The organism is Nocardia sp. NPDC005746, from assembly GCF_040630785.1.
In the GTDB taxonomy this organism is placed as follows: domain Bacteria; phylum Actinomycetota; class Actinomycetes; order Mycobacteriales; family Mycobacteriaceae; genus Nocardia.
The window spans coordinates 223,536-333,879 of the sequence record NZ_JBEXYE010000008.1; the positions used below are offsets into that span (position 1 = coordinate 223,536).

The window sequence follows — 110,344 nt, forward strand, 5'->3', positions numbered from 1 at the left end:
CACCGAGCCGCCGACCACGACCACCACGGTGCCCCCGACCACGACGACGGTTCCGCCGACCACGACGACCGAGCCGCCCAGCAGCACCACGACTCCGCCGACCACCACGACGACGCCGCCCACGACCACCACCAACCCCCCGAGCGGTGGCGGCACGGGTAGCGCCAACGGTCTGCCCTTCGGTCTCTGACCCCGCTCCGGACTCGTCTCCGAATTCCTTTGGTACACACAGGAGTACACATGCGCACCACCACCGTTCGCCGTCTCGGCGCCGGGTTGGCGGGCCTGGCCGTCATCGCCGGCGGGTCGCTGGCCGTGGCCACCCACGAGGCCCCCGAGGCCCACGCGACCGTCGACTCGATCACCATCTCGGGCTCGAACTGGACCGTCGGCCAGACCTACACCCTCTCCGCCAATCTGAGCGGCTGGGAGTTCGGCCTGCTCTGCTACTGGGAAGACAACGGCAACCCGATCACCGACCCGCCTTCCAAGGTGCCGTGGCCGGTGAACCACTCCAGCACCGACTGGACCCCCACCACGCCGGGCAAGCACACCATCACCCTGAAGCAGGGCAGCTCGACCAACACCCTGATCGTGAACGTCAGCAGCCCCACCACCACGCCGCCGACGACCACGACCACGACCACCGTGCCGCCGACGACCACCACCACGGTCCCGCCGACCACGACCACCACGACCACGGTGCCGCCGACCACGACCACCACGGTCCCCCCGACCACCACCACGACGGATCCGACCACCACGACGGCTCCGCCGACCACCACGACGACGCCGCCCACGACCACCACCAACCCCCCGAGCGGTGGCGGCACGGGTAGCGCCAACGGTCTGCCCTTCGGTCTCTGACCGATCTCCCCAATTCCCTTGGGGCACAAGCGCTAGTAACAACAGAGGAGTACCTATGCGCAGCAATTCTCCGGGCCGTGCGCTCGGAGCCGGGATGGCCGGTCTAGCCGTCGCCTCGGCAGCCGCGGTCGCGGTCGCCCTGGCGCCGGCGGCCAACGCCACCGTCGACGTGATCACGATTTCCGACACGGCGCCCGCGGTCGGGGGTACCTACACCCTGAGTGCGGATCTCTCCGGTGCGTCGTTCGGCCTGCTGGTGAACTGGAACGACAACGGCGTGAGCCTCACCGACGGCGTCGGCATCATCCCGTGGCCGGCGTACCACTCGAGCGTCACCTGGAAGCCCACCACGCCGGGCCAGCACATCATCACGGCGTCGCAGGGCAGCAGCACGCAGACCCTGATCGTGAACGTGTCGGGCGGCACCACCACCCCGCCGACCACCACGACCCCGCCGACCACCACCGCGCCGCCGACCACGACGGCACCGACCACCACCAAGCCGTCGACCGGCGGCGGTGGCAGCATCGGCTCCGGCAGTGCGACCGGTAGCGCGGGCAAGCTGGTGGGCGGTCTGCTGAGCGGCCTCTTCGGCAGCAGCTAGCGAATCGCCTCACGCGATCGGGCGTGTCGGGTTCTCCGGAACCCGGCACGCCCGTGCTCGTTTGTGGCGTGGGTCTCGCCGGTGCGGCGCGCGTCATAGTGTCCGGAAGGTGAACAAACGGTGCAGGTCGGAGACAATCCAATCAGGCTGCACAGAAGTATATTTCGCATAACCGCCGGTCCGATGACCTCGCGTTGTGAATAGCCGGAAGTGCCCACGACATCGATCCGCTATTGCGAATTCACCGGAACGTGTTAGACATCGTGGCCATGATCAAGAAAATCCTCGCCGTCTCCGCTCTGACCGCCGGTGCGGTTATCTCCATTGCCCCGCAGGCGTTCGCCGATAACACCGATCCGACCGCGTTCTCCGATCGCACCGCCGATTTCGTCGTGTACAACGACCCGGCCGTGCTGGGCGCCAAGGACGCCGGCAAGCAGATCGTGGTGAGCCCCTACGGCACCAGCCACACCATCGCCTGCCGCGGCAACGGCGCGGACGTCGCGTGGTACGACTGCATGCAGCAGGACAACCCCGGCCTGGGCTGGATCATCCTGGAGAAGCAGGAACTGCCCGGCATCGGCCCGGCGTGGGTCTACACCATGAAGTCCGACCCCAACGCGTAGTACACCGGCCGAACGGGTAAGCCCGGAAACTGGTCGGGGAGAAAGACGAAACCCGCCCGCTTCGTGAATTCGAAGCGGGCGGGTTCTGCGTTCTGGGCGGTCCTAGGCTTCGAGCTTGTAGCCCAGGCCGCGCACGGTGACCAGGTGCTCGGGCTTGGCCGGATCGGCTTCGATCTTCGAGCGCAGACGCTTCACGTGCACGTCGAGGGTCTTGGTGTCGCCGACGTAATCGGCGCCCCAGACGCGGTCGATGAGCTGGCCGCGGGTGAGCACGCGCCCGGAATTGCGCAGCAGGTATTCGAGCAGGTCGAATTCCTTGAGCGGCAGCGTCACCGCCTTGCCGTTCACCTGCACGGTGTGGCGGTCCACGTCCATGCGCACCGGCCCGGCCTCGAGCACCGCGGTCTCGCTGCCGTTGTCGGGCTCCTCGCCGGCGCCTCGGCGCAGCACGGCCCGGATGCGGGCGATCAGCTCGCGCGAGGAGTAGGGCTTGGTGACGTAGTCGTCGGCGCCCAGTTCCAGGCCGACCACCTTGTCGATCTCGCTGTCGCGCGCGGTCACCATGATGACCGGGACGCTGCCGCGCACCCGCAGCTGCTTGCACACGTCGGTGCCGCTCATGCCGGGGAGCATGAGGTCGAGCAAGACGATGTCCGCGCCCGAGCGGTCGAACTCGGCCAGCGCGGACGGGCCGTCGCCCACCACGGTGACCTCGAACCCCTCCTTGCGCAGCAGGAACGCGAGCGGATCGGCCAGCGACTCCTCGTCCTCGACGATCAGCACACTCGTCATCGGGTTGCCTCCACACCGTTGGTTCTGGCCCGCCCGAGGGGGCGCGTGCCGTTTTCCTTCTTGGCCACCGGAATGCCGGTGGCAAGTCTCTTGTCGACCTGCCCGTTGGAATCGGCAGGGTGGGCCGGGATGCGCAGGGTGAACGTCGATCCGGTGCCCAGTTTGCTCCACAGGGTGATCTCACCGTTGTGGTTGGCGGCCACATGCTTGACGATAGCCAGCCCTAGGCCGGTACCACCGGTGGCACGCGAGCGCGCCTTGTCGGCCCGGAAGAAGCGTTCGAAGACGCGTTCCTGGTCTTCCTTGGAGATGCCGATGCCGCGGTCGGTGACGGCGATATTGATGTAGCCGCCGCGCAGCGCCCGGCTCACCGACACGTGGGAGCCGCGCGGGGAGTACGCGATGGCGTTCTCGACCAGGTTGGACAGCGCGGTCACCAGCAGGGTCTGGTCGCCGAGCACCTCGAGGCCGCTGCCCGCGTCGGTGGACACGGTGATGCCCGCGGCCTCGGCGGTGGTGCGGGAGCGCTCGATGGCCTGGGTGACCACGCTGTCGACGTCGACGGCCTCGAGCTCGGGCAGCCGTTCGGCGCCCTGCAGCCGCGACAGCGCGATCAGCTCGGTGACCATCTTGCCCATGCGGCGGGCCTCGCCGTGCAGGCGTTCACCGAAGTGCCGGACCGAGTCGGGATCGTCGGCGGATTCCAGCAACGCCTCGGCCAACAGGCTCATGGCCCCGACGGGGGTCTTGAGTTCGTGGCTCACATTGGCGACGAAGTCGCGGCGGGTGGCCTCCATGCGGGCCTGTTCGGAGTCGTCGTCCGCGAACAGGACCACGAAGTTCGGATTCTCCTGCGAGAGCGGCCGGGCAACTCCTCGGACAGCGAGGCGGGCGCGGCCGGGCATGGGAATCTTGGCGGTCAGCTCGAACTCGACGTCCTGGCCCCCCGCCAGCACCTGTTCGACCGCCGCCCACGCGCGCTCGTCGAGCAGGCGGTCGTGGACCACGCCCAGCTCCTCGGCCCGCGGGTTGACCAGGACCACGTCCCGGTACTGGTCGACGACGGCGATGCCGGATTCGGACGCGAGCACGATCAGATCCAGCACCTGGGACATGGTCAGCCCGGTATCGGTGGCGGCGCGCATCCGCTCCTGACGAGCGTTCACATACGGAATGAGCAGTCCGCCGACGGCCAGTCCTACTACGGCCGCCAGGACTGCCAAAAGCACGGCCTGTGGAACGCTCACACTTTGAATCGTACGGTCGCCGACGCGGGGTCAAACCCCGGGTGCAGGAAGTTTCACGCAGGTCATGGGTCCTTCCACCCTCGTTAGCCCGGTGTTCACGCGATGTTCGGTCAGCGTGTCGCGGGAGCTGAGCGCCCCTGTGGCAACCGCTTTCGCGGCGACGGTCAGTCCTCCGGATCGCCGTAGAGGGCGGTGCGCACGGTGTCGCCGTGGCGGTCGGCCCACTCCCCCAGCGCGAAGATCGGAATCAGCAGATCACGGCCCGCGGGGGTCAGCGAATACTCAACGCGCGGTGGCGCTTCCGCGTATCGGCGATGTTCCAGCAATCCCATCGCCTGCATGCGCCGCAGCGTCTGGGTGAGCATCTTCTGACTGATGCCGCCGATGGCGCGCCGCAATTCCACGGGGCGCATCGGACCCTCGCGAAGTGTGTAAACGATCACTGTCAGCCAGGAATTGCCGAATACGTCTACCGCCAGCCGCGCGGGGCAGTCCGATTCGCGGCCGCCGTATTCGGCGAACCGCACCGGTTCGATGCTCTCGACCGTCATGCCTCCACCCTGCCACCGCCATTGGGCACCCGGGAGTGCGCTTCGGAATTCCTAACGTCGTCACCACACGCCACACCAAGGAGATGACATGCGAATCGGAATCATCGGGGCCGGGCAGATGGCTCGCGCTCTCGGCGGCGGCTGGGCCGCGGCCGGGCACGAGATCGTGATCGGCGCACGGACTTCCACGCGAGCGGCGGAGGCCGCCGCCGCGATCGGGTCCGGCGCCCGCCCCGCCACCGTGTCCGAGGCGGCGAAATTCGGCGACGCCACCCTGCTGGCCGTGCCGGTGGCCGCGTTGACGGACATCCTCACCGACCAGCGTGAGGCGCTCACCGGGCGCACTCTGATCGACTGCACCAATGCTTTCGCCCCGGACACCGGCGGCTTCGGTCTCTCCGAACCCGCTGTGGCCGAACGCATCTCGGCCGCGGTGCCCGGCGCCAAGGTCGTGAAGGCGTTCAACCTGCTGGCCGCCGAGGTGTGGGCGGGCGCTGATCGAGAATTCGACGGCCGCCCTGCGACGGTGCCGCTCTGCGGCGATGACGAGGCGGCGATCGCGCTCGTCTCCGGCCTCGCCGAGGACCTGAAGCTGCGCCCGATCCCCGCGGGCGGCCTGTCCCGGGCCCGATATCTGGAGGCGACCGCGGCTTTCGTGGTCGGCCTCTGGTTCGCTGGTCACGATGCCCGGGCCCTGTTCCCGCCGCTGGAAGCGGCCTTCGCCGTTCCCGACGAGTCGGAGGGCTAGCGGAGATCCCGAGAGTGAGTGTACAGTCACTCACATGAGCAGACGCGGGATCGCACTCTCGACTTCAGATGTTCGACGGGATGCCGTGCTGGACGCGGCGATCACCGAGTTCGCCAAGACGGGATTCCATGGGACGCCGATCAATACGGTCGCCGCCGCGGCCGGAATCTCACCCGCGTACGTGTTCAAGCTCTTCCCCAGCAAGGTGGAGTTGTTCGTCGCCGCCCTGGATCGCTGTTTCGAACGGGTCGAGGGCGCCCTGGCGACCGGCGCCGCCCGGACCCCGGGCGGCGATCCGGAGCAGGTCCTGTACGAGATGGGCGGGGCCTACGCCGAACTGATCGTGGACAAGAGCCTGCTCATGCTGCAGGTGCACGCCCTCTCGGCGGCCGATGTGCCCGATATCGCCGAGGCCGTGCGCCGCGGCCTGCGGCGGGTCACCGAGTACGCCGAAACCCGTTCCGGCGCGACCGGCCGGCAGGTGCAGCGGTTCATGGCCTACGGGCAGTTGTGCCACCTCATCACGACCCTCGGCCTGGATGCCGGCGAAGGCGCCTGGGCCGCCACCCTGACCGCGGGCATCCGCCACTTCGACTGACCTCTCACGCCCTCGGACGAGGGCATTTTCTTCAATCCAAGAGTGATTGACCAATCACACACCTGGAAGGGATCGACCCATGTCGAACATCATCGCCACCGAAGTAGTGCTGCCCGGACGCGTCGAGCCGGAGGGCCTGACCGTCACCACGCGCGAATTGCCGCAGCCCGGCCCCGGCGAGGCACTGGTCCGCATGGAGGCGACCGGGGTGTCCTTCGCCGAGCAGCAGATGCGGCGCGGCAAATACTATGACCAGCCCGCGTTTCCGTTCGTGCCCGGCTACGACGTCGTCGGCGTGGTGGCGGCGGTCGGGGCCGGGGTCGATCCGGCCCTGATCGGCCGCCGGGTCGCGGCGCTGACCAAGATCGGCGGCTGGAGCAGCCATCTCGCGGTGCCCGCGGATGATCTGGTGCCGGTGCCGGAGGGCCTGGCCGCGGACGCCGCGGAGACCTTCGTCGTGAACGGCATCACCGCCTGGCAGATGCTGCATCGGAAGGCAAAAGCCCGTGCGGGGCAGACCATCCTGGTGCACGGCGCGAACGGTGGCGTCGGGTCGACGCTCGTGCAGCTGGCGCGCGCGGCGGGAATCCGCGTGATCGGGACCGCCTCGGCGCGCAATGCCGACGCGGTCGCCGAGCTCGGCGCCCTGCCGGTGGACTATCGCGGGGATGTGGCCGCCCAGGTGCGGGCGCTGGCGCCGGGCGGGGTGGACGCCGTCTTCGATCATATCGGCGGCCCCGGCATCGTGGACTCGTTCGCGCTGCTCGCGCCCGGTGGCACCCTCGTCTCCTACGGCAGCGCCGCCACCAAGGACGAGGAGGGCAATTCCCGGCTGCCGGTGCTGAAGCTGTTCGCCCGGCTGCTGTGGTGGAATGCGCTGCCCAACAACCGGAGCGCGTCCTTCTACAACATCTGGGCGGGCCGCCGCCGGCGTTCCCGGTTCCAGTCGCGCCTCGCGACGGACCTGGGCGCGGTCCTCGACCTCGCCGAGCGCGGCGCGCTGCACCCGCAGATCGCGGCCCGAATCCCGTTGCGGGAAACCGCCCGGGCACTCACCCTCGCCGAATCCGGCACCGTCACCGGCAAAGTCGTGATCGTCGCCGACCCCGAGTCCTGAGACGCCTGACCGTATGCGGCCGGAAAGAAAAACCCCGGGCGTGCACGCCGTTGTGCACGCTCGGGGATTCAATCCCGGTAGGGCGGTGTCACCAGCCGGTGTTGCCGCGGACCGGGATGTTCACAAAGCTCGGACGGTCCGGGTCGAGCTGCAGGTGCTGCGGCCTGAGACCGGTGTCGATGAGCATCGGGAGGATGGGCAGGCCCTTGGGGAAGTTGCCCGCGAACACGTCCACGCGCAGGCGGTGGCCCGGCTGCAGGACGGCCTGGGTGCCGCCGAGGGCGATGTCGAGGGTGGTGGCCTCGCCGGGCACGGTCTCCTGGCGCTTGTCCAGCGAGGTGAAGGCGCGCGGGTCGGTGTAGTCGCCGTTCGGGGAGCGGCTGCTGCGGTCCTCGTCGACCTGACGCAGCGAGGCCATGAGCTCGCCGGAGGTCAGCACGGTGGACTGGCCGTCGGGGGCGACGTCGTTGACGGTGACGGTCCAGTAGCCGTCGGCGGCGTCCTGAACGGTGTTGAGATGCACCGCGATCGGGCCCGAGATGGTGGTGGCCTCGGCGACCGGCGCGCTGGTGAAGGTGAGCGCGTTGGTCTCGGCGACGCGGGAGTCCTTGGAGCAGCCGTCGATCAGGTTGAGGATGCCCGCGGTGGCCTGGGCGGCGTCGTTGGAGCAGACGGTGGACAGGCCGGGCGCGACGGTGAGCCGGTCACCGTCGCTGTTGGCGGCCGCGGTGAGCGAGCCGTCGTGCAGGCTGTTCGCGGTGCCGGAGGGCTGCGCGGAGAAGTACATGCGCCGGTAGTCGGCGGCCTCGGAAGCCGGTGCGGTGGGCCCGAATCCGCCCTGGGTGTTCCAGCCGCCGCCCTGCGTCTTGAGGGTCACCGGCCCGTAGGCGTCGATGCCGTTGTCGATGCCCTTGAGCCACTTGTCGAACCAGGCGCGCTGCAGCACGTCCAGGCGCGGCGGGGCGCCGACGCGGTTGACGTCCGCACCGGAGGTGACGTGGTAGGTGTTGCCCATGAGCAGCTGCTTCTGGCCGGGCGGCAGCGGAATCTGGTTGTAGATCTTGGATTCCGAGTAGGTGAACAGGTCGTGCCAGCCGCCGGTGACGAAGGTCGGGATCTGGATGCGGCTGGGGTCGCCGAGCCAGTCCTGGCGGTCCTGGGTGAACCCGTTGAGCATGTCCTTCACGCGCGGGTCGAGGCTGTCCATGGTGGTGGAGGTGTAGGCCGACATCAGCACGTCGAGGTAGCCGAAGGGGTCGTTGACACGATCCTGCAACCACTTGAAGTCGAAGGTGCCCGCGGCGATGGAGGCCAGGTCCGGCACCCACTTGAGGCCGTTGATGGCGCTCAGCCACAGCGGGATGAAGTTGAAACCGAAGCCGCCGCCGGGCGCGAGCACGTCGTCGATGAGGTCGCTGCCGGGCACGATCGGGAAGATGGCCTTCAGCGCGGGCGGCTGCTTCTCGGCGGCCTGCACCTGGTTGATGGCGCTGTAGGACAGCCCGCTCATGCCGATACGGCCGTTGGACCAGCGCTGCTTGGACGCCCAGTCGATGGTCTCGACGGTGTCCTGCTGTTCGCGGCCGCGCAGCATGTCCCATTCGCCCTGCGAGAATCCGGTGCCGCGCACGTCCACGACGACCTGCGTGTACCCGGACTTGATGAGCTGGCGGTCGACGGAGAAGTTGCGGAGTTCGCCGTTGCCCGCCGCGTTCAGCAGTTCACCGAAGCCGGTGAGCGGAGTGCCGTCGAGGTGGATGTTGCGGAAGACGTTCAGAAGCGCGTCTGACAGGCCCGGAATGGAGAAGGCGCTGTCGGCGACGTTCGACACCAGCTTGGTGTAGGGCGTCATGTTCAGCACGGTCGGCGTCGGGGTGTCGACGGGTCGGCCCGCGGCGTCGGCCGGGTGGTAGACGTTGCCCTTGAGGACGGTGCCGTCACTCATGGTGATCGGGACGTCCCATTCGATGAAGACGTTGGGGTACTGCTGCGGCCCGTCCTCGGCGGCGGTCCAGGCGGCGCCGGCGGCGCCGCCATCGGGTCCGGTCGGGATGATGGCATCGGCGGTGATGCCGGTCAAAGGCAGGAGCAGAGCGGCCGTGGCGGCTAAAACCGTGGCCTGTAGCGCGTGCTTCATCGAACGTGATCTACCTCTCGCAGGTGGTCGAACGCCCAGCAGCATATCTACCGCACAGTAAGTTGCAAACCCCGGTTACAGATACATCTTCGAATTGCCGACACTATGGCAAATTGTTTTGCGCGACATGGAAATACCTTACGGTCGCGTAGTGAGACGCCTATCACACAGGAATGTATTGATGACAATGGCCCGCCCAATGTCATTGGGCGGGCCATTGTTTCGGGGGTTTCAGGCCGAAGCCTCCCCGGGCGTTTCGAGGGTTTCAGGGGCGAAGCCCCTGCGAGTTACGAGAGTTGTCCTCTCTATTTCCCGCCCTGGTTCGCGACGGCGGCGGCGCCGGCCGCGGCGGCCTCCGGGTCGAGGTAGACACCGGCGCCGAGCGGGCGCAGGTTCTCGTCGAGCTCGTACTTCAGCGGAATGCCGGTCGGAATGTTCAGCCCGGCGATGTCCTCGTCGGAGATGTTCTCCAGGTGCTTCACCAGCGCGCGCAGCGAATTACCGTGCGCGGCAACCAGAACGGTCTTGCCGGAACGCACATCGGTCGCGATGGTGTCCTCCCAGTACGGGACCATCCGGGCGACGACGTCCTTGAGGCACTCGGTCGCGGGGACCTCGATGCCCGCGTAGCGCGGGTCGCCGTCCTGGCTGTACTCGCTGTCGACCTCGATCGGCGGCGGCGGGGTGTCGTAGCTGCGGCGCCACAGCATGAACTGGTCCTCGCCGTACTGCTCCTTGATCTCCGCCTTGTTCTTGCCCTGGAGAGCGCCGTAGTGGCGCTCGTTCAGACGCCAGTCGCGAACCACCGGAATCCAGTGGCGGTCGCAGGCGTCGAGGGCGTTGTTGGCGGTGCTGATCGCGCGGCGCAGCAGCGAGGTGTAGACGATGTCCGGCAGAATCCCGTGCTCGGCGAGCAGCTCGCCGGCGCGCTTGCCTTCCGCGACACCCTTGTCGGTGAGGCGAACATCCACCCAGCCGGTGAACAGGTTGAGGGCATTCCATTCGCTCTCGCCGTGGCGCAGCAAAACGAGGGTGTACGTCATGGGGTCATCCTCCCACGAGCAACGCCGCGCCCCGCAGGGTGGCCTGATCAGTGAGTTCGGAGGGAACGACCCGCAGTTCCCGCAGGAAGCGCAGGCGCGCGTGACCGAGCGCCGCCGCGCGCAGCGGCTGCCACAGCGGCTCCCCGGACTGCGCGAAGCCGCCGCCGATGACGACCAGATCGGTGTCGAGCAACGCGGCCGCGGAGGCGACCGCGGTCCCGATGGCGGCGCCGGCCCGGGCGAGGGCTTCCATGGCGAGCGGCTCCCCGTCGCGCGCGGCCTGCGCCAGTTCCACTCCGGTCTCGCCCTCCCACCCCTGCCGCCGGGCCCAGCGCACCGCGGACTTGCCGCTGCCGACGGCCTCCACGCAGCCGAATCCACCGCAGGCGCAGGGCTCTTCGTTGCCGGGCACCACGATGTGGCCGACGTGTCCGGCATTGCCGGTGCGGCCCATGACGACCCGGCCGTCACTGATGATCCCGCCGCCGATGCCCGAGGACACGGTCAGGCAGAGCGCGTTGGTCGCGCCGCGCGCCGCGCCGAGCCGGTGTTCGGCCAGCGCCAGGCAGGCCCCGTCGAGGGCGAAGCGAATCTCGGCCGCGGGGAACACTTTCCGCACCGCGTCGACCACGGGGAAGCCGTCGGCCCATTCCGGAATATTGAGCGGACCGCACACCCCGGCGGTGACGTCCACCGGGCCCGCGGACCCGATCCCGACCGCGGTCACCGTTTCCCCGGCGGCCGCGGTGCTCAATAGTTCACGGCAGGCCGCCCACACCCCGGATTCGGGTACAGCGACGCGTCGGGGTTTCTCGGGCGCACCCGTCGAATCGACCAGGGCGGCCGCGAATTTGGTCGCTCCGATATCCAGCGCAAGCGCCACCATGACTCCCCCGCCTCTCCGAGACTTCAGCGCACGGCTCAGATTCGTCCGGGTTGGCATTGCGTGCCCGCGGTGGTGAGCCGAACCTGGTGTGGACGTCCCGACAAGTTACCCGACCGGCACGAAATCAGTTCTCACCCTGGCATACGGGGCAGCGTGTCGGCGTCCTCGATGAGGTGTTCGAAGGCGCGCAGATTCTTCAGCGATTCGCCGCGCGAGACCCGCCATTTCCATTCCTTGCGAATGGATTCGGCGAAGCCGAGTTCGAGCAGGGTGTTGAAGTCGGCGTCGACGGCCTCGAGGATCTGGCCGAACCAGCGGTCCAGTTCGTCGGAGGTGACGCGGTCGTTGGACATGCGCCCGACCAGGTAGATGTCGCCGACCCGGTCGATGGTGTAGGCGACGCCGTAGAGGCGGCGATTGCGGCGCAGCAGGAATTTGTAGACGCCCTCGAAGTTCTCGTCGGGCTTGCGGCAGACGAAGGATTCCATCCGCACGCCGTGCTTGCCGACGCCGACGCCGATGACGGTCTTGAGCTTGCGCTCGCCGGGCAGCACCACCGCGAACAGGTCGGGCGCCTCGCGCGAGTACTCGATCTCGCGGTCGCGGAGCGTGTCGTCGATGAGTTGCGCCGTGGCCCGGGCGGTTTCGTCGTTCAAACCACCGCTGCTGGCGTGCGGGCGCGGCGTCCAGTCGCGCTCGAACTCACTCATCTGCGTACCGCTCCCGTCCGCCGCCGCCATGCCAGGTCAGCCTCCCCGCGTGCCGACCTCGGGCTGACCGCCGGCCGTGTCAGTGCTCTTGCGCGATCAGTATGCAGGCTACCCCGCACCCGATTGCCCCGAGCCTGCGACAACGCGGCCGAGTAGCTGTCCAGCAGCCCGTCGGCGGTGTGCGCCCAGGAGAAGTTGGCCGCGTGTTCGACGGCCGCCGCACCCATGAGTTCGAGCCGGACCGGGTCGTCGAGCATGCTACGCAGCGCGTCCGCCCAGTCCGGTGTCCGGTGGCCGGGAACCAGCAGGCCGGAGACGCCGTCGCGGACGGCGGTGCCGAGCCCGCCCACGTCCGCGGCCAGCACCGGGGTGCCGCTGGCCTGCGCTTCGATGGCGACCAGGCCGAAAGACTCGTTGTAGCTGGGCACCGCGACCAGGTCGGCGGCGCGGTACACCTGCACCAGCCGGTGCGCGGGCTGTGGCGGCAGGAAGGTGACGCGATCCGAGATGCCCAGGGCCGCAGCGAGTTCGATGAGCGCGTTGGGCCGTTCCAGCCCGCTGCCGGAGGGTCCGCCCACGATCACCACGCGCAGCGGCCGCGTGGGCGGCACCGGCTGCGCGGCCTCCTCGGCGAGCAGGTGCGCTGCGGCGCGAACGAGCACGTCGGGGGCCTTGAGCGGCTGGATGCGGCCGATGAAGGCGACGATCCGCTCGTCGGCGCGCAGGCCGAGCTCGGCGCGGGCGGCGAGCTTGTCGCCGGGGTGATAGCGGCTCAGGTCGGCGCCGGGCAGCACCACGTCGATGTGCTCGGGGTCGGCGCCGTAAAGCTCCACGAGCTGGCGGGCCTCCTCGCCGGTGTTGGCGACCAGCCGGTCGGCCTCGGCGACGATCTGCTTCTCGCCGATCTCGCGGACCGCGGGCTCGGGGCAGTCGCCCTCGGCCAGGAAGGCGTTCTTGACCGCGGCCAGGGTGTGCGCGGTGTGCACCATCGGCACCCGCCAGCGGTCCCGCGCGAGCCATCCGACCTGGCCGGACAGCCAGTAGTGCGAGTGGATCAGGTCGTAGTGGCCGGGCAGGTTGCGCGCCTCGGTGCGCAACACCTCCGCGGCGAAGGGGCACAGCTGGGTGGGCAGGTCGAACTTGTCGAGCCCCTCGAAGGGCCCGGCGACCACATTGCGGACCAGCACGCCGGGCGCGGCCTCGACGACGGGTTCGTCATTGGAGGAGGTGGCGCGGGTGAAGATCTCCACCTCGGTGCCGCGGCGGGCCAGTTCGAGGGCGGTCTGCAGAACGTAGACGTTCATGCCGCCCGCGTCGCCCGTTCCGGGCTGCGCCAAGGGCGACGTATGCACCGATAGCACGGCAATCCGATTGGGCCGTAGCTCCGGGCGTTGACTCACCACTCCAGTGTGCACGGGGGTTACAACGCCCCATGCACGGGTTACCTTCCCAAGTGACCTGACTCACAAGGATATTCGTCGATGTGAATGCAATACCGCTATCACCGCAGGTCTCGCGCGAAAGCGGCGATTTCGGCGGCGAATCGCTCCGGATCCTCGATGAACAGACCGTGCTGGGCGCCCTCCCAGTACGAGGTCCGCACGTCGGGCGCGGAGGCGGCGATGTGGCGGCCGTTCTCGATGGGAACCACCGGGTCAGCGGTGCCGTGCAGCACCAGCACGGGGATGTCGAGGCCGCGCAGGGTGTCGGTGTTGTCGACCGTCCGGTAGAACAGCGCCTTGCGGACCCGGGGCAGCGTGGCGATGCTGCCGCCGAACAGCCGCTGGGCGTCCACGCCCTTGTCCCGGCCGGGGCCGGTATTGGCATTGCCGAAGGCGGCGAAACCGCGCATGGCCTTGCCCGCGCTCTCGTCGAACACGTCGGGAATGGCCTTGGCCATGCCGGGCCCGGTCTCCGCGCCGGGCACGCCGCGGCCGATATTGGCCTGCGAACCGGTGTAGACGACGCCCGCGAGGGCCGCGGTGCCGTGCGCGGTGAGGTAGTCGGAGGCGACGATGCCGCCGTACGACCAGCCCAGCAGCAGCGCGCCGGCGGTGATGTCCTCGGCCGCGAACACGGCGGCGACATCGGCGGCCCAGTTCTTCGGATCGTCGTAGCCGGTCGCGGGGGCGTCGGAGTAGCCGTGCCCGCGCAGGTCCACCGCGATCACCCGGAACTGCTCGGCGAGCAGGTCGGCCGAGCGTCCCCAGCAGCACAGATTCCCCGACCAGCCGTGCAGCAGCACCAGCGGCCGCGCCCCTTCCGGACCCGTCACCCGGTAAACGATGGTCGTGCCGTCCGCGCTCACTGCTTCCCGAATCGCCATAGGAGTGAGGCTAACCGGCAGCGCTGCGGGGATCTCGCCCCCGCCGCGGCGCCTGCGGCGGGCGCGGGCCGAGAAGGGGCAGGCCAGGGCTTCTGCCTAAGCTCGGAGGCATGAGCACTCGTACCGCTGTGGTGACCGGAGCCAGTTCGGGTATCGGCGAGGCAACCGCCCGCGAACTCGCCAAGCAGGGGTACCACGTCTACGTGGGCGCACGGCGGGTGGAGCGGCTGGAGAAGCTGGCCGAGGAGATCGGCGGCACCCCGCTGGCCCTGGACGTGACCGACGAGGAGTCGGTGCGCGCCTTCACCGAGGCGGTCGAGCGGTGCGACGTGCTGGTCAACAATGCCGGTGGCGCGAAGGGCCTGGCCCCCGTGCTCGAGGCCGATCTAGACGACTGGCGCTGGATGTGGGAGACCAATGTGCTGGGCACGCTGCGGCTCACCAAGGCGCTGCTGCCCAAGCTGATCGCCTCCGGCGACGGCCTGATCGTCACCATCACCTCGATCGCCGCCTTCCACGCCTACGACAACGGGTCCGGGTACACCTCGGCCAAGCACGCGCAGGCGGTGCTGCACCGGACGCTGCGCGGTGAGCTGCTCGGGCAGCCGGTGCGGCTGACCGAGATCGCGCCGGGCGCGGTGGAGACGGAGTTCTCGCTGGTGCGGTTCGCGGGTGACGCCGAGCGTGCGGCGAGTGTGTATCAGGGCATCGATCCGCTGGTGGCGCAGGACATCGCGGAAGTGGTGGGTTTCGTGGCGTCCCGCCCGCCGCACGTCAATCTGGACACCATCACGGTGACGCCGCGGGATCAGGCCGGGCCGGGGCGTTTCGCGCGTCGTTCCTGACCGTGGTGCGCGGCGCGGCGTAGTTGCGTTGCGCCGCATCGCAGTTCACGGCCCCCATGATCTGAATCACGGATTCTTCAAAATCGGAATCCGCGCGCCGGCCGCTGCTAGCGTCCCCCGCAACCGAGGGCGGCTTGGAGCGAAACATGGTGAGATCACGCATCGAGGCGGTCGGGTCGTACCTGCCCGCCACCGAGATATCGACCGCGGAGCTGCTGGCCCAGCTGGCCGTCGACTCCCCCATCGACCTGGAGCGGATCAGCGGCGTGCGGCACCGCCGCCGCTGCGCCGAGGACGAGGACTCCTTCACCGTGGCGATGGCCGCGGCCCGGACCGCCCTCGACAATTCCCGCTACGACGCCGCCGATCTGGATGTCGTCATCTCCTGCTCCATCACACGTATTCGCGGTGACGAATTCTGCGTGGAACCCTCGTTCGCGCTCATGCTGCGCAACGAACTCGGCGCGACCGGAGCCATCCATTTCGACGTCTCCAATGCCTGCGCGGGCATGATGAGCGGAGTTCTGGTGCTGGACCGGATGATTCGCGCGGGAATGGTGCGGCGCGGCCTGGTGGTCTCCGGCGAGTACATCACCCCGATCTCCGATACCGCGGTGCGCGAGATGTCGGAGAAATACGATCCGCAGTTCGCGTCCCTCACCGTCGGCGACGGCGCGGCCGCGGTGGTGCTGGACGGCGATGGCACCGCCGACGAGGGCATCGACTACGTCGAACTCAATACCAGCGCCGGATTCGCGCAGTTGTGCCTGGGCATGCCGAGCGACCGCAGTTCCGGTATCGCGCTCTACACCGACAACCGGGCCATGCACAACGAGGCCCGCTATCTGCTGTGGACCACCCGGCAGCGGGACTTCCTGGCCGCGCGGGGCAGCGATTTCGCGGCGGAGGGCTACGACCACGTGATCCACCATCAATTCAGCGCGCCCGCGGTGGAATTGGTGTCCAAGATCGCCGAACGCGAATTCGACGCCCCGATACCGCCCGCGCTCATGGTGCTGGACCGGTACGGCAACACCGCGTCGACCTCGCATTTCGTGGTTTTACATGACGCGCTCAAACAACAGCGGATAGCGTCCGGGGCGAAAGTACTGATGGTCCCCGCGGCTTCCGGCGTCGTGGCCGGGTTTCTGTCGGTGACGCTCGGCGACCTGCGGGTGTGATGCGGTATGGGAATCGTGATTTCTTCCATCGTCACCGAAATCGGTGGCGGCAGTTCGATCGAGCAGGCGGCGGCCGCCGCGCGCCGGGCCATCGCGGAGGCGGGCAGCACGCCCGAGCGGATCGACGCGCTGATCAACACCGGCGTCTACCGCGACTCCAACATGGTGGAACCGGCCATGTCCGCGCTGATCCAGCAGCAGGTGGGCATCGGGCTGGAGTATCGCAGCGGCGATGTGCCCTGCCTGTCCTTCGACCTGATGAACGGGGCCTGCGGCATTCTCAATGCCATCCAGGTCGGTCAGGCGCTGCTGGAGGCGCCGACCGTCCACCGGGTGCTACTGGTATCCGGCGACGCGCACCCGTCGACATCGCCGCGGCCGCAGCCGGGTTTCCCGATCAAGCCGGTGGGTGCGGCCATGCTGCTGGAGAAGGCCGCGGGCCCGGCCGGATTCGGGGCGCTGCACATCAGCGCCACCGACGGACGGCCCGCGTCGGAGGGATTCGTGCGGCTCCGGGAGATGGGGACGACCGGCCGGTCCGCCATCACGGTGCACCGCCCCGCCGACGTCGAAGCGCTCCTGCGCCACGCGGTCTCGGCCGCGACCGAAGCCCTCGAGGTGGCGGACGCGCCCCTGGACCGCACGATGCTGATCTGCGGGCGACCCACCCCCGACTTCCCGGCCCGGCTCGCCGAGCGCTTGGGCATCGCCCCCGAGGCGGTCAGCGCCGACGACACCGGCGGCGACGCCCACACCTCGGCCTTGCCCGTCGCGTTCCTGGCGGCCCGCGACAGCGGCGGTCTCGACCACGCCGACGTAGCCTTGTTCGTGGCCGCCGGGGCGGGCCCGTCGGCGGCCGCCATCGCGTACCGCCTGCCGAAACCGTAAGTCGCGGTAAGTAATTCCGCCGGGAGAGCCATGAACGACCTGTGGGTGATCGTGCCCGCCTACAACGAGGAACACGGCATCACCGCCACCCTGGCGGCACTCGCCGGGCAGCGGGACCGGGACTTCACCGTCGTGGTGGTGGACAACAACTCCACCGACGCCACCGTGAAGGTGGTGCGCGACTTCGCCCTCGCGCATCCGGAGCCGCGGATCGAGATCATCACCGAGGAACACAAGGGCACCGGCGCGGCCGCCGACACCGGCATGCGCCACGCCATCGCGGCCGGGGCCACCCGCCTGGCCCGCACCGACGCCGACTGCCTGCCCGCCCCCGACTGGACCGCGCGGATCCGGGCCGCCTTCGACTCCGGCCTGCGCCTGGTCAGCGGTCAGCTCATCCCCCGCACCGACGAGGGCGTGAGCCTGCTGGACCGCACCGTCATCCGGGTCGCCCTCGAGGTGGCCTCGCAGTTCGGGAAACTCCGGCCCGGCAACCAGGATCCGCGCTACCTGGGCCCGTACGTCATGACGCCCGGCTGCAATATGGCCATCACGGCCGAACTGTACGAGGCCGCGGGCGGTTTCCCGCGCACCGCCATCGAGGAACTGCACGAGGACCGGGCCCTGGTGAACGCGGTCCGCACGCTCACCACCGACTACGGGCTGCGCCGCGACGTGCGGGTGTACGGGTCCAATCGGCGCGTGAAAGCCTGGGGTGTGCGCAAGACCCTCGCCTGGTACGCCGACCACCGCTACAAACCGGAGCTGGTGGACATCCGGTGACGTCTGGATACCCGTCGACGGGCGAGGATTTCGTCGCGCTGCTGCGTGAGCAGGTGCTGCGCACCCCCGACGCCCCCGCCCTCGGCATGATCGGCGAACGGCCGCTGAGCTTCGCCGAACTCGACGCCCGCATCCGCCTGGTGGTGAAACGCCTGCACAGCAAGGGCTTCGAGCCCGGCGACCGGATGCTGTTCTCCATCCGGCCCTGCGTGGACGCGGTGGTGCTGGTGTTCGGGACCATCGCGGCGGGCGGCAGCATCGTGTTCGTCGACCCCGGCGTCGGGCCCGAATTGTTCGCGCGCCGACTGGAATTGGTGAAACCCGTCTGGGCCGCCACCGAATCACTGCTCTACCTGCTGAGCGGGCCGCTCCAGAAGTACGGCCGCCGGCTCGGCCTCTCGCTACCGGAATTCGGGCGGCTACCGGTGCGCCACATCCACAGCGGCCCGCGCCTCCCCGGAACGCCGCGCGGCTCCATCCCGCTCGGCCGCCTGATCGGCTCCGAACCCGGCTGGTCCGGCCCCGCCACCGGCGCCGTCGTGGACGCGCCGGTCGAGGATCCCGACGCCGAGGCACTCATCGTCTTCACCTCCGGCACCACCGCGGACCCGAAAGCCGTGGTGCACACCCGCGGTTCGCTGGGCGCGGGCCTGGCCGCCGTGGCGGGCTCCACCACCCTGATGCCCGGCTCCCACCTGCACACCGAGCAGCTGATGATGGGCTTGCCCGCGGTGCTGGAGGGGGCGCGCTGGTCCATGCCGCGCTATCCCCGCTTCAGCACCCACGTCGATCCGCTCGGCTTCGCCCGCACCCTCGGCCCGGCGGGCAGCCCGGACAGCGCCACCCACGCCTTCCTCACCCCCGCCGACCTGGCGGTGATCCTCGACGCCGTCGACGCCGGGCGGCTGACCGCACCGGCCCACCTCGAGGAGATCTCCCTCGGCGGCGCGCCCGTCACCACCGCGCTGCTGCGCCGCGCCCGCGCCGCCCTCCCCGGCACCGAATTCCTGGCTGTCTACGGCATGACCGAGATCCTGCCGGTGGCAATCACTTCCGGCGCCGACAAACTCGCCTTCGAGGGGGCGGGCGACCCGCTCGGCTTCCCGTGCGACGGCGTGGACGCGCGCATCGCCGACGACGGCGAACTCATCCTCTCCGGCCCCAACCTGTGCCGCGGTTACCTCGGCGAACCCCCGCTGAAGGAGATCGCCACCGGCGACCTGGCCCGCTTCGACGGCGGCACCCTGGTCCTGATGGGCCGCAAGAAGGACATGATGATCCGCGGCAAGACCAATATCTATCCGGGGCTGTACGAACCGGCCATCGTGGGCGTCGAGGGCGTCCGCGAGGCCGTCATGATCGGCATCCCCGACGAGATCGGCGACGAGCGCATCGTCCTGGCCGTCGTCGCCGACCTGAACGCCACCGACGTCGAGGCCCGCCTCCGCCGCGAATTACCCGCCCTCATCGACGTTTCCGCCCTGCCCGACGACATCGTCCTGGTCGACGAGATCCCCGTGGCCGGCCGCACCAGCAAGCCCGACCGCGCCGAACTACGCGCCCGCCTGCAACGGCGCTGACGGATCCGGCCGCCGCGCCAGCACGGCCAGCACCGCGTCCGCGAAAGCCTCCGCCCGCGCCGCCGGCAACGCCGGTTCGGCATGGCAGAACCCGAGGTACATCTCCGCGTGCGCCGTCGTGACCGCGACCGTCATGACGCTCACGCACGAATTCGACGCGGCCACCCGCAACCCCGAAAGCCGCCACCCCCCGGCCTTTTCCGGAAACTCGACCCGCCCCAGATTCGTGACCGACACATTCCACGGCGCACGCCGATCCACCAGTTCCGCCAGCCGCCGCCCGGATTCCAGGGTGCGCGGCGTCCCGAACCGCATCCCCGCCACCGTCGCCAGATGCCGCCCCTGCCGCACGCCACGATCCAACTGCCGCTTCACCGCCCGCGCCGCCTCCCACAGCGAAACACCGCGTCCGAACGGCACGAACCCGACCAGCACCGGTGCGTACACCCCCAGCTCCTCCGAATCCACACGCGGACTGAGCGATTCCCGGAAATCCACCGGCGACCCGACTCCCACGGCACCGCGCGCGCGGGCCGCCCCGGCGCCCCGCGCGCCGATCGCCAGACCCTCCCGAGGTCCGAACCTCGAGACCCGACGCGCCGCTGTCCTCGCGCCCGGCCCGGACGTCGTGCACCGGCCTCCCGAGGGCTCCGCACCCCCCGCGGCCTCGGCAGCCGCAGTCGGGATCTCCCGGGGCGCCTCGGCGTCGATCAACCCGGATTCCCCCTCGCCGATGACGTCGGCGACCGCGGCCGCCAGGGCCGCGTGCACGGTCACCCCGGCTCGGCGGCAATCGATGATCAAGGAGGCCAGCGCTTCCCGGCCGAGCACCCGGTGCACGACCCTGGTCCGCCGCTCGGACAACGCCGCCACCGTGCCGGTCAGCCGTTGTGGTCGCCGCACCAGCGCGCCGATCTGGTCGGCCAGGGTGGTGTGCGCCCAGCGGCGGAAGCCGCGCGCGCCCCGGGGAATCAGGTCGTCCGCGGCCGGGACCGGAGGCCGCGTGGCTACCGGCCCGGGCGGATCCGACGCGTAGTCGATCAGCTTGCGCAGCAACGCCAGCAGGGAGCGGCCGTCCGCGATGATGTGGGAGATCGTCAGAACGATCTCGTGGTTTTCGCCGTCGGAATCCGCCCCGGCGACGATGTCGGTGATGCGCGCCAAGCCGTTCGCGATGTCGATGGGTTCGGCGATTTCGGCGTCGACCACGCGCACCCAGTCCCCGGAATCACGGGATTGGATCCGCCGCACCGGAATTCGCGGTGCGGGTAGTGGGCGCAACCACGGATCACTGCCCACATTGTCCGAAATGCCCATCCGCAGTAGCGGATACTCCGCGACCAGGATCGCCGCCGCGGATTCCAGCCGCCCGACCGGAATCCGCCCGTCGACGCGGACGCGCGCGGTGCAGTTGGCCGGCGACATCCGGTCGATGATCCAGAACCATCGCTCCGAAGGACTCAGGGCGCGCCCGGAATCCGTTGCCGCCGCTCCCTTTCGGCCCGCGACCATGGACGCTCCTCACCACGGCGTTACTCGGCGAGGACCCTAACCCGGCGGTCGCGGGCGCGCGATTCGAGCGGTCAGCGACCGCCGACCGGCTGGGGCGCGAGCGGGGTGGCCGAGATCTGGTTGTGCGGTTCGCCCTGCAGGGCGGACAGGCCCTTCCAGGTCTCCCAGTCGATGGTCCAGTCGTAGATGTCGCCGTCGGCCGCCGACAGCTGGATACGGGTGCCGGTGACCTCGACCGGATCGCCGTAGAGCGCGGTCGGGAAGTAGGCCTGGGCATCGGCGGTGCTGAGGTTGATGCAGCCGTTGGTGACGTTCGAATTGCCCTGGGCGGAAGCCGATTGCGGATTGGCGTGAATGAACTCGCCATTGTTCGAGATGCGCACGGCCCAGCGTTCCCGCACGTTCGTGTAGAACGGCGGATTCGACATCATGAAGTCCTCGTACTTCTCCGTCACCACGTGAATGCCGGAGCGGGTGACATTGCGGTCCTCATTGCCCTCGCCGTAGCTGCACGCGAAGTCGAAGATGGTGGCGCCGTCCCGCACCACCTGGACGCGGTGGCTGGGCGCGGAGGCCTTCACGATCTGGGCGCGGCCGATGCGGAAATCGGAGGTGAGGTCGGAGTCGCCGAACAGACCGCCGCCCATGTCCAGGCCGTACAGCTTGGCGCCGAGGTGCACGGTGGTGCCGGGCTGCCAGTACTCGCGGGGCCGCCAGTGCGCGCGCGAGCCGCCGTTGTCGTCCTGCAGCCAGGCCCAGGAGCCCTCGGTGGCCGGGGTGGCGGTGACGGTGAGCGCCTTCTCGACGGCTGCCTTGTTCTCGACGTGCCCCTTGAACTGGAGCATGATCGACGCGGCGATGCCGACCTCCTGCCCGTCGCCGATATTGACGGTGGCGGGAGCGGTCTTCTTGGGGTTGACGGTGCTGAACTTGCCGTCGATGGCGACCGGCTTGTTGTCGGTGCCGATGGCGGTGCCGGACCAGGTGTAGGTGGCGCCGTAGCCGAGCGGCTCGTTCACCGTGAATTTGCTGCGAGTGGCATCGAATGTGCCGGCTACCTGTTTGCCATTGGCATTGGTCAGCGCCAGCTGGTCGATCCGCCCGTTGGTGACGGTGACGGTGACCGGCGTGGTCGGGTTGACCTGCTCGGCGCCGGCGGCCGGTTCCAATTTCACGGTCGCGACGGGTTCGGCAGGTTTGGCCGTGCCGCCGTTCTTGTTCGACGACGAGCAGGCCGCCGCGATGACCGCTGTCGACGCCACCAGTGCGGCACGCATGGCCGACCGGCGGGACAGTCCTCGATTACTCACTTGTTCGACCCTACCCCCGCAAACCGTGTATCCCGGACGCTGTACTGGTGGTGGACACCACCCGCTACAGGCTCACTCCCACGGTCACGGGTTCGGGTTCCAGCTCGATGCCGAAGCGCTCGGCAACCCCTTCGCGAACCGTGCGGGCGAGGGTCGCCAGATCGGTCGCGGTAGCCGCGCCTCGATTGGTCAGCGCCAGCGTGTGTTTGGTCGACAACCGCGCCGGAGACCCGTCGCCCGGAAAGCCCTTGGCGAAGCCGGCGCGCTCGATGAGCCAGCCCGCCGAGAATTTTACCCCGCCCTCGGCCGGGTAGGTGGGCACGGTTACATCCGCGCCGAGATGTGAGGCGATCGCGGCGCGCACGGCCTCCACCCGCTCGTCCGGAATAACGGGATTGGTGAAAAACGAACCGGCACTCCAGGTGTCGTGATCGGCCGGGTCCAGCACCATGCCCTTGCCCGCCCGCAACCGCAGCACCACCTCGCGCACATCGGCGGCGGGCCGGGACTCGCCCTCGGCCGCGCCCAGCGCGCCGGCCAGTTCCCGGTACCCCAGCGGCGCGCTGGAACCGTCCGCGCGCAGCGCGAATTCGACGGCCAGCACCACCGCGGCGGAACTGTGCTTGAGAATCGAAGTGCGGTACCCGAATCCGAGCTCCTCGGGCGCGACCCAGCGGATCTCCCCGGTGGCCCGGTCCAGCAAGCGCACCCTGCGCAGCAAACTCGCCACCTCGACGCCATAGGCGCCGACATTCTGCACCGGCGTGGCGCCCGCGGAACCCGGGATGCCGGACAGGCATTCGAGGCCGCCGAGCCCGGCCGCCACCGTGGCCGCCACCACCGCGTCCCAGTTCGCGCCCGCCTCGGCGAGCACCGAGTCCGCGCCGATCTCCACGCCGTCGGTGGCGATCCGCACCACGACCCCGTCGAAGCCGTCGTCACCGATGAGCAGGTTGGAGCCGCCCGCGACGAGCAGCACCGGAATCCCGGCCGCGTCCAGTTCCCGGACCGTCGCCACCAGTGCTTCGGTGGTCTCGCAGTCGGCCACCGTGGCCGGGCCGCCGACCCGCAGGGTCGTCAGTTCCGCCAGCGGGACCCCGGCACGCAGCCGCGCACCGGTCGCCGCCAGCAGGTCCCGCAGGTCGTCGAACGACACCACCCGAGAAGTACGCACAGGCACAGACGGTAGCGTGTCCGACCATGGCGACACCTCTGGCCTTCACTGGGCACTCGACACATCCCATGGCCGCGGTGCGCGCTGCGTTCGCGAACGAGCAGTACTGGAAGGACCGCATCGAGGCGGTCGGCGGCCCCAACGCTCGCATCGAGAGCCTCGCCATCAACGGTGACCAGGTGCGTGTCGACATGGTCCAGACCATCCCGGCCGCGGAACTGCCCGCCCAGATCACCGCGATCAAGCCCGACGGCCTGACGATTCCGCGCACCGAGATCTGGCACGGCAGCGGCGGCACCGTCGAGGCATACGTGGACGGCGCGCCCGCGACCATCACCGGCAGCCTCACCGTCACCGAGGACGGCACCGGCTCCACCTTCGTGGTCGACGCCACCATCGAGGTGAAGATCCCGCTGTTCGGCAAGAAGATCGAGGCGGCCATCCAGCAGCACCTCACCGAACTGCTGGAGCGCGAGGCCGAGTTCACCGACAATTGGCTGAGTTCTCACTGACCGAGGTCGCCCGGCAGTAACCTGAGCGATCGTGGCCCGCCGACTCGACTATTCCGCGCGGTATTCGCTGCACACCACCCACCAGGTGTACGCGGCGATGACGAACCGTGAGCACTGGGACGCCCGCATCGAGGAACTGCGCAAGCATTCCCCGAACGACATCGTCAGCCTGGAGTCCGGCGACGACGGCATCACGGTCGAACTACGTCACGTGCTGCCCCGCGACACCCTGCCCGAGATGGCGCAGATGGTGGTGCACAAGGACATGGTGATCACCCGCCGGGAAACCTACGGGCCGTACGGTCCCGAGGTGACCGGCGCCTACACCGCCGAAATCCCCGGCAGCCCGGGCACTCTCGGCGGCAGCATGCGGCTGTTTCCCACCGAGACCGGCTGCACCCTGCGCACCTCCTCGCGGGCCCAGGTCAATGTTCCGTTCCTCGGGCGCAGGCTCGAACAGCTCATGCTGGTGAATCTGGTGGACCTGTTCCGCGCCGAAGCCGAGGTGACGAAGGTTTGGCTGGATCAGCAGCACCCCGTCGGGTAACCAAACCCATCGGCACGATCACCCGCGGCACCACCGGGATCAACCGGTTGCGCCGCGGGGACCGGTGGATGACGCACGACCCGCTCGTCACCGGAAGATTGCTGGACGCCGCGGATTCACTGGTGGTGGATCTCGGTTACGGGGCCAGCCCGGTCACCACCCTGGAGCTGGCGGCCCGGCTGCGGACCGTGCGGCCCGATCTCCGCGTGGTCGGCCTGGAGATCGATCCCGAACGGGTGGTCCCGGGCCGGGACGGAGTGGTGTTCGCCCGCGGCGGTTTCGAACTCGCGGGTCTGCGACCGACCCTGGTGCGCGCCTTCAACGTGCTGCGCCAGTATCCGGAATCCGCTGTCCCCGAAGCCTGGTCGACCATCCAGTCCGGGCTGGCCCCCGACGGCCTGCTCCTCGACGGCACCTGCGACGAACTCGGCCGCCGCTGCGCCTGGGTCCTCCTGGATCGCACCCGCCCGCTGTCCCTCACCCTGGCCTGGGACCCCTTCACCGTCGACACGCCCTCCGACATCGCCGAACGCCTCCCCAAGGCCCTCATCCACCGCAATATCCCCGGCGAACCCATCCACACCCTGCTGACCGCCGCCGACCGCGCCTGGTCCGTCGCCGCGCCGCTGGCCCCCTACGGCCCTCGCGTCCGCTGGCGCCACGCCGCGAACCTGCTGCGCGAGCAGGGTTTTCCGCTCCGCGCCTACCGCCGCCGCCTGCGGGACAACACTCTGACGGTGCCGTGGTCCGCCGTCGCGCCGCTGCCCTGAGCGAGTCCCGCGAGTTACCCTGTCCCCCTACGGTCCCCACACTCCGGCCCCCTGACGGGGCACCAGTGGCCGACCGCAGGCTGCACTGATCCGCGGGTACCCACGCGCGGATCAGTGGAGCTTGTGGAGCAGGTCCCGCACCGTGCCGGAGACCGCGGCCGGAGCGAGCAGCGACCGCGGCGCGAAGGGCTGCCGCCACAGACCGCCGTGGGCGGCGCCCGCCGCGAACAGCGCTTCCGGGTTGGAGATTCGCGGCTCGTCGGGCGCGTACAGGTCGGCGACCAACTTCGCGGCGAGCAGGGTCCGCGCGGTGGCGGGGTCGAAGATCTCGATGCCGAAGCGGGAGGACGCCCGGTACGCGGCCGCGCGCCAGCCGTTCTCGCGGGCGAGACCGCGGGTCCAGGCCGGCGGGGCCACCGTGAACGACACCGGGCAGCCCGCCGCGGCGGCCAGCACCGCCCGCCAGCGCGGCAACCGTTGCGCCAGTGCGTAATCCGGCCCGGCCAGCGCGGGCAGGTTGTCGAACAGCCCCCACGCGCCGCCCTCGGTGTCGAAGATCGGGCGGGTGTAGTTGAGCCGGTACAGCGAGCGCGGCGCCACCCGGTGCAGCAGATCCTGCGCATTGCCGCGGAAACCGCGCTGCGCCAGGTGATCCCGGGCCGCCGCCACCACCGAGGCCGGAACCGCGTAGGTATCGGTCGGCGAGCCCAGCATGGCCAGCGCCGCATCGGGCTGATGCCGCAGCACCGCGTCGGCGAGTACATCGGAGGCCACCGCCAGCCGCACCCCTGCGGCACCGGGCAGCCCGGCGTAGAGCCCGAGCACCGGCCGCGCGTCACTGTGCGCGGTGATCCATTGCGCCAGAGCCGGAAAGCCTCGGGAGATGTCGACACCGGGTTCGCCGTCCGCGACGGGGTAGCGCATCACCCCCGCGCCGGACTTGGCGGCCGCCCGCAGCCGCTCCCAGCGCACCCGCCCCGGCCGATCGACCGCGAGCACTTCCGCGCCCCAGTTCAGCAGCGGCCGCAGCGGACCGAGTTCCGCGCCCGCGCCGGTCACGGTGACCCGGAAACCGGGCAGCGCCAGCCACTCCGGATGGTCGATGACCCGCTCGATCGCGGCCACGAAATCGGCTTCCAGGATGCCGTGGGTCTGCCATTCGGCCAGGCGCAGCCGCAGCGCGTCCTCGGCCAGCAGCAATCCGCGCCACGGCACCTCGAGCCGCTTCACCGCCGCGACCTCGCCGGCCACCGCGGCGGTCTCCAGCCCGGCGCCGTCGGCCGCGGCGTCCACGTCGACGGTGTCCAGGGCCGCGACCGTGCGGCCGACGGTGAACCGCAGCATGTGCCGCACCGAGCGCAGTCCGGCCTCGGCCATGCCGATCGAGATCTCGGGCGCGCTGATCGCCAGCGCCGTCATGCCCCGGAAGACGCGGTGGTAGCCGTGCCGCCAGTCGCGGCAGGTCTCCACGGATTGCGCCAGGTCGGCGTCGTAGGGCCGGATCGCGTCGGCGACGACGGCGGCCGAGAACATGTCCGCGATCCGTTCGGGCGGGCCCGGCGGAAACACCAGATCCCACACGCCAGCACCGGTCCCCATACCAGTCACCCTGCCACGAATCGCGCGCCCGCAAAACTCGAAACCCGCACGCCGCGCTCCCCGGAATGCCGTCCGGCGAACGCTACCGGTGATCTTCCTGCGCGCGAGCCAGCGCGCGTTGCAGCCGGGCCGCAGTGGCCGGGTCCAGAGCCGCACTGGCGGAACGGATCTCGGCCCGCGCGCACCGGTGGATGGCGACCGCGTCGGAGACCACCTCGTCCAGGGCGGCCTGCCCGATCCCGGCCTCGGCCAGATCCATGACGGTGCGCAGCGGCGTCGTCACCAGGAACGCGCCCGCCGATTCCACGTCCTTGCGCGCGAAACTGCGCCGCAGCACCACCAGCCGCGGCGACAGCGGGAACCGCCCGACCCGCGCCGACAGGTGCACGAACCGCGGCCGCAGCCGGCCCAGCCCGTGCAGTTCGGCGGCGCTGTGGTGGGAGACGGCGGCCGCCCCGTCGAACCAGGCCGACCACATGGCGTACTCGTCCAGCGGCCCGTCGGGCCAGTCGGCCAGCCGTAGCAGCCCCACCCCCGACCGCAGCACGCTGCCGTCGCGTAATCCGTCGCGGATCCGGACCTCACATCCGGTGCGCAGTACCTGTCGGGTGGTGAAGTATCCCGCGTGCCGCCCGGCCTGCTCCCGCAACGCGTCCCATCCGTGTTCCGGATCCCCCGGTGCCGCGTTCCCAGCCATGGCACTCAGGATAAGCCGGACCCATGTGTGTTATGTCACATTCCGCGGCTGTGTGCCGACACCTCACAGGATGCACAGAGCTAACACAGAAAGCTCGGGAAGAATCGCCCCCATGAGTTCGGAACCCACCTCGGACGACGCAACCAAGCGCGACACCTCCGCCGCGCAGCCGGTCGACCCCACCGTGCGGCCCGGCGACTCCACGGCGCAGCCGGTCGACCTCGATAAACCAGACGGCACGCCCACCGAGGTCCTAGGTGCGAGACAGGACGCGGCCACCGACTGGTGGAACGATCCCGCCCACACCGGCACCCCGGCCACCCCCGATCCCGACGTCCAGCCCACCCAGGTCCTGCACCCCGGCGAGGCCGCCTACGCGGCGGGCGCGACCGGCCATCCCGGCACCGGCTCGACGCCGACCGCCGACACCGCGAAACTCGCGAACGGCACCGGCCCGACCGCGGTTCTGCCGGGCGGACCCGGTTATCCGGCAGGACCTTCGGGTCCGATCACCCAGTCCGGCGGTATGCAGATGCCACCGGGCACTCCACCTCCCCCGGCGAAAGTCGGTGGCGGACAGACCGGTTCATCCGGTCCGCGGCGCAGCCGCAAGAAGACCCTGCTGATCGTCACCCTGGTGGCCGCACTACTGGTCGCGGGCGGACTCGCCGGCGGCGAGGCCTGGGCTCGCCACAAGGTCCAGAAGTGCATCAGCTCGCAGTTCGAGGCCCAGATGGGCTCCAAGATCGACGTCTCGTTCGGCTGGAAGCCGCTGCTGCTCACCATGATCGACCACAAGGTCGGCGAGGTCACCGTGCAGAGCGACGATTCCAAGTTCGGCCCGGCCCAGGGCATGGTCGTGCACGCGACCTTCCACGACGTCGAGACCAAGGACGGCGGCAAGCAGGCCAGCGTCGGCAGCTCCAACGCCGACGTCACCTGGAGCAATGACGGCATCACCCAGACGATGGCCGGTCTGGTCTCGGCCACCGCCTCCGATCCCGCCACCGGCACACTGAGCTTCGCGGTGCTGGGCGGCCTGGCCCAACTGCAGGTCAAGCCGAAGATCGTGGACGGCAAGATCGAGGTCGAGACGCTGCAGGCGTCGCTGCTCGGCTTCGGGCTGCCCACCGATCTGGTCTCGGGCATCGTCCAGCTCATGACCGAGAGCCTGCAGACCTACCCGATGGGGTTGACCCCCAACAAGGTCGAGGTCACCAAGGAGGGCCTGCACATCACGCTGCAGGGCGGAAACACCGTGCTGCAGGCGGATCCGAACGCGCAGCAGCAGCCCATCCTCTGCTGACCGGCCGCCGCTAGACCGGAAACCCTTCCAGCACCGCGCGAGACCGGGACAGACCCAGCCGGGTGGCGCCGGCGGCGATCAACTCCGCCGCCTGCGCCGCGTCCCGGATCCCGCCGCTGGCCTTCACCCCGAGCCGCCCGCCGACCGTCTCGGCCATGAGCCGCACCGCATGCGCGCTCGCGCCGCCCGCGGGGTGAAAACCGGTGGAGGTCTTCACGAAATCCGCGCCCGCGCGTTCCGCGGCCCGGCACACCTCCACGATGGCGTCATCGCTCAACGCCGCCGCTTCGATGATCACCTTGAGCAGGGCGCGATCTCCCACCGCCTCCCGCACGGTGACGATGTCGGAGAGCACGGCACCGTACTCGCCCGCGCGCGCCGCGCCGACGTCGATGACCATGTCCACCTCGGCCGCGCCCTGCTCCACGGCGAGCCGCGCCTCGGCCCCCTTCACCAGCGAATGATGTTTGCCGGAAGGGAAACCCGCGACCGTGGCCACCACCAGACCGGGCGCGCGCACCGGCAACATGGACGGCGACACGCAGATCGCGAACACCCCCAATTCGCGCGCCTCGGCCACCAGCGCGGTCACATCAGCGGGGGTGGAATCGGGTGACAGCAGTGTGTGATCGATCATCTCCGCCACGTCAGAGCGGGAAATCTTCGGCATGAGCACCGAGTTTGGCACATCTTTGTTGCGGGCCGCCGCCGCTGTCACGCAGACTTGTAGGCGTGCTGATCCGTCGTGAACGTACCGGCGATGCCGCCGCGATCGACGCGGTACACCGCGGCGCTTTCGGTGCGAGCCCCGATCGCCGCGCGGCTGCCGACGGCGATTCCCCTTCCTCCCACGTCTCCGGCGACCCCGTCGAAGTGAGCCTGGTGCACAAGCTGCGCGACGACGCGGCCGTCTGGGTCCCGACCCTGTCGCTGGTGGCGGAGGTCCACGATCAGGTGGTCGGCCACGTCTGCCTCACCCGCGCGACCGTGGGCCCGTTCCCGGTGCTGGCGCTGGGGCCGCTCGGGGTGCTCCCGAACCATCAGGCCGCGGGCATCGGCTCGGCCCTCATGCACGCCGCCCTCGGGGCCGCGGACGCCCTCGACGAGCCCCTCGTGGGCCTGCTGGGCAGCCTCGAGTACTACCCGCGCTTCGGCTTCGTACCCGGCACCCGGGTGGGCGTCATTCCGGACCAGCCGGACTGGGCCACCCACTTCCAGGTCCGCACCCTCACCGCCTACGAACTCGAGATCAAGGGCGACTTCCACTACGCCGAGGCGTTCTACACGCTCTGACCGGGGCGTGCTTCACCCCTGTGCCGCGAGCCGGGCGGTTGCTGGGAGTATGTCCCTCATGAGTTCCACCCTGGACGACCGTCGCTACGTGCTCACCCTGGGCTGCCCGGACCGTCCCGGCATCATCGCCCGCATCACCTCGTTCATCGCCGATTTCGGCGGGTCGATCGTGGAGGCGGGTTACCACTCCGACCTGGAGACCGGGTGGTTCTTCACCCGGCAGGCCATCAAGGCCGCCACCGTGCCGTTCGACCTGGACGAGCTGCGCGACCGGTTCACCGCCGTCGCCGCCGAGCTGGGCCCGGAGACCGACTGGCAGCTGCACGACTCCGGGGAACGCCGCCGCGCGGTGCTGCTGGTCTCCAAGGACGGCCACTGCCTGCACGACCTGCTGGGCCGCGCCGCCTCCGGCGAGCTGCCCGCCACCATCGAGGCCGTCATCGGCAACCACCCCGACCTGGCGGCGATGACCGAGGCGCACGGCATCAAGTTCCACTACATCCCGTTCCCGAAGGATCCGGCCGAACGCGGTCCCGCCTTCGAGCAGATGCGGGATCTGGTCGACGCCCACGACCCGCACGCGGTGGTGCTGGCCCGCTTCATGCAGGTGCTGCCCGCCGAACTGTGCGAGCACTGGGCAGGCAAGGCCATCAATATCCACCACAGCTTCCTGCCGTCCTTCGTCGGAGCGCGCCCGTACCACCAGGCATTCGCGCGCGGCGTGAAGCTGATCGGCGCGACCTGCCACTACGTGACCGCCGAACTGGACGCGGGCCCGATCATCGAGCAGGACGTCACCCGCATCGACCACTCCGACACCGTGCGCGACATGGTCCGGCAGGGCCGCGACATCGAGCGCGTGGTGCTGGCCCGCGGTCTGCGCTGGCATCTGGAGGGCCGGGTGCTGGTGCACGGCCGCCGCACCGTCGTCTTCGAATAGGACCCCGAAAAGCCAACGCCCGCTCCGGCTTTCCCGGGGCGGGCGTTGTCGTTGGTCCGGCTCAGCCGGCGACGGCGATCGGGTCGCGGCGCGACCGGCGGATGACGCGGTGCAGCTCCACGTTGAACGCCTTCTCGGCCTCGATGTTCACCAGATGCCCGGTGGGCAGGATGGTGTACCGGTCGAGATGTCCGGCGACGGCGAGGGTGTCGGCGATCTCGCGCGAATGCACCTCCGGCAGCAGCCGATCGTGCGAACCCGCGACCACCGCGGTCGGAACCGTCAAATGCGCCGCGGCGCCGTGCAGGTCGAGTTCGAGCAGGCCCCGGGCCACGGCAGCGCGTACCGACGGACGGCAGGACCGGACGATCGAGGTGCCGAAGAGGATCTGGTCGCGGGTGGCTTCCGGGGTCATCAGCCGATGCTTGGCGATCAGGTTGACCGCGGGACCGCCGGGCAGTGGCACCGGGGTGCCGAACAACGCCAGCGCCAGCCAGTCCGGACCCGGGATCACGTCATTGAGCAACGGAATCACGGTGGCGCGGTTGGGAATCTGCCGCGCGGCGGTGGTGGCGAGCAGCACCGCCGAAGCCCGATGCCGGACCTGGTGCGGATAGCGTTCGGCCCACGCCTGAATGGTCATGCCGCCCATGCTGTGCCCGACCAGCACCGCGCGGCGGCCCGGGGCCAGCACCGCGTCGAGCAGGTCGGAGAAGTCGTCCGCGAGCTGATCGGCGCTGAAAAGGCGCGTGCCGCTCTCGCTTTCGCCGTGGCCGCGCTGGTCGAAGGCGATCACCCGGTACTCGCCCGCGAAGGCGTTGATCTGCGGGTTCCAGTATTCGATGGCACAGGACCATCCGTGCGCCAGCACGATCACGTCACCGTCGGCCGGACCGTAGGCGTGGACGCGCAGCTTCGCGCCGTCCCGCGTGGTGACGGGGAGGACCTCGGTGGGGCGCGGGGAGTTGAGCGATGCGGTCCGGTAGGCCCGGGACCGCAGCCCGGAACGGAAGGGCGCGGTGAGCGCGTCGACGCCGACACCCGCCTCTGGCAGTTTCACCAGCATGAGCACTCCTTTGTGTTCCAGACCACAGTATCGCGCTAACCGGGGTGCTTGCAACAGCAAGCGGGTATATATCTTCTTGCTATACAACAATGTTCGCGGTGCGCGACCTCACGAATAAGGTCCCCCAGGGGTGAGCGAGACCCACCCCTCAGGCGCCCACCACCTTCGCCGGAACCCCGAAAGCGGCCCCGGCGACGCGCGCGAGTTCGGCATTGAACTCCCGATAGGCCTCCACATTGCCGAGGTGCCCGGTCGGCAGCACCCGATAGGCGTCCAGACTGCCGGTCTCGGCGAGCATCTCCACGATCCGCTCCGCGTGCACCGGCGGGGTCATGTCGTCGGCCGAACCCGCGATGACGGTGGTCGGCACCGTCAGGTTGGCCGCACCGCGCCCGACGTCCAGGTAGGACAACAGGGTTCCGAACCGCCCACGCACGCGAGCCGGGCAGGACCGCACGATATTGAGGCCGAAGTCGGCGATGTCGCCGACCGACGCCAGGCTCATGACCTGGCGGCGGAACACCCACCGCACGGGCTTGACCGGCGGGAACAGGATCGGCGCGCTCAGCCCGAGCAGACCCGCCCGGAACGGCAGCGCGGCGGCGCCGCGGTTGAGGAACGGGACCACGGTGGTCTCGGCGATCAGGTCGCCGGCCGCGGTATTGGTGAGCAGCACCGCGAGCAGCTGCTTCTGCACGCGCCGCGGATAGCGGCCCGCCCAGGCCTGAATCGTCATGCCGCCCAGGCTGTGTCCCACCAGCACGGCCCGCCTGCCCGGCCGCAGTGCCGCGTCGAGGACCTCGGCCAGATCGTCGGCGAGCTGATCGGTGGTGAGCGGGGCGGTGCCCTCGTCGCTCTCCCCGTGCCCGCGCACGTCGTAGGCGATCACGCGGTATTCACCGGCGAAGGCGTTGATCTGGGGATTCCAGTATTCGAGACAGCAGGTCCAGCCGTGCACCAGCACGATCACATCGCCGTCGGCGGGACCGTAGGCGTGCACCCGCAGCCGCGCGCCGTCGGAGGCGGTGACCGGCAGGACCTCGTAGGGTCCGGCGGGCGGATTCAGATCCGCGGTGCCGTAGGTCCGGGTGCGCAGGTCGGCCCGGTGCGCGAGCACCAGGTCACGGACCTTCCGGCCGAGGTCCGCAGGGTGAGGCAGCGTTGCCCGCATAGGACACTCCTTTGTGTTACTGATAGATACAGTAACCCGCAGTACCGGGTGCTAGCTAGTGCAAGCACCCGAAAAGTTCCCCAGTCGGAATCCACCGCACACCGTGCCGGGCACAAAAAAGAGGCCGCCACCCGGTGATCCGGGTGGCGGCCGAAGTTCTCGGGCCCGACTACCAGCGCGGCCCGCGCTGGATCTCATCGACCTTGGGGCGCACATCGGCCAGGTAGACACCGGTCGCGACCACCGCCGCGATACCGAGGAACCCGACCGCGGTCTGCCCCAGCAGCAACCCGCCCAGCGACGCCAGCAGAATGGCGATCCACACCGGCTTGGTCAGCTTGTCCACGGCCGTGAAGGCATCCGGACGCTGCCGAATCGCGTGCACGAGGGCGAACACGGTCATGCCCATCGCGGCCAGCCACAAGACCCACAGAATCAGTCCGGGTATTCCCATCACGCCACCCATCATACGGAGCGAAGACCCGGCCACCGCGACTTCCGGGCACGACACGAATCCGCGTGACCCCCGAAACGAGCGTCGCCCCCGCGCACCGGAGTGCGCGAGGGCGACAAGCTCTTTCGCGGAACGCGAAGACCTACTTCTTGGCCGGGGCGGCCTTCTTGGCGGGCGCGGCCTTCTTGGCCGGAGCCTTCTTGGCCGGAGCGGCCTTCTTGGCGGCGGGGGCCTCGTCCTCGACCGGAGCGGTCTCGGTGGTCACGTCCACGACCTCGGCGTCGACGGTCTCGTCGGCCGGGGCCTCCTCTTCCTTGGCGGTGAAGCCGAGGTACGGGCCGACCTGGTCGGTGACCTTGCCCAGCACGTCCTGGGTCTGGGCCAGCAGGTCGTTGTAGCGGGACTCGACGAGCTCGAAGCGGTCCTCGAAGGCCGGGTTGGCGCGCAGCTTCTCGACGGTCTCCTCGCCGCGGGCGGCCAGGTCGGCGTAGAAGTCCAGCAGCTGGTGGTAGTACTGGTCGACCAGCTTGCGCAGCTCTTCGGGGGTGGCCTTCTCGCGCAGCTCGGCCAGGTCCTCGGGCAGCTCGGACGGCAGCGCCTGCACGCGCTGGCGCAGCGTCTCGGCCTGCTCCTGCAGGTCGGCCGGGAGGTTGGCGAAGCGCTCGCGAGCCTCGTCGATGCGCCCCTGCACGTCGGCGGAGTTGGCACGCTCACGGATCTGCGAGACGGCGTCGGTCACGACGGCATAGAGGGCGTCGCCGGCGCCGACGGTGGCGTAGATCGGCTTGGTGACGGTTGCGGTCAGATTCGATTCGGTCATGATGGTTCGCTCTCCTGGCGTGGCGGAACTTCGGTTGTGCGGTGCGGAACTTCGTTGTCCCTGTTTCCCCCGGGAACGCCCCCCATTAGCTCCGTTGCGTCCCCTCTGTCCTCGTTAGCCTGGTTCTCCCGGCAAAACGATTCATAGATGTCCAAGAGGACCTGCTTCTGACGTTCGGTCAGACCGTTGTCGGCCAGCAGGGCATCACGGACCGGGCCGTGCGGCCTCTGCTCGAGGTACCCGGCCCGCATGTACAAGACCTCCGAGGAGACCCGCAGACCCTTGGCGATCTGCGCGAGTACCTCGGCGGACGGGTTCCGCAGTCCGCGCTCGATCTGACTCAAGTACGGATTGCTCACCCCCGCCAGCTGTGCGAGCTGCCGCAGCGAGACCTGAGCGGCCTCGCGTTGCGAGCGGATGAAGCCCCCGATGTCGTGAGCCGCGTTGGCTACGCGGCCCGACCGATCTCCGGCGGCGGACGTCTCCGCTGCGTCGCCTTCGATCGGTTCGGGAACCTCGGGATCGTGCTTCATCACTCACCTTCCGGCGGTTGTGGGGCCAATTCTAGGACGGGGTGCTAACTCTTGCAAGCGCTCTGTTAGCACGCCCTATCGATGCCAGGTCGGCAAACACTCAGCGCTTCAACAGAAGCGCCAATTGGTCAATTGTTCAGCCATTGAACAGCAAATGCGAAACGGTGTAGATCACAAGGCCCGCAAGCGAACCCACCACCGTGCCGTTGATGCGAATGAATTGCAGGTCCTTGCCCGCCGCCAATTCGATCTTGCGCGAAGCCTCCTCGGCATCCCAGCGCGCCACCGTGTCGCTGACCAGACCCGCGAACTCGGCGCCGTAGTTGGCGACCAGGTAACGGACGCCCCGTTCCAGCCAGCCGTCCACCTGATCGCGCATCGCCGGGTCCGAGGACAACCGCTCACCCAACTGCAACACGTTCTCCGACACCTTGCGCCGCAAGGTCGAATTCGGATCGTCGGCCGATTCCAGGATCACCCGCTTGGCCGCCCGCCAGGTGGCCTGCGCCATCCCGGTGACCTCGCGCCGGCCCATCAGCTCGGTCTTGATCTTTTCCGCCTTCTCGATCATCGCCTCGTCGAATTGCAGATCGTGGGCGAATTCCTCGAGGAAGCGATTCGCGGCCAGCCGCACCTCGTGATCGGGCTGGGTCCGCACCTTCCAGGTGAATTCCACCAGCTCTCGATAAATGCGTTCGGCCAGGAGCGAATTCACGAATTTGGGCGCCCACGAGGGAGCGTCCCGGTTCACGATGCGGTCGAGGGTCTCCTGCGAGTCCAGCGCCCACTGGTGCGCGCGCTCGGCCAGCAGATCCAGCAGCGGAGCCTGCCGGTTGTCGGCGATCAACTCGTTGAGGACCTTGCCGATGGGCGGGCCCCACAGCGGTTCCGCGATCCGCTTCACGATGGTCTGGTCGATGATCTGCTCGACGTCCTCGTCGCGCAGCACGCCGATCACCGCGCGCAGAATCGTCGCGCTCTCGTCGGAGATCCGTTCCGCGTTCGCCGGTTCTGCCATCCACCGGCCCAGCCGCAACGGAATCTGCGCGGAATTCACCTTCACGGCGACGGCGTCGGGCGAGAGGAAATTGGTGCGCACGAAGTCACCGAGGCCCTCCCCCACCTGATCCTTCTTCTTGCGGATGATCGCGGTGTGCGGGATCGGCAGACCCAGCGGATGCCGGAACAGGGCGGTGACGGCGAACCAGTCGGCCAGCGCGCCCACCATGCCCGCCTCGGAAGCGGCCTTGACGTAGCCCACCCACTCCCCGCCCCCGCCGCGGGAACTGATCCACGCGCAAACGATGTAGATGACGGTGGCCACGGCCAGGAAGCCCGTCGCGATGGCCTTCATACGCCACAGCTCGCGCTTCTTACCCTCTTCGTCCAGGAGATCGGCGAACGCTCCGCCGCCGGTGGGAACGGTCTTCATCGGCTTCGGCTCGGTCTGCTCGAGTACCCCGGCACTGCCGGCAGGTTGCTCCATAACTTCCATTCTGGCGCGTGCTGTGACGAACTCCCCGCCACCGGGCCCTTCCCGAACGGCGGCGATCCACAGCATGGGAGGCTTAAGCTGAATAGGCCCAGGCCCAGGACGCGAACAAGGAGCCAACGCAGCGTGACCACCAAAGGCAGCGTGAGTGCAGCCGTCGAGGCGGCCACCGGTCCACGCGGGGGTCGTGTGGACGGCCGCAAACGCCGCTGGCAGCAGCACAAGATCGACCGACGCGAAGAACTGGTGGACGGCACCCTCGCCGCCATCCGCAAGCGCGGCGGCGATGCCGGAATGGACGAGATCGCCGCCGAGATCGGCGTCTCCAAAACCGTGCTCTACCGGTACTTCTCGGACAAGCAGGATTTGACCCGCGCCACCATGGAACGGTTCATCGAGACCACCCTGATGCCGCGCATCTACGGCGCCATCAGCGACGACCTCGATGAATACCAATTGGTCCGCAACACGCTGGCGGCGTATGTGCACACCGTGGATTCGGACACCGATGTGTACCGGTTCATCATGGGCAACGGCGCGGCGACCGACACCTCCACCCTCGCCGACTTCGAGAAGTTGTTCGCGCAGGTGGTCTCCGCGGTCATCATCGACAAGTCCTTCGACCGCGGCCTGCAGACCGAAGGCGCCATGCTGTGGTCCTACGTGCTGGTCGGCGGCGTGCAGCTGGCCACGGACTGGTGGATCTCCAACCGCACCATGTCCAGCGAGGAAATGCTCGACTACCTCACCATGATGGCCTGGAGCGCCATCGAGGGCATGGTCCGCGCGGGCGGCGACCGCCATTACTTCAACTCGCGCCCCCACGTGCTACCCGATGCGGAGAACACCCCAAACAGTGCTAGCTGACGGCTAGCACTGGAGTTCCCAGTGTGGTTAGTCTGAGTTCGGCGGAGCGCACCCTCTGAGGCGCTCACATCACAGGGTTTCCGCCATGTCGGCACCAACGGGGGTGTTGGCTCCCATGGAGGGTCACTGATGGCGAAAGAGCTGCCCACATCCAGGCTCGCGCGGGGGACGAAGCTGGGAATCGCCGTAGCCGGTAATGCCTTGCGCGCCCAGAAGACCCGGCGCTCCATGCGCGGCAGATCCGAGGCGGTGCGCGCCCGGATGGCCGAGGAATCCATGATCCGGGCCACCGAGCAGATGGTCATGGTGCTGGGCACCATGAAGGGCGTCGCCATGAAGCTCGGGCAGATGCTGTCGGTGCTGGACCTGGACCTGGTGCCGCCCGAGCATCGGGAGCGGTTCCAGCGGCGGCTCGCGGTGCTGCGCGACAGCGCGCCCTCGGTGTCGTTCGAGGTGATGCGGGCGGTCATCGAGGAGGACTTCGGGCAGCCGCTGGAGAAGGTCTTCGCCGAATTCGATCCCGAACCCGTCGCCGCCGCCTCGATCGGGCAGGTCTACAAGGCGACCCTGCACGACGGCCGCGAGGTCGCGGTGAAGGTGCAGTACCCGGGCATCGACACCGCCGTCCGCGCGGACCTGAAGAACCTGGCCATGTTTCGCCGCATCCTGCAGTCCGCCATGCCGTGGGTGACCCCGGCCGTGCTCGACGAGCTGCGGCTGAACTTGGAGAGCGAACTCGACTACGTCGCCGAGGCCACTACCCAGAAGCAGATCTCGGACCTGTTCGCCGGGCACCCGTTCATCGTGGTGCCCACCACCTACCCGGAACTGTCCACCACCCGCGTGCTGGTCAGCGCGTACTTCCCCGGCCGCGGCTTCGAGGAGATCCGGGAAATGCCCGCGGCCGAACGGAATCGGATCGGCGAGATCATCTACCGGTTCTATGTGGGCTCGCTGTTCACCTTCAACGAGTTCTGCGGCGACCCGCACCCCGGCAACCTGCTGCTGGGCCCCGACGGCCGGGTCGCGTTCCTGGACTTCGGGCTCTACAACCGGATGGATCCCGAACACGTGCGCTTCGAGGCCGTCTGCATTCGCGCGGCCGCCGAGGAGCGGGCCGAGGACCTGCGCGACCTCATGGTGCAGCGCGGCGTCATCGAATCGCCCGAGGAGATCACGCCCGAGGAATGCCTGGAATACGTACTCGCCGCGTGTGAATGGGCGCTGGTGGACGAGGAACTCACCATCACCCCCGAATTGGCCTCCGGCGCCTTCGTACTCGCGGTGGACCCGCGGGCCACCGACTTCGAGGGCATGAAACAGCAGAATCTGCCGCCCGAGCACCTGTTCTCCCGCCGCGCCGACTTCCTGACCTTCGGCATGCTCGGGCAGCTGGAAGCGACCGGCAACTGGCACCGCATCGCGCGGGAGTGGCTGTACGGGGACGACCCGGTCACCGCACTCGGCCGCGCCCATCACGAATGGCTGGCGAGCCGACCGGCTCCCACGCCGACCACCGGGGCACCCACCAAGAAGCCCCGCAAGCGCGCCGCCAAGGCGTGACAAACCCGACTCGCGGGGCTCGGGCCGCCGCCTCCGCGGCCGGCCTTCGCCCCCGAACCAACGAAACGGATTGGTGAGACCTGTGGCCGCAAGGGAATTCGACATCGCGTTATTCGGGGCGACCGGCTTCGTGGGCAAGCTGACCGCGCACTATCTCGTGGAGGCGGCGCCCGCGGGCGCGCGCATCGCGCTGGCGGGCCGCTCGCTGGAGAAGCTGGCCGCCGTTCGCGCGGAACTCGGCCCGCTCGCCGCCGAATGGCCGCTGGTGCAGGCGGATTCGACGGATCGGGAGAGCTTGAACGCGCTGGCGGCGCGGACCAAGGTGGTCGTCACCACCGTGGGTCCGTACCTGCGCTACGGCTTCCCATTGGTCCAGGCGTGCGCGGAGAACGGCACGCACTACGCCGATCTCACCGGTGAGGCGCTGTTCATCCGCGACTGCATCGACCGGTTCGGCGACAAGGCCGCCGAGACCGGCGCGAAGATCGTGAATTCCTGCGGCTTCGACTCGATTCCGTCGGATCTGAGCGTGTACCAGCTGTACAAGCGCAGTGTCGCCGACAACACGGGCGAGCTCACCGACGTCACCCTGGTGGCCTTCCTCAAGGGCGGGATGAGCGGTGGCACCATCGACTCGATCCGTGCGCTCGTCGAGGCGGTCGCCGAGGAGCCCGCCAAAGCATCGGTCATGGCGCACCCCTACTCGCTGAGCCCCGACAAGTCGATGGACCCCGATGTCGGCCGTCAGTCCGACCAGGCCCTCTCGCGAGCCTCGGACATCGATCCGAGCCTGGACGGCTGGGTGGCGACCTTCATCATGGGCGCGCACAACACCAAGATCGTGCGCCGCTCGAACGGTCTGCTGGGCTGGCCCTACGGCAAGAACTTCCGCTACAAGGAGGTCATGAGCGCCGGATCGTCGGCCGCCTCTCCCCTGGTAGCCGCCGGTATCGCGGGCGGCATCGTCGCCACCATGGCGACCGGTGCGGTGCTGTCGCGAGTGCCGCTGGGCCGCAAGCTGATCGACCGCATCGTGCCCGCACCGGGCACCGGACCGGACGAGAAGGCCCGGCGCAACGGCTGGTTCACCATGCGAACCTTCGCTCACACCACCTCCGGCGCGAAGTACAAGTGCACCTTCGCCGGTAAGGGCGACCCGGGTTACCAGGCCACCGCGGTGATGCTCGGCCAGGCCGGACTCTGCCTGGCCTTCGACGACCTGCCGGAGCTGGCGGGCATCCTCACCCCCGCCTCGGCCATGGGTGACGCGCTGACCGAGCGGCTGCGCGCCGCCGACATCACCATCGAGGTCACTCCCGCCTGACCAGACTCGGCGGTCACGCCGGGGCGCTGTACTTCGCGATCAGCTCGCGATATTTCTCGAAGGCGGGCTTCGGCGTGTAATCCGAACGCAGGAGCCCGAATTCGAGGTTCATATCGCCCTGATCGCTGTACGAATCACGGAGGCCGAAGTGCTCGTAGGTGGTGATGCCGAGCTCGTCGGCCAGGCCGTCGACGAGTTCGACCATGGTCTCGAGCACCTCGGCCTGCCGCGCGCAGGACCGTCCCGGCCCGGTGGCCCAGCCGTTTTCGCTGATGTGGATGGGTGTCGTGGCGGGTATGCCCGCGGTGGCGAGGCTGTCGCGCCGGAAGCCCGTCATCACCGCCGTGGCAGCGGCTTCCAGCTCCGAGGCCGGTAGCGGCCGGAAGACGTCGGGGAAGAAGTCCAGCCCGACATAGTCGAGCGCGTCGGCGAATTCGCGCCCGCCCAGGCGGCCGAGGTCCGTCCAGTACTGCTGCCCCGGATCGAAGGCCGGTGCCGCGTTGCAGCCGATGCGCACCGCGAGGCCGAGTCGATCCACCTCGGCCCGAGCAGCCAGCACTCCTTCGACCACGGCCCGCCGGACCTGTGGAAAGTCGCCGTTGCCGCCGGGGCCGGCGTGGTTGGGCTCCTGTGCGATCTGCAGCGAGGACAGCACCGGACCGTGCTCGCGAATCTGCTGGCGCAGGAACGCGAGCCAGCCGGTCAAGGTGTCGCCGGGCTCGTGGAAACACACCACCAAATCGAGGGTTCGATGTGCCCCGGCGTACTGCCACGGCCGCGGCGGGGCCTCCTGGAATCCACCGCGCGCGTCGCTGTACAGGACGTATCCGCGCACCACGAATGGGTGCTCGCCGTGTAGTTCGTCGAGGGCGGCCGCGATGCGGTCGGCCCGTTCCGGCGGTCCGGGGGTGATATTGCCGTACTGGTCACCGCCGAGCCCGCCCGCGTAGATGCCGAATCTGAGCGTCATGGCTCCGACCGTACCGCTAATTTTGGTGTCACACCATTTTTAGTGTCACACCTATACTGGCCGCGACCGGAAGGAGCGATCGTTGGCACTGCGCGAGGAGAAGAAGCGCGCCACCCGGACCGCACTGGCCGACGCGGCCATGGCGCTGTTCGCGGAGAAAGGGTTCGACAAGGTCACCGTGGCGGAGGTCGCGCGGGCGGCGAACGTGTCGGTCAATACCGCGTTCAACTACTTCCCGACCAAGGAGGACCTGTTCTTCGACCGTCAGGACGAGGTCGTGGACCGGCTCGCCGCGGCGGTACGGGATCGCGAACCGGGCGAGTCGGCCGCGGCGGCGGTGCGGCGTTCCTTCCTCGACCGGGTGGGCCGCGACGATCCGACGCTCGGCCTCGCGCCCGCCGCCACCACCTTCTGGCAGCTGATCGACGACAGCCCGGCACTGCAAGCACGCTTGCGGCGGCTCGGCGAGCAGACGGAGAACGCGCTCGCCGAGGCGCTGGCCGAGGCCGCCGGCGCCGAGACGGACGACCCCGTTCCGCGGCTCGTCGCGGCCGCTCTCGCGGGCCTCGATCGCGCACTGCACGCCGAGATCCGCCGAGCCGTCCTGGCGGGCACGGCCCCGGAGACGGTGCGGGCCATGGCGATTCGAGCGGCCACCGACGGATTCGATGCGGCCGTGACGGGCCTCGCCGACAGCGAGCGGTGAGCCGGGTCAGCCCGGGACGCGGTCGATCAGTGCGGTGAGCGCGGCGCGGAGGTCGGGGCGGGCCGCGCCGGAATACAGTTCGGCCAGTGCGATTTCGGCGACCATGGCGATCACCAGGTGCGCCACCGCGGGTGGGTTTCCCCAGCCCAGCGCTTCGATATCGGGGGCGATCATGACGGCCACGAGGTGATTGCGGGCCGTCACCTCGTCGAGCAGGTCGGCGTCGGTACGGGATTGAGCCAGGAAGGCTTTCGTGCCACGAGTCGCGAGGCAGGCGTCCAGGTACGCGGCGAGGCCGGCGTGGAGACGAGCCGGACCCGGCTCCAGGTCGCCGATGGCGGCGAGGACCAGGGTGGTCAGCTCGTCATGGTAGCGGCGATGCAGAGCCACCACGTAGCTGCGGCGGTCCGGGAAGTGGTGGTAGAAGGTGCCTTTCGCCATCCCCGCCGCCCGCACGACGGCGTTCACGGACAGTCCGGCCAGGCCCGCGCGGGCGGCCACGTCGGACCCCGCGTCGAGCAGGGCGTTGCGGCCGGGTTCCGCTGGTCGTGGCATGGCCGAAATCCTTTCCTGGGCCGAGGCTTTCCCCGAGGGTACATCGCGGGCTAGTCTATGACCGACCGGTCGGTCATGCCCGGCGCGCTGGGGGCGCCGGGCGTACGACCGCCACGAACACCGGGAGCACCCATGTCGCGATCGGCCACCGGCCGTCTCAGCCTCGCCGCCTTGTTCACCGCGGGCCTGTGCGCCGCCGCCCTCCCGGGCACGGCCGCCGCCGACCAACCCGATCCGTCCTACAGCTATTTCGGCGGGCTGGCCGCCGAGCTCACCGCGCCGGGGCAGCCGCCGCCCGGCGCGAACGACTGGTCCTGCGCACCGACCGCGGCGCACCCGAATCCGGTCGTCCTGCTGCACGGATTGGGCAATGACACCGTCGGCTGGAACACCCTCTCGCCGGTGCTCGTGAACGCCGGGTACTGCGTATTCACCACGACCTACGGCACGGGCGCGCTCGGACCGATCATGGGCGCGGTGACGCCGGTCGAGACCAGCGCCCGGCAGATCTCCGACTTCATCGACCGGGTACGCGCCGAAACCGGTTCGGACAAGGTCGATCTCGTCGGCCATTCGATGGGCGGCGCGGTCCCCTTCTACGCCCTGAACCACCTCGGCGCGGCTCCGAAGATCGACCACTACGTGGCGCTCGCCGCGCCACTGCACGGCTCGACGGTCAGCGGTCTGGCTGATCTGCAACCGCTGCTCGAATCCACGGCACCCGGAATGGAATTGGCGGCGCAGTGCGGCCCCTGCCAGCTGTCGCCCGGTTCACGGGTCGCGGTGGACCTGAACCCGGACCCGGCCATCGCCCCGGCGATCCGGTTCACCACGGTCGTGTCCCGCTACGACGAGATCGCCACCCCCTGGACCACCGGCCTGCTCGACGGCCCGAACGTCGACAATGTGGTGCTGCAGGACCTGTGCGCGACCGACTACACCGAGCACTTCGAACTGCCCGCCGATCCGGTGGCGGTGCGGGTGGTTCTCAATGCCCTCGATCCCGAACACGCTCGGCCGGTGTCCTGCACGGTCGTGCTGCCGTTCGCGGGACCGCCGGTCCGATAGAAATCCTCCGCCCGAATGCGACAGGTCACGAACTGCGCTCGAGCGTGACGGCCAGCACCCGCAGAATCTCTCCGGTAGGGTCGCGGGCGGGACGGAGGTGGTTACCGAGAAAGGGGGTCGGCCACGTGAAATGGATCCTGACCCCGGACGAGTTCGCGATCATCTGGACCCGCGAAACCGATCTGGAACGCCGTCCCTACCCGCTCGACACGAGCCCCGCGCCAACCGAGAACGCCGGCGGCGCATCGCGATTCGGCCCACTGGCGCTGGGCGCGCCGATGCCGCGCCACCTGCGTCGCACCGATCCGGACCTGGCCGCCGCCCTGGCGCTGTGCGCCCGCACCGACACCACGACGGTCACCCTCTACGGCGAACGCACCGCCCTGCCCGGCGCCCGGCGCATTCTCGCGTTCGCGGCGGTGGGCCAGCAGCGGGCCGGGATCCTGGTCTCGATGCCGGACGCGGTGACCGTATCCCTGTGTCCGGCCGAGCATCTGGGCCGGGAACTGGTGGAGATCATCGGATCCGCGCCGCCCGGACGGCTGGAAACGCTGCGGGAACCCCAGCAGGCCGTGCTGTATCCCGACGCCGCCGGAGCCGGGGAGGAAGCGGATCGCTTCCGCCGCAAGCTGCGCGAGCCCGTGGACGGCCGCGGCTTCATCACCGTCTCGGTGGAACCGGCGAATCCGCTCTCGCCGCCGACCCGGCATCGCACCTGGCTCGACTTCTCCGGCGACGGCCGCTACCTGCTCACCACGGCCGCCGATCTCACGCTGACCCCGGTGACCGACGAGGAACTGGCCGCCCAGCTGGTGCACCTGGCCCGGGTCTGATTCGGCGCGGTTGCCTGCGGGGAACCACGCCGCGTGCTACGCATGACGAATGGCGAAGGCGACATCCTGGTCCAAACCGGTCACCAAGGCGCTACGCGCCGACGGCATCTCGGTCGCGGACCTGAATCCGTCCGCGACTCCGGGCTTCAAGGGCGACAAGCGTGCCGGTGAGGCCCTGCTCGAGGAGCGCCGCGCGGTGCTGTCGGATCTGCAGGAGAAGCTCTACGCCAACGGCCGCTCCGGCGACACCCGCAGTGTGCTGCTGGTGCTGCAGGGCATGGACACCGCGGGCAAGGGCGGCATCGTCCGGCACGTGATCGGCTCGGTCGACCCGCAGGGCGTGGACCACGCGGCCTTCGGGGTGCCGACCGCCGAGGAGCGCAAACACCACTACCTGTGGCGGATCCGCAAGCAGCTGCCGCGCGGCGGGCAGCTCGGGGTGTTCGACCGCTCGCACTACGAGGACGTGCTGGTGGTGCGGGTGCACGAGCTGGTCCCGCCGGAGGTGTGGGGCAAGCGCTACGACGAGATCAACAAGTTCGAGCGCAAACTGGTCGACGACGGCACCACCGTGGTGAAGGTCGCCATGTTCATCTCCCTCGACGAGCAGAAGAAGCGGCTCATGCAGCGGCTGGACCGCCCCGACAAGTACTGGAAGTTCAACCCCGCCGACATCGACGAGCGTGGCTACTGGCCGCAGTACCAAGAGGCGTACCAGGCGGTCCTGGACCGCACCAACACCGACTACGCCCCCTGGTACGTGCTGCCCTGCGACTCCAAGTGGTACGCCCGCCTGGCCGTCACCGAACTGCTGATCGACGCCCTGCAGGGCCTGAAACTCGACTGGCCGCCCGCCGGCTTCGATATCGAGGAGCAGAAGAAACGCCTCGCGCGGGCGTGATCCCCGTCCCCCGCACGCCCGCTTGCTGGTTTCTCTCAGGTTCGCGGGTGAAGATGGGCCCGCACATGTCGTGACTACGGAAGGTGTGGTGAGCGCAGAGGTGAGCAACAAACCGGGTCGGAATCCGCTGGCGCAGGCGGCCAAGGCCGACCGCAACCGCAGGATCCTCATTCAAGTGGCGGTGGCCGTCGTCCTACTCGGCCTGATCGCCGGCATCGGCATCACCTTGGCGACGCGCAAGCACAACGACGACAAGGCCGCCGAGGGCTCGAACACGTTCCACTGGAATGCCGAGCAGGCCGCGCTGGTGCCGCCGAATCTCACCCCCGAGGGCGCGATCCGGATCGACAACGCCGCCGCCACCGCGCCCGCGGGCAAGCAGAAGGTGTCCGTGCGCGTGGTCGCCGACGTGCAGTGCCCCGCGTGCAACATGTTCGAGAAGGCCAATGCCGACGCGCTGGTCAAGGCGGTCCAGAGCGGCCAGGCGGTGGTGGACTACAACATCATCACCTTCCTCGACCGCGCCTCCAACGGCAATCAGTACTCCACCCGCGGGGCGGCGGCCGCCTACGTGATGTACGAGGCCGACCCGTCGAAGTTCCAGGCCTGGCTGTCCGCCATGTACGAGCACCAGCCCAAGGAGGGCGGCAACGGCATGAGCGACGACCAGCTCATCAAGATCGCCAAGGACTCCGGGTACACCGATCCGGCCGTGGCCCAGGCCATCAAGGACGGCAAGTACACCACCTGGGTGCAGCAGCAGACCGACAAGGTCTTCGCCACCGGCGTGAAGTCCACTCCGACGGTGTACGTGAACGGCACCCCGGTGTCCGACAGCCAGGCCCTCATGTCGTCCGGCGGCATGACCTCGGTGATCGAGAACGCGAGCAAGTGATGATCTCCGCTGGACCCCGATCGGCGTGGCCGCTGCTGCTGGCCGCGCTGATCGGCTGGGGGGCCTCGGTCACGCTGCTGGTCGAGAAGTTCAAGTCGCTGACCGAACCCGGCTATCGGCCGTTGTGCACCATCGACTCGACGCTGTCGTGCTCCACGGTGATGGCGGACAAGACCGCGTCGCTGTTCGGATTCCCCAATCCGATCATCGGCGTGGTGGGTTTCTCGGTGTTCGTGACCATCGGAGTGCTGCTGGTCTGCGGAATCTCGTTGCCGCGCTGGTTCGTCGGCGGCATGTGGGCCGGTCTGCTGGCGGGCGTGGCGGCCATCGGCTGGCTGGTCTGGGACGCCACTTTCCAGATCCACGCGCTGTGCCCGTGGTGCATGGTGGTGTGGGCGGTGACCCCGGCCATGTTCGCCATCGTGACCGAACTGCTGTTCGGCCGGTCCCGCGGCGTCGCGCAGATCATCGCGGAGTGGCGGTGGACGCTGGTCGCCGTGTTCTACGCGGTGGTCATCCTGATCGTGTACGTCCAGTTCCAGTCGTACTGGAACAGCAAGTTCTGATCGGCCGGGACTAGTTCGGCGGGCCGACGGTGAGGGACACGCTCACCGTCCGGCGCGCCCCACCCGGTTCGCTGATCTCGAGCCGCACCACATCGTCCGGTTTATGGGCGTTGAGTGCGGCTTTCAGCATTTGTGAGCCCGTGATGGGCCGGTCGTCGAGGGCGGTGATGACCTCTCCGTCGGCGAGCCCGGCCTCGTAGGCGGGCAGTCCGTAGATGGCGACGTCGATGCGCGCGCCCGCCGGCGCCCCCGACTGCGCGGACGGCTGCGCGTCGGAGGTGAGGATGCCGAGCGTGGCGGTGGGGCCGATGTGCACGGTGTCGGTCGATGTGCCGGAACGGATCTGGCGGACCACGCCCATGGCGGTGTCGATGGGGACCGCGTAGCCGTTGGGCCCCTTGCCCACCGCCTTCGCCGCCTCGCCGGAGGCGGCGGTGACGACCCCGATCACCGAGCCGTAGCGGTCCACCAGCGCGCCGCCGGACTGCCCGGCGGCGACCGCGGCCGCGACCTCGATCATGCCGCGCAACGACTTCCGCGTCAGGTCGGCCGAATTACGCGCCACGATGGACGAATCCAGATTGGTGATGGGCCCGCCCACCGCGGTCGGCGATCCGGTGCCGCCGGCATTGCCGATGGCCAGCACGTCGTCGCCCACGTGCAGCGGGGCGGAACTGCCGATCCGGGCGACCGGCAGACCGCCCGCGCCCTGCAGATCCAGCAGCGCGATGTCGGCCATGGCGTCGTAGCCGGCCACGGTGGCGGTGTAGACCGCGCCGGTGCCGACATCCGAGACCGTCACGGTGTCAGCGCCTTTGATGACGTGATGACTGGTCAGCACCTCCCCCTCGGCGCTGAGCACGATGCCGGACCCGGCCGCGCCCATGCCGTAGGGGCGGATCCCCGCGGTGATGTTCACCAGCGCCGGTTCCGCGACCCGCGCCACCAGGGTGACGTTCAGCGGAGGCAGCGGCGGGCCGGTCAGAGCGGCGGTGACGTAGGTGTCGCCGAAGGGCCAGCGGGGCAGTTCACCGCGGTAGCCGAGGAATCCGGTGATGCCGAGCACGACCACCACGAACAGCGCGAACACCCGGCCGCCGCCACCGCGTCTGTCGCTGTCCACGGACCCTCCCGATTGCGGTTCGCCCGCCGGCTCGAGCAAGCGTCTCTACCGGTGTACCAGCATTTCAATGACTCAGCGCCACAACGCCCAATATGAAAAGCACACCGGCCAGTGTGCATACCAACGGTCCGCGGGCGGGTTTGCCCGCGTGTGCCTCGGGCAGGATATCGGCCGTGGCGAGGTAGAGCAGGAAGCCTGCGAAATAACCCAGGAACAGTCCGACCAGTCCGGACGGAACCTTGACCACCGTACCGATCACCGCACCGATCACCGGGGCCACGGCATCGAGCCCGAGCATGATCAGGCCACGCTTGCGGGCATTGCCGTACAGCGTGGCCAGGGTGAAAGTGTTGAATCCGTCCGCGAAGTCGTGGCAGATCACCGCGATGGCCACCGCCACGCCCGTCGCCGCGCCCGCCTGGAAACCGAAACCGATACTGAGGCCGTCGAGGGTGCTGTGGAACACCAGCCCGCCCGCGGCCAGCAAACCCAGCGAACTGAAGTCGTGATTGTGCTGGTGCGCCCCGAATTCGTCCTCGTGGCCGGTGTGGATGGCCATCGACCGCTCGATCACGTGCACGGTGAAGAAACCGATCACCGCGGCCAGCAGCGGCACCGGAACGCCGAGCGCCTCGCTGTCGTCCAGTTCGAGGGCCTCGGGCATCAGATCGAAGGCCACCACGCCGAGCATGACTCCCGCCGCCAGCCCCAGCACCAGTCGCTTGCGCTCGCCGATCCGCACGGCCAGCAGGCCGCCGACCAGGGTCGAGCAGAACGACAGGAACGACAGCAGAATCGCCATTCCGCCAGCATGCCGACCGATTGCGGGCCCATCGGCGCGGCACGCCGGGGTGGGAAATCGGACGAAAGGTTTGAGCTCCGGGGGATGCGGGAGTAGGCATGACTCCATGAGCACCGCTACCGCCTATGCCGTGAACGCCCCGGACGGGTCCTTCGAGAAGGTCGCCATCGAGCGCCGCGAACTCGGACCCCACGACGTGCTGATCGACGTGAAGTACGCGGGCATCTGCCACTCCGACATCCACACCGCCCGCAACGAATGGCGTGGGACCGCCTACCCGTGCGTGCCCGGCCACGAGATCGCCGGAATCGTGGCCGCCGTCGGCTCCGAAGTGACCCGGCACCGGGTCGGCGACCGGGTCGGCGTGGGCTGTCTGGTCGACTCGTGCGGCGAGTGCGAGCCCTGCGTGGCCGGGGAACAGCAGTACTGCACCCGGGCCGCGGTCTGGACCTACAACTCCCCCGTGCCCGCCGAACAGCAGGCGGGCGGGCGGACCCTGGGCGGCTACTCCACGCAGATCGTGGTGACCGAGGGCTTCGTGCTGTCCATTCCCGAGGGCATCGGGCTGGATGTGGCCGCGCCGCTGCTGTGCGCGGGCATCACCCTGTTCTCACCGCTGCGGCACTGGAACGCCGGGCCGGGCAAACGGGTCGCCATCATCGGCATGGGCGGGCTCGGGCACATCGGCGTGAAGATCGCCGCGGCCATGGGCGCGGAGGTGACCGTGCTCAGCCACTCGATGTCCAAGCAGGACGATGGCCGCCGGTTCGGCGCGCACCACTACTACGCCACCGGTGACCGCGCCACCTTCAAGCAGCTGCGCGGCAGCTTCGACCTGATCATCAACACCGTGTCCGCGGACCTGCCGATCGAGGACTACCTCAAGCTGTTGCGCCTGGACGGCAGCCTGGTGGCGCTCGGCCTGCCCGACAAGCCCTACAGTGTGCGGGCCTCGGCGCTGTCCGGCTTCCGGCGCTCACTGTCCGGCTCGATGATCGGCGGTATCGCGCAAACCCAGGAGATGCTGGACTTCTGCGCCGAGCACGGCATCGGCGCGGAGATCGAGGTCATCCCCGCCGACCGCATCGACGACGCCTACGAGCGCGTGATCGCCTCCGACGTGCGCTACCGCTTCGTCATCGACGCCGCCACCATGTGACGCCGCGGGGTATTTCGCACCGGCCGCTGCGAAATGCCCCGCGCCGCACGTCATGCACCGACGGCTACTGGCCCGACTGCTCGCGCAGGGCCTGCTTGGCGGCGTCCTGCACCTTGTCCACCGCGCCGGCGAACTTGCCGTCGGTCTGCTGGTCCAGCGCGTCGCCGGCCTTGTCGATCAACGGCTCCAGCTTGTCGGCGTGCTGACCCGCCAGCTCCGCCGCCTTGCCCGCCGCGTCCTTCAACTGATCGAACATGCCCACGATCCACACTCCTGTCTCGAAACAACGTCCAGGACAGGCTATCTCCGCGCGACGGGCGGGACCGGCGCCGCTCAGTTCGCGGGCGGCGGGCTGAAGACGCCGAAGCGGTTGCCGGAGGTGTCGAGCAGTTCGGCGAAGACCAGGCCGTTCTTGGCGGTCATAGGCTGCAGGAACACCTTGCCGCCCTGCTTCTCGGCCGCGGCCAGGGTCGCGGCGACGTCCTGGACCAGCACATAGAAGATGGCGTGATTGGCCGAGGCGTCGTCGACGTGCGCGAGGCCGCCGGCGGGCATCTCGTTGCCCGGGTAGGTGATGAGGTCGTAGCCGCTGTCCTGGTCGGGGTCCTGCGCGAAGTTCCAGCCGAACAGGCCGTTGTAGAAGGTCTTCACCGAGTCGGGCTGGTCGCTGCCGACCTGGAACCAGGCGACGGTGTTGAAGGGCGGGGTGGTCATGGCTGTCTCCTGTGCGGTCGTCGTGGATTTCTTGTGCCCCACCACGATCTCGCCGCCCGGCGACAACCCCCTGTCGGTGTTTCCCGATCTTTCGTCGGTGTTTCCCGGGCCTAGCCGAGCGAGATCATCCGGATCTCGTGCACCGGTTCGGCCGGGCTGCACGTCTCGATGGACCGCTCCGGCCCGATCCGCTCGGTCAGTTCGATCGCCTTCATCCGGTCGAGCCGGAAATTGCGCGGTTCGTCGCGCAGCAGGCACCAGCCCAGCAGGTACCAGCCCCGGCCGCCGTGCAGCAGGGCCACCGGTTCCACCTCGCGCTCACTGAGCACGCCCGCCCGATCCAGGTATTCGATGCGCAGCACCCGCCGCGCCACCACGGCCTGCTCCACCTCGGGCGGCACCGGCATGGGCGCGACCGCCTCGGGTGATTCCAGCAGCCGCACACGCAGCGCCAATTGCCTTGCGGCGGCGGCGTTCTGGGCGGACATGGCGGCCAGGATCTTGCGCAGCGCACTGCGCCCCGCGTCGGCGAACGGACCGCCGTCGGCGCGCGCCACCGCGACGGCCAGCGCCACCGCCTCGGCCGCGGTGAAGTTGAGCGGCGGCAGCGACATGCTCTTCTCCAGCGCGTACCCGCCCCGCCGCCCCACATCGGCGTAGATGGGGACCCCCGACTGCTGGAGCGCGCTGATATCCCGCTCGACCGTGCGCACGCTCACCCCGTGCCGCGCGGCGAGTTCCCGTGCGGTGCGCAGGCGCGGCGACACCGCCCGCAACTCCTCGACGATCGCGTAGAGCCGGTCCGTGCGGTTCACGCCCACACCGTAGCGAGGCCCACCGACAATTCCGGGAGACCGCGAACCTACTTCCCCTGCTGGTCCGGCGGCATCCGATCGCCCTTCCGGTCGTCGGCGGCGAACACGCGGAACCCCGGTCCGATCGGTGGATCGAACCGGGGTCCGGGGTGAGAACGCTACGGCCTCAGGCGGTTTCGCCCGCGGCCGCTTCCGCGCGGCGGCGGACGCGACGGGCGGCGGCCACCATATTGCGCAGCGACGGATCCAGCTGCCAGTGGTGGCGGGTCTTGAGACCGCCGTCCGGGTTGGCCCACAGCCGTTCCGGGCTGACGGCCTCGGCGGCCGCGGTGAGCAGCTCGTCCAGTTCGTCGATGTCCGGGATCCGCGCGGACCGTGATTCGTAGACGCCGGGCCCGACGCCGTGGGTGAGGCCGCGGCCCTCGGCGCAGTCCTCCTTCAACGCCTCCAGCACCCATTCGATGGAGCGGGTGGCGACGATGGCGGTGACGTCGGCGTCGAGTTCCTCGATGGCCGCCACCACGTCGCCGCGACTGGAATAGCCGATGTGCGTGTGGATCTGGGTCTCGGGCTTGATCCCGGAGGTGGCCAGCTTGAACGCGCCGACCGCCCAGCGCAGGTACTCGGCCTGCCCCTTCTTGCGCAGCGGCAGCAGCTCGCGGATGGACGGCTCGTCCACCTGGATGATGGCGATGCCGGCCTTCTCCAGGTCCACGACCTCGTCGCGGATGGCCAGCGCCACCTGGTCGGCGGTCTCGTAGAGCGGCTGGTCCTGACGCACGAAGGAGCGGGCCAGCATGGTGACCGGACCGGTGACCATGCCCTTGACCGGCTTGTCGGTGAGCGACTGCGCGTACACGGTCCACGACACCGACATGGGTTCGGGGCGGGCCACGTCGCCGTACACGATCGGTGGCCGCACGCAGCGGGAGCCGTACACCTGCACCCAGCCGAAGTGGGTGGTGGCCATGCCGTCCAGCTGTTCGGCGAAGAACTGGATCATGTCGTTGCGCTCGTGCTCGCCGTGCACCAGCACATCCAGGCCGATGTCCTCCTGCAACCGGATGGTGGACTCGATCTCGGCTTCGATGTGCTTGCGGTACTCGTCGAACGACAAACGGCCCTGACCGAGGTCGTGACGCGCCTGCCGGGCGGTCGGGGTCTGCGGGAACGAGCCCAGCGTGGTGGCGGGCACCAGCGGCAGCTGAAGTTTGGCCTGCTGCGCCAGCTTTCGCGTCTCGTACGGTTCGCGCACCCGCATCTGCGGGGTCACGGCGTAGACGCGCTGACGCACCGCGTGCTTCTGTTTGAAGTGCACCGAGGTCGGCTTCTTGCGCCACTTCTCCGAGGGCCCCTCGGTCAGCGCCTTGGCCAGCGAGACCACTTCCAGCACCTTCTGCTTGGCGAAGGCGAGACGGTCGGCGACATTGCCCTCCAGCTCGTATTCGCGCAGCACGTCGTAGGGCACGTGCAGCAGCGAGGCGCCGGTGGACACCACCATGTCGGGGCAGACCTGGGCGAGCGCGTTGAGGTATTCCAGCGTCACGTACCGGTCGGCGCGCCACACATTGGTGCCGCTGATGACGCCGGCGTAGAGCCGCTTGCGCTTGATGCCGGGGATGGCGGCCAGGTCCTCGGGCCGGATCCGGTAGCTGGCCAGGTCCAGGCCGATGGCCTCGACCGCAGTGCGGCACAGGATTTCGGTGGCCTCACCGAAATCGCCGTACGCGCCGGTGACCAGCATGCGCGGGCGCAGCGGGGCCTTGGACAGCCGCTGGTAGGTCTTCTCGAACAGCTCCATGGTGGAGGGCGAGCGGTCGCTGGTGAAACAGGGCTCGTCGAGCTGCACGCAGGTGGCGCCGCGCTTGGCCAGCACCTCGAACAGTTCCTCGTACACCGGTAGCAGCTTGTCGAGCAGCACCAGCTTGTCGAATTCGGTCTCGCCGGGCACGTGTCCGGTCTTGGACAGCAGCAGCAGCGACAGCGGGCCGAGTACCACCGGACGCAGCTCGATGCCCGCGGCCTTGGCGCGGTCGAATTCGTCGAGCAGCGCTTCGGGGTGCAGTGAGAACTCGGTGTCGGGCTCGAGTTCCGGCTGCCGGTAGTGGTACGGCGTGTTCAGCAGCTTGACCAGCTCGAGCGGCGGCAGATCGGGCCGGCCGCGAGCCATCAGGAAGTAGAAGTCCAACGGGTCCAGGCCGTCCCGGAAGGGCTCGAACCGCTGCGGGACCGCGCCGAAGAGCAGCGCGTTGTCGAGAATGTGGTCGTAGAAGGAGAAGGTGTTGCCGGGGACCTGGGTCAACCCGGTGGCGGCCAGCTCCAGATACTGACTCTCCTGAATCTCGCGCCCGACCGCGAGCAGTTCGTCACGGGAAAGCGTGCCGTGCCAATACGACTCGAGTGCACGCTTGAGTTCGCGGTGTTGCCCGATCCGCGGGTAACCCAGAATGCTGGACCCGAATCCGTCGGCGACGTTGACCATGAGAAGGACACTCCTTCCGAGCTGCGGGCCGGAATCGACCTGTTTGCAGCTTATGCCCGGTGAAGGTGGACGCCGCCACATGCCCGGCGACGCGCACCTGGGTAAAAAAGGCGCGGCGCTCTTGCGAGCGCCGCGCGACTTTCTATCTCAAGCGCGGTTGTACTGGTAGAAGCCCGCTCCGGCCTTCTTACCGAGGAGACCCGCCTCGACCATGCGCATCAGCAGCGGCGGCGCGCTGTAGAGCGGCTCCTTGAACTCCGAGTACATGGAGTCGGCGATGGACTTCACGGTGTCGAGGCCGACCAGGTCGGTCAGCGCCAGCGGGCCCATCGGGTGGGCACAGCCCAGCACCATGGCCTTGTCGACGTCTTCCTTGGTGGCGAAACCGGATTCGACCATCCGGATGGCCGAGAGCAGGTAGGGCACCAGCAGCGCGTTGACCACGAAACCGGAGCGGTCGGCGGAGCGCACGACCTGCTTGCCCAGCACGTCGGCGGCGAACTGCTCGGCGCGCTTGGTGACGGTCTCGGTGGTCTTGAGGGTGGTGACCAGCTCGACGAGCGGCAGTACCGGCACCGGGTTGAAGAAGTGCATGCCGACCACCCGCTCCGGGTTGTTGGTCGCCACGGCGATCTTCATGATCGGAATGGAGGAGGTGTTGGAGGCCAGCACCGCGTTGGGGTCGGTGACGACCTTGTCGAGTTCGCTGAAGATCGCGGTCTTCACGTCCTCGTTCTCCACGACGGCCTCGACCACCAGCTGGCGGTCGGCGAAGTCGCCGAGGTCGCTGGTGAAGCGCAGCCGCCAGGCGGCCTGCTCGCGCTCGCGCTCGGTGATCTTGCCACTGGACACGCCGCGGTCCAGCGACCGCAGGATGCGGGCGCGACCGGCGGCGGCCAATTCACGGGTCTGCTCGAAGACGAGCACATCGACGTGTGCCCGGGCGCAAACCTCGGCGATGCCGGCGCCCATCTGTCCCGCGCCGATAATGCCGACGCGCTGAATCTTTTCGCTGCTCACGTCCCGCTCCGTTCCGCCTCCCCGCAACTTTTGCGGGCGGCTGAGTGCCGTTGCCACTTCTGCATCCGTGCCTGCGTCGAGTGCCGAACCAATTTCGGTCGTACCCGGTGAGTTACCCCGACCGTTACGAAATCAGTTGTCTCGTATCGAACGCCGCCAGTTCGGCCGTCGTAGCTGTGGATGAAGGCGTCGTATAACTGAACGACCCTGCGCCTTCTTAAGGTCTTGTGCAAAAACGCTATAGGAAAATGCCCTCCCCGCCGGGGCTGTCGACGGGAAGGGCGGGTGAACACCCGCCGGGAGGGGCTTGCCATCCCTCCCGACGGGGTTCGGGGTTCCCGGGGCGGCGGAGGTTGTGATGCGACTACCGCCCCGGGCACAGGTTCTCAGAACCTGTTGTGGCTCAGTGGAACTGGCCCTCTTCGGTCGAGCCCTTCAGCGCAGCGGTGCTGGTGTTGGGGTCGACGGTGGTGGCGATGGTGTCGAAGTAGCCGGCGCCGACCTCACGCTGGTGCTTGACGGCGGTGAAGCCACGCTCGGCGGCGGCCTTGAACTCGCGCTCCTGCAGGTCGACGAACGCGGTCATGCCCTCGCGGGCGTAGCCGTGCGCCAGGTCGAACATGCCGTAGTTCAGCGAGTGGAAGCCGGCCAGGGTGATGAACTGGAACTTGAAGCCCATGGCGCCCAGCTCACGCTGGAACTTCGCGATGGTGGCGTCGTCCAGGTGCGCCTTCCAGTTGAAGGACGGCGAGCAGTTGTAGGCCAGCAACTGGTCCGGGAACTCGCTGCGAACCGACTCGGCGAACTTGCGCGCGACCTCGAGGTCCGGCACGCCGGTCTCCATCCAGATGAGGTCGGCGTACGGGGCGTAGGCCTTGGCACGCGCGATGCAGGGCTCGATGCCGTTCTTGGTGCCGAAGAAGCCCTCGGCGGTGCGGGTGCCGTCCAGGAACTCGCGGTCGCGCTCGTCCACATCGGAGGTGATGAGGGTGGCGGCCTCGGCGTCGGTGCGGGCGATGATCACCGACGGCACGTCGGCGACGTCGGCGGCCAGACGCGCGGAGGTCAGGGTGCGGATGTGCTGCTGGGTGGGGATCAGCACCTTGCCGCCCAGGTGGCCACACTTCTTCTCGGAGGCCAGCTGGTCCTCCCAGTGCACGCCGGCCGCGCCGGAGGCGATCATGGCCTTCTGCAGCTCGTAGGCGTTCAGCGCGCCACCGAAGCCGGCCTCGGCGTCGGCGACGATCGGGGCCAGCCAGTTGGCGACCGAGGTGTCACCCTCGACCTTGGCGATCTCGTCGGCGCGCAGCAGCGCGTTGTTGATGCGACGCACCACGGCCGGAACCGAGTTGGCCGGGTACAGCGACTGGTCCGGGTAGGTGTGGCCGGAGAGGTTCGCGTCACCGGCGACCTGCCAACCGGACAGGTAGATGGCCTTGAGGCCCGCGCGGACCTGCTGCACGGCCTGGTTACCGGTGAGGGCGCCCAGGGAGTTGATGTAGTCCTCGTTGTTGACGAGATCCCACAGGATCTCGGCACCACGGCGGGCGAGGGTGTGCTCCTCGACGACGGTGCCCTGCAGCTTCACGACCTGCTCGGCGGTGTAGTTGCGGGTGATGCCCTTCCAGCGGGGGTTGGTGTCCCAATCCTGCTGGATCTCCGCAGCGGTCTTCGGGGTGCCGACCTTCGACATCTCTGACTCCACTTCTTCGTTCGGTCTCGGTAGCCCCGCCGGTCGAATTCCCCGGGGGGATGTTCGACCACTGCTGGAGCGGCAATTTGCAGACTTGCTAGGCCCGCGAGGTGTACTTCCACACGATGGCACAGGAAAAAATGTCCGTCTACCTGTTGCAAGTGTGAATCCCCGCTAGCTTTCACCGGCATCTTGCTAAGCCTGCAAAATTTGCCTGTTAATAGCAGCGGTGGAATCTACTTGCCAGTAGCGCTGACGTGCAGTTTTGCATAACGCCCGTACTGTTTGGGTGATGCGGGCCACCGGTGCATGACGCGCCGATGGCCGTCCAGATGTGAGCACCTTCACAGCACAGTGTGATCTTGGTTGTTGTGAGGCATGCCACCGGGGTCCGATTTCCAAACCGTTCGGTCGACCGGGGAACAAGTTTCTAGCAACGCTAGACAATCTAGCCAGAGCGTTGTTATCGTTGCTTCAGTTCCTAGCGCCGCTAGATTCAAGCCGAAAGAGGCCCCCGATGTTCATCCTGACCGGCCAGATCCTCGCCGCCCTCGCGATCCTCGCCAATGCCGTCGTCTACGGAACCGACTGGTCCGTCGCCCTCATTACCCGGTCCGTCTACCGCGACCACCTCGACGACGCGACCGTGACGATCAGCGCCGGCTGGGGCCACTACTACGGCGACAAGCGCATGCCGATCTTCGGCGCCGGCGGCGTCATCACCGCCGTCCTCACCCTCGGCTGCGCGGTCGCCGCCGGGCAGACCGCCGCCGCGGTCGCCGCCGGACTCGCGCTCGCGGCCCTCCTCACCTGGCTGGCCTGCTACGTCCTCATCGCCAAGCCGATCAACACCGCGCAGACCGCGGCCGCGCGGACCGGCGTCATCCCCACCGATGCCCGTGCGCTGCAGGACAAGTGGGACAGCATCCTCAATGCGCGGGTCGCCCTGCAGACCGTCGCCCTGTCCGGCCTGATCGCCGCCCTGGCCCTGTTCTGACCGCCGCCCCACCCGGCAATCCGCGAGGCCCCGCACCGAATCCGGTGCGGGGCCTCGTGTTTGCGGCGGGCACCCCTCAGCCCGTCGACGGCTCGACGAGCGCCACGGGCGGCGGGGTGGGCGGCGGGCCGGGCTCGGTGGAGACCCGGGTCCCACAACTGGTCGCCACCACGAGCATGACCGTGACGGCGAACGCCAGCACCGCGGCGCAGCCGATGGCGAACCACCCGGCATGGATCCGGCGCGGGAACGGCACGTACATGCCGAGCCCGCCGATATGGATGATCATCGGATTGCCTCCCGCCCCGGCCGATTCCGGACACCGGTCGCCGCCTCTCGGGACCCCGGGGACCAGGGGCGGCATCGCGCGATCGGCCGCCGCGTCCGCGTTTCGGCCTCCTCACACGGCTCCGCCTCCACGTCACCGCCGGTGTCACGCAGGGCGAGCAGGCACATGGCCTCGGTGAGGCCGAGCCCGATCAGCGCGGCGTGCAGGGTCGCGGCTTCCGTGTCGAATTCCCCTGTGGGCCCGGGCAATCCGAGCAGAATCAACTCTGCGAGCCGGACACCCGCCAGGGCTCGTTCCCTGGTCAGCCGCCGCGTCGTGGGCAGGTACGAGAGCACCCACCGGCCCCGTCCCCGCTCGGGCACATCCACCCGGAACGCCACCTCGTGAGCGACGTCCGAGGTGATCAGCCACTCGTTCTCCCATACGGCCATCCCGATCCTCCGTTCCACTCGGACCCGCCCCGTCCCGGCATTGCCCGACGCTTCCATTGGACCGTCCGCGAGCCGCCGTCCCCGTACCGCGATGTCCCGCCGTTTCTTCCCGGCCCGAACCGGCTCCGACCTGCGCCGAGCGCGGGCCCCGGCCCGGAAGTTTCCCGCCCGGCGCCGGATTTCTTCGCTACCGTCGAGAGCGAATACAGCTGTCCGCCAAGCGAATACGCCCGGTGCACCGATTGCCGGGCGATGGCGGGCGAGGAGGTGCCCCGATGGACTCGACCGCCGCTTCCTCGCAGGAGATCGCCCGGCTCGGCCGTTCGCTGCGGGCGCTCGGTCTGAGCGAGCAGACCTTGGTGGAGCCGCTGGCCGTCGAGCTGATGCGGCGGGGGCTGCGGCCGCGGACGGCGTGGCGCAAGGCCAACGGCCTCAATCAGCGGCAGGCCGCGGAGCGGTTCAATCAGCTCGCTCCCCTGGTGGATCCGGACGGCCATCGGGAGCCGCGGATGAAGAACAGCCGTCTGTGCGAGATCGAGAAGTGGCCCGCCCGCACACCGGAGGGGTACGGCTATCGGGCGCCCGCGCTGCACACGCTGGAGTTGCTCGCGCTGGTGTACCACACCACCTGGGATCGGCTGGTCGACGTCGAGGATCTGGCGCACCTGTCGCCGGACGATCGCCGCGCCTATCAGGCCACGCGGGAACGCCTGGGGCTCAACCGGACCGGGGCCGGGCAGTTGTACGTGCCGACGGCGGATTCGACGACCTTCATCGGCCGCCGCCATCCTATGGAGGAGATGCGCCGCCGGGTGGACCTGCACTTCCTGGGCGACTCCCGCGCGCAGTTGATCACGGGTGTCGCCGGGGTGGGCAAGACCGCCTTCACCCGGCAGCTGGTCGCCAAGTTCGCGGACCGCTTTCCGGACGGCGCGGTGTGGCTGGGGATGCGCAGTCACGATCGGGAGGCGGGCGCGAACAGCGCGTCCCGCCTGCTGGCGGCGGGCCTGAGTCAGCTGGGGGTGCGGCCGCCACTGCGGGCCGATCAGGGCCGGTTGGCGCAGCTGTGGCGGCGGGAGACCGCGGGGCGGCGGCTGCTCGTGGTGTTCGACGATGTGTTGGAGAGCAAGCAGATCCGGCCGCTGCTGCCGCAGTCGCCCAGCTGCTTCGTGGTGATCACCAGTCGGCGGCCGCTGACCGGCATGGTGCGGGTCAATCAGCTGGAGCTGGAGCCGCTGGGCCCGGACGAGGCCGAGGAGATGCTGGCCACGCTGGGCAATCTGGGCGCGGGCTACGACTCCGCGGCGGCCCGCCGGATCGTGGAGGTGGCGGGCGGGCTGCCGCTGCCGATCCGCTTGGTGGCGGGCCGGATCAGCCGCCGGCCCGGACTATTGGCGGACCTGCGTGACGACCTCGACGCCCTGAGCACCCTGGTGACGCTGCCCGCGACCGGGCCGAGCGTGGGTATGTGCCCGGCGGAACTGATCCTCGACAAGTTCTCCGCCGAGGACGAGTCCATGCGCGACGCCTTCGCCCTCTCGTACGCCCGGCTCCGCGACGAGGAGGCGCGGCGCGCGGTGCGCCTGCTCGGCTGGTTCCCGAGTTCGACGGTGTCCTCCGATGATTTCGCGGCCATGGCGCAGGCCGAGGACTCGGCCGCGAAACGCCTGCTACAGCGAGTCTTCGAGGACGGGATGATCGATCAGCTCGCCAGCCGTCCGGGTCATCAGCGGTATCGGATGCACAATCTGCTGCACCTCTACGCCCGCTGCCGGGCCGACGCGGAGAGCCTGCCCGGCGAGCACGGGGCCGCGCTGGGCCGCCTGCTCGGGCACTATCTGGAGACGGCGAGCGGCATCGGAAAACCGCGTCCCTTCGATACCGTGCATCCGCACGCCGGGCGTGACTTCCGGAATCCGAACATGGCCGTCATGCAGGCCCGGCTGTGGTTCGAGGAGCGGCTGGGCACGATGCTGGCGTGCGCCCGCACCGCCGAACGCACCTCGGACACCGCGCGGTTCGCCGATCTGCTGGCCGGGCAGCTCGCCACCCTGGGCTATCTGACCGAGAGCCGCAGCATGTTCGAGCTCGCCACCTCGATCAATCACGCCATCGGCGACCGGACCGCGGAATGCGACGCCTGGTACGGCCTCGGCCACCTGCTCAAGACGGTGCGCGAATACTCCAGGGCAGCAGTTTGTTTCGAGCACGCCCGGCGGCTGGCCGAGGACATCGGCGATCATGCCCGCACCGCCCGCGCCCTGCTCTGGCATGCCGCCGCGCTGCGGCACCAGGATCGCCGCGATGCCGCCCGCGACGCGGTCCGGCAGGTCCTGCGCATCGCGCATTCGCTCGGTGACCTGCACCTGGAGTGCGACGCCCTGCGCGAGCTCGGCCATATCGAGCGGCTCAGCGAGCGATACGCCGCGGGCGACGAGTACTACCACCGGGCGCACGCCATCGCCCGGCGGATCGGGGACGGCTACTGCGAGGGCTGGTCGGTGTGGGGACTGGGCGGGATCGCGGGTCTGCGCGGCGATCTGGACGAAGCCTGGACGCTGTTCGAGGAGGCGTACCGGATCAGCAAGGAGATCCCGGACACCCTGCTCCAGATCGACACCCTGCGCGGTTTCGGCCACATCCACCGCAACCGCGGCGAATTCGACGCCGCCCGCATCAAATACGAGGAGTCGCGCGCTCTCACCCGCGGCATGTCCGACGCGGGCGGTGAGGCGGCCGCGTGGTGGGCGCTCGGCGAGCTCGAACGCCGCGCCGACAACCCGGCCCTGGCGCAGGTCTATCTGGAGAAGGCCCGCACGCTCTGCGAGGGCATCGACCCCGCCCGCCTGCTGAAGGTCCAGCAGACGCTGACCGCGCTCGGCTCGTGACCGCGCGGCTCATCGGTGCGGCCCGCACCGTCCCATCTGGTCCGATGTGCGGCGGGCCGGTCGGGCTACCCTTCCGGTCGCTTGGCCAGCGAACCTGCGCGGGCCGGATTACCCTGCTCGCGTGAGTCCCGAACGCTGCGATGGAATTCTGCTCGCGGCCGGTGCCGGTCGGCGATATGGCATGCCGAAAGTGCTGGCCGAGGGTGGCGCGTGGCTGCGCGGGGCGGTGCGGGCACTGCGGGACGGCGGCTGCGACCGGGTCGTCGTGGTGCTGGGCGCGACCGGGCCCGCGTATCGAGCCGCAAACGGCGGCTGGCTGGTGTCGCAAACTTCGGGCATAGCGATACCCGAAGGCGTGCAACCCATTTGGGCCGAGGACTGGGACCTCGGGCTGAGCGCGTCTACCCGCGCGGGCCTGGCGGCGGCAGCCGCGCCCGGGATCACCACGCGCTTCACCGGGACCGGTGAATCCACGGAGCCAGCAGGTCATCCCGCGGATTCAACAGTTGCGTCGCAGACTGTCGCGGCAGGGAATACCCTGCCGGGGAATGCGGATGTCGGCGCAGCCCGCTCCCCCGCCGAGTTCGTGGCGATCATGCCGGTGGACACGCCGGACGTCGGCCCCGAGGTGGTGGCGCGGGTGATCGCGGCGGCGCGGGCGAGCGAGAGCCGGGTGGCGCGAGCGTTCTTCGGGTCGGTCCCGGGTCATCCGGTGGTGCTGGGGCGCGCGCACTGGGCGGGGGTCCGCGCGAGCGCGGAGGGAAATTCGGGGGCGGGCACTTATTTACGAGAACGAGCGGATATGGTGTGCGTCACGTGCGATGACCTCGCTACGGGGATCGATCGGGATTATCCGGCGGGCAGCGCACTGTGAGCGGGAGCATGTGATGCGGGAAATCATCGACGACCTTCTTCGGGTATGGCACAGCGGGCGGACCGGAGGGTTGGCCACTCTCGTTCGGGCACAGGGCGCGACGCCGGTGCCGATCGGTTCGGCCATGGTGGTGGACGCCGACGGCCGGGCCTTCGGATCCATCTCGGCGGGCTGCGCCGAGGCCGCCGCGTACGAGGCTGCCGCGGAATCGGCGCGCACCGGCCGGCGCGGGTTGCAGCGGTTCGGTCCGGGCAGCGGCCTGGACGCCCAGATGGACTGCGTCGGCACCCTCGACGTCTTCACGGAACCGTTCTCGCGCAGGCACTTTCCGGAATTCCCGGATATCGCGGCGGATATCGAGGCGCAGCGTCAGGTCACCCTGTTCACCGTGGTCTGGCACTCCGATCCGGATGTGATCGGGCAGCACCTCATCACCGACCGCAAGCACGGCACCGAGCTGGTCTCGCTCCCCGACTCCGACGTCTTCGTGTCCTCGTTCGCCCGCCCGCCTCATCTGATCCTGGTGGGGGCCAATGCCTTCGCGAGCGCGCTGGCCACCCAGGCCCGGCTGCTCGGCTACCGGATCACCATCGTCGACGCCCGCCCGACCTTCGCCAACTCGACCGCCTATCCCGGCTGCGAGGTGGTGGTCGACTGGCCGCACCGCTATCTCAACACCCTGGCCTCGGCCGGTGAGATCGATCGCGACACCGCCATGGTGGTGCTCTCGCATGATCCGAAGTTCGAAATCCCTTTGCTCACCGTCGCTTTGCGACTACCCGAGCTGGGGTATCTGGCTGCCCTGGGTACCTCGGCGTCGCATGCGCATCGGCTGGAGGCCCTGCAGGCGGGCGGTTTCAGCGACGAGACCCTGTCCCGCCTGCACTCCCCGGCGGGCCTGGACGTGGGGGCGCGCACCCCGGCCGAGACCGCCGTCTCGATCGCCGCGGAACTGCTGGCGGTGCGCAACGGCAGGTCGGCGGAGCCGCTGTCCACCTCGCCGGGTGGGGGCCGGCGGCACGTGCAACTGGCCCGCTGACCCCCCGATCCCGTTCTACTGCTTCAGTTCCGGGTGCTCGGCGAACGTCTCCTTCAGCACCGACAGGTCGAACAGCTGGTCGGCCTTGATGTCGATCTTCGACTTGCCGAGCGCCGCGATGTTCTGCGCGATGAGCTCGTCGGTCATGGTGAACAGGCCGTTGGCCTTGGTGTTCGCGGAGACCACGAGATCGTTCTGCGCCATCGCCTCCAGTGACTGTTCCTTCAATTCCAGGCGCTGGTCCTTGCCGTACACCTCGACGGCCAGGCGCGCCGCCTCGCTCGGATTGGCGACGGCGTCCTTCCAGCCCTTCACCTCCGCCATCAGGAACGCCTTGAGCTTGTCGCGCTCGGTGTCGATGGTCTTCTGGTGCACGGTGAGCGTCTCCGCGACCAGCGGCAGCCCGAAGTCGGCGAACAGGAAGTTGACATTCTGGAATCCCTTGGACGCCAGGGTGATCGGCTCGTTGGTGGCGTAGCTGACCCAGCCGTCCACCTCGCCGTTGGCCAGCGGCGTCGGATCGTATTGCGCGGGCACCACCGTGACGTCGCCGGGTGACATGTTGTTGGCGGCGAGCAGCGCGTTGAAGATGAGCTGATTGGTGTCCTGCACCCCGATCTTGCGACCCTTCATGTCCTGCGGGCTGCGGATCGGCTTGTTCGCGGCGCTCACGATGCAGAAGGGGTTCTTCTGATACGTGGTGCCGACGATCTTGGCGGGCAGACCTTCCAGAATGGCGGGCGCGGTGGTCTGCGGCGCGGACATGCCGATCCAGATCTTGCCGGTGCCGAGCCCGGCCTCCACCGAGGTGCTGGCCGCGCCGCCCGCGATCAGATTCACCGAACCGAATCCGGCGTCCTTGTAATAGCCCTTGGAATCGGCGAAATACTCCCCCGCGAATTCGATGTTCTTCAGCCAGGACAACTGCACCGCCACGGTCCCGAACTTGGAACCGTCGGCGACACTGCCGTTCCCGCCGCCCGACGAGTCCTTTCCGCAGGCGGCGAGCACCCCGGCCGCGCTCACCGCCGCACCGGCCAGCCCGGCGTAGCGGAAGAAGGAACGACGGCCCATGGACAACTGCGCGGCCGGAACCGGCCGGAACAAACCACTCATGCGGCGAATGTAGGCGGTTTCGATTTCCGATTTTTTGCTTTGACCAACGTATTTGTATGCGCCGCGTTAACTCGTGTGCTCAATCTCGTCCGTTGCGCGGCGAGAACCGCGCCAGCACCAGGTTCTCCAATACGCCGACCACCGCGTAGGCCACCACCGACACCACCGTGACCAGCGCGATCGAGGCCCACAACCGGTTGTACTGGAACGTGGGAATCGCGCGGATCAGGCCCGCGCCCAAACCTGTTCCGCTACCCAGCCATTCGCCGAGCAGTGCCCCGATGAGCGCGCCCGGCACCGAGATTCGCGCCGCCGCGAACACCGACGGCAGCGCGGCGGGCAGCGCCACCATGCGCAGGGCCGTCCAATGCGAGCCCCCGTAGGCGACCACGAGTTCGGTGGCCTGCCGGGGCGCGGACCGCAAGCCGGTCATGATCATCACCAGCGCCGGGAAGAACACCACGATCGCCGCCATGGCGGTCACGCCCAGCAGCCCGCGGCCGAACACCAGCACGATGATCGGGGTGATCGCGACCAGCGGCACCGACCGCAGCAGCATGGCCACCGGCATGAACGCCTGCGCCACCGCCGGGACGCCCACGAACACCGCGGCCACCAGCAGCGCCGCACCCATCCCGGAACCGAACCCGATCGCCGCGTCCCGCAGCGTGATCCGCAGTTCGCCGAAGATGACCTTGCGGGCGGACTCGGAGGTGGGCCCGGTGACCAGGTACCGCCACACCTCGCCCGGACTCTTGCCGACCAGCCCGACCTGCGGATACAGCTTCAGGAAGCCGTACCACAGCGCCACCAGCAGGATCAGCGAAACCAGCAGCGGCAATAGGAATCTGCCGATCGGCCGCAGCACGTTCAGGGTTCTCATCACGCCTCCGGTCGCCCTCCGCATCACGCCTCCGCCCGAGTCCACGGCACCGCGATCCGGGCCACCAGCGCCACGATCGCGTAGCCGAGCCCGGCCAGCGCGGCCGCGGCCAGCGCCATGCCCCAGGTGCGCGGCACGTTGTAGGCGGTCTGCGCGGCGGTCAGCGCGACCCCGATACCGCTGTCCACGCCGCCCAGGTACTCGCCGATGATCGCGCCCAGCACCGCGGACGGCGCGGCGATCTTCAAGGCCGCCAGGGTGTTCGGCAGCGCCGCGACCAGCTGCACCCGCCACAGTCGCTGCCAGCGTCCGCCACCATAGGCGCGCACCAGGTCCAGTCCGGTGGGATCGGCCGAACGCAGCCCCGACACCGTCCCGACCATGGTGGTGAAGAAGCAGTACATGGCGGCCAGGAACACCGTGGGCGTGCGGCCGCCGAACACCACCAGGATGATCGGCCCCAGCGCCAGCAGCGGCGTGCAGTAGCTGAGGATGGCCAGCTGGGTGACCAGCATTTCGATCGGCGGGATCAGCACCACCAGCACCGCCAGCGCGATGGCCAGCCCGTTCCCCCACGCGAAGCCCTGCAGCGCGCCCCACGCGGTGATCCGGAAGTTCGGCCCGTAGAGCGCCCAGCCGTCGGTGTACATGGTGTGCAGCACCGTCCACGGGCTGGGCACCGTGCCGCCCGCGACGCGCAGCTCGGCCAGCAGGGTCCACAGCAGGAGCAGCGCGAGAATGCCCGCCGCGCCGCCGATTCGGGACAGGCGGTTCATTCCGTCGCCACCCCTCCGTGCCCGCTGCGCCCGAACAGCAGCTCCGACAGATAGTCGTGCAGCTTGTGGAATTCGGGGGTCCGCATCATCTCCGGGGTGCGCGGCCGCGGCAGATCGATCTCGACGATCTCCACCACCCGGCCCGGCCGCGGACTCATCACCGCCACCACGTCGGAGAGGAAGACGGCCTCGGCGATGCCGTGCGTGACCATCAGGGTGGTGGCGGGCTTCTCGGTCCAGATGCGCAGCAGTTCCAGGTTCAGCCGCTGCCGGGTCATGTCGTCGAGCGCGCCGAACGGTTCGTCGAGCAGCAGGATGGTCGGCTTCACCACCAGAGCGCGAGCGATCGAAACCCGTTGCCGCATACCGCCGGACAGCTGCGCGGGCTTGCTCTTCTCGAAGCCCTCCAGCCCGACCAGCGCGATCAGGTCCGCGATCAGCTCCCGGTCCACCGGCAGGCCCGCCACCTGCAACGGCAGCTTGATATTGGATTCCACACTGCGCCACGGCAACAGCGCCGAATCCTGGAACGCGATCCCGAATTGATGCCGCCGCCGCAGCTCGGCCGGGGTCTCGCCATTGATCCGCGCCGTCCCCGCCGACGGCGACTCCAGATCCGCGAGAATCCGCAGGATCGTCGACTTGCCGCAGCCCGAGGGCCCCAGCAATGACAGGAACGCGCCCTGTTCGGTGTGCAGATCCACCGCGTCCAGGGCGGCCACCGTCCGCCGTCCGGACCGGAAGGTCTTGCTCAGCCCGCTGATGTGAATGCCCGTCCCCGCGGCCACTTCCGAACTCATAGGGCCACGGTAGGTGCCCGCAATTGCGGGCGGATTGCGAATGAACGGACGAGATGACCGACTTGTTACGGTGCGGCCGGATCGCTCACCAGAAGCTCGACGGCTCGAACCAGTCCCGCGCCTCGCGGCGGAACAGCAGCACGATCACCGCCAACGACACCAGCGGACCCAGCGGACCCGGCGGCCGACCGTCCAGGATCGACGGCACCGTCCAGAACATGTTCAGGACCGCCACCAGAATCGCGCCGACCCGGATCGCCTGGCCCTCGGAATGGAAGGTCAACCCCACCAGCCCGAGCAGCAGTGCCGGGACGAACGGCACCCCGGTCACGATGGCCGCCTTCGAACCCATCAACCAGCCCGAGGCCGCCACGCACATCACGCCCAGCACGCCCATACCCACGGCGAGCACCTGCGCCGCGCGCACCACCCGCGGCATGCGATATCCATTCCCGACACCCGACCCTCGATCGGGTTGAGTCTCCAGGTCCGACACTCCCCCAACGTAACCCCGAGTCATCGCCCGATCGGGCCACCACGCCGCCGGGTCTGTTTCTCCCTGTGTGCTCCTCGCGGCCCACGGTCGGCACGTCGCGGTCTGTCTGTTCTCGGCCCCGGCGCGGACTACGGCCGGGCGCTCGGAGTCGACAGCCCGTGCCGGTGCGGTCTACGACCGGACCGCGACCGTCTCCAGTTCCCGCACCCGCACGGTGGGCAGCAGGCGGTCCCGCAGCACCCGGTCGATCTCGCCCGCGACCGGGATCACCACCGCCGCGGCGGAGGTGGCGACCGCGTCGGCGAGCAGTACCGGCCAATCGGCGGCGGCCTCGGCGGCCAACGCCGCGATGATGGCCGCCACCGCCGCGTCCCCCGCCCCGGTGGGGTTGCCCGCCAGCGGCTTCGGCAGCGCGGCCGTCCAGGCCCTGGTCGGGGTCACCGCCACCATGCCATCGCCGCCGCGGGTCACCACCACCGCGCCCACACCGTCCGCGATCAGTGGATCCACGGCCGCCAGGATCTCCGGAATGGTGGCCGCCGGGCGGCCGGTCAGCCGTTCCAGCTCCTCGACATTGGGGGTGAGCACGATACCCGGCACCCGCGCCGCCAATTCCAGTGTCTGACCGTCACAATCGCAGACCGTCGGCACACCCCGGGCGATCGCGGTGCGGGCCAGCTCGGCGGGTAGCCCCGCGCTCACCCCGCCCGGCAGCGACCCGGAGATGACCAGCCCGCTCATGTCCGACAGCAGCCCCGCCACCCGCACCCGCAACTGATCCACCGCGCGCGGCTCGGTGATCCGCGGCCCCGGCTCCCACAGCGCGGTCGCGGTGCCGTCATCGGACTCGCTGATCACCACGGTGCGCCGCACCCACGGCAGCGCGTGCACGAAGTCCACCGGCATCTCGAGTTCCGCCGCGGCCGCGAAGGAGTGATCCGAGAACCCGGTGGCGCGGGCGTACTTGCCGAGCTGGTTGAGCACCCGCGTGACATTGATGCCACGCCCGCCCAGCCGCTGGTCCACCGAATGCACCCGATGCGCGCGACCACGCTCGAAATGCTCCACCCGGTAGGTCATGTCGTAGGCGGGGTTCATGGTCACGGTGACGATCACCCCACCATCACGGCACGTCACGGCACCGGATGCAACCCCTGGACGGCAATGTGGCACCGAATGTCGTTGCCGTTCGGAGACATTCGAGGGGCAGGATGTCGGCCGTGCATTCGCTCCCGCCGAAACACCTCCTGCTGCAGGCCTGTCGCGGCCTGCCCCCCGACGATCATCCGGTACTGCGCTGCGCCGGATTACTCGCGGACCTGCACGAGCGGCGGCTCACCTCCGCCGATGGCACCAACCGCATCGACCACGACCGGGCCCGGCTGGTGCACGACATCGACTGTTGGGTGGCGGCCGAGATGCCCAAGGCCGCCCGCGACGCGCACCTGCACACCGAGACCGTCGGCACCGTGGTGGACCGGCTGGCCCAGTTCTCCGCGCTGGCCTACCTGTCCCTCGCCATGTCGCCCGACGCCGCCATGCTGGACGCCGCCCAGCGGCTCACCGAATTGGCCATCGCCTATGAGGATCTCGCGGGCGAACTCGCGGCGGGCCGCCGCCGGCTGCCGAACCTCACCGGCACCCACGACTACGAATCCTGACCGCCGCGAGAGATGACCGCGGCCGGCGGTGCCCGGCGAGGGGGCGGGGCACCACCGGCCACACAGGTGGACCATGCGCAATCCACCGTCGAGCCGGCGGATGGCACGGGGCGTGCAGGGAATTCCGCGTGGGAGATGCGGTGGCAGTTCCTGCGACGACCCGTCACCTGACAACCGTCCGCCGAAGCTCGACCATCGAATCGTGCGATACGAATCTCGGAGCGACCCAGGTTTCAGCTGTGAATCCCCTGTGAGAGGACCGGCGCTCGGGATCCTCGGGGAAAACCAGCTATTTCGCCCCGGGTAGCAGGGCCCGAATGGTGTCGATGGTGTCGGCCTGGTGGGGGTCCTTGTCGGGGCGATAACGAACGACCCGGGCGAAGCGGAGGGCGACTCCGCCGGAATAGCGGGGGCTGGTCTGCACTCCGTCCAACGCGATCTCGACCACCAGTTCCGGATGGAGATAGACCGTATTCGCGTCGCGATCGCGTTCGTGACGGGGGAATTCACTGGTCTGCCATTGCAGCAGGGCATCGGTGAGGCCCTTGAACGTCTTGCCGACCATGATCGGCGGCCCGCCCCGCGGATCCCGCGCGCCCAGATGGAGATTCGACAGATAACCGGTGCGGCGGCCGTAGCCCCATTCCGCGCCCAGCACGATCAGGTCGAGAGTGTGGGTGGGCTTGATCTTCTGCCAGGCCCGCCCGCGACGGCCCGCCGCATACGGCGCGTCGAGGGATTTGATCATGATGCCTTCGTGCCCCGCGGCGAGCGCACCGTCGAAATACTCGGCGGCGCGTTCGGGATCGGGGGCGATGAGCGCCGGGATGCCGAGACCCCCGGCCACCTCCGTGAGCGCCCGGCGGCGATCCCGCAACGGCGCGTCGAGCAGATCCTCCCCGTTCAGATGCAGGCAGTCGAAGAAATACGGGTGCAGCAGCAGTTCCTGCGCGACGGTCGCACCGAAGCGGCTCATGGTCTCCTGGAACGGCCGCGGCCGCCCGGAATCGTTGAGCGCCAGGGTTTCTCCGTCGAGCACGACACTGGTGCAGTCCAATTTCCGCACCAGTTCCACCAATTCGGGAACGCTCGCGGTGATCTCGCGCAGGGTCCGGGTGAATACCCACACCTGGTCGCCGTCGCGGTGCACCTGGATGCGCGCGCCGTCCATCTTGTGCTCGACGCTGACCTGCCCGTCGAATTCGGCCACCGCCTCCTCGAGGCTGGCGCCGGGCGAGGCCAGCATGGGCTGGATGGCCCGCCCCACCTGGAGCCGGAACGCCTCCAGGGCCGCCGCCCCGCCGGTGCGGGCCGCGACCGCGGTGACCGGCAGCTGCCCGGACAGCATGTGCGCCCGCCGCACCGCGGCGATCGGCACATCGAAGGCGACGGCCACGGCTTCGGCGACGATGGCGGTCAGCGCCCCCTGCCGCATCTCCCCGGTGAGCAGGCGGATCAGGAAGTCGTGCTCGTCGCGGGTGGCGGCCCCGAACAGGGTGGCCAGCAGCTCCTGCCGCCGGGCGGCCGACCCGGAGCCGCTCACCCCGGAAAGCTGCTCGAAGAAGTTGTCCACGGTGTCCACGGCCAGGGTGGGGACGGTCCCGGACTCCACCTCGAGCCCGGTCAGCGTTCGCCATCCGGTGCCGATCCGACCTTGGGTCAGCTCGCCGGACAGCCACGCCACGACCTGTGCCAACTCCCCCGCCTCGGCCCGTTTCAGCAGCTCGGCGAAGATATTGATCTTGTTCTTGCGCGACGATGTCGCCCGTACGGCGGCTGATGCTTCGACCACTTCGGACAAGAGCATTTCCCGACGGTATCCCGGGCCACCGACATCGGTGTGATGCATTGCTCAGCGGGTCTGTTAATCCTGCGATTGGCAGGGATGTGAATTCGCCAATAAACTGGGCGCATGGCCAAGACTTACGTCGGAGCGCGGCTGCGGCAGCTGCGCACCGAGCGCGGTTTGAGTCAGGTCTCGCTGGCCAAGAAGCTCGAGATCTCGGCTAGCTATCTCAATCAGATCGAACACGACGTGCGCCCGCTCACCGTACCGGTATTGCTGCGCATCAGCGAAGTCTTCGGCGTCGACGCCGGCTTCTTCTCCTCCCAGGACGACACCCGGCTCATCGCCGAACTCCAGGAGGTCGTGATGGATCAGGAACTCGGGGTGGAGGCCGACGCGCAGGAGATCGCCGAAATGGTGTCCGCGCATCCGGGTTTGGCGCGCGCGATGGTGAACATGCACCGCCGCTATCGGAACACCACCGCCCAGCTGGCCGCGGCCACCGAGGACCGGTTCGCCGACGGCAGCGGTTCGGCCGCCATCTCGAAACCGCACGAGGAAGTCCGCGACTACTTCTATCAGCGCCAGAACTACATTCACGAATTGGACACCGCCGCCGAGGAACTCACGCATCGCATGCGTTTCCACGGCGGCGACCTGAAACGTGAGATCCCGCGCCGCCTCTCCGACGCCCACGGTGTCCAGATCGTCGAACGCATCGACCTCGGCGACGGCGTCCTGCACCGCTTCGACCCCGTCGCCCGCCGCCTCGAAATCGCCCCCCACCTCTCCGGTGGTCAACGCGTCTTCAAACTCGCCGCCGAACTCGCGTACCTGGAATGCGGCGACCTCATCGAAAAGCTGGTGGCCGAGGGCAATTTCTCCAGCGAGGAGTCGATCGTGCTGGCGAAATTGGGCCTGGCCAACTATTTCGCGGCCGCGACCGTCCTGCCGTACACCCATTTCCACGAGGTGGCCGAGGACTTCCGCTACGACATCGAACGCCTGTCGGCCTTCTTCACGCAGAGCTACGAGACCATCTGCCACCGCCTGTCCACCCTGCAGCGCCCCAAACTCCGCGGCGTCCCGTTCTCCTTCGTCCGCGTGGACCGCGCCGGCAATATGTCGAAACGCCAGTCCGCGACCGGCTTCCACTTCTCCTCCAGCGGCGGCACCTGCCCCCTGTGGAACGTCTACGAGACCTTCGCCTACCCCGCGAAGATCATGACCCAGATCGCCCAGATGCCCGACGGCCGCAAATACCTCTGGGTGGCTCGCACCGTGGAACGCCGCGCCACCCGCTACGGCGAGCCCAGCAAGACTTTCGCTATCGGCCTCGGCTGCGAACTCCGTCACGCCGGCCGCACCGTCTACGCCGACGGCCTGGACCTCAACGAGCCCAAAGCAACTCCGATCGGCGCCGGCTGCCGGGTCTGCGAACGCTCCAACTGCCCCCAACGCGCCTTCCCACCCCTCGGAAAATCCCTGGACATCAGCGAACACCGAAGTTCCATCTCCCCGTACATCATTCAGTGACGGATTCGATAACCTATCCGGGCGGGCAATACCCGCGGAATTCCGTACGAACATGATGACGTGAATATCAAGCAGGTTATCGCGACGGCCGGTCTCACCATTGCCGCGCTGGCGATTACGGGGGGCACGTCCTACGGCGCGCCGACCTTCGATCCGGCCACGGTGCATTCCGTCCAGCATGCCGCGCAGGACGCGAACGACGTGGGCTTCTCCATTGTTCGCTCGGATGCGGACAAGACCGTCACCACCACCCTGACCGGGGGCACGTTCCAGCTCACCGACACCGCGGTGAACATCCTCGACGGAAACGGCATCGTCACTTCCACGATGCCGCTCTCGGTGACCATCGACGGCACCGATCAGGTGCTCTCGCTGAACCCCAGCATCGCTGACGACGGCGCCGCACTGGTCGCACACCCGACCGCCACCGCCGTCGCGGAGGGCACCGCCCAAACCGGCAGCGCCAACGCGGCGACCGGCGCGCTCATCGGGGGCATCTTCGGTCTCGTGGTCACCGTCATCAGCCTCGGTTTCGGGTTCATGGCGATACCCGCCGGGATCCTGCTCGGCGCGATGATCGGCGGGATCAGCGGCTCCGGGACGCCGAGCAGCACCAGGCCGCGCTACTCCGTCAACCGGAACACCAACCTGGTGTACTGCTACTGACCGCTGCGAGCCGTAAACCCCACCTCACCATCGCTTTCGAGCCGGTGCCAGCTTCCGCTGGTACCGGCTTTCGCCTGTTTCGTACCTGTTGACCTGCAACGATGCCGCCGTCGCACGATCGCAAAGCTACTGCGGTGAGCAGAAATTCATCAGCGGGCAACACAGGAAATCCGACATTCATCGAGAGTCATTCCGGCGCAACAACTCCCGTTTACCTTTCGTTCCACGAATACAGCCGCTGTATACGTAAGCGAACCGAAGGATGCGCCGATGCACGACTCTTCCCGCCGGGACAGGGCTTCCCGCCTGATGAAGGCGATCACCATTCCGACCGCGCTGGCGCTGTCCGCCGTCATGGTCGCCGGTTGCGGGTCGCGCGACAGCGACACCGCGTCCGGATCCAATGCCAAGTCCTGCGTGGACACCTCGAAGGACACCATCAAGATCGGTTCGCTGCACTCGCTGACCGGCACCATGGCGATCAGTGAGGTCACCGTCGCCAATGCCACCAAGCTGGCGGTGGATCAGATCAACGCGGCGGGCGGGGTGCTCGGCAAGAAGGTCGAGGTGGTGCTCGAGGACGGTGCGTCGGACCCGAAGACCTTCGCCGAGAAGGCCGAGAAGCTGGTCAGCTCCGACTGTGTCGCCGCGGTGTTCGGCGGCTGGACCTCCGCGTCCCGCAAGGCCATGAAGCCCAAGTTCGAATCGCTGAACTCGCTGCTGTACTACCCGGTTCAGTACGAGGGCCTCGAGGACTCGAAGAACATCTTCTACACCGGCGCCACCACCAACCAGCAGATCATCCCCGCGCTGGACTACCTGAAGCAGAAGGGCGTCACCTCCCTCTACCTGGTGGGTTCGGACTACGTCTTCCCGCAGACCGCCAACCGGGAGATCAAGGCCTACGCCAAGGCCAACGGCATCGAGATCAAGGGCGAGGACTACGCGCCGCTGGGCTCCACCGATTTCTCCACAATCGTCAACAAGGTGCGCAGCGCCAAGGCGGGCGCGGTGTTCAACACCCTCAACGGCGACTCCAATGTGGCCTTCTTCCGCGAGTACGCGAACGCGGGCCTGAAAGCCGCCGAGATGCCGGTGGTCTCGGTGTCCATCGCCGAGGAAGAGGTCGGCGGCGTCGGCGTGCAGAACGTCGCGGGCCAGCTGACCGCCTGGAACTACTACCAGACCGTCGACACCCCGCAGAACAAGGCGTTCGTCTCCGCGTACAAGGCCGCCTTCGGCGCCGCCAAGCCCACCTCCGACCCGATGGAGGCCGCCTACACCTCGGTCTTCCTGTGGAAGAACACCGTCGAGAAGGCGAAGTCGTTCGCGGTGGCCGACATTCAGAAGGCCGCCGACGGCGTCAGCTTCGACGCCCCGGAGGGCACCGTCACCATCGACGGGTCCAACCACCACATCACCAAGACCGCCCGCATCGGCGAGATCCGCCCCGACGGGCTCATCTACACCGTGTGGGACTCGGGCAAGGCCATCGCGCCGGACCCGTACCTGAAGAACTACGACTGGGCCAAGGGCCTCAAGTAACTCCCGGCGGCCGCCGATGAGGGGCGGCTGGTGCGGCGCGCCACCCCGCGCGCCGCACCAGCCGTACGGCGTTCTCCACCAATAGAACTCACGAGGTATCTCACATGGACGTCGCTGTCGGACAGCTGTTCACGGGTCTGAGCCTGGGCTCGATCCTGCTGCTCGCCGCGCTGGGCCTGTCACTGACCTTCGGTCAGATGGGCGTCATCAATATGGCGCACGGCGAATTCATCATGGCCGGTTGCTACACCACTTATGTTGTGGAGCAACTGGTCTCGGCGACCGGTGTGGCGCTGATCGTGTCATTGTTCGCCGGTTTCCTGGTCGGCGGTCTGCTGGGCGCCGCCCTGGAAATGGGGCTCATCCGCTGGATGTACGACCGCCCGCTGGACACCCTGCTGGTCACCTTCGGTGTCGGGCTGGTGCTGCAGCAGGCGGTGCGCGACATCTTCGGCGCCCCCGCCAAGAACGTGGTCGCGCCCGAATGGCTGACCGGCGGCATCGGGATCGCGGGCACCGTGGTGCCCAAGACCCGCATCTTCATCATGGTGCTGGCCGTGGTGGCGGTGATCGCGCTGGCCACCGCGCTCAAGACGACCCCGCTGGGCCGGCGCATCCGGGCGGTGGTGCAGAACCGCAGTCTGGCCGAAACCTCCGGCGTCTCTTCACGTCTCACCGACGTCAGCACCTTCTTCATCGGGTCGGGACTGGCTGCCGTGGCCGGTGTCGCCCTGACCCTGATCGGCTCCACCAGCCCCACCATCGGGCAGTCGTATCTGGTGGACGCGTTCCTGGTGGTCGTGATCGGCGGCCTGGGACAGATCAAGGGCACCGTGATCGCGGCCTTCGGTATGGGACTGCTGAACTCGTTCATCGAGTACTCGACCACGGCGACGGTCGCGAAGGTGATCGTCTTCATCGTGGTCGTGATCTTCCTGCAGGTCCGCCCGCAGGGTCTGTTCACCGTCCGGACGAGGAGTCTGGCATGACAACCATCCAGCGCCTGAGCGCCAACTCTTCGCTGAAAGCCCTGGGCGGCTTCGCTATCGCCGCCATCGTGCTGTTCGGGCTCGCGCCCGCGCTGCTCAGCGATTTCCGGCTGAGCCTGCTCGCCAAGTTCCTGTGTTTCGCCATCGTCGCGGTCGGCATCGGCCTGGCGTGGGGCCGCGGCGGCATGCTCACCCTCGGCCAGGGCGTGTTCTTCGGGCTCGGCGCGTACATCATGGCCATGCACCTGCAGATGGCCGACGCCGCCAAGGCGCACGAGGACGTGCCGGAGTTCATGGTCATCGCCGGCGTGCCCGAACTGCCGTCGTACTGGCGGCCTTTCGAGTCCGCTCCGGTGGCGATCCTGGCCATCGCGGTGCTGCCGGCCGCGCTGGCGGCGGTGCTCGGCTTCGGCGTCTTCAAGCGCCGGGTCAAGGGCGCCTACTTCGCGATCCTGAGCCAGGCGCTGGCGGCGGCGCTGGCGATCCTGCTCACCGGGCAGCAGACCATCGGCGGGTTCACCGGTTTGAGCGACTTCCGCTCGTTCTTCGGCTTCCGCCTCGACGATCCGGTGAACCGGCGCATGCTGTTCTTCATCGCGGCGGCCACGCTGCTCGCGGTGGTGGCGGTGGCGCGGCAGCTGATGCACAGCCGGTACGGCGAACTCCTCGTCGCCGTGCGTGATCAGGAGGAGCGGGTTCGATTCCTCGGCTACGACCCGGCCAATATCAAGATCATCGCCTATGTGGTGGCCGCGTTCTTCGCGGGTATCGCGGGCGCGCTGTTCACCCCGATCGTCGGGATCATCTCCCCCGCCGACATCGGCGTGGTCCCGTCCATCGCGTTCCTGATCGGCGTCGCCATCGGCGGCCGCACCACCCTGCTCGGTCCGGTGCTGGGCGCGATCGGCGTGGCCTGGGCGCAGACCACTTTCTCCGAGAACTTCCCTTCGGCGTGGACCTACTTCCAGGGCGCGCTGTTCATCGTGGTGGTCGGTTTCATCCCGGCCGGGCTGGCCGGATTCGGGCCGATGGCCAAGCAGCTGCTGGAGCGGCGGCGACCTGCCGGGGCCGCCGACACCGCCCCGGCGCCCGCCGAACCCGCACCCGCCGCCGACAGCGCGGCCGACACCGAGCCGCATGCCGAAGCCGAGCCCGCCGCCGAGCAGAAGGTGGAAGCCCGATGACCACACCCGCACCGAAGCCCGGCGGCAACGCCGGCATGGACAGCGAATACCTCGAAATCCGCGGCCTCTCGGTCAGTTTCGACGGCTTCAAAGCCGTCTCCGACGTGGACCTCACCGTCCTGCAGGGCGACCTGCGGTTCCTCATCGGACCCAACGGCGCGGGCAAGACCACCCTCATCGACGCCATCACCGGGCTGGTCCCCGCGACCGGTTCGGCGCAGAAGACCGGCGCCGAGCTCATCGGCCGCAAGGTGCATCAGATCGCGCGCCTGGGCGTCGGCCGCACCTTCCAGACCGCGAGCGTGTTCGAACAGCTCACCGTGCTGCAGAACCTCGATATCGCGGCGGGCGCGGGACGGTCGGCGCTCACCATGCTGCGCCGGCGCAAGTCGGTGCTGCCCGCCATCGAGCAGGCGCTGGAGACGACCGGGCTCACCGCGCTGCGCGACAAGCCCGCCGGCGTGCTCGCGCACGGCCAGAAGCAGTGGCTCGAGATCGGCATGCTGCTGGTGCAGAACGCGTCGGTGCTGCTACTGGACGAACCGGTGGCGGGCATGAGCGCCGAGGAACGCGAGGAGACCGGAAACCTGTTGCGCCGCATCGGCGGTGAGCGGGTGGTCATCGTGGTCGAGCACGACATGGACTTCATGCGCGCGTTCGCCAGTTCGGTGACCGTGCTCGCGGGCGGCCGGGTGCTCAGCGAGGGCACGGTGGAGCAGGTGCAGGCCGATCCGAAGGTGCAGGAGGTCTACCTCGGCACCGCCGCGGCCGGTGAGCTGCCGCCCGCCGAGGCCGCCGAACACACCGCCGCCCGGGAGCACACCGCCGCCGGCGCGGAGCAGGAATCGGACGAGGCGAAGGAGGCCACGAATGCTGGAACTCGTTGACCTACACACCGGCTACGGCCGGACCGAAGTGATTCACGGTGTGTCCCTGACGGTTCCGGACAATGGCGTGGCCGCCATCATGGGCCACAACGGGGCCGGCAAGACCTCGCTGCTGCGCGCGGCGGTCGGCCTGCTGCCCGCCAAGTCCGGAAAGATCCGCTTCGGTGGCGAGGACATCACCAAGATGTCGCCGTCGCGGCGGGTCAAGCGCGGCATCGCCTACGTGCCGCAGGGGCAGCAGAGTTTTCCACAGTTGTCCACAATGGAGAACCTGCAGGTGGTGGCCGACGGCCGGGCCAAGGGCAAGGAACTCATCGCCGAAGCCCTGGACCTGTTCCCGGCGCTGCGGGAACTGTTGACCCGTAAGGCCGGCCTGCTCTCCGGCGGTCAGCGCCAGCAACTGGCCATCGCCCGCGCCCTCATCACCGAACCGAAGCTGCTGATCCTGGACGAGCCGACCGAGGGCATCCAGCCGTCGGTGGTCGCCGAGATCGAGCGCACCATCATCGATCTCACCGCCCGCGGCGGTCTGAGCGTGCTACTGGTGGAACAGCACATCGGTTTCGCGCTGCAAGCCGCGCAGCAGTTCTACGTGCTGCGCTCGGGCCGCGTCACGTCCTCCGGGGAGGGCGGTGCGGGCGCGGAATCCGCGGTGCGCCTGGCCATGGCGATCTGATCGGACAGCGGCGTGAACGCGCGCAGGGGGCGCATTCCGTTGTCGGAGCGGGTCTACCGCGCGCTCCAACAGGATCTCGCGGCCGGGGTGCTGGTGCCGACCGAGCGGCTCGGCGAGGAACGACTCGCCGAGGCGTACGGCGTCTCCCGGACCCCCGTCCGGGAGGCGCTGGCCCGGCTGCTGTCCGACGGTCTGCTGGAACGCCACCCCGACGGCCTGTACCCGTACCGCCCCCGCGTAGACGACCTGGGCGATCTCTACGAACTCCGAATCGTGCTGGAAGCCAGGGGAATTCAGCGGCTGCAAACCACGACGACCGGCTTCCCCGGCACCCCGCACGCCGCGGCGGCCGGCCCCGGTGAACCGATCACGCCCGCCCCCACCGCCTTATCGGCCACCGCATCCCCATCCATCACCGCCACGCCCCCATCCCTCAGCGGCATGCGACTCGACTCGGCCGCGGTCCGGCGGGAACTCGAATTCTGGCGTGACCTGCGCGACCAGCCGCCCGAACCCGACGCCGATCTCATCGCCGCGGACGAGCGTTTCCACACGGTCCTGCTGCACGCCGCGGGCAATGCCGCACTGGCCGACGCGCTCTCGGCGGTCCAGGCCCGCGTCCGCCCGGTGCGCGCCCTGGACATCCCCACACCGAGCCGCATCGCCGCCATGGCCGACGACCACATCGCCATCGCCGAACACCTGCTCTCGGACGAACTCGACGCCGCCCTGCGCACCCTGCTCGCCCACCTCGCCAGCTCCCGAGCCCACGTCCTCACCCGCGCCCGCCGCGCCCTGGAACTCACCAGACTCGCCCGAGCGGTTCGCGAATGAGTCCTGACCGGGCCCGCCCTGCACCGTCGGCGCAGTGCGCGGGCCGGTGTGCGGAAGCGCCGACTCGCGGCCCGCACCACGATGGTCTGGCGGGTGGCCCAGACAGGGTGTTGACTGGAGTCATGGTGTCGACGAAGCCACGCATCGCTCCCGGCCGTCTGCGGGAGCTCGGACCGGTCAACTGGGTTGTCTGGCAGGCGCTTTCCCGCGCCGCCGGGACGGACGACGCCCACCTGTTCAGCACGCTCGGCCGCACCGGCGGCCTGTTCCGCGGCTGGCTGCACTTCTCGGGGCGGCTCATGCCCGGCGGCAAGCTGCGGCGCTACGAATCCGAACTGGTCATTCTCCGCGTCGCGCACCTGCGCGAATGCGAATACGAGACCGACCATCACATCCGGCTGGGACGGCGCGCGGGCGTCACTCCCGAGATTCTGGACCGGCTGCGCGAGGGGCCCGCCGCCGCGGGCTGGATCGACAAGGAACGCGCCCTGCTCACCGCCGTCGACCAACTGGTCGCCACCCGCGACCTCGACGACGCCACCTGGCAGGCGCTGGCCGCGCACTACGACGAACAGCGGCTCATCGAGATCGTGCTGCTCACCAATCAGTACGAGGGCCTGGCCAGCACCATCACCGCGCTGCGCATCGAGACCGACCACTGACCGGAAGCCCTAGCGGCGCAGGCGGAAGACCGGCTGGGTGGCGGCCTCGTACGAGAGGCCGGGTTCGGCGGGGCGGACGGGCTGGATGCGGGCGTGCAGGTGCATATCGTGCCAGCCGTCGGTGTGCAGGCCCGCGCTGCGATTGATGCCCTCGAGGATGAAGCCGGATTTGCAAGCCACCCGGCAGGATTGGGCGTTGTGCACGGAATGACGTAATTCGAGGCGGTGGAATCCCGCCACCTCGAAGGCCCAGCCGACCAGCGCCGCCACCGCCCGCGGCGCGATGCCGCGACCGCGGGCCGCCGGGATCACCCAGTACGCGATCTCCGCCTCGCCGTGCCACAGCTCCATGTGATGCAGTGAGGCGCGGCCCATCAGCCGGCCGCTGCGGCTGTCCGCCACGGCCCAATTCGCCGCCGCGCCACTGCTCCACGACCGGGCCCACGAGTCCACCCAGTCCCCGACCTCCTCCACGGTGTCGGCGGTGCGCACGTGCCAGCGGGCGATAGCTGGATCCTGGAATGCCGCGTACACCTCGGGGCCGTCGCGCCGTAGCCACGGCCGCAGGACCAGTCCCTCCCCCACGGGAAGCACCGGCTGCGCTGCCCTGGTGAAGGTTTCGGCGGCAACGATTGCCGGGGCCGATCGGGGCATAGCTGAAATTCTGCCGCCACCCGCCGCTCCGTGCGGCGAAATTGAGACCGTCGTCCCGGTCGGTCTGTGCCAGGTTCGCGGAAGGGACAGACGCGCTCAGGGGTTCTCGATCAGTGTTCGGGGTGCTCGATCAGGCCCGCCAGCCCGTCGAGCACCCGGGCGAGACCGAATTCGTAGGCGTGGTCGGCGCTGTAGGCACTGTCGTGCGCCTGCCCGGCCGCCTCGCCGATCCGCGCCGCCAGGGGGTAGCGCTCGGCGTCGAACACCCGGGCCAGCAGCGGAGCCGCGCGCTCCCACCAATCATGGTCGGATTGCCCGCTTTCCGCGGCCGCCCCGGCGGCGTCGATCGCGAGCTGCGCGGTGGAGGTCACGAACCCCAGCACGTACGTGAGCGCCGCGTCCATTTCGAGGTCGCCGAGACCGAGGCCGTCGAAGGCCCGCAGTTCGTGGTCGTACTTCGCCGCCACGCCCGGCCCCAGCGGCGGGCGCGTGGTGGGCAGGTACGCCACCCACGGGTGCGCCGCGAGCATGGCGCGGTTCTCGGCGGCGATCGTGGAAACCCGCTCCCGCCAGCCCATTCCACTCAGATCGTGGCGCTCCATGCGCTGGTAGACCGTATCGAGCATGAGATCCAGCAGTTCCGCCTTGCCCGGCACATAGGTGTAGGTGGCCATCGGCGTGATGCCGAGCGCGGCGGCGACCGAGCGCATGGTGAGCGCGGCCAGCCCCTGGGTATCGGCGATCCCGAGCGCGGCCGCGACGACGGCGTCCACGGTGGTGCGTTGTTTGGGCCCGCGCGCCGACCCGCCGGCGCCGGGCTCGCGCCAGAGCAGTTCCAGGGTTCGCACCGGGTCTCCCGCGCTGCTGCGTTCCCCGCCTTTCGCGGCCATTCGCGTCACCTCCGCCGCCGATCGTATCCATGTGACGGTCATCACTTTGCATCCCGTCGGGAATATCCGTACAAAGTACAGCGTACTTAGTACAGAGTTTACCGGCACCACCTAGGAGGACCCTTGAACGTCACCGCATCCGCGATCTCCCTGAACGTGCCCGACGAGACCGCCTCCGCGAAATTCCTCATCGACCACTTCGGCTTCACCGAGAAGATGTCGGCCGACGGTTTCGTCAACCTGACCCGGCCCGACGCCGGCTTCGACGTCATCTACCTGCGCACCGGCCTCGGCAGCTTCAAGCCGGACCGCATCGCGGGCAGCGCCGGCCGGGGCCTGCTGGTGGTCTTCGTGGTGGATGACATCGATGCCGAATACGCTCGCGTGCGGGGCGAGGGCGTGCCGATCGTGACGCCCATCGAGACCGAGCCGTGGGGCGAACGCTACTTCCAGGCGCTGGACCCCAACGGCATCGTCATCCAGCTGGTGCAGTGGGTCTGAGCCGGATGTCGATTCCGCCCCACCCCGTTCGAGGAGTAGGCGAGGGTCGAACCACGATCCCCACACGAAGGAGGATTCGACTATGCGACACCTGGTGCTGATTCGCCTGGACCCCGCCCAGGCCCCCGACGGTCCCGGCGACGACCTGATCGCGCGGGTCAACGAGATCATCGAGGAGATGACCAAGGCGGGCGTGCTGCTCGACACCGCGGGCCTGCGCCCGCCCGAGGAGGGCACCCGGATCCGGCAGTCCGGCGGCACGCAGACCGTCATGGACGGTCCGTTCACCGAATCCAAGGAGATCATCGGCGGCTACCTGCTGCTGCAGACCCGCTCCCCCGAGGAGGCCGCCGAATGGGCCTCCCGGTTCCTGCGCGTGCACGGACCCGAATGGGAGATCGAGGTCGAGGTGCGGCAGCTGGAAGGCCAGCACTGACTCCGCGGGAGGAGCGGGCGCGCCGGGCCGTGGAAGCGGCCTGGCGCATCGAATGGCCCCGGCTGGTGGCGGGATTGACCCGCCTGGTCGGGGATATCGCCACCGCTGAGGAACTCGCGCAGGACGCCCACGTGGCGGCGCTGGAACAGTGGCCGTCCGCGGGCGTTCCGCCGAATCCCGGCGGCTGGCTCATGCTCACCGCCAAACACCGGGCGGTGGACCGCATCCGACGCGACGCGAACTTCGCCCGGAAGCTGGAACTACTGGGCCGGGAGGCGATCACCGCGGAAGCGCCGGTGGGCGAACCGGACCCGGTGATCGCCGACGACCTGCTGCGCATGATCTTCACCGCCTGCCACCCGGTGCTCACGCCCCCGGCGCGGGCGGCGCTCACCCTGCGCATGGTGGGCGGGCTGACCACCACCGAGATCGCCCGCGCCTACCTGGTCCCGGAATCGACGGTGGCGCAACGGATCGTGCGCGCCAAACGCACCATCGCCGCCAAAGGGATCCCCTTCGAGGTACCGGAGGGCGCGGAGCTGACCGCGCGTCTGGACTCGGTGCTCGAAGTGATCTACCTGATCTTCAACGAGGGCTACGCGGCCACCTCCGGCGAACGCTGGGTGCGCGCCGAACTGTGCGAGGACGCGCTGCGCCTGGCCCGCATCCTCACCGGACTGCTGCCCGCGGAACCGGAGGCGCACGGCCTGGCGGCCCTGCTGGAATTGCAGGCCTCACGCACCACGGCCCGCAGCGATTCCGGCGGCGGCCCGATCCTGCTCCCCGACCAGGACCGTTCCCGCTGGAACCGCCTGTACATCGAACGCGGACTCGCGGCCCTGGCCCGCGCCCACACCCTGAACCGGACGCGGGAACTCCCGCCCGGCCGCTACGCCCTGCAGGCCGCCATCGCCTCGGTGCACGCGGTGACCCCGGCTGCCGCCGACACCGATTGGCGGCGCATCGCCGGACTGTATGCCGTGCTCGCGCAACGATTCCCGTCACCGGTCGTGGAGTTGAACCGCGCGGTGGCGGTGGCGATGGTGCACGGGCCCGCGGCGGGCCTGGAGTTGATCGACGCGGTCGCAGCGGATCTGGACGGCTATCACCTGCTGCACGCCGTGCGCGGGGATCTCCTGGAGCGGCTGGGCCGGACCGCCGAGGCGCGGGCGGCATTCGAGCGGGCGGCCGAACTCACCGCCAATGACAGCGAGCGCGAACTGCTTCGCGGGCGGGCGCGCTGACCAGCGAATCAAGGCTGATCAGGCAGATCCCCGCGTGTCGCTCACCCCGTCACCGAAGTCCAAGGGCGTACGGTCGGTTTCTGATTGGAAGACACATGGGGTCTGTTTTTTCGTGAACGACACGGAAGGACCAGGCGTTGCCCGCTTCCCACGAGAACACCGCCCGCCGGCACCCGATCCGAGTAGCGGTACTCGGACTGCTGACGGCGGCCATCGCGCCCTTGACGGTCGGCGTCACGCACGCCGACGCCCGCACCGAGATCGCCAACCCCGTCTCCGCCACCGGCGTCCCGGTCGCGCTTCCCATCGATCCGGCCTCGCTGCTGCAACTGGTCGGCTCGGCCCAGCGTTTTTCGAAGCCCGCCCTGCAGACCATGTCCCGCTTCATGGTCCCGTTCGACCAGTGGGATTCGTTCAACCACATCATCACCCGCGAGAGCGACTGGCAGGTGTTCGCGATCAACCCGACCTCGGGCGCGTACGGGCTGCCCCAGGCCCTCCCCGCGCACAAGATGTTCAGCGAGGGCCCGGACTGGATGTTCAACCCGCTCACCCAATTGCGCTGGGCCTATCGCTACATGGTCGAACGCTACGGCAGCCCGAACAACGCGTGGGCGTTCTGGCAGGCCCACAACTGGTACTGAGCCCGCCCGTCCGCCCGATCGGTTCAGCCCGATCCCTCGATCAGTTCAGGGCCGCCCGGAACACCTCGGCCACCGGGGTGGTCGGGCGGCCCAGCAGCCGCTGCAGGTCGCCGGAGTCGACGGCCAGGATGCCGCCCGCGATCCCGGCGTCGGCGTCGGCCAGCACCGCCGCGTATCCGGCGTCCAGGCCCGCGCCCTGCAGCGCGGCCGCGTAATCCTGCCGCGGCAGATTCTCGTAACGGACCGGCTTGCCGGAGACCTCCGAGATCACCTGCGCCAGTTCGGCGTACGAGAGGGTCTCGTCGCCGCCGAGCTCGTAGACCTTGCCCTCGTGCCCGTCGGTGGTGAGCACCCGGGCGGCCGCCTCGGCGTAGTCGGCCCGCGCCGCGCCGGATACCTTGCCGTCCCCGGCCGCGCCGTGCAGCACGCCGCTCGCGACGGCGTGGCCCAGACCACCGGCGTAGTTCTCCCAGTACCAGCCGTTGCGCAGCAGGGTGGTCGGGATGCTCGCCCCGGCCAGCACCGCCTCGGTGCCGATGTGCTCCTGGGCGAGGATCAGCGGATTGCGGTCGGCCTGCGGAATGCTGGTGTAGGCCAGCAGTTTCACGCCCGCGGCCTCGGCGGCGCGCACCACATTGGTGTGCTGGGCGACACGCTTGCCGAACTCGTTGCCGGAGACCAGCAGCACGCGGTCGACGCCCTGGAAGGCGCGTTCCAGCGCCGCCGGATCGTCGAAGCTCGCGACCCGCACCTCGACGCCGCGCTCGGCCAGGTCGGCCACCTTGGCGGGATCGCGGACCACGGCGACGACGGGCTGCGACCCGTCCTTCAGCAGCGCCTCGACGACCAGGCGACCCAGCTGACCACTGGCTCCGGTGACTGCGACGGTCATGACTACCTCCAGGTTGGATGGAATGAACTGCACGCTCGACATGTACTAACTAATAGTAAGCACATGCTATTCCTGAACCGCTACCCGAATGACAGGTAACCTGAATCTCATGAACGCCCGGCCTTCCGACCAGTCCTTCGCGGACGACCCGACCCTGGAAGCCGACGTCTTCGCCCGCAACTGCGCCTCCCGCCCGGTCCTGCAGGACGTCGCCAGCCGCTGGGGCGTGCTCGCCCTGGCCGCCCTGCGCGAGGGCCCCTACCGCTTCTCGGCACTGCGCCGCCGGGTCGACGGCATCTCCGAGCGCATGCTCTCCCAGACCCTGCAGACCCTGGAACGCGACGGCATGGTCAATCGCGAAGTCCAGCAGTCCATCCCGCCGGTGGTCGAGTACACCCTCACCGACCTGGGCGCGCGGGTCGCCGACCAGCTCGTCGGCCTCATCGACATCCTCGAGTCCAATATCGCGACCATCGAAGCGGCCCAGTCCGCCTACCACCGCCCGTAAGGAGCCGCATGTCCGCCGACACCGATCTGCACTACCTGGAACGCTGCGTGGAACTGGCCGCCGAGGCCCTCGACGCGGGCGATGAGCCGTTCGGGTCCCTGCTGGTCGACGCGGACGGCCAGGTCCTGGCCGAGGACCGCAACCGGGTCTCCGGCGGCGACGCCACCCGCCACCCCGAATTCGAACTGGCCCGCTGGGCCGCCGACCACCTCACCCCCGAGCAGCGCGCCACCGCCACCGTCTACACCTCCGGCGAACACTGCGCCATGTGCTCGGCCGCCCACGCCTGGGTCGGCCTGGGCCCGATCGTCTACGCCGCCTCCACCGCCCAGCTCACCGAGTGGCTCACCGAGTTCGGCGTCCCCGCGGGCCCGATCCGTCCCCTCGCCATCCAGGAAGTGGCCCCGTCCATCCCGGTCTCGGGCCCCTTCCCGGAACTCACCGACCGCGTCTACGCCCTGCACCGCCGCCTGCACCTGGCGGACTGACCACATCGACGAAAACGGCCTGGTGCCAGCGCTTTACGCTGACACCAGGCCGAAATCTCGCAGGGGATCGGGGCGAAGCCCCTGAGACCCTTCGGAGTCAGAAGTTGATCATGTGGCCGGCGAGGCCGTGGATCGCTTCCTGAATGGCTTCCGACAGGGTCGGGTGGGTGTGGACGTTGCGGGCGACCTCGTTGACCGTGAGGTCCCACTTCTGGGCCAGGGTCAGCTCGGGGAGCAGCTCGGAGACGTCCGGGCCGATCAGGTGGCCGCCGAGCAGTTCCCCGTACTTGGCGTCGGAGATCAGCTTGACGAAGCCCTGCGCGTCGCCGAGGCCGTGCGCCTTGCCGTTCGCGGTGAACGGGAAGGTGGCGACCTTGACGTCGTAGCCCTCGTCCTTGGCCTGCTGCTCGGTGAGGCCGAAAGAGGCGACCTGCGGCTGGCAGAAGGTGGCGCGCGGCATCATGCGGTAGTCGCCCAGCGCCTGGGTCTCCGCGCCCGCGATGGTCTCGGCCGCGACCACGCCCATAGCCTCGGCGACGTGCGCGAGCTGCAGCTTGGCGGTGACGTCACCGATGGCGTAGATGCCGGGGACGTTGGTGCGCATGTAGTCGTCGATGGCGATGGCGCCGCGGTCGGTGAGCGCGACGCCGGTGTTCTCCAGGCCGTAGCCCTGCACACGCGGCGCGAAGCCGACGGCCTGCAGCACCTTGTCGACGGTGACGGTCTCGATGGCGCCGGTCTTGTTGTCCTTGATGGCGACGGTGACCTTGGAGCCGTCGTCTTCCATGGACTGCACGGCCGCACCGGTGGTGATGGTGATGCCGAGCTTCTTGTACGCCTTGGTGATCTCCTTGGAGACGTCGGCGTCCTCGTTCGGCAGGGCGCGGTCCAGGAACTCGACGATGCGCACGTCCACGCCATAGTTCTTGAGGACGTAGCCGAACTCCATGCCGATGGCGCCCGCACCCACGATGAGGATGGAGCCCGGCAGGTCGCGGGTGAGGATCTGCTCCTCGTAGGTGACCACGTTGGCCGACAGCGAGGTGCCCGGCAGCAGCTTGGTCTCGGTACCGGTCGCGATGATCACGTTGTCGTACGTGATCTCCTCGGTGCCGCCCTTGGTCAGCGCGACCGAGAGCGACTTCGGACCGGTGAACGTGCCCGTCCCGTCGAACTCGTCGATCTTGTTCTTCTTCATCAGGAAGTGGACGCCCTTGACCCGGCCGTCCGCGACCTTGCGGCTGCGGTCGAACGCCGCGCCGAAGTCGAAGGTCGCGTTACCCGAGATACCGAAGGTCTTCGCTTCCTTGGTGAAGATATGAGCCAGCTCCGCGTTGCGCAGCAGTGCCTTGGACGGAATGCAGCCCACGTTCAGGCACACGCCACCCCAGTATTTCTGCTCGACGATCGCTGTTCGCAGGCCGAGTTGAGCGGCACGAATCGCGGCGACGTAACCGCCGGGACCAGCGCCGAGAACGACGACATCGTAGTGGGAAGTCACGGCTTCGAGACTAGACCTGTTGCCGGGTGCTCACTCAGCCATCCCCCGCCCGGGTGAGACCGGGACCACGTGAGAGCGGTCACTCCCACACCATGGAAACGACCGATCAGTTCGCTATGCAGGCGGAATCAGCCGCACCACACCTGCCGGGCGACGCGCGCGAAGTTGCCGCCGAAGACGGCCGCCCGGTCCGCCACGGAGAAGCCGCGGTCGGCGAGCGCCGCGTCCAGGCCGCGCACCCCCGACGTGCCGAGCAGATCTTCCGGTGGCGTCCACTGCAATTGGCCGTAGCGGAGGTACTCCTCGGAATAGCTCTCCGGATTCTCGGCCAGCTCCCGATTGAAATCGTCGGCGTCGAAGGAGTAGTCCGAGCCCACCCCGACGTGCTCGATACCGACCAGTTCCGCCCCGTAGGCGATGTGGTCGGCCATGGCCTCCACCCGCCCGGCCCGGTCGGCGGGCTCGTTGCGGCCCAGGAAGATGCCGACCCCGTTGACACCGATCACCCCGCCGGTGGCCGCGCACGCCTTGGCCTGCTCGTCGGCGATATTGCGGGGATGCTCCCACAGCGCCGCGAAATTCGAGTGGCTGTAGATCATCGGGACGCTGGTGGCCTCCGCGATGTCGAGGCCGGTGCGGCGCGAGCAGTGCGACCCGTCGGCGAACACGCCCACCTCGTTGAGGGTGCGGATCAGGTCGCGTCCGTAGGCGGTGAGCCCGGTGTCCTCGGTGTCGAGGCAGCCGCAGCCGGCGGCATTGGCGTGGTTGTAGGTGGGCAGCAGCGAGCGCAGGCCCAGTTCGTGGAACAGCTCGACATTGTCGAGGTCGCCGTCCAGCGGCCCGGCGTCCTCGAGGTCGAAGGCCAGCGCGATGGTGGACTCGGTCTCCGCGGTCGGTGTGCTCGGCCAGGCGTCCTCGATGTCGTGCACCAGCCGGAAACGGCCGTCGGTCAAGGCATCCCGCCGCAGCTGGGTGACCAGTTCCAGCGAGTCGCGGGTGGTCTGCGGCGAATACCCGATGTTCACCGAGAGATACGAGCCCAGCGGGTACCGAATCAGCTCGGTGACGTCAGCGGTCGGCAGTAATGGCAGGCAGCAGTGCTGTTCCCACAGCCGGGGCTCATGCGACACCCGGCAATCCTACTGACCGGACGGAGCGGTCGGCGCCACCCGCGCCCGGCCGACCTTGCCACCGTGCCGGGCAACACGTTCGCGACCGGCGAACGCGCCCCTGGGCAACAATGAGGGCATGACCGGTGTTGGAGAGGGTGTGACGGACCCCTACCTGTGGCTCGAAGAAGTCGAGAGCGACCGCGCATTGGCGTGGGCCGAGGAACGGAACGTGGTGTCGAAGGAGCGTTTCGCCTCGACCGAGCGTTTCGGCGAACTCGAGGCGCGTGTGCTCGCCATGCTCGATACCGACACCCGCATCGCCTATCCGAGCCGGCGCGGCCCGTGGCTCTACAACTACTGGCGCGATCGTGAGCACCCCAAGGGCCTGTGGCGGCGCACCACCTTCGCCGAATACGCCAAGACCGAGCCGGACTGGGAGATCCTCATCGACCTGGACGCGCTGGCCGCGGCCGAGGGCGAGAACTGGGTATGGGGCGGCGCGGCGGTGAAGCGCCCGGAGCAGCGGCGCGCGCTGATCAGCCTGTCGCGCGGCGGCGCGGACGCCAAGGTGATCCGCGAATTCGATATCGAGGCAAAGACTTTCATCGACCCGGCGGACGGCGGCTACCACCTCCCCGAGGCCAAGTCCGACTACGCCTGGATCGATCACGACACCATCTACGTGGGCACGGACTTCGGCCCCGGTTCCCTCACCGACTCCGGCTATCCCCGGGTGGTGAAGCGCTGGCGGCGCGGAACCCCCTTGGCCGAGGCCGAATTCGTGTACGAGGGCCTGTCCACCGACGTGGCCGTCTCGGCGGGCTACGACCGCACCCCCGGCTACGAACGGCACTACGTGAGCCGCGCCACCGACTTCTTCAACGAAGAGGTCTACCTGCTCGAATCCGATGACACCTTGCGGCTCATCGAGGCTCCCACCGACGCCGACGTCTCCTGGAACAAGGAGTGGCTGCTGGTGCGGCCAAAGACCCCGTGGGAGGTGAACGGCTCGACCTATCCGGCGGGTGCGCTGCTGGCCGCCGACTTCGAGGAATTCCTCTCCGGCGCACGCGATTTCGAGGTGCTCTTCACCCCCGACCCGCACACCGCCCTGCACGGCTACAGCTGGACCGAGAACCACCTGCTACTGGCCACCCTGCACGACGTGCAGACCGAACTGCACGTGCTCACCCCCGGTCCGGACGGCTGGACCCGCGCGCCGCTGGCCGACGCCCCGGCCATGTCCACCACCAGCGTGATGAACCTCGACCGGCTCGAGGGCGGCGACGAATTCATGCTCTCCACCAGCAGTTTCACCAGCCCGGCCACGCTCATGTCGAGTTCGGTCGGCGGCTCGGTGGAGGTGCTGAAGCAGGAGCCCGCGTTCTTCGACGCCGACGGCATGGAGACCGAGCAGTTCTTCGCGCGTTCCGACGACGGCACCGAGATCCCGTATTTCGTGATCCGCCACCGTGATCTGCGGGGCACCCCCGGACCGACCGTCATGTCCGGCTACGGCGGCTTCGAGGTGTCGCGCCGCCCGGCCTACAGCGGCGCGGTCGGCATGGGCTGGCTGGAACGCGGCGGCACCTACGTCATGACCAATATCCGCGGCGGCGGCGAATACGGCCCCGAATGGCACACCTCGGTGCTGAAGGCCAACCGGCACAAGGCCTACGAGGATTTCGCCGCCATCGCCCGCGACCTGGTGGCGCGCGGCATCACCACCCACGACCAGCTGGGCGCGGTGGGCGGCAGCAACGGCGGCCTGCTCATGGGCGTCATGCTGACCCGCTACCCGGAGCTGTTCGGGGCCATCGTGTGCCAGGTGCCGCTGCTGGACATGAAGCGCTACCACCTGCTGCTGGCGGGCGCGTCCTGGATGGCCGAGTACGGCGACCCGGACAAGCCCGAGGAGTGGGCGTACATCTCCGAGTACTCGCCCTACCAGAACACCAGCGCCGAGCAGACCTATCCGCCGATCCTGCTCGCCACCTCCACCCGCGATGATCGCGTGCACCCCGGCCACGCCCGGAAGATGGCCGCGCGCTTGGCATCCGAGGGCCACGAGGTCTGGTATTACGAGAACATCGAGGGCGGTCACGGCGGCGCCGCGGACAACAAGCAGTCCGCGTTCCAGGCCGCGTTGGTCTACGAGTTCTTCCTGCAGCAACTGATGGACGGTGAACGGCCGCGTCGCGCTTGAAAGATCCGCCCGTTTCGGAAAGATCGGACTCGGTTGCCGATGTGGGGTTTTCACCGAGCGAGGAGTCGACGTGGCCGAACTGGACGAGCTGATCAGTAGCACCGCCGCGGCCACCGGACTCGATCCGGAGGACATCCGCGCCTTCGCCGCCACCGCCGAGCGGCGCGAATACCCGGCCGGGGCGGTGCTGTTCCACGAATCCATGCCGCGCGAGTGGGCGGGCATCGTGGTGGCGGGCGAGATCCGGATCACCTCCGGCCTCACCGGCCACGTGATCGAGCTCGCCCTGCTCGGCCCCGGCAGCCTGATCTCGGAGATCGCGCTGGTCGACGACACGCCCCATACCGCCACCGGGCGCAGCGTCACCGGCGCGGTCGTGCTCACCGTGCCCCGGGCGACCCTGCGGGAACTGGCCGTCCTGCACCCGGATCGCCACTACCGCATGGTCTCCCGGGTCGCCCAGCTGGTCGCGCACCGCATGCGGGTGGTCTCCGCCCAGCTGTCGGCCGCCATCGCGGCCCAGCAGCCGCTGGGCGGCATTCGCACCGAACACGATTCGCTCGGCACCCGGGAACTGCCGGCCGAGGCGTACTACGGCGTGCAGACCCTGCGCGCGGTCGAGAACTTCCAGATCTCCGGCATCAAGCTGCGCAAGTTCGGGCACCTGGTCAATGCCCTGGCCCACGTGAAAAAGGCCGCCGCCCTGGCCAACGCGGAACTCGGCGCACTCGCCCAGCCCAAGGCCGACGCCATCGTCGCGGCCTGCGACGAACTGCTCACCGGCCATCTGCGCGAGAACTTCATCGTCGACATGGTGCAGGGCGGCGCGGGCACCTCCACCAACATGAACGCCAACGAGGTGATCGCCAACCGCGGCCTGGAGCTCATGGGCCACCGCAAGGGCGAATACCGATACCTGCACCCCAACGACGACGTGAACCGCTCGCAGTCCACCAATGACGTCTACCCCACCTCGGTGAAACTGGGCGTCTACCTGTCCCTGCAGGACGCCTCCGCGGCGCTGGGCGAACTACAGAACGCGCTGCGCGCCAAGGCCGTCGAATTCTCCGATGTGATCAAGATGGGCCGCACGCAGCTGCAGGACGCGGTCCCGATGACCCTGGGACAGGAATTCGGCGCGTACGCGGTCATGATCGGCGAGGCCGTCAACCATCTGCAGCGCATCGGCGGGGACCTGCTCGCGGTGAACATGGGCGCGACCGCCATCGGCACCGGCATCACCAGCCCGCCCGGCTACGCGGACCTGGTCACCGTCAAGCTCGCGGAAATAACCGGATTGCCCATCGTGCAGGCCGAGAACCTGGTCGAGGCCACCCAGGACTCCGGCGATTTCGTGGCGGTGTCGGCCACCCTCAAACGGGCCGCGGTGCAGCTGTCCAAGATCTGCAACGACCTGCGGCTGCTGTCCAGCGGTCCGCGCGCGGGCCTGGGCGAGATCAATCTGCCCGCCATGCAACCGGGTTCGTCGATCATGCCGGGCAAGGTCAATCCGGTCATCCCGGAGGTGGTCAGCCAGGTCTGTTTCCAGCTCATCGGCTACGACATGACCGTCACCATGGCCGCCGAGGCCAGCCAGCTGGAACTCAATATGGCCGAGCCGATCATGGCCCACGACCTCATGATGGGCACCATGATGCTGCGCAATGCCGCGGTCACCCTGACCAGCCGCTGCATCACCGGCATCACCGCCAACCGGGAGCACTGCCGGGATCTGGTGGCGCACAGCATCGGACTGGTGACCGCGCTGGTGCCGACGCTGGGCTACGAGCAGTCGGCGGCCATCGCCAAGGAGGCGCTCGAGTCCGGCGGCAGCGTCTACGACCTGGTGCTCGAGCGCGGAGCCATGACCAAGGCCGAGCTCGACGACCTGCTCAGCCCCGAGAAGATGACCGCGCCGCGCTCGCGAAGGCTCTGAGCGCCCCCGATCCGCTGACGAATCAGCGGTCCCGCAGCCATTTTTCGACATAGTCGATGGTGGAATCGGGATCGCTGATCCAGCCGTTGTGCCCGAGCGGGGCCGGGTTGTGCCAGGTGGTGATTTCGGCCTGCGGCATTTTCGCCAGCAGTTGCCGGGCAGCTCCGCGCGGGGTCAGCTCATCACCGGTCATGGTGATCGACAGGACCGGCAGTTTCAGCCGCCCGATCCGCTCCTCGTAGTCGATATCGGCTCCGGCGGGTTCGAACCTGCCGGTGCGGGCCAGTCGCGCCCAATCGGCGATGAGCGCCTTGGACTGCCGCCCGAAGCCGCCCGCCGTGACCGTGTCGCCCGGCCAGAACCCGGCCAGATTGGTGGTCAGCGACAGCGCCGCGCTGCCGACCGCGGCCAGCCCGGAGTACCCGCGGAAATGCGGGGTGCCGGACGCGATGAGGATGAGCCCGCCCAGCCGCCCCCGGATCCGGGACGCGTACATGGCGCCCAGCTGACCGCCCATGCTGTGGCCGAGCAGGTACGGGGTGCTGTCGGGGAAGCGCAGGCGCACCGCCTCGAACATGGCCGGGAAGTCCACCGCCACCAGGTCCTGATAGCCGTAGCGGGACGGTCCGATCCCGGGTCCGCCGCCGTTGCCGCGGATCTCCAGCAGCGCCACATCGAAACCCCGGGCCGCCAACGGCATTCCGAACAGCGAGTAGTACTCCCCCGGCACGCCGAGGCCGGGGGCGATCACCACCACCGGCCGCGGCGTGTCGGCGGTGATCGGATGCCGGTGCGAGCCCTTCGCCGGAATCAGCCGCACCGGGATCGTGGTCCCGTCGGGCAGCTGGATCGGCACCGTCTCCATGTTCGGCCCGGTCCCCCGGTTCGGCCCGGTCCCCGTGTTCGGCGCAGCCTCCATGATCGGCACGCTACCCGTAAAGTTCGCGCCCGTCCGCGAGGCGGACGGGCGCGAAAGAGCGTCGGAAGGTTGGTTTTCGGGTCAGGCGCTGACCGCGCCCATGATGATGCGGCGCAGCACCTGGATGACGTCGTCGAGCGGCTGGCGCGGATCCGAGCCGCTCCAGGCGTCGACCACGTAGTTCACCGCGCCGATGATGGCGAGCACGCGCATTTCGTAGTCGCCGGGCGGGATCTCGCCGTGCAGGGCCGCGTCCTCGGCGGCGCTGGCCAGCAGTGCGCCCCAGGCGCGGCGCAGCTCCAGGCGGAACTTCTCCACCTTGGGGCCCGCGCCGACGACCTCGACGAGGGCGACCCTGGCCTTGCGCGGATCGCGTCCGATGGACTCGATGTAGGCGCGGACCGCCGCGTCGATGATGTCGATGGCGCTGGCGTCGGAGTGCTCGGCGATGGTGGCCGCCACGGCTTCCCGCGACTCGCGATCGATATGCTCGTAGAGCTCGAGCAACAGCGATTCGCGACCGGTGAACTCCTCGTAGAACTGTCTGGAGGAGAGTCCGGCGTCCTTGCAGATGGCTCCGACGGAACTATTGGCGTATCCATCGCGCGCGAACACCGTGAGCCCGGACTCCAGAAAACGCGCACGACGCTGCCGCTGCCGGTCTTCTACGGGCTGCCCGGCGTACATTCTTCCCGCGTTCGTTTCCTGTGACATTGCGCCAGACAATACCGAAGGGCCCGATCCCCTCGTCATGGATCGGGCCCTTCGTTTGAACCTTCGACTTACCGCGCGTTAGCCGAAAGTTGGCTCAGCAATGTTGGGCCATGCGACGCACCCGGGACGGTGGGTATAGGCAGGGGAACCGTCCCGAGTTCGGTACGCGGGTCCGGGGGGAGAGACTCGCGGGCCGATGTCGCATTGACCCGAAAGTCACTGATCGTTTGCCGTTCATCACGATACAGAGCAGGCGAACTGGACGGAATACTTTTCGAGGAACTTTTTAGGTTTTATTTGAGCGCCGCTCGCGACGCGCCGCCGGACCAGCACCGGAGCCCGGCGCAGGGGCGGAGTACCCCCTGCCGTAGCCGGATAATCCGGACACGAAAAAGGGCCCGATCCCCGAAACCGGGGGAGGGCCCTTCCGCATCACTCCGACACCCGTTCAGTTGCCGAAAGATGGCGCTCGCGTGGCTACTTGGCCGAAAGGCTCGCCGAACCGGTAGCCAGCAGCTTGAACAGGGTCTGAGAAAGAACATCCGAAAGGAAGTTCGCCATGGTGGTGCTCCGATCCGAACGATTGCCAGTGTTGTCACTGACTGTTTGCCCTCGCGACGATACCGAGCCGATACCCCAGGAGGGAAGATTGCGGATGAACTTTCTGGAACCACCTCGACAGAGCAATGGATTACGCGGGCACCTCAGGCTCCCCGAGGGTGAGCATCAGGCGGTTGGCCCACGAGAACGAAGCCGCCGACAACACCAGATCCTGCAGCTCCGCGGCATCGAAACCCAACTGCCGCAAGCGGTTCAGGTGGCCGGTGGTGGCTCGGGGCGGGTTCGCGGCGAGGGCGTCCACGAAATCGATGACCGCGTCCCACCTTTCGTCGATCCGCACTTCGTTGCCTTCGTCCAGCAACCGCTGAACATCCCCGGGCCGCTTGGACAACGCAGATGTGAAACGTGAATGAACGGAGGCGCAGTACTCGCACCCGTTGTGCCGGGAGGTAACGGTCGCCGCGAGTTCGCGCTCCGCGCGGGTCAATCCACCTCGACCGTAGAAGATCTCTTTGTCGTTGCCACTGCGATGCGCCAGCACCTCCGGGTTGCGCGCGAGTAGCCGGAAGTACGGCCCGATCCCGCGATCGCCCTCCAGCAGGGGTTTCTGCAACTCATCGGCATCGGCCAGCAGGATGGGTTCCACCCACGGCACCCAGTCCAGCTGGTCCTGGGTGAATCCCGTTGGGAGGCGTCCGTTTTCGACGCTGCGCACCTCGCTCACGCCCCGCTCACTCATGGTCCGCTCCGATCAGTGTGAGGCCGGCCAGCAGCCGGACCTGGAAGTGCACGAATCCGATGAGCTGCGCCACCGTGACGATGTCGCGCTCGGACAGCCCGGCCGCGCCCAGGGCATCGATATCCGCGCGGGTGATGGCGGCGGGCGCGGTCGTGACCCGCGCGGCGTGCCGGAGAATGGCGGCCAGCACCGGATCCCCCTCGGCCGGAGCCGTTCCCAGTCCGGCGTAATGCGCCCCCAGCTCGGGCGCGCCCGCCAGCTCCGCCACCGCCACCGCCGCCGCGATCAGCCGGTCCCGCCCGACGGTCGCGGCCGCCGGACCGTTCAGCAACGCCTCGTACACCCCCTGCGTATGCGCGATCACCGCCGGGCGTGTCGCCCGCAGCGCCCGGACCGCGTCCGCGCGTGGGCCGAGTACGGCATCGATGACATCGGCGGACCGGTCCGCCTCGGGTTCGGCCGGGGCGAGTGGCGCCACCTCGACGGCGGCGGTCGCTTCGGTCACGAGGAAGTCCTTTCGTCGGGTCGCCAACCCAGTTGCGGGGCAACCTTGGTGGCGATGAGTTCGATGGAGCGCAGGGTGGCGGCGTGGCCCGGGTCGACCGGGTGGACCTGCACGATGAAATCGGTGGAGTGCCGCAGCGCCACGTCGGCGGCGAGCTGCTCCACCACCTCGTCGGGCGTGCCGAAGTAGATGTCGCGCAGCACCTCGGCGACCGAATCGGCCACCTCCGGCCCGCCGTTGCGACCCAGCTGATCGAGGAACCGGGCCGCGCCGCGCTCGGCCAGGGCCCGGGCCTCGGCGTGGTCGTCGGCCACGAAAACGCCCCGGGACGCGCCGATTCGCGGTTCCACGCCCGGCGGCAGCGCGTCGAGATAGGCGTCGACCAGTGGCTGCTGGATCTCCCACAGGGTGGCCGCGGGCGCGGCCGGATCCCGCGGCTGCGCCTTCGACAGCAGCAGTCCGTCACCCGCGCGGCCGGCGCGCGCCGCGCCTGCGGCCGAGAAGGTGGCCTGCCACAGCCGGTCCCGCAGTCCGGGCGCGGGCGGATTCAGCCCCCGATCCCCGATCAACGGCGTTCCCGCCAACGCGGCGGTGACCTTGGCGAGTTTGTCCGCGTACAGCCGCTGCCGGTCGAGATCGGCCGCCTCGAACAGTTCGAAGGCGTGCCGGGACCCGCCCGCGCCGAAGCCGAGTTCCAGCCGCCCGCCGGACAGTTCGTCCAGCACCGCCGCGTCCTCGGCGACCCGGATCGGGTCCTCCAGCGCCAGCGTCACGATGGCGGTCCCGACCCGGATCCGCGGGAACCGGGCGGCCACGTGCGCCAGGAACACGAACGGCGACGGCAGCCCGCCCTCCGCCGGATCCAGGTGGTGCTGCGCCACCCAGGCGGTGTCGTAGCCGAGCCGTTCGGCCAGTTCGATCTGGTCCAGGGCCTGCCGGTACACGCCGGCCGCGGCCTCGGCCGGGTCGGTGCGGACCAGGCGGGTGAAGAAGCCCAGGCGTCGCGCGGTCATGTCGTCACCTTTCCTAGGTAGGCATCGCGGACGGCCGGATCGCCGACCAGGTCCGCGGCCGGGCCGTGCAGCACGATCCGCCCCGTGCGCAGCACATTGGCGGTGTGCGCGATGCTCAGGGCCAGCTCCGCCTGCTGTTCCACGATCAGGATGGCCAGGCCCAGTTCCCGATTGAGCCGGGCGATCTCCGACAGCACCCGATCCACGAACAACGGCGACAGTCCCATTGTCGGCTCGTCCATGCAGATCAGCCGGGGTTTGCTCATGAGCGCGCGGGCGAAGGCCAGCATCTGCTGCTCCCCGCCGGACAGGGTCCCTGCCCGTTGCAGCCGGCGCTCGGCCAGTCGCGGGAAATGCTCGAACAGCTCGGCGGCCCGCGCGGCCAGCACCGCGCGCCGCTCCTTGCGGATGTAGCCGCCGACGAAGAGGTTCTCCTCGACGGTCATGGCCGGGAACACGCGCCGCGCCTCCGGCACCGAGGCCAGCCCGGCCCGGATCCGGGTGGCCGCGGAGGTGCCGCTCACGTCGACGCCGTCGATCCGGACCGCGCCGGAACTCGGATGCAACAGTCCGAGAGCGGTTTTCATGGTGGTCGACTTGCCGGAGGCGTTCCCGCCGAGCAGGGACACGATCTCACCGGGGCGCACCGTCAGCGACACCTCGTCGAGGGCCCGAGACGCCCCGTAATGCACCACCACGCGATCGAATTCCAGGATCGGCGTGGCGTTCTCGTCGAACTCAGACATCGACGGCCACCTTTCCCCCGGCCCGGCTGCGGCCCAGGTACGCCTCGATGACGCGGGGATCGGAGAGCACCTCGTCGGGCGTGCCCGACGCGATGATCCGGCCCTCGTCCAGCACCAGCACCCGGTCGGAGAGGTCGTGGACCAGGTCCATCTTGTGTTCGACCAGCAGCACGGTCTGGCCCTGCGCCTTCAATTCGGCCAGCTGCCTGCCGATTTCCGCGGTCTCGGTCTGGTTCATGCCCGCGGCCGGTTCATCCAGCAACAGCAGATCGGGCACGGACGCGAGCGCCCGAGCGATCTCGGTGCGGCGGCGATTGGCGTAGGACAGGGTGTAGGTGGGGTGGTCGGCGCGCGGGACCAACCGTTCCTCGAAACGTGCCAGCTGGGCGTCGATGCGGGCCGCCGACGCGCGTCGTTCGGCGCGCGCCGCCGGAGTCGGCACCAGGGCCACCCCCAGCTCGGCCAGCAGCGAAATCCATTTGAGCACCGGAATACCGGCCAGCGCGCGCAGCGGGCGGGTGGCGTGCAAGGTCGGCTGGAGACCGACGTCGATATTCTCGCGGACGGTCATATTGCCGAACACCCGGCCGTTCTGGAAGGTGCGCGCGATGCCCGCCGCGGCGCCCGCCTCCGGGCCACCCGGACGAATCCGCCTGCCACGAACCAGAACTTCCCCGGCGTCCGGCCTCAGCACGCCCGAGATCAGGTTGACCGTCGTCGACTTGCCGGACCCGTTGGGCCCGATGATCGAGACGAATTCGCCGGGCGCGATCGAGAATTCGACCCCGTCCACGGCCTGCACGCCACCGAAGGCGCGCCGTAGGCCGGTGACGGTGAGCACCGCCTCGGCGGAGTCAGGCACCGACCGGGCTGGGCTTGTTTCCAGAGCTCTGTTCTTTTCCGACGACACGATCCCTCCTCACCAGAATTCCCTGCGGCCGGAACCGCACCACCAGCAGCAACACCAAGCCGTACAACACGATTCGCCACGACGGCGCGAGCCGCAGCACCTCCGGCACCCCGATCAGCACCGCCGCGCCCAGCACCGCGCCGTACGGCGACGCCGTGCCGCCCAGCACCAGGATGGTCACCACCAGCAGCGACATCGGCAGGTTGAACACCGTCGGATCGATGTAGGAGTACTGGTGCGCGAGCAGCGCACCGCCGATGCCGGAGAAGAACGCCGCCACCGCGAAGGCCAGCGCCTTGTAGTCGCGCACCGGCACACCCGCCGAGCGCGCCGCCACCTCGTCGGCCCCGATGGCCCGGATGGCGGTGCCGAGGCGGGACCGCTGCACGCCGACGATGACCGCCACCACGACGGCCAGCACTGCCAGCTCAAGCCGGAAAACCTGGGTGTGCGTGGTGAATTCGTAGCCGAACAGGCTGGGCGCGGGGATCCCGAAGATGCCGTAGCTGCCGCGGGTCACCGACTCCCAGTTGCGAATGATCGCCACCGTCACGATGCCGATGCCCAGCGTCGCGATGGCCACATAGTGACCGCCCAGCCGCCACAGCGGCGCGGCCAGCACCGAGGATGCCACCGCAGCGACGATCCCCGCGGCCACGATGGCCGGCAGGAAGGCCCAGCCGTGCGACACCGTCAGCACCGCCGAGGTGTACGCACCGATGGCGATCGGCCCCGCCTGCCCAATGGCCAGCTGCCCGGCCGACCCGGCCACCAGCGTCATCGAGACCGCGATGATGGCGTAGGCCAGGATCTGGGTGCCCACCGAGATGCCGTAGTCGTCCGCGACGAGCGGAATCGCCACGCCCGCAATGGCGAGCGCGATCAGCGCATGCCACCAGCGCACCCGCAGTTCCCGGCCGGAGCTGAGGAAGGTACCGGTCATCGGCTCGGATTCGATGGCGGGCGGCCGGGCCAGCAGGCCGCCCGGCCGCAGCACCAGGAAGATCACCAGCAGGCCGAAGGTGATCAGATCCCGATAGCCGTCACCGAACCAATAGATGCCGAACGCCTCCACCAGGCCGAGCACGAATCCGCCGACGACCGCGCCTGGAATCGAGCCCAGCCCGCCGATGGTGGCCGCCACGAACCCCGTCATGCCGACGATGCCGCCGCTGGTCGGTGAGATGTTCGAGTTGTAGAGGCCGACGAAGATGCCCGCCAGGCCACCCAGCCCGGAGGCGATGGCGAAGGCCAGCGACTGCACCCGGCCGACCCCGATACCCATCTGCGCGGCAGCGTCCGGATCCTGCGCGGTGGCGCGAATGGCCAGGCCGTGGCGACTGAACCGCAGGAACGCCCACAGCCCCGCCATCACGATGAGAGTGATGGCGAACATGACCACGTCCGAAGTGCCGAACCGCACCCCGCCCACCTGAAAATTGTTGGTGGACAGCACCTGTGGGAATGGCCGGGTATCCGGACCGAACACCAGGGCGACCACGTTCTCGATGATCAGCCCCACCGCCACCGTCGCCAGCAGCGCGGCGATGGCCGGGGCGCGGCGCAGCGGCCGCACCGCCAGCACATCGATGGCCACGCCGACCAGCGCCGTCACCGCCACCACCACGATCAGCGCCGCCCACCACGGCACCCCGTGCTGGGCGATCAGCCACCAGCCCAGCACCGAACCGAACGCGAAGATCGCACCGTGCGCGAAGTTGATGACATTGCTGACCCCGAAGATCAGGGTGATGCCCACGGCGATCAGCGCGTACGCATTGCCGTGGACCAGACCCGCGATGAGCGTGTCGAACATCTACTTCTTGCTTCCGACCGGCACGAATTTGCCGTTCTGCAGCACCAGTTCGATCGGCTTCACACCGCTCGGGCGGCGGGTCTGCTGATCGAAGGCGAAGGTACCCAGACCGATGCCATCGAAGTCCTTGACCTCACGCAGGCCCTTCAGCACGCCCTCGCGGGTCGCCCCGCCGGCCTTGGCGGCCTTCACCAGCACGTTGAGGGCGTCGTAGGCGTAGACATTGAAGTCGCCCGGGTCGGTGTTGAACTTGGCCTTGAACTTGGTGACGAAGCTCTGGATCTTCGGGCTCGGATCCGACGGGGTGAACACGCCGTTCACGATGTCGCCCTCGGCCGCGGTGCCCGCCAGATCGATGAACTGCGGGGTGTTCTGGCCACCGAAGAACTGGCCGCTGAACCCGACGTCACGCAGCTGCTTGACCACCAGCGCGCCGTCCGGCCCGTAACCCAGGTGGACGAAGGCGTCCGGGTTGGCGTCGCGGCCCTTGATCAGCACCGGCCGGAAGTCCTGCGAGTCCGGCAGAATCGGCGAGGAGTAGGCGATCTCGATGCCCTTCTCCTTGGCGAACTGCTCGAAGAACTTGAAAGCCTGCTTACCCCAGTCGGTTTCGAGATACACCACCGAAACCTTCTTGGCCTTGGACTTCACCCATTCGGCATTGCGTTCCTGGAACACGTCCAAGGTGATCGACGGGCTCCACGAATAGTCGCCGCCCTTGGTGAAATCCACCGAGGAGTTGGTGAATCCGTACTGCACCAGCTTGCCGCGGTTGTACACCGGCGAGGCGGCGATGGAGGCGGGCGAGGAGAAGTCGCCCAGCTCGGCGATGATCGACTGGTCGCCGACGAACTTGGTGGCGATCGGCACCGTCTGTTTCGGATCCGACTGCGAATCCTCCCACTTCAGCGCGACCTTCTTGCCGTCGATCCCGCCTGCGGCGTTGATCTCGTCCAGCGCCAGGTCGAACCCCTGCTGCCAGAGCCGGCCGTACTCGGCCGAGCCGCCCGTCTTCGGACCGGACACTCCGAAATACACCGTGTCCGAACCACTTCCGGACGAGTCGCGGCCGCCGCAGGCCGTCGCCGATCCCACGACCAGAGCCGCCGCACCGACACCCACCGCGACCCGGAGAACACGCGACCGGGACCAGATCCTGCTCATTGCTACCTCTACATTCGCGCACCGGCACGCGGCCGGGCATGGGGACACGACCGCGACGCGAAGGGCGCGGTCTGGCGCTTGCGATGCCCGGGCGGACATCGCCTGGTCGTCACCCGGGGCACCCCACCGCCCACGCGAGGGTTGCCGATCAGCGAGCCGGGGCTCGAAAAACGCTGATACTCGTGACCGTGTCCAGAAAGGTAGCCGTGACAACCGGCGGCCGACACCGTTCGAATCACCCTGATGCCAAACGCCACCCGGCCCCACCGCCGGGAAATCCCGTGTCATCCCCGCGAATTGCCCCCGCAGGAGCGTCGCCCCCCGCCGGGAAATCCCCTGTCACCCCCGCGAATCGCCCTGCGGCCGCATCGGCCCCCGCCGAGGCCGCCGCTAGCGCCTACGCCAGATGCGCGGTCAGCCAGGCCGGGAACTCGGTCAAGTCGCGCAGCACCACATCCGCGCCGGCCGCCGACAACTCCTCGGCCGCATACGGTCCGGTGGTCACCGCCACCGAGGTCGCGTCCGCCACCTTGGCCGCGCGCACGTCACCGAGATGGTCACCCACATAGATCGAGGCGCCGCGCTGGAGCAGCACCTCCCCCTTCTCCTCCGCCCAGGCGCCACCGACCAGTTCGTCGACCGCCAGCCCCAGATGGTCCAGATGCAATTGCGCGTGCGGCCCGTTCTTCGCGGTGATCACGAGCACCCGGCCCCCGGCCTCGTGCACCGCCGCCAGCGCGTCCACCACACCGGGCAGATGGTCCGACGCGTGCACCGCCAGCTCCGGATACATCTCCCGGTACATGGCCACCACGCCCGGCACCTCGTCCTCCGGGAACCACTGCGCCGCCTCGTGCGCCAGCGGCGGACCCAGCCGCGACACCACCAGCTCCGAATCGATCGCCACCCCGGTCCTGGTGGCCACCGCGTCCCACACCGCGGCGATTCCCGGCCGCGAATCGATCAGCGTCATATCCAGGTCGAACCCGACCACCAGACCACCGGCGGAACCGCTCGAATCATCAACAGCCACGCCCCGACCCTACGGCCCGCCCGTCCCCATCCCGCGCCTCGACCGCCACGATGTGACCCCGGCAACCGCCCACCGCGGCGGGCGGCACAGCGAAAATCAGAGGCGCGGCCACCGATTCGCGACCTAGGCTCGACCCATGCCGAGCGATGAGGGAACGCTGTTCTGCGGGAGCGAGCTGGCCGCCCGCGTCGAGCGGGTGGAAACCGAGCTGATGGCCAAGGGCAGCGCGGCCGCCGCGGCCCGGCTCGAACCGGACACCGGCTTCGTGATCCCCCTCGCGGGCGGGGTCGCGTCCTTCGCCGAGGACGGGTCACCGCTGAACAAGATCGCCGGACTCGGCTTCGCGGGGATTCCCGACGAGGCCGAACTCGACGAGATCGAGCGGCTGTTCGCGGCTCGCAAGACGCCCGTGCAGGCCGAGGTCTCCCAGCTCGGCGATCCCGGCATCGGGGAACTGCTCACCGGCCGCGGGTACCGGCTGGTGTCGTTCGAGAACGTGCTCGGCCGCGAACTGGGCGCTCCCCGCGCGGCGGACGTCGCGCCGGGTGTCGAGGTGACGCCCAGCGGCGAAGACGAATTCGACATCTGGCTCACCGTGGTCGCGGACGGCTTCGCCCACCCCGACACCCAGGGCGTCGCCTCCCATGAGGAATTCCCGGCCGACATCATCGCCCGCGCCATGCGCGACCTGACCGGCGCGGCGGGCGTCCATCGGTATCTCGCCCGGCGCGACGGCGACGTGGCGGGCGGCGCGAGCCTGCGCATGTCCGGCGGCGTCGCCCAACTCACCGGCGCGGCAACCCATCCCGCGCATCGGCGGCACGGCGTGCAATCGTCGCTGCTGTCGGCCCGCCTCGCCGAGGCGGCCGCGGCCGGCTGCGACATCGCGGTGGTCACCACCCAGCCCGGCTCCAAATCCCAGCAGAACGTCCAGCGCCAAGGCTTCGCGCTGCTCTACACCCGGGCCATCCTGGTCAAGGGCTGACCGCCCGAGGGCAGCCATATAGACGGCCCGCACGGATGGCTTCGGCGCGCGGAGAAGGATCGCCGAACTCGTGCTCGAGGTCCGCCAGCGCCGCGGCAGCACTCTGCGGTTCGATGCCGCGCTCCCGTGATCTGCCCTGGTGGGCGCCAGCCAAGAGCGGCGGCGTCAGTTCGGCAGCCGGTGCGCGGCAATCGGTTTCAGGTGCTCGCGCAGCAGGTCACCGTCCGCGCCGAAGAGCTGCTCGTCGGTGTCGACGGCGATCCGCACGCCCCGGCTCGCCAATTCCCGGCCCTCGGCGGTGAGTTCGATGCGCAGCACCCGAGCGTCGGCCGGGTCGGCGCGCCGCGCCAGCAGGCCGCGCTCCTCGAGGCCGCGAATCACCTTGGACGCCATCATCCGATCCGCGCCCGACATGTCGGCCACCTGCTGCTGCGTCGGCAGCTCCCCCGCCCGGCTCAGCCAGCCGGCCGAGGCCAGCAGGTTGAACTGGGTGGGGGTGAGCCCGAGCGCGCGCAGATTGCGTTCCAGCGTCGCCCGCCACTCCAGGGCGGCGTGGTGCAGCCAGAAGCCCGGACTCATCAGCGGTCCCCGTGGTTCAGCCACGCCGTCGTGCCTCCTGTTCCAATGCGGCGAAGGTCAGCGGCATATCCGCGCGCATGCCCTTCTCCCAGATCAGCTTGAACAGCGGGCCCATCGGCCCGTGCACCTCGACGTGCTCGGCCACCCGGACCGTGCCGTCGCCGAGCGGCTCGTAGGTGCGGTGACCGCGCAGCTTCCCGAACGGGATGCCCGCCTCACTGGTCCACGACTGTCCCGGCTCCACGGCCACGATAGTGAACGGCCCGGCCGGGGCCCCCTTCGGCTTCACCCACCCCTTGGTGCCGGCCGCGAACTCGCCGTCGATCCGGGACTTCTCCTCGTGCGGGTCCCATTCCGGCCAGCGGTCGACATCGGTGGCGACCGCCCAGATGCGGTCCAGATCGCCGGTGATCACGGCCTCTTCGGTGAACGAGTACATCATCGTCGTCTCCTATCGGGAAACTCTGTTGTTGCGACAACAGTAACTGTTGTCGCGACAACAATCAACCCCTCGGGCGTGACCGACTGCCACCCATGACACGGGGCCCGGCGACGAACGGCATCGAAATGCCGCCGTCACCGAGCCCCGGTCACCCGCCGCTACGGCGCGAGGGCGTAGCCCAGCGGGCGCGTCGTGAACGTGCCCCGGCCCTGCGTGCGACTACGCAAACGCGTTGCGTAGCCGAACAACTCGGCCAGCGGGACCGTGGCCGTCACGACCACCGTGCCGGTCCGCGCGACCGAACCCGTGACCCGGCCACGCCGGGCCGCCAGGTCACCGAGCACCCCGCCGACACCGTCCTCCGGCACGGTGACGGTCAGCTCCGCCAGCGGCTCCAGCACGGCCATCACACTGGCGCGCAAGGCTTCCCGCAGCCCCAGGCGGCCTGCGGTCCGGAAGGCCAGCTCCGACGAATCCTTCGAGTGCGTCGCACCGTCGGTCAGCGTGACCCGGACACCGGTGACCGGATGACCGGCCAGCGGGCCCTCGGCCAGCGCGTCCCGGCACCCGGCCTCGACCGCGCGCACGAACTCGGCCGGCACCCGGCCGCCCACCACCGTGGACTCGAACTCGAATCCCGTGGCCCCGGGCTCGGATTCGTTGAGCGGCCGCACATCGAACACGATGTGCGCCCACTGTCCGGAACCGCCGTCCTGCTTGGCGTGCCGGTAGGTGAAGCCCCGCACGCCGCGCACCACGGTCTCCCGGTACGCCACCTGCGGCCGCCCGACCGTCACCGCCAGCCCGCGGTCCCGGCGCAGCTTCTCCACCGCGACCTCCAGATGCAGCTCGCCCAGTCCGGCCAGCAGCGTCTGCCCGGTCTCCGGATCGGTCCGCACCGTGAGCGACGGGTCCTCCTCGGCGAGCCGGGCCAGCGCCACCGCCAGCTTCTCGAGGTCCGCACCGGACTTCACCTCCACCGCCACCGACACCACCGGCTCGGTCGGAGCCGGGGGTTCCAGCAGCACGGGGGCCTCGGGCGCGCACAGGGTCGCACCGACCCGCATGGCCTTCGGGCCGACCAGCGCGACGATGTCGCCGGCCTGCGCGACCTCCACCTCCGCGTGCCGGTCCGCCTGCACCCGCAGAATGCGGGCGATCCGCTCGCGACGACCCGCGCCCGCGTCCAGCACGACGTCACCCTTGCGGAGCACACCGGAGTACACGCGGACGAACGTGAGCCGACCCGTCGGCGTGGCATGCACCTTGAACGCCAGGGCCGCCAACGGTTCCGCCGGATCCGCCGCGCGGGCGCCGTCGCCACTCCCGACCGCGGGCCGGTCCAGTGGCGACGGCAGGTACGCGGCCACGGCGTCGAGCAGGGGCTCGATACCGATATCGCGATAGGCCGCGCCGCACAGCACCGGCACCACCTCACCGAAGAGCGTGAGCTCCCGCAGCGCGGCGGTCAGGGTGTCCGCGGACAGCGCGGAGTGCTCGACGAACTCCTCGAGCGCCGCCGTACTCCGCTCCGCCACCGCCTCTTCCAGCTCCCGGCGGGCCTGGGCCACCGGGTCCGCCAGATCAGCCGGGATCGGCCCCTCCGCGAACCCGTTCTCCCACCTGAGTTCACGCAGGCGAACAAGATCCACCACACCGGCGAAATCCGCACCGGCGAACACCGGCAGCTGAACGAGCAGCGGAACCGGATGCAGCCGTGCGCGAATCGAGGCCACCGCGGCCGCCAGGTCCGCCCCGGCGCGATCCATCTTGTTGACGAACGCGATCCGCGGCACCCCGTAGCGATCCGCCCGCCGCCACACCGACTCGCTTTGCGGCTCCACCCCCGCGACGGCGTCGAAAACCGCTACGGCGCCATCCAATACCCGCAGCGAGCGCTCGACCTCATCGGAGAAGTCGACGTGCCCGGGGGTATCGATGACGGTGAACCGGTGCCCGGCCCACTCGCAACTCACGGCGGCCGCGAAGATCGTGATGCCCCGATCCCGTTCCTGCGGATCGAAATCGGTCACGGTGGTGCCGTCGTGCACCTCGCCGCGCTTGTGGGTGATACCGGTGAGGAAGAGCATCCGCTCGGTCACCGTGGTCTTCCCCGCATCCACATGCGCGAGAATCCCCAGATTGCGAACGACAGCCAGGTCTTGCCGAGAAACATTGGTACGCACGGTCATCCGTCCTTCGTGCTGATCAGGAACAGAACAGCGCGATTCCCCCGGACGGAGACGACACTCCCGGGCTACTCGATACGGCCGCGCAGCCGGCACCGAGCCGGCAAAGAAATCATGGTGCGACCGTATCCGGGCGATACCCGCGGTGTCGCGTGAATTTCACATCGACAGATGCCCGAGGTGGATCGCCGCCAGGTTCGCGACCACGAGCAGCGGGAAGGCGACCGCGAGCCTCCGATACCCCAGCTGCCAGAGCGCGGCAGCCGCACTACCGAAGACCAGAACCTTGGTGGCCACCGCGGCCACCGGAATCGAGAAGCTCGCCTCCGGAGCCGCGAACAACCCCCACAGCACCATGGCCGCAACAGCCATGCCGGCCCCCCGCAGGATCTTCGCGACACGGCTGCGGCCGGTCCGCACACCCCAATAGGCCAGTGCACCAACGGCAACCAGCTCGAAGACGAAGGCGAGGGTGAAGTTGAGGATGGACCAGACGGTGGCGATCATAGCTACTCCGAGATCAGTGCTCTCTATTTTGAACAATGATCATCTATCGTGCGATCCAAGTCAAGAGCACTGCTCTCGTCGGTGTCCGGGTGGCGAAATGCCGAGGCCCCCGGCGATCAGCCGGGGGCCTCGGGCGGCAAGGAAAGCGGAAGAGCTGAATTCGATTAGAAGGAAGCTCCCCCATGGCCTCGCCGGACATCACGGTAGCAGTCACGCCGGGATCAGGTCGCTCAGATTCTCCGGCGTGAACACCCGCGACCCCTCCGGCAAGCCCTCCGGGCGCGTCAGGCCGATGAACATGACCGGCTCGTCGAAAGACCGCCCGTCCCACAGGGTTACCTCCTCGGCCATGAGTCGCGCGAGGTACGCGAGGGTCAGGTATCTGCGATCGATCACAGCGCGCGCGAGCGCCGACGCCGAAACCTGGTTGTTCTCCACGGCATTGAACGCCGGCGCACCTCGTAGATTCAGGTGCAGCCACTTCACCCGCCACTCCCCGGACGGCGCCCGGAAGAAGACCAGCGGCAACGCGACGCGCCCCGCACCGCGCAGATCCGACTTCATGCGCACGGTGCGCGGCTCGTAGGGCAGGCCCCGCTGGTCACCATCCCGGAGCATGAAGCCGAAGAACGACTCGGCTACCTCGTCGAAGCCCTCCCCGGAGTAGACATTCACCTGCGGCACGATCGCGTGCGCGACCACCTTGTCCAGATCCAGCTCGATGAACTCCGACGCGCCCTCGGGGGCCGAGGTGATGTCGCCGGAGTGCACGCCACCCACGTCGGTCAGATTGGTGTAGGACAGCCGGCCATCCAGCTCGTAATCCTCATCGAGCAGTAGCGCGGAAAGGTCGAAATCGGTGCCCGCGTTCCGTTCTCGCCAGTAGACGAAGAATCGGAGTCGCTCGCCGTACACCGGCGACACCGAACCGCGCGGCAGCACACCCAGGCCACCGCTGATCGCCTTGCCGCCCAGAGGGAGCGCGATATCGACGGCGTCCGGATCGATCACCAGCCGGGCCGGGGCGGGCAGGCGGCGCTTCAGTTCTACGTCCAGCAGTACGCGCAAGCGATCGAGGATATTCGCGTCGATCGGTGCCCGGCCATCCGGCTGTACCCGGCCGCGGCCCAGACGGTTCGTGAACACCCGCTGCGCGACACCGTCGCGGTTGTCCACATGCTCACGGACGGAAAGGATCACGCGGGCCGACACCAGACCGATCGTCGATTCGACCGCGGCCAGCACCGCTTCCCGCTCGGCATCCGTTGTGGCCATGCGCAACAGGCGATCGAGACAGCGGAACAACAACCCGGGCGCCGCCCGCAACAGCCGTGCGGCACCCACAACATCATCGACCGCCAACAACGCCTCGAACCGCGACCCGAACGACCGGGCGCGCCGCTCACCCCGCGCGACCTCGAAAACCGTTGCGGCATGCTCCCACTGCGGGAACTCGTGCGGATGCAGGCGCTCACCCAGGCGCTTCCACGCCTCCCGCCGCGCGACCACATCGCCCAGTTTGGCCGGCTGATCCGCGATCACCGCATCCAATGCCGCCAGCAGACCACGGCGCGAACGCCGCGATAGCGAACGGAACCGCGTGGGAGTCGACAGCGACACATCGCCGTCCGACAGCAGGCACGCCAAGCGCAGCACATCGGTGACGGTGTCGGCCAACAGCTTCTCGCCCGCCGCGAGCCGAACCTCGTTGATGATCGCCCGGTGCTCACGCACCGGAATCGACTCCGGTTGCGGGCCGGACGCACAGCGGAGCGCCAACTCCCGAAGAATCGGCAGATCTTCCTCACCGAGCGGCGTAGCCCGTCCGGCCAAGGACAGGTAGAGCGCGGACACCTCGTCCTCGATTGACCCCCCAAGGTGCAGGACAGTCACCCGATCCCGCACGGACTCGATCAACTCATCATGAGCCGCGACCATGTCGGCATAGCCGTGCTGATACCTCCCGTATTCGGGAAGAGCGAGCAGGTTCGACACCCCTTGCGCCAAACCCTCGGACACCGCCGCAGCCGCCGACTCATCGCCGAGCGCGGCCAGCAGGCGGTCGGTCCAGAACTCCACGGTGTCAGGCACATTCGCCGGAAAGTCCTTGAAATACACATTGTGCTCGACATGGGCGCCGGCCATCCGGCGCACGATCGGCAACACCCGCACCGCCAGATCGATCACCGCCCCCGCGGCCGATCCCGACAGTCTCGCGACGAGCTCCCCGGAGAGCTTGAACCCCACGGACATCAATATCGCATCGAATTGCCTCGTGGCGACCACGCCGTCCCCGCCAGGCCCCTCGATATCGGGCAGTCGCAATGTACGGCTGACTACGAGCTCTTCAAGATCCCAACTCACCCAAGGATCTTCTCAAAGAAACGCCAAAGGCCCCCAGCTAATAAGCTGGGGGCCTTCGCGAATGATGTTCCGGCGGTGTCCTACTCTCCCACACCCTGTCGAGTGCAGTACCATCGGCGCAGGTGGCCTTAGCTTCCGGGTTCGGAATGGGACCGGGCGTTTCCCCACCGCTATAGCCGCCGTAACTCTATGAAACTGTCACACAGAGAGCCAGGTCACGATCCCCTTGCGAGGGTTCGATTCCCGTCTTCCTGTATCTGTGTGTTGTTTCAGATACTGCACAGTGGACGCGTAGCTTCTTTGTTGGTAAGTCCTCGGCCTATTAGTACCAGTCACCTACACCTGTTACC

110 protein-coding genes, 1 rRNA gene, 1 pseudogene and 1 riboswitch are annotated in these 110,344 nt (G+C 68.9%); of the genes and pseudogenes, 51 read left to right on the plus strand and 61 right to left on the minus strand.

The annotated features are described in order from the left end of the window. Window positions 1-240: 240 nt before the first annotated feature. The 3 genes from ABZ412_RS17715 (at window position 241) to ABZ412_RS17725 (ending at window position 2,097) form a co-directional block, all read left to right on the plus strand. Window positions 241-867 carry a hypothetical protein gene (locus tag ABZ412_RS17715; RefSeq protein WP_357281878.1) on the plus strand — a complete coding sequence of 209 codons (627 nt, stop codon included), beginning with the start codon at window positions 241-243 and terminating at the stop codon, window positions 865-867. Between the two features lie 55 nt (window positions 868-922). Beyond that, window positions 923-1,471: a hypothetical protein gene (locus ABZ412_RS17720; RefSeq protein ID WP_357281879.1), complete on the plus strand. Its 549-nt coding sequence runs from the start codon at window positions 923-925 to the stop codon at window positions 1,469-1,471. A gap of 269 nt (window positions 1,472-1,740) precedes the next feature. Beyond that, window positions 1,741-2,097 carry a hypothetical protein gene (locus ABZ412_RS17725; RefSeq protein WP_357281881.1) on the plus strand — a complete coding sequence of 119 codons (357 nt, stop codon included), beginning with the start codon at window positions 1,741-1,743 and terminating at the stop codon, window positions 2,095-2,097. A gap of 102 nt (window positions 2,098-2,199) precedes the next feature. On the opposite strand, the gene ABZ412_RS17730 is transcribed toward ABZ412_RS17725, so the two are convergent. The 3 genes from ABZ412_RS17730 to ABZ412_RS17740 all read right to left on the minus strand — a co-directional run bounded on the left by ABZ412_RS17730 (window position 2,200) and on the right by ABZ412_RS17740 (window position 4,687). Further along, complete coding sequence (locus tag ABZ412_RS17730; RefSeq protein WP_357090946.1) at window positions 2,200-2,889, minus strand: response regulator transcription factor; 690 nt, start codon at window positions 2,887-2,889, stop codon at window positions 2,200-2,202. Continuing rightward, window positions 2,886-4,136, minus strand: a complete 1,251-nt coding sequence (locus tag ABZ412_RS17735; RefSeq protein ID WP_357281882.1) for an ATP-binding protein — start codon at window positions 4,134-4,136, stop codon at window positions 2,886-2,888. The genes ABZ412_RS17730 and ABZ412_RS17735 overlap by 4 nt, the downstream gene beginning before the upstream one ends. Before the next feature lie 164 nt (window positions 4,137-4,300). Next, window positions 4,301-4,687, minus strand: coding sequence for a helix-turn-helix domain-containing protein (locus ABZ412_RS17740; protein ID WP_357090942.1), 387 nt, complete (start codon window positions 4,685-4,687; stop codon window positions 4,301-4,303). Window positions 4,688-4,775: 88 nt separating this feature from the next. Between ABZ412_RS17740 and ABZ412_RS17745 the strand changes: the two genes are divergently transcribed. The 3 genes from ABZ412_RS17745 (at window position 4,776) to ABZ412_RS17755 (ending at window position 7,150) form a co-directional block, all read left to right on the plus strand. Next, window positions 4,776-5,435: an NAD(P)-binding domain-containing protein gene (locus tag ABZ412_RS17745; RefSeq protein WP_357281884.1), complete on the plus strand. Its 660-nt coding sequence runs from the start codon at window positions 4,776-4,778 to the stop codon at window positions 5,433-5,435. A gap of 34 nt (window positions 5,436-5,469) precedes the next feature. Continuing rightward, the gene (locus ABZ412_RS17750) at window positions 5,470-6,033 is read left to right on the plus strand and encodes a TetR/AcrR family transcriptional regulator (RefSeq protein WP_357281886.1); all 564 of its coding nucleotides are present in this window, start codon (window positions 5,470-5,472) and stop codon (window positions 6,031-6,033) included. 79 nt (window positions 6,034-6,112) lie between these two features. Then, the gene (locus ABZ412_RS17755; protein ID WP_357281887.1) at window positions 6,113-7,150 is read left to right on the plus strand and encodes a medium chain dehydrogenase/reductase family protein; all 1,038 of its coding nucleotides are present in this window, start codon (window positions 6,113-6,115) and stop codon (window positions 7,148-7,150) included. An 88-nt stretch (window positions 7,151-7,238) separates the two neighbouring features. Here the strand turns inward: ABZ412_RS17755 and ABZ412_RS17760 are convergent, their stop codons facing one another. The 6 genes from ABZ412_RS17760 to ABZ412_RS17785 all read right to left on the minus strand — a co-directional run bounded on the left by ABZ412_RS17760 (window position 7,239) and on the right by ABZ412_RS17785 (window position 14,252). Next, the gene (locus ABZ412_RS17760) at window positions 7,239-9,287 is read right to left on the minus strand and encodes a CocE/NonD family hydrolase (protein WP_357281889.1); all 2,049 of its coding nucleotides are present in this window, start codon (window positions 9,285-9,287) and stop codon (window positions 7,239-7,241) included. Between the two features lie 305 nt (window positions 9,288-9,592). Beyond that, window positions 9,593-10,330 (minus strand): phosphoglyceromutase, encoded by a 738-nt coding sequence (locus ABZ412_RS17765; protein ID WP_357281890.1) that lies wholly within the window; start codon window positions 10,328-10,330, stop codon window positions 9,593-9,595. A 4-nt stretch (window positions 10,331-10,334) separates the two neighbouring features. Further along, a complete protein-coding gene (locus ABZ412_RS17770) occupies window positions 10,335-11,216 on the minus strand; it encodes an ROK family protein (protein ID WP_357281892.1) in 882 nt (293 codons plus the stop codon). Window positions 11,217-11,347: 131 nt separating this feature from the next. Next, window positions 11,348-11,926 (minus strand): YbjN domain-containing protein, encoded by a 579-nt coding sequence (locus tag ABZ412_RS17775; protein ID WP_357281893.1) that lies wholly within the window; start codon window positions 11,924-11,926, stop codon window positions 11,348-11,350. Continuing rightward, on the minus strand, window positions 11,923-13,326 hold the full coding sequence (gene mshA, locus ABZ412_RS17780) for a D-inositol-3-phosphate glycosyltransferase (protein WP_357281895.1): 1,404 nt from the start codon (window positions 13,324-13,326) through the stop codon (window positions 11,923-11,925). The genes ABZ412_RS17775 and mshA overlap by 4 nt, the downstream gene beginning before the upstream one ends. A gap of 101 nt (window positions 13,327-13,427) precedes the next feature. Further along, window positions 13,428-14,252, minus strand: coding sequence for an alpha/beta hydrolase (locus ABZ412_RS17785; RefSeq protein WP_357281896.1), 825 nt, complete (start codon window positions 14,250-14,252; stop codon window positions 13,428-13,430). Window positions 14,253-14,362: 110 nt separating this feature from the next. Between ABZ412_RS17785 and ABZ412_RS17790 the strand changes: the two genes are divergently transcribed. From ABZ412_RS17790 to ABZ412_RS17810, 5 genes are all read left to right on the plus strand, one after another. Next, window positions 14,363-15,097, plus strand: a complete 735-nt coding sequence (locus ABZ412_RS17790) for an SDR family NAD(P)-dependent oxidoreductase (protein ID WP_357281898.1) — start codon at window positions 14,363-14,365, stop codon at window positions 15,095-15,097. 146 nt (window positions 15,098-15,243) lie between these two features. Further along, window positions 15,244-16,278, plus strand: a complete 1,035-nt coding sequence (locus ABZ412_RS17795; protein ID WP_357281899.1) for a 3-oxoacyl-[acyl-carrier-protein] synthase III C-terminal domain-containing protein — start codon at window positions 15,244-15,246, stop codon at window positions 16,276-16,278. A gap of 6 nt (window positions 16,279-16,284) precedes the next feature. Beyond that, the gene (locus tag ABZ412_RS17800) at window positions 16,285-17,166 is read left to right on the plus strand and encodes a hypothetical protein (RefSeq protein ID WP_357281901.1); all 882 of its coding nucleotides are present in this window, start codon (window positions 16,285-16,287) and stop codon (window positions 17,164-17,166) included. Between the two features lie 30 nt (window positions 17,167-17,196). After that, a complete protein-coding gene (locus tag ABZ412_RS17805) occupies window positions 17,197-17,949 on the plus strand; it encodes a glycosyltransferase family A protein (RefSeq protein ID WP_357281903.1) in 753 nt (250 codons plus the stop codon). After that, complete coding sequence (locus ABZ412_RS17810; protein ID WP_357281904.1) at window positions 17,946-19,529, plus strand: class I adenylate-forming enzyme family protein; 1,584 nt, start codon at window positions 17,946-17,948, stop codon at window positions 19,527-19,529. Before ABZ412_RS17805 ends, ABZ412_RS17810 begins: the two co-directional genes overlap by 4 nt. Here ABZ412_RS17810 and ABZ412_RS17815 read toward each other — a convergent pair. The 3 genes from ABZ412_RS17815 to ABZ412_RS17825 form a co-directional block, all read right to left on the minus strand. Beyond that, window positions 19,503-21,041, minus strand: a complete 1,539-nt coding sequence (locus tag ABZ412_RS17815; protein ID WP_357281906.1) for a hypothetical protein — start codon at window positions 21,039-21,041, stop codon at window positions 19,503-19,505. The two genes, ABZ412_RS17810 and ABZ412_RS17815, sit on opposite strands and share 27 nt — an antisense overlap. 71 nt (window positions 21,042-21,112) lie before the next feature. Further along, on the minus strand, window positions 21,113-22,318 hold the full coding sequence (locus ABZ412_RS17820; RefSeq protein ID WP_357282045.1) for an Ig-like domain-containing protein: 1,206 nt from the start codon (window positions 22,316-22,318) through the stop codon (window positions 21,113-21,115). Window positions 22,319-22,415: 97 nt separating this feature from the next. Beyond that, entirely contained in the window at window positions 22,416-23,510 is a 1,095-nt protein-coding gene (locus tag ABZ412_RS17825) for a UDP-N-acetylmuramate dehydrogenase (protein ID WP_357282047.1), read from the minus strand. A 41-nt stretch (window positions 23,511-23,551) separates the two neighbouring features. On the opposite strand from ABZ412_RS17825, the gene ABZ412_RS17830 reads away from it, so the two are divergent. The 3 genes from ABZ412_RS17830 (at window position 23,552) to ABZ412_RS17840 (ending at window position 25,354) form a co-directional block, all read left to right on the plus strand. Next, the gene (locus tag ABZ412_RS17830; RefSeq protein ID WP_357281907.1) at window positions 23,552-24,037 is read left to right on the plus strand and encodes a DUF2505 domain-containing protein; all 486 of its coding nucleotides are present in this window, start codon (window positions 23,552-23,554) and stop codon (window positions 24,035-24,037) included. 31 nt (window positions 24,038-24,068) lie between these two features. After that, on the plus strand, window positions 24,069-24,584 hold the full coding sequence (locus ABZ412_RS17835) for a DUF2505 domain-containing protein (protein WP_357281909.1): 516 nt from the start codon (window positions 24,069-24,071) through the stop codon (window positions 24,582-24,584). A gap of 68 nt (window positions 24,585-24,652) precedes the next feature. Further along, entirely contained in the window at window positions 24,653-25,354 is a 702-nt protein-coding gene (locus tag ABZ412_RS17840) for a class I SAM-dependent methyltransferase (protein WP_357281910.1), read from the plus strand. Between the two features lie 111 nt (window positions 25,355-25,465). Here ABZ412_RS17840 and ABZ412_RS17845 read toward each other — a convergent pair whose 3' ends face one another. Both ABZ412_RS17845 and ABZ412_RS17850 read right to left on the minus strand, forming a co-directional pair. Further along, entirely contained in the window at window positions 25,466-26,953 is a 1,488-nt protein-coding gene (locus tag ABZ412_RS17845; RefSeq protein WP_357281912.1) for a hypothetical protein, read from the minus strand. An 82-nt stretch (window positions 26,954-27,035) separates the two neighbouring features. Continuing rightward, window positions 27,036-27,650, minus strand: coding sequence for a hypothetical protein (locus ABZ412_RS17850; protein ID WP_357281913.1), 615 nt, complete (start codon window positions 27,648-27,650; stop codon window positions 27,036-27,038). A gap of 112 nt (window positions 27,651-27,762) precedes the next feature. On the opposite strand from ABZ412_RS17850, the gene ABZ412_RS17855 reads away from it, so the two are divergent. After that, window positions 27,763-28,956, plus strand: a complete 1,194-nt coding sequence (locus ABZ412_RS17855; protein WP_357281915.1) for a DUF2993 domain-containing protein — start codon at window positions 27,763-27,765, stop codon at window positions 28,954-28,956. Window positions 28,957-28,966: 10 nt separating this feature from the next. On the opposite strand, the gene deoC is transcribed toward ABZ412_RS17855, so the two are convergent. Continuing rightward, window positions 28,967-29,626 (minus strand): deoxyribose-phosphate aldolase, encoded by a 660-nt coding sequence (gene deoC / locus ABZ412_RS17860; protein ID WP_357281917.1) that lies wholly within the window; start codon window positions 29,624-29,626, stop codon window positions 28,967-28,969. A 62-nt stretch (window positions 29,627-29,688) separates the two neighbouring features. Between deoC and ABZ412_RS17865 the strand changes: the two genes are divergently transcribed. Both ABZ412_RS17865 and purU read left to right on the plus strand, forming a co-directional pair. Then, the gene (locus ABZ412_RS17865) at window positions 29,689-30,249 is read left to right on the plus strand and encodes an N-acetyltransferase (RefSeq protein WP_357281918.1); all 561 of its coding nucleotides are present in this window, start codon (window positions 29,689-29,691) and stop codon (window positions 30,247-30,249) included. Between the two features lie 49 nt (window positions 30,250-30,298). Continuing rightward, window positions 30,299-31,189, plus strand: a complete 891-nt coding sequence (gene purU, locus ABZ412_RS17870) for a formyltetrahydrofolate deformylase (RefSeq protein WP_357281920.1) — start codon at window positions 30,299-30,301, stop codon at window positions 31,187-31,189. Between the two features lie 61 nt (window positions 31,190-31,250). On the opposite strand, the gene ABZ412_RS17875 is transcribed toward purU, so the two are convergent. From ABZ412_RS17875 to ABZ412_RS17900, 6 genes are all read right to left on the minus strand, one after another. Beyond that, window positions 31,251-32,255, minus strand: coding sequence for an alpha/beta hydrolase (locus ABZ412_RS17875; RefSeq protein ID WP_357281922.1), 1,005 nt, complete (start codon window positions 32,253-32,255; stop codon window positions 31,251-31,253). A gap of 148 nt (window positions 32,256-32,403) precedes the next feature. After that, the gene (locus ABZ412_RS17880) at window positions 32,404-33,426 is read right to left on the minus strand and encodes an alpha/beta hydrolase (RefSeq protein ID WP_357281923.1); all 1,023 of its coding nucleotides are present in this window, start codon (window positions 33,424-33,426) and stop codon (window positions 32,404-32,406) included. Window positions 33,427-33,595: 169 nt separating this feature from the next. Beyond that, the gene (locus tag ABZ412_RS17885) at window positions 33,596-33,892 is read right to left on the minus strand and encodes a DUF2516 family protein (protein WP_357281925.1); all 297 of its coding nucleotides are present in this window, start codon (window positions 33,890-33,892) and stop codon (window positions 33,596-33,598) included. A gap of 130 nt (window positions 33,893-34,022) precedes the next feature. Continuing rightward, window positions 34,023-34,700, minus strand: coding sequence for a heparin-binding hemagglutinin (locus tag ABZ412_RS17890; protein WP_357281926.1), 678 nt, complete (start codon window positions 34,698-34,700; stop codon window positions 34,023-34,025). After that, the gene (locus ABZ412_RS17895) at window positions 34,697-35,233 is read right to left on the minus strand and encodes a helix-turn-helix transcriptional regulator (protein ID WP_357281927.1); all 537 of its coding nucleotides are present in this window, start codon (window positions 35,231-35,233) and stop codon (window positions 34,697-34,699) included. The genes ABZ412_RS17890 and ABZ412_RS17895 overlap by 4 nt, the downstream gene beginning before the upstream one ends. A gap of 136 nt (window positions 35,234-35,369) precedes the next feature. Beyond that, window positions 35,370-36,665 (minus strand): DUF445 family protein, encoded by a 1,296-nt coding sequence (locus tag ABZ412_RS17900; RefSeq protein ID WP_357282049.1) that lies wholly within the window; start codon window positions 36,663-36,665, stop codon window positions 35,370-35,372. A gap of 204 nt (window positions 36,666-36,869) precedes the next feature. Here ABZ412_RS17900 and ABZ412_RS17905 point away from each other — a divergent pair, with 204 nt between their 5' ends. From ABZ412_RS17905 to ABZ412_RS17915, 3 genes are all read left to right on the plus strand, one after another. Next, on the plus strand, window positions 36,870-37,592 hold the full coding sequence (locus ABZ412_RS17905; RefSeq protein ID WP_357282050.1) for a TetR/AcrR family transcriptional regulator: 723 nt from the start codon (window positions 36,870-36,872) through the stop codon (window positions 37,590-37,592). Window positions 37,593-37,721: 129 nt separating this feature from the next. Then, window positions 37,722-39,155, plus strand: coding sequence for an AarF/ABC1/UbiB kinase family protein (locus ABZ412_RS17910; protein WP_357281928.1), 1,434 nt, complete (start codon window positions 37,722-37,724; stop codon window positions 39,153-39,155). Window positions 39,156-39,237: 82 nt separating this feature from the next. Next, a complete protein-coding gene (locus ABZ412_RS17915; RefSeq protein ID WP_357281930.1) occupies window positions 39,238-40,479 on the plus strand; it encodes a saccharopine dehydrogenase NADP-binding domain-containing protein in 1,242 nt (413 codons plus the stop codon). A gap of 13 nt (window positions 40,480-40,492) precedes the next feature. On the opposite strand, the gene ABZ412_RS17920 is transcribed toward ABZ412_RS17915, so the two are convergent. Beyond that, window positions 40,493-41,449, minus strand: coding sequence for a hypothetical protein (locus tag ABZ412_RS17920; protein WP_357281931.1), 957 nt, complete (start codon window positions 41,447-41,449; stop codon window positions 40,493-40,495). 82 nt (window positions 41,450-41,531) lie between these two features. On the opposite strand from ABZ412_RS17920, the gene ABZ412_RS17925 reads away from it, so the two are divergent. Continuing rightward, complete coding sequence (locus tag ABZ412_RS17925) at window positions 41,532-42,155, plus strand: TetR family transcriptional regulator (RefSeq protein WP_357281933.1); 624 nt, start codon at window positions 41,532-41,534, stop codon at window positions 42,153-42,155. Between the two features lie 6 nt (window positions 42,156-42,161). Here ABZ412_RS17925 and ABZ412_RS17930 read toward each other — a convergent pair whose 3' ends face one another. Next, window positions 42,162-42,710 carry a TetR/AcrR family transcriptional regulator gene (locus tag ABZ412_RS17930; RefSeq protein ID WP_357281934.1) on the minus strand — a complete coding sequence of 183 codons (549 nt, stop codon included), beginning with the start codon at window positions 42,708-42,710 and terminating at the stop codon, window positions 42,162-42,164. Between the two features lie 132 nt (window positions 42,711-42,842). On the opposite strand from ABZ412_RS17930, the gene ABZ412_RS17935 reads away from it, so the two are divergent. The 5 genes from ABZ412_RS17935 to ABZ412_RS17955 all read left to right on the plus strand — a co-directional run bounded on the left by ABZ412_RS17935 (window position 42,843) and on the right by ABZ412_RS17955 (window position 46,973). Next, a complete protein-coding gene (locus ABZ412_RS17935) occupies window positions 42,843-43,778 on the plus strand; it encodes an alpha/beta fold hydrolase (protein ID WP_357281935.1) in 936 nt (311 codons plus the stop codon). Between the two features lie 125 nt (window positions 43,779-43,903). After that, entirely contained in the window at window positions 43,904-44,611 is a 708-nt protein-coding gene (locus ABZ412_RS17940; protein ID WP_357281937.1) for an ESX secretion-associated protein EspG, read from the plus strand. A 49-nt stretch (window positions 44,612-44,660) separates the two neighbouring features. After that, window positions 44,661-45,512 carry a polyphosphate kinase 2 family protein gene (locus ABZ412_RS17945; RefSeq protein ID WP_357281938.1) on the plus strand — a complete coding sequence of 284 codons (852 nt, stop codon included), beginning with the start codon at window positions 44,661-44,663 and terminating at the stop codon, window positions 45,510-45,512. Between the two features lie 88 nt (window positions 45,513-45,600). After that, window positions 45,601-46,407 (plus strand): thioredoxin domain-containing protein, encoded by an 807-nt coding sequence (locus ABZ412_RS17950; protein WP_357281940.1) that lies wholly within the window; start codon window positions 45,601-45,603, stop codon window positions 46,405-46,407. Beyond that, entirely contained in the window at window positions 46,407-46,973 is a 567-nt protein-coding gene (locus tag ABZ412_RS17955) for a vitamin K epoxide reductase family protein (protein ID WP_357281942.1), read from the plus strand. Before ABZ412_RS17950 ends, ABZ412_RS17955 begins: the two co-directional genes overlap by 1 nt. Before the next feature lie 10 nt (window positions 46,974-46,983). Here the strand turns inward: ABZ412_RS17955 and ABZ412_RS17960 are convergent, their stop codons facing one another. Together ABZ412_RS17960 and ABZ412_RS17965 are read right to left on the minus strand one after the other, a co-directional pair. Continuing rightward, complete coding sequence (locus tag ABZ412_RS17960) at window positions 46,984-48,096, minus strand: trypsin-like peptidase domain-containing protein (RefSeq protein WP_357281944.1); 1,113 nt, start codon at window positions 48,094-48,096, stop codon at window positions 46,984-46,986. Between the two features lie 64 nt (window positions 48,097-48,160). After that, window positions 48,161-48,898 carry a ZIP family metal transporter gene (locus ABZ412_RS17965; protein WP_357281945.1) on the minus strand — a complete coding sequence of 246 codons (738 nt, stop codon included), beginning with the start codon at window positions 48,896-48,898 and terminating at the stop codon, window positions 48,161-48,163. Window positions 48,899-49,004: 106 nt separating this feature from the next. Between ABZ412_RS17965 and ABZ412_RS17970 the strand changes: the two genes are divergently transcribed. Further along, on the plus strand, window positions 49,005-50,057 hold the full coding sequence (locus tag ABZ412_RS17970; protein WP_357281947.1) for an NAD(P)-dependent alcohol dehydrogenase: 1,053 nt from the start codon (window positions 49,005-49,007) through the stop codon (window positions 50,055-50,057). Window positions 50,058-50,121: 64 nt separating this feature from the next. Here the strand turns inward: ABZ412_RS17970 and ABZ412_RS17975 are convergent, their stop codons facing one another. The 6 genes from ABZ412_RS17975 to aceA all read right to left on the minus strand — a co-directional run bounded on the left by ABZ412_RS17975 (window position 50,122) and on the right by aceA (window position 56,781). Continuing rightward, window positions 50,122-50,313: an antitoxin gene (locus ABZ412_RS17975; protein ID WP_357281948.1), complete on the minus strand. Its 192-nt coding sequence runs from the start codon at window positions 50,311-50,313 to the stop codon at window positions 50,122-50,124. 77 nt (window positions 50,314-50,390) lie between these two features. Continuing rightward, entirely contained in the window at window positions 50,391-50,771 is a 381-nt protein-coding gene (locus tag ABZ412_RS17980) for a VOC family protein (protein WP_357281949.1), read from the minus strand. A 110-nt stretch (window positions 50,772-50,881) separates the two neighbouring features. Continuing rightward, window positions 50,882-51,586, minus strand: coding sequence for a WYL domain-containing protein (locus tag ABZ412_RS17985; RefSeq protein WP_357281950.1), 705 nt, complete (start codon window positions 51,584-51,586; stop codon window positions 50,882-50,884). A 166-nt stretch (window positions 51,587-51,752) separates the two neighbouring features. Further along, window positions 51,753-54,068, minus strand: coding sequence for a 5-methyltetrahydropteroyltriglutamate--homocysteine S-methyltransferase (gene metE, locus ABZ412_RS17990; RefSeq protein WP_357281952.1), 2,316 nt, complete (start codon window positions 54,066-54,068; stop codon window positions 51,753-51,755). A 147-nt stretch (window positions 54,069-54,215) separates the two neighbouring features. Next, window positions 54,216-55,088 (minus strand): 3-hydroxybutyryl-CoA dehydrogenase, encoded by an 873-nt coding sequence (locus tag ABZ412_RS17995; protein WP_357281953.1) that lies wholly within the window; start codon window positions 55,086-55,088, stop codon window positions 54,216-54,218. 403 nt (window positions 55,089-55,491) lie between these two features. Next, entirely contained in the window at window positions 55,492-56,781 is a 1,290-nt protein-coding gene (gene aceA, locus ABZ412_RS18000) for an isocitrate lyase (protein WP_357281955.1), read from the minus strand. A gap of 517 nt (window positions 56,782-57,298) precedes the next feature. Here aceA and ABZ412_RS18005 point away from each other — a divergent pair. After that, a complete protein-coding gene (locus ABZ412_RS18005; protein ID WP_357281957.1) occupies window positions 57,299-57,778 on the plus strand; it encodes a DUF1772 domain-containing protein in 480 nt (159 codons plus the stop codon). A gap of 76 nt (window positions 57,779-57,854) precedes the next feature. On the opposite strand, the gene ABZ412_RS18010 is transcribed toward ABZ412_RS18005, so the two are convergent. Together ABZ412_RS18010 and ABZ412_RS18015 are read right to left on the minus strand one after the other, a co-directional pair. Next, complete coding sequence (locus tag ABZ412_RS18010; protein WP_357281958.1) at window positions 57,855-58,067, minus strand: hypothetical protein; 213 nt, start codon at window positions 58,065-58,067, stop codon at window positions 57,855-57,857. Further along, on the minus strand, window positions 58,064-58,498 hold the full coding sequence (locus ABZ412_RS18015; RefSeq protein ID WP_357281960.1) for a hypothetical protein: 435 nt from the start codon (window positions 58,496-58,498) through the stop codon (window positions 58,064-58,066). The genes ABZ412_RS18010 and ABZ412_RS18015 overlap by 4 nt, the downstream gene beginning before the upstream one ends. Before the next feature lie 275 nt (window positions 58,499-58,773). Between ABZ412_RS18015 and ABZ412_RS18020 the strand changes: the two genes are divergently transcribed. From ABZ412_RS18020 to ABZ412_RS18030, 3 genes are all read left to right on the plus strand, one after another. Then, window positions 58,774-61,386 (plus strand): tetratricopeptide repeat protein, encoded by a 2,613-nt coding sequence (locus tag ABZ412_RS18020; protein ID WP_357281961.1) that lies wholly within the window; start codon window positions 58,774-58,776, stop codon window positions 61,384-61,386. A 121-nt stretch (window positions 61,387-61,507) separates the two neighbouring features. Then, the gene (locus tag ABZ412_RS18025; protein WP_357281963.1) at window positions 61,508-62,260 is read left to right on the plus strand and encodes an NTP transferase domain-containing protein; all 753 of its coding nucleotides are present in this window, start codon (window positions 61,508-61,510) and stop codon (window positions 62,258-62,260) included. A gap of 13 nt (window positions 62,261-62,273) precedes the next feature. Continuing rightward, on the plus strand, window positions 62,274-63,299 hold the full coding sequence (locus ABZ412_RS18030) for an XdhC family protein (RefSeq protein ID WP_357281964.1): 1,026 nt from the start codon (window positions 62,274-62,276) through the stop codon (window positions 63,297-63,299). 15 nt (window positions 63,300-63,314) lie between these two features. On the opposite strand, the gene ABZ412_RS18035 is transcribed toward ABZ412_RS18030, so the two are convergent. From ABZ412_RS18035 to ABZ412_RS18060, 6 genes are all read right to left on the minus strand, one after another. Further along, window positions 63,315-64,415 carry an ABC transporter substrate-binding protein gene (locus ABZ412_RS18035; protein ID WP_357281965.1) on the minus strand — a complete coding sequence of 367 codons (1,101 nt, stop codon included), beginning with the start codon at window positions 64,413-64,415 and terminating at the stop codon, window positions 63,315-63,317. 79 nt (window positions 64,416-64,494) lie between these two features. Beyond that, complete coding sequence (locus ABZ412_RS18040) at window positions 64,495-65,298, minus strand: ABC transporter permease subunit (protein ID WP_357281967.1); 804 nt, start codon at window positions 65,296-65,298, stop codon at window positions 64,495-64,497. Between the two features lie 23 nt (window positions 65,299-65,321). Next, entirely contained in the window at window positions 65,322-66,074 is a 753-nt protein-coding gene (locus tag ABZ412_RS18045) for an ABC transporter permease subunit (protein ID WP_357281968.1), read from the minus strand. Next, window positions 66,071-66,874, minus strand: coding sequence for an ABC transporter ATP-binding protein (locus ABZ412_RS18050; RefSeq protein ID WP_357281969.1), 804 nt, complete (start codon window positions 66,872-66,874; stop codon window positions 66,071-66,073). The genes ABZ412_RS18045 and ABZ412_RS18050 overlap by 4 nt, the downstream gene beginning before the upstream one ends. An 85-nt stretch (window positions 66,875-66,959) precedes the next feature. After that, on the minus strand, window positions 66,960-67,313 hold the full coding sequence (locus tag ABZ412_RS18055) for a hypothetical protein (RefSeq protein ID WP_357281971.1): 354 nt from the start codon (window positions 67,311-67,313) through the stop codon (window positions 66,960-66,962). Window positions 67,314-67,541: 228 nt separating this feature from the next. Next, window positions 67,542-68,507: a hexose kinase gene (locus ABZ412_RS18060; RefSeq protein ID WP_357281973.1), complete on the minus strand. Its 966-nt coding sequence runs from the start codon at window positions 68,505-68,507 to the stop codon at window positions 67,542-67,544. Window positions 68,508-68,590: 83 nt separating this feature from the next. Between ABZ412_RS18060 and ABZ412_RS18065 the strand changes: the two genes are divergently transcribed. Next, window positions 68,591-69,031: a DUF4254 domain-containing protein gene (locus ABZ412_RS18065; protein WP_357281975.1), complete on the plus strand. Its 441-nt coding sequence runs from the start codon at window positions 68,591-68,593 to the stop codon at window positions 69,029-69,031. Window positions 69,032-69,320: 289 nt separating this feature from the next. On the opposite strand, the gene ABZ412_RS18070 is transcribed toward ABZ412_RS18065, so the two are convergent. After that, on the minus strand, window positions 69,321-70,838 hold the full coding sequence (locus tag ABZ412_RS18070; protein ID WP_357281977.1) for an ATP-dependent DNA ligase: 1,518 nt from the start codon (window positions 70,836-70,838) through the stop codon (window positions 69,321-69,323). Between the two features lie 105 nt (window positions 70,839-70,943). On the opposite strand from ABZ412_RS18070, the gene ramB reads away from it, so the two are divergent. The 9 genes from ramB to ABZ412_RS18115 all read left to right on the plus strand — a co-directional run bounded on the left by ramB (window position 70,944) and on the right by ABZ412_RS18115 (window position 79,796). Next, window positions 70,944-72,353, plus strand: a complete 1,410-nt coding sequence (gene ramB / locus ABZ412_RS18075) for an acetate metabolism transcriptional regulator RamB (protein WP_357281978.1) — start codon at window positions 70,944-70,946, stop codon at window positions 72,351-72,353. 60 nt (window positions 72,354-72,413) lie between these two features. Beyond that, entirely contained in the window at window positions 72,414-73,019 is a 606-nt protein-coding gene (locus tag ABZ412_RS18080; RefSeq protein ID WP_357281980.1) for a hypothetical protein, read from the plus strand. A 270-nt stretch (window positions 73,020-73,289) separates the two neighbouring features. Beyond that, the gene (urtA, locus tag ABZ412_RS18085; RefSeq protein ID WP_357281981.1) at window positions 73,290-74,564 is read left to right on the plus strand and encodes an urea ABC transporter substrate-binding protein; all 1,275 of its coding nucleotides are present in this window, start codon (window positions 73,290-73,292) and stop codon (window positions 74,562-74,564) included. Window positions 74,565-74,668: 104 nt separating this feature from the next. Beyond that, the gene (gene urtB / locus ABZ412_RS18090) at window positions 74,669-75,553 is read left to right on the plus strand and encodes an urea ABC transporter permease subunit UrtB (RefSeq protein WP_357281983.1); all 885 of its coding nucleotides are present in this window, start codon (window positions 74,669-74,671) and stop codon (window positions 75,551-75,553) included. Then, a complete protein-coding gene (gene urtC / locus ABZ412_RS18095) occupies window positions 75,550-76,737 on the plus strand; it encodes an urea ABC transporter permease subunit UrtC (protein ID WP_357281985.1) in 1,188 nt (395 codons plus the stop codon). Before urtB ends, urtC begins: the two co-directional genes overlap by 4 nt. Next, window positions 76,734-77,624, plus strand: coding sequence for an urea ABC transporter ATP-binding protein UrtD (gene urtD, locus ABZ412_RS18100; RefSeq protein ID WP_357281987.1), 891 nt, complete (start codon window positions 76,734-76,736; stop codon window positions 77,622-77,624). Before urtC ends, urtD begins: the two co-directional genes overlap by 4 nt. Then, entirely contained in the window at window positions 77,608-78,300 is a 693-nt protein-coding gene (gene urtE, locus ABZ412_RS18105; protein ID WP_357281988.1) for an urea ABC transporter ATP-binding subunit UrtE, read from the plus strand. Before urtD ends, urtE begins: the two co-directional genes overlap by 17 nt. A 12-nt stretch (window positions 78,301-78,312) precedes the next feature. Next, window positions 78,313-79,134: a GntR family transcriptional regulator gene (locus tag ABZ412_RS18110; protein ID WP_357281990.1), complete on the plus strand. Its 822-nt coding sequence runs from the start codon at window positions 78,313-78,315 to the stop codon at window positions 79,132-79,134. Between the two features lie 122 nt (window positions 79,135-79,256). Continuing rightward, window positions 79,257-79,796, plus strand: a complete 540-nt coding sequence (locus ABZ412_RS18115) for a carboxymuconolactone decarboxylase family protein (protein WP_357281991.1) — start codon at window positions 79,257-79,259, stop codon at window positions 79,794-79,796. 9 nt (window positions 79,797-79,805) lie between these two features. Here the strand turns inward: ABZ412_RS18115 and ABZ412_RS18120 are convergent, their stop codons facing one another. Both ABZ412_RS18120 and ABZ412_RS18125 read right to left on the minus strand, forming a co-directional pair. Then, a complete protein-coding gene (locus tag ABZ412_RS18120) occupies window positions 79,806-80,450 on the minus strand; it encodes a GNAT family N-acetyltransferase (protein ID WP_357281993.1) in 645 nt (214 codons plus the stop codon). Between the two features lie 110 nt (window positions 80,451-80,560). Next, complete coding sequence (locus ABZ412_RS18125) at window positions 80,561-81,340, minus strand: TetR/AcrR family transcriptional regulator (RefSeq protein WP_357281995.1); 780 nt, start codon at window positions 81,338-81,340, stop codon at window positions 80,561-80,563. Between the two features lie 123 nt (window positions 81,341-81,463). On the opposite strand from ABZ412_RS18125, the gene ABZ412_RS18130 reads away from it, so the two are divergent. The 4 genes from ABZ412_RS18130 to ABZ412_RS18145 all read left to right on the plus strand — a co-directional run bounded on the left by ABZ412_RS18130 (window position 81,464) and on the right by ABZ412_RS18145 (window position 84,165). Continuing rightward, window positions 81,464-81,841, plus strand: coding sequence for a VOC family protein (locus ABZ412_RS18130; protein ID WP_357281997.1), 378 nt, complete (start codon window positions 81,464-81,466; stop codon window positions 81,839-81,841). A gap of 82 nt (window positions 81,842-81,923) precedes the next feature. After that, window positions 81,924-82,277 (plus strand): YciI family protein, encoded by a 354-nt coding sequence (locus ABZ412_RS18135; RefSeq protein WP_357281998.1) that lies wholly within the window; start codon window positions 81,924-81,926, stop codon window positions 82,275-82,277. 29 nt (window positions 82,278-82,306) lie between these two features. After that, the gene (locus ABZ412_RS18140) at window positions 82,307-83,521 is read left to right on the plus strand and encodes an RNA polymerase sigma factor (RefSeq protein WP_357282000.1); all 1,215 of its coding nucleotides are present in this window, start codon (window positions 82,307-82,309) and stop codon (window positions 83,519-83,521) included. 137 nt (window positions 83,522-83,658) lie between these two features. Next, window positions 83,659-84,165, plus strand: coding sequence for a transglycosylase SLT domain-containing protein (locus tag ABZ412_RS18145; protein ID WP_357282002.1), 507 nt, complete (start codon window positions 83,659-83,661; stop codon window positions 84,163-84,165). A gap of 40 nt (window positions 84,166-84,205) precedes the next feature. Here the strand turns inward: ABZ412_RS18145 and ABZ412_RS18150 are convergent, their stop codons facing one another. Next, window positions 84,206-85,057, minus strand: coding sequence for an SDR family oxidoreductase (locus tag ABZ412_RS18150; RefSeq protein WP_357282004.1), 852 nt, complete (start codon window positions 85,055-85,057; stop codon window positions 84,206-84,208). Between the two features lie 109 nt (window positions 85,058-85,166). On the opposite strand from ABZ412_RS18150, the gene ABZ412_RS18155 reads away from it, so the two are divergent. Together ABZ412_RS18155 and ABZ412_RS18160 are read left to right on the plus strand one after the other, a co-directional pair. Next, window positions 85,167-85,565 (plus strand): helix-turn-helix domain-containing protein, encoded by a 399-nt coding sequence (locus ABZ412_RS18155; RefSeq protein ID WP_357282005.1) that lies wholly within the window; start codon window positions 85,167-85,169, stop codon window positions 85,563-85,565. A gap of 8 nt (window positions 85,566-85,573) precedes the next feature. Beyond that, window positions 85,574-86,053 (plus strand): nucleoside deaminase, encoded by a 480-nt coding sequence (locus tag ABZ412_RS18160; RefSeq protein WP_357282007.1) that lies wholly within the window; start codon window positions 85,574-85,576, stop codon window positions 86,051-86,053. 97 nt (window positions 86,054-86,150) lie between these two features. On the opposite strand, the gene lpdA is transcribed toward ABZ412_RS18160, so the two are convergent. Further along, entirely contained in the window at window positions 86,151-87,554 is a 1,404-nt protein-coding gene (gene lpdA / locus ABZ412_RS18165) for a dihydrolipoyl dehydrogenase (RefSeq protein WP_357282008.1), read from the minus strand. A 128-nt stretch (window positions 87,555-87,682) separates the two neighbouring features. Beyond that, window positions 87,683-88,684 carry a membrane dipeptidase gene (locus tag ABZ412_RS18170; protein ID WP_357282010.1) on the minus strand — a complete coding sequence of 334 codons (1,002 nt, stop codon included), beginning with the start codon at window positions 88,682-88,684 and terminating at the stop codon, window positions 87,683-87,685. 118 nt (window positions 88,685-88,802) lie between these two features. On the opposite strand from ABZ412_RS18170, the gene ABZ412_RS18175 reads away from it, so the two are divergent. The 3 genes and pseudogenes from ABZ412_RS18175 (at window position 88,803) to aspA (ending at window position 92,808) form a co-directional block, all read left to right on the plus strand. Next, window positions 88,803-90,872: a prolyl oligopeptidase family serine peptidase gene (locus tag ABZ412_RS18175; protein WP_357282011.1), complete on the plus strand. Its 2,070-nt coding sequence runs from the start codon at window positions 88,803-88,805 to the stop codon at window positions 90,870-90,872. A gap of 70 nt (window positions 90,873-90,942) precedes the next feature. Further along, a pseudogene (locus ABZ412_RS18180) lies at window positions 90,943-91,272 on the plus strand (cyclic nucleotide-binding domain-containing protein); the annotation flags it as partial. Between the two features lie 78 nt (window positions 91,273-91,350). Next, entirely contained in the window at window positions 91,351-92,808 is a 1,458-nt protein-coding gene (aspA, locus tag ABZ412_RS18185) for an aspartate ammonia-lyase (protein WP_357282051.1), read from the plus strand. Window positions 92,809-92,830: 22 nt separating this feature from the next. Here the strand turns inward: aspA and ABZ412_RS18190 are convergent, their stop codons facing one another. The 10 genes from ABZ412_RS18190 to ABZ412_RS18235 form a co-directional block, all read right to left on the minus strand. Continuing rightward, window positions 92,831-93,673, minus strand: a complete 843-nt coding sequence (locus ABZ412_RS18190) for an alpha/beta fold hydrolase (RefSeq protein WP_357282053.1) — start codon at window positions 93,671-93,673, stop codon at window positions 92,831-92,833. Between the two features lie 135 nt (window positions 93,674-93,808). Then, on the minus strand, window positions 93,809-94,441 hold the full coding sequence (locus ABZ412_RS18195) for a TetR/AcrR family transcriptional regulator (protein ID WP_357090781.1): 633 nt from the start codon (window positions 94,439-94,441) through the stop codon (window positions 93,809-93,811). 691 nt (window positions 94,442-95,132) lie between these two features. Beyond that, window positions 95,133-95,741: a peroxidase-related enzyme gene (locus ABZ412_RS18200; RefSeq protein WP_357282013.1), complete on the minus strand. Its 609-nt coding sequence runs from the start codon at window positions 95,739-95,741 to the stop codon at window positions 95,133-95,135. Beyond that, entirely contained in the window at window positions 95,734-96,246 is a 513-nt protein-coding gene (locus ABZ412_RS18205) for a hypothetical protein (RefSeq protein WP_357282014.1), read from the minus strand. Before ABZ412_RS18205 ends, ABZ412_RS18200 begins: the two co-directional genes overlap by 8 nt. Next, window positions 96,243-97,259, minus strand: coding sequence for a putative FMN-dependent luciferase-like monooxygenase (locus ABZ412_RS18210; RefSeq protein ID WP_357282015.1), 1,017 nt, complete (start codon window positions 97,257-97,259; stop codon window positions 96,243-96,245). Before ABZ412_RS18210 ends, ABZ412_RS18205 begins: the two co-directional genes overlap by 4 nt. Continuing rightward, window positions 97,256-98,005 carry an ABC transporter ATP-binding protein gene (locus ABZ412_RS18215; protein ID WP_357282017.1) on the minus strand — a complete coding sequence of 250 codons (750 nt, stop codon included), beginning with the start codon at window positions 98,003-98,005 and terminating at the stop codon, window positions 97,256-97,258. The genes ABZ412_RS18210 and ABZ412_RS18215 overlap by 4 nt, the downstream gene beginning before the upstream one ends. Continuing rightward, on the minus strand, window positions 97,998-98,867 hold the full coding sequence (locus tag ABZ412_RS18220; RefSeq protein WP_357282019.1) for an ABC transporter ATP-binding protein: 870 nt from the start codon (window positions 98,865-98,867) through the stop codon (window positions 97,998-98,000). The genes ABZ412_RS18215 and ABZ412_RS18220 overlap by 8 nt, the downstream gene beginning before the upstream one ends. Beyond that, entirely contained in the window at window positions 98,860-100,731 is a 1,872-nt protein-coding gene (locus ABZ412_RS18225; RefSeq protein WP_357282020.1) for an ABC transporter permease, read from the minus strand. The genes ABZ412_RS18220 and ABZ412_RS18225 overlap by 8 nt, the downstream gene beginning before the upstream one ends. Next, window positions 100,732-101,895, minus strand: coding sequence for an ABC transporter substrate-binding protein (locus tag ABZ412_RS18230; RefSeq protein ID WP_357282022.1), 1,164 nt, complete (start codon window positions 101,893-101,895; stop codon window positions 100,732-100,734). A gap of 69 nt (window positions 101,896-101,964) precedes the next feature. Further along, window positions 101,965-102,083: riboswitch (SAM riboswitch) on the minus strand. Window positions 102,084-102,292: 209 nt separating this feature from the next. Then, window positions 102,293-102,928 carry an HAD family hydrolase gene (locus tag ABZ412_RS18235; protein ID WP_357282023.1) on the minus strand — a complete coding sequence of 212 codons (636 nt, stop codon included), beginning with the start codon at window positions 102,926-102,928 and terminating at the stop codon, window positions 102,293-102,295. A gap of 157 nt (window positions 102,929-103,085) precedes the next feature. On the opposite strand from ABZ412_RS18235, the gene ABZ412_RS18240 reads away from it, so the two are divergent. Then, window positions 103,086-103,913 carry a GNAT family N-acetyltransferase gene (locus ABZ412_RS18240; protein WP_357282054.1) on the plus strand — a complete coding sequence of 276 codons (828 nt, stop codon included), beginning with the start codon at window positions 103,086-103,088 and terminating at the stop codon, window positions 103,911-103,913. A gap of 165 nt (window positions 103,914-104,078) precedes the next feature. Here ABZ412_RS18240 and ABZ412_RS18245 read toward each other — a convergent pair whose 3' ends face one another. From ABZ412_RS18245 to rrf, 6 genes are all read right to left on the minus strand, one after another. Beyond that, a complete protein-coding gene (locus ABZ412_RS18245) occupies window positions 104,079-104,516 on the minus strand; it encodes a MarR family transcriptional regulator (RefSeq protein ID WP_213558334.1) in 438 nt (145 codons plus the stop codon). Further along, window positions 104,509-104,934, minus strand: coding sequence for an SRPBCC family protein (locus ABZ412_RS18250; RefSeq protein WP_357282024.1), 426 nt, complete (start codon window positions 104,932-104,934; stop codon window positions 104,509-104,511). The genes ABZ412_RS18245 and ABZ412_RS18250 overlap by 8 nt, the downstream gene beginning before the upstream one ends. A 158-nt stretch (window positions 104,935-105,092) precedes the next feature. Continuing rightward, window positions 105,093-107,120 (minus strand): elongation factor G, encoded by a 2,028-nt coding sequence (gene fusA, locus ABZ412_RS18255; RefSeq protein WP_357282025.1) that lies wholly within the window; start codon window positions 107,118-107,120, stop codon window positions 105,093-105,095. A 162-nt stretch (window positions 107,121-107,282) separates the two neighbouring features. Beyond that, complete coding sequence (locus ABZ412_RS18260; protein WP_357282027.1) at window positions 107,283-107,630, minus strand: YrdB family protein; 348 nt, start codon at window positions 107,628-107,630, stop codon at window positions 107,283-107,285. Window positions 107,631-107,840: 210 nt separating this feature from the next. Next, window positions 107,841-109,877, minus strand: coding sequence for a TerD family protein (locus ABZ412_RS18265; protein ID WP_357282028.1), 2,037 nt, complete (start codon window positions 109,875-109,877; stop codon window positions 107,841-107,843). Between the two features lie 184 nt (window positions 109,878-110,061). Then, window positions 110,062-110,178: ribosomal RNA gene (gene rrf, locus ABZ412_RS18270) — 5S ribosomal RNA — on the minus strand. Window positions 110,179-110,344: the final 166 nt, after the last annotated feature.

Excerpts from the sequence above, each read along its gene's own strand:
- ABZ412_RS17900 (WP_357282049.1), bottom strand. The coding sequence starts at position 36,665 with ATGAAGACCGTTCCCACCGGCGGCGGAGCGTTCGCCGATCTCCTGGAC.
- ABZ412_RS17885 (WP_357281925.1), bottom strand. The coding sequence starts at position 33,892 with ATGGGTGGCGTGATGGGAATACCCGGACTGATTCTGTGGGTCTTGTGG.
- ABZ412_RS18045 (WP_357281968.1), bottom strand. The coding sequence starts at position 66,074 with ATGAACCGCCTGTCCCGAATCGGCGGCGCGGCGGGCATTCTCGCGCTG.
- ABZ412_RS17755 (WP_357281887.1), top strand. The coding sequence starts at position 6,113 with ATGTCGAACATCATCGCCACCGAAGTAGTGCTGCCCGGACGCGTCGAG.
- ABZ412_RS17930 (WP_357281934.1), bottom strand. The coding sequence starts at position 42,710 with ATGCCACGACCAGCGGAACCCGGCCGCAACGCCCTGCTCGACGCGGGG.
- ramB (WP_357281978.1), top strand. The coding sequence starts at position 70,944 with ATGGCCAAGACTTACGTCGGAGCGCGGCTGCGGCAGCTGCGCACCGAG.
- ABZ412_RS18055 (WP_357281971.1), bottom strand. The coding sequence starts at position 67,313 with ATGCCGCGGGTGGTGCGCGCGGCGCAGGTGCTCGCCGTGGGTATGGGC.
- ABZ412_RS17785 (WP_357281896.1), bottom strand. The coding sequence starts at position 14,252 with ATGGCGATTCGGGAAGCAGTGAGCGCGGACGGCACGACCATCGTTTAC.
- ABZ412_RS17790 (WP_357281898.1), top strand. The coding sequence starts at position 14,363 with ATGAGCACTCGTACCGCTGTGGTGACCGGAGCCAGTTCGGGTATCGGC.
- ABZ412_RS17740 (WP_357090942.1), bottom strand. The coding sequence starts at position 4,687 with ATGACGGTCGAGAGCATCGAACCGGTGCGGTTCGCCGAATACGGCGGC.
- ABZ412_RS18160 (WP_357282007.1), top strand. The coding sequence starts at position 85,574 with ATGTCCGCCGACACCGATCTGCACTACCTGGAACGCTGCGTGGAACTG.
- ABZ412_RS18135 (WP_357281998.1), top strand. The coding sequence starts at position 81,924 with ATGCGACACCTGGTGCTGATTCGCCTGGACCCCGCCCAGGCCCCCGAC.
- ABZ412_RS17805 (WP_357281903.1), top strand. The coding sequence starts at position 17,197 with ATGAACGACCTGTGGGTGATCGTGCCCGCCTACAACGAGGAACACGGC.
- ABZ412_RS17945 (WP_357281938.1), top strand. The coding sequence starts at position 44,661 with ATGGCGAAGGCGACATCCTGGTCCAAACCGGTCACCAAGGCGCTACGC.
- ABZ412_RS17730 (WP_357090946.1), bottom strand. The coding sequence starts at position 2,889 with ATGACGAGTGTGCTGATCGTCGAGGACGAGGAGTCGCTGGCCGATCCG.
- ABZ412_RS17795 (WP_357281899.1), top strand. The coding sequence starts at position 15,244 with ATGGTGAGATCACGCATCGAGGCGGTCGGGTCGTACCTGCCCGCCACC.
- deoC (WP_357281917.1), bottom strand. The coding sequence starts at position 29,626 with ATGCCGAAGATTTCCCGCTCTGACGTGGCGGAGATGATCGATCACACA.
- ABZ412_RS18150 (WP_357282004.1), bottom strand. The coding sequence starts at position 85,057 with ATGACCGTCGCAGTCACCGGAGCCAGTGGTCAGCTGGGTCGCCTGGTC.
- ABZ412_RS18115 (WP_357281991.1), top strand. The coding sequence starts at position 79,257 with ATGGTGTCGACGAAGCCACGCATCGCTCCCGGCCGTCTGCGGGAGCTC.
- ABZ412_RS18250 (WP_357282024.1), bottom strand. The coding sequence starts at position 104,934 with ATGATGTACTCGTTCACCGAAGAGGCCGTGATCACCGGCGATCTGGAC.
- ABZ412_RS17970 (WP_357281947.1), top strand. The coding sequence starts at position 49,005 with ATGAGCACCGCTACCGCCTATGCCGTGAACGCCCCGGACGGGTCCTTC.
- ABZ412_RS17820 (WP_357282045.1), bottom strand. The coding sequence starts at position 22,318 with ATGCGTGCCGCACTGGTGGCGTCGACAGCGGTCATCGCGGCGGCCTGC.
- ABZ412_RS18040 (WP_357281967.1), bottom strand. The coding sequence starts at position 65,298 with ATGAGAACCCTGAACGTGCTGCGGCCGATCGGCAGATTCCTATTGCCG.
- ABZ412_RS17955 (WP_357281942.1), top strand. The coding sequence starts at position 46,407 with ATGATCTCCGCTGGACCCCGATCGGCGTGGCCGCTGCTGCTGGCCGCG.
- ABZ412_RS17765 (WP_357281890.1), bottom strand. The coding sequence starts at position 10,330 with ATGACGTACACCCTCGTTTTGCTGCGCCACGGCGAGAGCGAATGGAAT.
- ABZ412_RS17880 (WP_357281923.1), bottom strand. The coding sequence starts at position 33,426 with ATGCGGGCAACGCTGCCTCACCCTGCGGACCTCGGCCGGAAGGTCCGT.
- ABZ412_RS18200 (WP_357282013.1), bottom strand. The coding sequence starts at position 95,741 with ATGAGTGAGCGGGGCGTGAGCGAGGTGCGCAGCGTCGAAAACGGACGC.
- ABZ412_RS18030 (WP_357281964.1), top strand. The coding sequence starts at position 62,274 with ATGCGGGAAATCATCGACGACCTTCTTCGGGTATGGCACAGCGGGCGG.
- ABZ412_RS17935 (WP_357281935.1), top strand. The coding sequence starts at position 42,843 with ATGTCGCGATCGGCCACCGGCCGTCTCAGCCTCGCCGCCTTGTTCACC.
- ABZ412_RS17840 (WP_357281910.1), top strand. The coding sequence starts at position 24,653 with ATGACGCACGACCCGCTCGTCACCGGAAGATTGCTGGACGCCGCGGAT.
- ABZ412_RS17890 (WP_357281926.1), bottom strand. The coding sequence starts at position 34,700 with ATGACCGAATCGAATCTGACCGCAACCGTCACCAAGCCGATCTACGCC.
- ABZ412_RS17760 (WP_357281889.1), bottom strand. The coding sequence starts at position 9,287 with ATGAAGCACGCGCTACAGGCCACGGTTTTAGCCGCCACGGCCGCTCTG.
- ABZ412_RS17830 (WP_357281907.1), top strand. The coding sequence starts at position 23,552 with ATGGCGACACCTCTGGCCTTCACTGGGCACTCGACACATCCCATGGCC.
- urtB (WP_357281983.1), top strand. The coding sequence starts at position 74,669 with ATGGACGTCGCTGTCGGACAGCTGTTCACGGGTCTGAGCCTGGGCTCG.
- urtC (WP_357281985.1), top strand. The coding sequence starts at position 75,550 with ATGACAACCATCCAGCGCCTGAGCGCCAACTCTTCGCTGAAAGCCCTG.
- ABZ412_RS18070 (WP_357281977.1), bottom strand. The coding sequence starts at position 70,838 with ATGCTCTTGTCCGAAGTGGTCGAAGCATCAGCCGCCGTACGGGCGACA.
- ABZ412_RS18015 (WP_357281960.1), bottom strand. The coding sequence starts at position 58,498 with ATGGCCGTATGGGAGAACGAGTGGCTGATCACCTCGGACGTCGCTCAC.
- ABZ412_RS17720 (WP_357281879.1), top strand. The coding sequence starts at position 923 with ATGCGCAGCAATTCTCCGGGCCGTGCGCTCGGAGCCGGGATGGCCGGT.
- ABZ412_RS17965 (WP_357281945.1), bottom strand. The coding sequence starts at position 48,898 with ATGGCGATTCTGCTGTCGTTCCTGTCGTTCTGCTCGACCCTGGTCGGC.
- ABZ412_RS18035 (WP_357281965.1), bottom strand. The coding sequence starts at position 64,415 with ATGAGTGGTTTGTTCCGGCCGGTTCCGGCCGCGCAGTTGTCCATGGGC.
- ABZ412_RS18155 (WP_357282005.1), top strand. The coding sequence starts at position 85,167 with ATGAACGCCCGGCCTTCCGACCAGTCCTTCGCGGACGACCCGACCCTG.
- ABZ412_RS17850 (WP_357281913.1), bottom strand. The coding sequence starts at position 27,650 with ATGGCTGGGAACGCGGCACCGGGGGATCCGGAACACGGATGGGACGCG.
- aceA (WP_357281955.1), bottom strand. The coding sequence starts at position 56,781 with ATGTCGAAGGTCGGCACCCCGAAGACCGCTGCGGAGATCCAGCAGGAT.
- ABZ412_RS17980 (WP_357281949.1), bottom strand. The coding sequence starts at position 50,771 with ATGACCACCCCGCCCTTCAACACCGTCGCCTGGTTCCAGGTCGGCAGC.
- ABZ412_RS17725 (WP_357281881.1), top strand. The coding sequence starts at position 1,741 with ATGATCAAGAAAATCCTCGCCGTCTCCGCTCTGACCGCCGGTGCGGTT.
- ABZ412_RS18020 (WP_357281961.1), top strand. The coding sequence starts at position 58,774 with ATGGACTCGACCGCCGCTTCCTCGCAGGAGATCGCCCGGCTCGGCCGT.
- ABZ412_RS18175 (WP_357282011.1), top strand. The coding sequence starts at position 88,803 with ATGACCGGTGTTGGAGAGGGTGTGACGGACCCCTACCTGTGGCTCGAA.
- ABZ412_RS17920 (WP_357281931.1), bottom strand. The coding sequence starts at position 41,449 with ATGACGCTCAGATTCGGCATCTACGCGGGCGGGCTCGGCGGTGACCAG.
- ABZ412_RS17875 (WP_357281922.1), bottom strand. The coding sequence starts at position 32,255 with ATGCTGGTGAAACTGCCAGAGGCGGGTGTCGGCGTCGACGCGCTCACC.
- ABZ412_RS18005 (WP_357281957.1), top strand. The coding sequence starts at position 57,299 with ATGTTCATCCTGACCGGCCAGATCCTCGCCGCCCTCGCGATCCTCGCC.
- ABZ412_RS17775 (WP_357281893.1), bottom strand. The coding sequence starts at position 11,926 with ATGAGTGAGTTCGAGCGCGACTGGACGCCGCGCCCGCACGCCAGCAGC.
- ABZ412_RS18260 (WP_357282027.1), bottom strand. The coding sequence starts at position 107,630 with ATGATCGCCACCGTCTGGTCCATCCTCAACTTCACCCTCGCCTTCGTC.
- ABZ412_RS17855 (WP_357281915.1), top strand. The coding sequence starts at position 27,763 with ATGAGTTCGGAACCCACCTCGGACGACGCAACCAAGCGCGACACCTCC.
- ABZ412_RS18125 (WP_357281995.1), bottom strand. The coding sequence starts at position 81,340 with ATGGCCGCGAAAGGCGGGGAACGCAGCAGCGCGGGAGACCCGGTGCGA.
- ABZ412_RS17800 (WP_357281901.1), top strand. The coding sequence starts at position 16,285 with ATGGGAATCGTGATTTCTTCCATCGTCACCGAAATCGGTGGCGGCAGT.
- ABZ412_RS18010 (WP_357281958.1), bottom strand. The coding sequence starts at position 58,067 with ATGATCATCCATATCGGCGGGCTCGGCATGTACGTGCCGTTCCCGCGC.
- ABZ412_RS18225 (WP_357282020.1), bottom strand. The coding sequence starts at position 100,731 with ATGTTCGACACGCTCATCGCGGGTCTGGTCCACGGCAATGCGTACGCG.
- ABZ412_RS18120 (WP_357281993.1), bottom strand. The coding sequence starts at position 80,450 with ATGCCCCGATCGGCCCCGGCAATCGTTGCCGCCGAAACCTTCACCAGG.
- aspA (WP_357282051.1), top strand. The coding sequence starts at position 91,351 with ATGCGGGTGGTCTCCGCCCAGCTGTCGGCCGCCATCGCGGCCCAGCAG.
- ABZ412_RS17770 (WP_357281892.1), bottom strand. The coding sequence starts at position 11,216 with ATGGTGGCGCTTGCGCTGGATATCGGAGCGACCAAATTCGCGGCCGCC.
- purU (WP_357281920.1), top strand. The coding sequence starts at position 30,299 with ATGTCCCTCATGAGTTCCACCCTGGACGACCGTCGCTACGTGCTCACC.
- ABZ412_RS18050 (WP_357281969.1), bottom strand. The coding sequence starts at position 66,874 with ATGAGTTCGGAAGTGGCCGCGGGGACGGGCATTCACATCAGCGGGCTG.
- ABZ412_RS18210 (WP_357282015.1), bottom strand. The coding sequence starts at position 97,259 with ATGACCGCGCGACGCCTGGGCTTCTTCACCCGCCTGGTCCGCACCGAC.
- ABZ412_RS17815 (WP_357281906.1), bottom strand. The coding sequence starts at position 21,041 with ATGGTCGCGGGCCGAAAGGGAGCGGCGGCAACGGATTCCGGGCGCGCC.
- ABZ412_RS17715 (WP_357281878.1), top strand. The coding sequence starts at position 241 with ATGCGCACCACCACCGTTCGCCGTCTCGGCGCCGGGTTGGCGGGCCTG.
- ABZ412_RS18215 (WP_357282017.1), bottom strand. The coding sequence starts at position 98,005 with ATGTCTGAGTTCGACGAGAACGCCACGCCGATCCTGGAATTCGATCGC.
- urtA (WP_357281981.1), top strand. The coding sequence starts at position 73,290 with ATGCACGACTCTTCCCGCCGGGACAGGGCTTCCCGCCTGATGAAGGCG.
- urtD (WP_357281987.1), top strand. The coding sequence starts at position 76,734 with ATGACCACACCCGCACCGAAGCCCGGCGGCAACGCCGGCATGGACAGC.
- ABZ412_RS17895 (WP_357281927.1), bottom strand. The coding sequence starts at position 35,233 with ATGAAGCACGATCCCGAGGTTCCCGAACCGATCGAAGGCGACGCAGCG.
- ABZ412_RS17975 (WP_357281948.1), bottom strand. The coding sequence starts at position 50,313 with ATGTTCGATCAGTTGAAGGACGCGGCGGGCAAGGCGGCGGAGCTGGCG.
- metE (WP_357281952.1), bottom strand. The coding sequence starts at position 54,068 with ATGGTCAACGTCGCCGACGGATTCGGGTCCAGCATTCTGGGTTACCCG.
- ABZ412_RS18190 (WP_357282053.1), bottom strand. The coding sequence starts at position 93,673 with ATGGAGACGGTGCCGATCCAGCTGCCCGACGGGACCACGATCCCGGTG.
- urtE (WP_357281988.1), top strand. The coding sequence starts at position 77,608 with ATGCTGGAACTCGTTGACCTACACACCGGCTACGGCCGGACCGAAGTG.
- ABZ412_RS17910 (WP_357281928.1), top strand. The coding sequence starts at position 37,722 with ATGGCGAAAGAGCTGCCCACATCCAGGCTCGCGCGGGGGACGAAGCTG.
- ABZ412_RS17845 (WP_357281912.1), bottom strand. The coding sequence starts at position 26,953 with ATGGGGACCGGTGCTGGCGTGTGGGATCTGGTGTTTCCGCCGGGCCCG.
- ABZ412_RS18195 (WP_357090781.1), bottom strand. The coding sequence starts at position 94,441 with ATGTCACAGGAAACGAACGCGGGAAGAATGTACGCCGGGCAGCCCGTA.
- ABZ412_RS17745 (WP_357281884.1), top strand. The coding sequence starts at position 4,776 with ATGCGAATCGGAATCATCGGGGCCGGGCAGATGGCTCGCGCTCTCGGC.
- ABZ412_RS17750 (WP_357281886.1), top strand. The coding sequence starts at position 5,470 with ATGAGCAGACGCGGGATCGCACTCTCGACTTCAGATGTTCGACGGGAT.
- ABZ412_RS18230 (WP_357282022.1), bottom strand. The coding sequence starts at position 101,895 with ATGAGCAGGATCTGGTCCCGGTCGCGTGTTCTCCGGGTCGCGGTGGGT.